This is a genomic window from Aureimonas sp. SK2, from assembly GCF_029813115.1.
Taxonomy (GTDB): domain Bacteria; phylum Pseudomonadota; class Alphaproteobacteria; order Rhizobiales; family Rhizobiaceae; genus Aureimonas.
The window spans coordinates 54,496-165,163 of record NZ_JAPZDS010000004.1; the positions used below are offsets into that span (position 1 = coordinate 54,496).

The following is a 110,668-nucleotide window of genomic DNA, read 5'->3' on the forward strand; positions in this document are numbered from 1 at the left end:
GATCGTCACGTCGAGCGCCGTGGTCGGCTCGTCGGCGATCAGGAGCTTCGGGTTGCAGGCGATGGCCATGGCGATCATCACGCGCTGGCACTGGCCGCCGGACATCTGGTGCGGGAAGCTCGACATGCGCCCCTCGGGATCGGGAATGCCGACCGCCTGGAGCAGCTCGATCGCGCGCCTCTTGCGCTCGGCCCGGCCGAGACCGAGATGGAAGCGCAGCGTCTCGGTGAGCTGGAAGCCCACCGTGAAGCACGGATTGAGGCTCGCCATCGGCTCCTGGAAGATCATCGAGATGTCGCGGCCGACGATCTGCCGCCGCTCGCGCGAGGAGAGTGTAAGAAGGTCACGGCCCTCGAAGGTGAGACGGTCCGCCGTCACGGTGGCGGTCTTGGGCAGGAGGCCCATGGTCGCCAGCATGCCGACCGACTTGCCGGAGCCCGATTCCCCGACGATCGCCAGCACTTCTCGGCTGTCGACATGCAGGTCGATGCCGTCCACGGCCTTGAACGGGCCGGAGGCCGTGTCGAAAGTGACGGTGAGGTTGCGGATTTCGAGAAGGCTCATGGGCTCAGCTCCGGCGCATCTTCGGGTCGAGCGCATCGCGCAGACCGTCGCCGATGAGGTTGATCGCGAGCACCGTGACGAGGATGGCGAGGCCCGGGAAGGTCACGACCCACCAGGCGCGCAGCACGAACTCGCGCGCCTCCGCCAGCATCGTGCCCCATTCCGGCGTCGGCGGCTGGGCGCCGAGGCCGAGGAAGCCGAGTGCGGCGGCGTCGAGGATCGCGTTGGAGAAGGACAGCGTCGCCTGGACGATCAGCGGCCCGAGGCAGTTGGGCAGGATCGTCTTGAACATCAGCCGCAGCGGCCCGGCACCGACGACGCGGGCGGCAGTGACGTATTCGCGTTCCTTCTCCGCCATGACCGAGGCGCGGGTCAGGCGCACGAAATGCGGCTGGAGGACCAGCGCGATGGCGATCATCGCATTGACGAGGCCCGGCCCTAGGATCGCCACCAGCACCAGCGCCAGAAGCAACGAGGGGAAGGCGAGGATCACGTCCATGACGCGCATGATCACCGTATCCACCCAGCCGCGGAAATAGCCGGCGATCAGACCGATCACGATGCCGGTCGAGACCGCGAGGATCACGACGAAGGTGCCGATGAACAGCGAATACTGGGCGCCGTAGATCAGGCGCGAGAGGATGTCGCGGCCGACCGCGTCGGTGCCGAGCGGATAAGTCCACTGGCCGCCGTCCATGAAGACGGGCGGCATGAGGAGCGCGGCGCGGTTCTGCGCCACCGGGTCGTGCGGGGCGATGACGGGCGCGAGCATGGCGACCAGCACCACGAGCGCGAAGACGACGAGGCCGGCGACGGCTCCCCGGTTTACGGAGAAGTAGTACCAGAACTCCTTGAGCATCCGGCGGCGCTGGCCTGTCTCGGGCTTCCGGTCCGGAATGAGCGAGCCGACGCCGGCTTCCGACTGCTGGGCTTCGATATGGGACATGGTCGCTCTCCTATCGTGCCCGGACGCGGGGATTGATGAGGCCGTAGAGAAGATCGACCACGAGGTTCACCACCATCACGACGATGGCGATCAGGAGAAGGCCGCCCTGGACGACGGGGTAGTCGCGCCGAAACACCGAATCGACCATCCATTTGCCGATGCCCGGCCAGGAGAAGATCGTCTCGGTAAGGATGGCGCCGGCCATCATCACGCCGATCTGCAGACCGATCGTCGTGACCACGGGGATCAGGGCGTTGCGCAGGGCATGGATGCCGACGACGCGGCTGGACTTCAGGCCCTTGGCGCGCGCGGTGCGCACGTAGTCCTCGCTCAGCACCTCGAGCATGGCCGAGCGCGTCTGGCGCGCGATCACGGCGAGCGGAATGGTGGCGAGCACGACGCCCGGCAGGATCAGGTGGCTGAGGGCCGACTTGAACGCCCCGGCCTGCCCCGACAGAAGGCTGTCGATCAGCATGAAGCCGGTGACGGGCGGGAAGAAGTAGAGGAGCGAGATGCGGCCCGAGACGGGCGTCCATCCCAGCGTGCCGGAAAAGAAGATGATGAGGAGGAGGCCCCACCAGAAGATCGGCATGGAATAACCGACGAGCGCCGTGCCCATGATCGTCTGGTCGAGCCAGGAGCCGCGCTTCACCGCGGCGAAGACGCCGGCGGGCACGCCGAGGCAGACCGCGATCAGGATGGCGAACAGCGAGAGTTCGACGGTCGCCGGAAACAGCGTCATGAACTCCGTCAGCACCGGGCGGCGCGTGACGATCGAGGTGCCGAAGTCACCCTGGAACAGGCCGACGAGATAATGCCAGAACTGGATCGGCAGCGGCTGGTCGTAGCCGAGAAGCGCCGTGAGCTGCGCGTGGCGCTCGGGCGTGATGCCGCGCTCGCCAGCCATCAGCGTGACGGGGTCGCCCGGCAGGAGCCGGATAAAGGAAAAGGCGACGATCGCCACGCCGACGAAGGTCGGAACGAGGACGCCGAGGCGCGCAACGATGAAGCGGAACATGGGTGAGGCCCTTGGAGGTCCTGATGCCGCATGGTGCGGCAGAAGCCGAATTCTCTAGCGGAAACCGCACGTTCGGCCAAACGAAAAGGGGAACGGCGCCCGGCCGCTCCCCTTTCCCGGCGATGATGGATCGTCTTACTCGGTGATGTCGACGCCGTCGAACGTGTAGTCGCCGAGCGGGCTCTGGACGAAGCCGGTCACGTTCTTGCGCATCGGGACGTAGACAACCGAATGGGCGATCGTGGCCCAGGGTGCCTGCTCCTTGAAGATGACCTGCGCCTGCTCGTAGAGCTTGGCGCGCTCTTCCTGCGTGGACTTGGTCTTGGCCTCCTGGACCAGCTTGTTGAAGTCCTCGTTGCACCACTGCGCGCGGTTGGCACCGCCCACGCCGTCGCAGCCGAGAAGCACGGCCAGGAAGTTGTCCGGGTCGCCGTTGTCGCCGGTCCAGCCGAGCAGCACCGCGCCGTCGCGGTCCTCGGCCTTGGAGCGCTCGAGATACTCGCCCCACTCGTAGGAGACGATCTCGGCCGTGACGCCGACCTTGGCGAAGTCCGCCTGGATCAGCTCGGCCATGCGCGCGGCGTTGGGGTTGTAGGGACGCGAGACGGGCATGGCCCAGATCTTCATCGACAGGTTGGAGACGCCAGCCTCCTCCAGCATCTTCTTGGCCGCTTCCGGATCGTACGGATCGTCCTTGAGCTGGTCGTTGTAGCTCCACATGGTCGGCGGGATCGGCGCCTTGGCCTTCTCGCCGGCGCCCTGGTAGACGGCCTCGATGATGGCGTCCTTGTCGATCGCCATGTTGAGGGCGCGGCGCACCTCTGGCTTGTCGAACGGCGCCATCTTCGTGTTGTAGGCGAAGTAGCCGACGTTGAGGCCTTCCTGCTCATCGACCTTAAGGTCGGCGTTCTGCTGGAGCGCCGGCACGTCGGCCGGGTTCGGATAGGCCATCAGGTGGCACTCGCCGGCGGCCAGACGCTGCTGGCGGACGGAGGCCTCCTTGGTGATGGCGAAGACGAGGTCGTCGATCGGCTGCTTGCCGGCCCAGTAGTCGGCGAAGGCCTGGTAGCGGATCACGGCGTCGGGCTGGTAGGCCACGAACTGGAACGGGCCGGTGCCGATCGGCGCTTGGTTGAACTGCGCCTGGTTGTTCGACTCGGCCAGCTTGTCGGCGTATTCCTTCGACACGATGGAGGCGAAGGGCATGGCGACGTTGGCGATGAACGGCGCGTAGGGCTCGTTCAGCGTGAAGCGGACGGTCATGTCGTCGACCTTCTCGATCGACTTCACGATCTCCGGCATCGACATGGAGGCGTAGTATTCCCACGAAGCGCCCGAGACGTACTGATGCCAGGGGTTCTGCGTGTTGCCCTGACGGTCGAACGAGAACACGACGTCATCGGCGTTCATGTCGCGCGTCGGGGTGAAGTTCGCATTGGAATGGAACTTGACGCCCGGGCGGAGCTTGAACGTGTACTGCAGGCCGTCGGAGGAGACCTCCCAGCTCTCGGCGAGGCCGGGCTCGGTCTCGGTCGTGCCCTTTTTGAACTCGGCCAGGCGGTTGTAGACCGGATGGGCCGAGGCATCGAACGTGGTGCCCGCGGTGTAGAGGCCGGGGTCGAAGCCCTCGGGCGAGCCTTCGGAGCAGAAGACGAAGGTTTTGGCCGAGGCGGCCGAGCCGAGCGCGAGGACGATCGCCGTCGCCGCCAGAAGCTTCTTGGTCAGACCCATGAAACGCGTTCTCCCATGAACGTGCCTAAGGCGGCTGCACTGCCGCCGGAAGCGCACATTTCGACCACGATCATATCGGGACGCAAGCCAATTTTTTGGTTTTTCACTCGAAAACGATCGTGGGTGCCTTGCCGGCTGTCGATCCCGCTGCCTCCATTGACGCAAGCGTGCGCTCCGCGATCGCCGCATAGGCGCGTGCATGCGCTCCGTCAGGGTGAACCGCCATGACCGGGGCGCCAGCGTCCGATCCCTCGCGGATGGCCATCTCCAGCGGCACCTCCCCGAGGAACTGCACGCCGAGGCGCTCCGCTTCCGCGCGGGCGCCGCCATGGCCGAAGATGTCATAGCGCGTGCCCGTGTCGGGCGCGACGAAGTAGCTCATGTTCTCTACGATCCCGAGAACCGGCACCTCGACCTTCCTGAACATCGCGAGGCCCTTGCGCGCGTCGATCAACGCGAGATCCTGCGGCGTCGAGACGATCACGGCGCCGGCGAGCGGCACCTGCTGCGCCATGGTGAGCTGGGCGTCGCCCGTGCCCGGCGGCATGTCCACGACCAGGACGTCGAGCGGCGCCCAAGCGACCTCGCGCAGCATCTGGTTGAGCGCCGACATGACCATCGGCCCGCGCCAGATCATCGGCGTTTCCTCGTCCACGAGGAGGCCCATCGACATGGCCTTCAGCCCATAGGCCTCCATCGGACGCATGATGCGCCCGCCTTCGAGTTCGGGCCGGCCCTTCAGCCCGAGCAGGCGCGGCACGGACGGACCGTAGATGTCGGCGTCGAGGAGGCCCGTGCGAAGGCCCTGTGCCTGGAACGCGAGCGCGAGATTGACCGCCGTCGTGGACTTGCCGACGCCGCCCTTGCCGCTGGCGACGGCCACGATCCGCCCGACGCCCGGCACACCCTGCTTGGCCGCGCGCGGGACGGGCGGCGGGGCGGCGGGCCTTGCCGCCGGGGGCGGAACGGGTCGCGGCGGCGGGGGCACCGGCCTCCGCTCCTGCGGGCGCGCCTCCATGCCGCCTCCCCTGCGCTCGGCCGTCAGCGCCACCATCGCGCTGGTCAGGCCCGGCACCGCCGCCGCGCGGCGCTCGGCCTCCTGGCGCAGACCTTCGAAGCGCTCAGCCTCGGCGGCCGGCACGCTGAGGGAGAAGAAGGCCTTGCCGTCGGCGACGAAGACGTCGGACACCATGCCGCGCGAAACGACGTCGCCGCCGCCGGGCGCCGGCAGTTCGCGCAGCATCTCCAGGATCCGGGCCTTGATGTCTTCGGACATGTCGCTTCCTTGATTCTGTGCCGGCCGGGCGGCCGGCGGCAGGCTTGCACGCCCACTGCTCCGGAGATAGGGGATCGCCGTGGCCGATGGGAGACCCGAACGCGCATGACGGACCAGCGACCGGCCGCCCCTCCCCCCTATCTCGCCGTCGACGAGAACGCCCGCCGGCTGGCACGGCGCCTCGCCCGGACGGCTCGGCATGCCGCCCTCGCCTGGCTGGAGCCGGGCACCGGAGCGCCGATGACCAGCCGCATCGCCGCCTCGGCCGATATCGACGGCAGTCCCGTCCTTCTCCTGTCGCGGCTCTCGGCGCACACGAACGCGCTTCTCACCGATCCGCGCGCTTCACTCCTCGTCGGCGAGCCGGGCACGGGCGACCCGTTGGCCCAGCCGCGCCTGTCGATCGCCGGCTCCGTTTCCGCGCCGATCAACCCCGACGCGCCCGAGCGCGAGCGGCTGGCGCGCCGCTTCGTCTCCCGCCATCCGCCGGCCGCGCAATACAGCGCCTTTGCCGACTTCGCCTTCTTTCGAATGGAGGTGCGGTCGGCCTTCCTGAACGCCGGCTTCGCCCAAGCCTATCCGATGAAGGGGGACGACATCGTCGACAGCTTCGACGCGGCCATCGCGGCGGCCGAGACGCGCGTTCGCGATCACATGAACGAGGATCATGCCGACGTGCTGGTCCGCCTGATGGCCGAGCGCGGTGCGCCGGCCGACGATTGGCGGATCGCGACGCTCGACCGGCGCGGATTCGAACTCATCGGCGGGGACAGAATCGAACGGATCGAGTTCGCGGCACCCGTGAAGAGCGCATCGGGATTCCGCGATGCCTTCGTCGCGCTAGCGCGTTCGGTGGAGGCCTAGAGGGAGAAACCCTCGGGGCAGTCGGCGCGGAAACGGTTCCCGGCGGCGTTCTCGAAGATGCAGCGGCCGCGGTCGGTGCCCGAGCGCCCGATCAGGCGGTCGCCGGGGCGGGCGACGATCTCTGGCAGCGTTCCCGGCGCGAAGGCGGAGACCCCGCCCGAACCCAGCCCGAAGACGGCCGGCAGGAGGTCGGATTGGCACCCGGTCAGCAGCGCCGGCGCGACGACCAAGACGAATGGTAGCGTCGTGCGCCTGCGGGCCTTACGCATCCGTGCCGCCATCTCACCGTCCCCTTACAGAAAGGCCCGCCGGCTTGAGGGAGCCGGCGGGCCGCATCACACGAAGCGGCTTAGTAGCCGGCGGGGCACTGCGCGTAGTAGCGCTGGCCGCGGCCGTCGCGATACACGCACTGGCCGGGGCGGTTGGTCGCCGCGCCGAGCAGGGCGCCGCCCGCACCGCCGACCGCCGCGCCGATCAGTGCGCCGCGCGCGTTGCCGGAGATGCCGGCACCGACGGCCGCGCCGCCCAAGGCGCCGATGCCCGCCGGAACAGCGACGTTGCTGTCCACCGACTGGCAGCCGGAAAGGGCCAGGGTGCCTGCCGCCACGGCGGCCAAGATCATGGATTTCATCAGATACGTTCCCAACTCACGAAGTGTCCCGACGCCGCTAGATAGCACTCGCTCCCGGCCCGTCCAGACGCCCTCAACGAGACGCGACGAGTTGCGGGGAATCGGTGAGGACCACCGCGAGCTGGCCGGCGCCGTTGACCGCCCACTCCACGGAGGCAGAGCCATCGACTTCCGCCTGGGTCAGGCCGGTGCACGAGCCCATGACGCGGCGGTCGTATGTTCCGGAAAGGCGCATGGCGAGCGGCATGGCGGCCTCGCACTCGCCGACGCCGCGATAGATCGGCTGCGGAACCGGGATCTCGGTGCAGACGGACGAATCGGACGTGCAACCGACGATCAGGAGCAGAGCGGCAACGTGTTCCATGACGACAATCCTTTCACCTTCCTTAAAGTCCGGGACGCCCGCAGGGGTTCCGGAAGGACATTGCGAAGAGAATTAGCCGCCGCGCGTTTGCGGCCGATGTCGGTCAGATTTCCGTCAGCCCTCGAAAGATGACGGGACTGTTTCATCGAGAGGACCAGCCCGCTGCGGTCAGTTGTCCACCAGCTCGAACTGGTTTCGCGGCACGCGCAACCAGTAGCGGATGCCGTCGGGCTGGTAGTCGAGCGCCGCCTCGCCGCCAACGGAGTTCGGGACGATGCGCTCCAGCGTCGAGGTGCCGAAGCGGGGGTCGTAGTCGACGCGCACGCGCGGTCCGTTGAACTCGCGCCAGCGCAGGACCAGCGACGTCTGCCCCTCGCGCGTCTCGAGGGTCGAGCCGATCTCGATCCGCCCGCCTGGCACCGACAACGCCCCATAGGATGCGGCGTTCACCGCCAGCTCGTGCAGCGCAAGGCCGACATGGAGCGCGGCCGTCGGCGTCAGATAGACGTCGACGCCCTCGAAACGGATCTGCTCCATGCCATCGGGCGCATAGCGCTCGACCTGCAGCGTGACGAGACTGAAGAGATCGGCGCCGCGCCAGTCCGTGTCGGTCACAATATCTTGCGAGGACGCGAGCGACTGGATCCGCCCACGGAAGCGGACGAGGAACTCAGGAACCGTCACGGAATGGCGGGCCGTCTGGCTGGCAAGACTCTGGATGATCGCCAGGAGGTTCTTGGACCGGTGAGACACCTCGCGTAGCAAAGTCTTGAGCGTGTCTTCGCGCCGCTTCTGGTCGGTGATCTCCACCGAGGTCCCAATCAGGCCGATCACCGCGCCGTCCTCGTTGCGGTCGACATCGACCCGCACGTCGAACCAGCGCACCGTGTCGCCCAATGGAACGGGCAGCTCGAAGCGCACCGGCGCCCCGCTCTTCAAGGTCTCGGACTTGATCGCCCGCGCCTTCTCGGCCGCGGGAAGGGGAAGGAAGTCGGCGTCGGAATCGCCGTTCTTGGCGTCCGCGAGCCAGGAACCCTGCGCGTTGAAAAGCCAGAGGTAGCGCAGGTCAAGATCCTGCGCGAAGAGAGTCATCTCGGTATTGGCGACAGCCTTGAGCGCCTTGTAGGCTACCATGACACGGCACTCGCCGGTCGGAGGGTTTCGCGGACGCCCCCGATCCGGGCAAACCACGGCGCGACCGGGAAGGCTCGGTCGAAACGGGCGCCGGAGCGGTCTCCGTTCAGCCTTCCGGTCATTTTGGGTGGACCTTTCCACGACCTGCGGATCGCTCCGTCAGGCCCTCTGCTTGTCTTTGGTCGGCAACGGACCGGAACCGCCTCGGGTTCCCGCCCGGCCGGGGCTCCGGCCGCGACCGGTCGCCCCATACGAGACACGCCTGGCCTCAGGCTGCCTCGCGCTCCGTCTCGAAGAACAGCGCCTGGCTGATCAGCGCCTTCACCATGTCCGGGTTGAACGGCTTGGTGACGAGGAAGGTCGGCTCCGGCCGCTCGCCCGTCAGGAGGCGCTCGGGGAAGGCGGTGATGAAGATCACCGGCACGGACACCTTGGCCAGGATGTCGTTCACCGCGTCGATGCCCGAGGACCCGTCCGCGAGCTGGATATCGGCCAGCACCATGCCCGGCTTCTGCTGCTCGAACAGCGCAATGGCTTCCTTGTGCGTGCGGGCGATGCCCGTCACGCCATGACCGAGGCTCTCGACCATCTGCTCGATGTCCATCGCGATCAGAGGCTCGTCCTCGATGATCATGATGTTGGTCGAGACCTGGCGGCCGATGTCGGCACTGGCCTGGCCGATCAGCTCGGAGAAGTCGCTCTCGCCGACCCCGAGGATATGGGCCGCCTCTTCCGTCGTGAAGCCTTCCACCGCCACGAGCAGGAAGGCCTGGCGCGGCAGCGGCGAAATCCCGCGCAGGTTGCGCGACGCCTTCTCTTCCCAGGCGGACACCGGCGCATCCTCGCGCACGTTCACCTCGACGGACTGCCAGAGCGAGGAGAACAGCTTGTAGAGCGAGATCCGAGGACTCTCCTGCGTGTCGAACAGGCTGGGCTCGGCGATCAGCGCCTCAAGCACCGCCGCCACATACGCATCGCCCGACGACTGAGAACCGCTCAGAGCGCGAGCATACCGCCGGAGGTACGGGATATGCGGCGCAATGCGCGAGGACATCGACATGAACATTCCCTCAAAGCTGGGCCGGACAGGTCGCCCGGCTTTAGACTGGTCTGTGCGGCACCGAAAGCCGACCCCGGACGGGACGACGATGGAAACGTCGGCACCCTGTGGACTTCGCGCACCCGGCCCTAAGTAAGGCAAGAGGCACGAAACGCTAGACCTTCGCACACAACATTTCCGGCCAGACCGGTCGTGCACTTGCGAAGGGGGCCGAGGCCCACATCTAGCGAGGCACGCGCCGCGGCAACGGGGCGCCCGGGCCGGCAGGGCGAGAGGTTGAATGGAAGATCGTAGGAACAAGGGCAATACCATGCCTGACAGCCAAGTCGAGGACACCTCGCCCACCCAACCCGCCGACCTCGGAACGACATCCGCCATCGGACGCCGGCTGAAGGCCTATTACGACGACGTCGCCAGCGAACCGGTGCCGGACCGTTTCATGTCGCTTCTCGACGCGCTGGATGCGGCCGAAGCCAAGTCCAAGTCGAAGGAAGGGAACTGAGCCGGATGGCACAGCAAACCGACTTCCGCAGCGAACTGATCGCGATCATCCCGAACCTGCGCGCGTTCGCCGCCTCCTTGGCCGGCTCGTTCGACCGCGCCGACGACCTCGTGCAGGAGACGCTGGTCAAGGCGTGGGACAAGCAGCACACGTTCCAGCCCGGCACCAATCTGAAGGCCTGGCTCTTCACCATCCTGCGCAACGAGTTCTACACGCAGATGCGCAAGAAGGGCCGCGAGGTGCAGGATGTCGACGGCATCCACGCCATGCAGCTGGCCGGCCATCCCGAGCAGCAGGGCCATCTGGATCTCCAGGACTTCCGCAAGGCGCTCGACCAGCTCCCGGACGACCAGCGCGAGGCATTGATCCTGATCGGTGCGTCCGGCTTCTCCTACGAGGAGGCGGCCGACATCTGCAAATGCGCCGTGGGGACGATCAAGAGCCGCGTCTCGCGCGCACGCACCCGCATGGCCGATCTTCTCGGCATCGAGGGCGACGGCGAGTTCGGCCCGGATTCGATCTCCTCGCAGATCATCGGCGTCGCGCCCGCCGCCTGAGACGGAACTATGTAGCGGGCCAACGATTTCGCCCCTTCGAGGGGCAACCCCTTCTCAACCACCACGAAAGGATGACATCCATGTCCGACACCACGTCCAACGAGTTCTCGGCCAATGCCGGCAAGGGTCCGGATCGCGCCGATCTCGAGGCGCAGATCGCCAAGCTGCGGGAGGACGTGTCGGGCGTCACCGAGACGCTGAAGTCCATGGCCAACAGCCGCGCCGAGAACGCCAAGCAGCAGGCCTACGCGCTGCGCGATGAAGGCGAGCGCTACTTCCGCCAGGCCCAGGAGACGGTGGGCGAGTTCGAGGAGGAGCTCAGCGAGCGCGTGCGCGCCGAGCCGATCAAGAGCATCCTGATCGCTGCGGCGGTCGGTTACGTCTACGCGCGCCTGTTCCGCTGAGAACAGCCGCGCCGATGGTCATCCAGCTCCTCACGAGACTGTTCACGGGCGAGGCCTCGATCTACTTCGCGCGGTTGCGCACCGTCGCCACGATCTACCTGATCATGGCGGTGGTCGCCCTGGCGATGCTGTTCTTCCTGCTCCTGGCGCTGTTCATCTGGATCGCCCAGAGCGCCGGCGCGCTGGCGACGGCGCTCGGCTTCGCGGCGGTCTGCCTGGTGATTCTGATCGGCGTCTATATCGCGCTTCTCGTCGCCCGCCGCCCGCCGCGGCAGCGCGCGGCCGACCGCATGCAGCGCGACGTCGCCTCCATCGCCTCCGTCGCGGCGGTGTCCAATATCCCGCTCCTGTTCCGGAGCGTGCGGCGCCACAAGTCGCTGCTGCTGGTGCCGGTGGCAGCGGTCTCCGCCTTCGGCATCTTCCGGTTCGTGATGGGGCTTCGCGACAACGACCGACGCATCTGAAGCGCTCGTGTCGGGACCAACAGGCAAGCGGCGCGCCCGGTCTGCGGACGCGCCGCTCGCGCATCGGGGCACCGGCCGCCCGCCGTCGATCTCGGCGCCGCGCGGGATCGTTTCCCCGGCCCAGTCGTTGTTCAGCGCAGTCGGGCGCAAACGCGCTCAGCGCGTAGATGGAGTCAGGTGATGGCAGAACTGAAGACCAACAAGGCGCGCCAGGGCCGCACGGGCCGGCCGGTGCTCTATATCCTCATCGGCGGCCTCGCCCTTTGCCTGATCGTGTTCGTGGGCCTCCAGATCTACGGCGGCACCCTGCCCGACGAGAACATCGGTGGCGTCGAAGCGTCCGACACGACGGCCGCGCCAGCGACACCCGCCAATTCGCAGACCGGTACGGTGACGCCGGGAACGCCCGCTCCGGGCACGAACAACTGAGCGCCGGCGGGCTTCACGTCCCATGAGCGATCCCGCCGACAATTCCGGAATCCCTTTAGCGCCCGCCTCGGCGGACGGGCTTCCACACGGGGATCGCCTGGAGGCGATCCTCGCCGACCCCACCCTTCCCGACCGCGACAAACGCCTCGCCATCCAGGAAGCGCTGGAAGATCTCCAGCGCAGCCGGGGCGAAGAGGTGGCGGCTTCCTACGAGCCCTTGGAGCGGCGGTTCTTCGAAGCCCTTTCGCTTCTCGCCGACGGGGGCCACGACTACGACGAGCCCGGCGCTTCGCAAGAGGCCGACCCGCTAAAGGCTCGGCGCGACGACGGGCTCTGATGACGGCGCGGCGGCATCGCCGCGCCGCTTCCGCTTGTAGAGACTATCTCGAAAGTCCGCCGGGTCGGCTCGGCGGTGCTTATCGTCATCGCTGCCGCATGCCCCGGCGCGAGAATCTCTCGCCAATCCTCTGCCGGAAACCTCCGAAACAACCTTCTAGAACGTCGCCTCGTCCGGCACGAGGACCTTCAGGCCGCGCGGGTGGATGCGCACCTCCGACCGCCGGTCGAGGCTTCTCAACTCGCCGTCCATCACCGAACGGTTTCGGCTCTTGGGTCGACGATGCTCGATGACGAGTTGGTCCGCGGTGAGGACCGTCAGGTGGGTCGCTCCCTGCCAGGCGCCGCGCATCATGTCGATCGTTGTCTTCAGGACGGCCATGCGGCTCGTCGCCTTCATGATGTAGATGCCGAGCTTGCCGCCGCGCGGATCGTCGGCATAGGGCAGATGCCCATTGCCGTAGATATTGTTGGACACGGCGACCGCTGGAGTGAGGATGACCTGCGCCTTGCCGTCGATCTCGACGCGCAGCTCCACCATCGGCAGGGAGCTGGCCGCCGTGACCACCGCCCGCACGCTCGCCCACATCTTTCCGATCCGCGAATGGTAGTCGAGCTTCTCGCGCGTGCGCACCATGCGCGCATGCATGCCGACCGCGAACTGGTGGACGAAGTATTGCCCGTTGACGCTCGCGATGTCGACCTCGGCGATCCGCCCGTTCGCCAGCGCCTTCACGGCGGGATCGAGACCCATCGGAATCTGGAGCGACCGTGCGAAGAGGTTCATCGTGCCGGCGGGCAGGATACCGAGCGCGATCGGTGTTCCAGCCACGGCTGCCGCGGCCGACGAAACGGTACCGTCTCCCCCGCCGACCATCAGCACGTCGAGGTCGTCCCGGCCCGCCTGGGCTTCGATCCGCCTGCCAACCTCCGGCCCTTCGACGATTTCGACCTCGATCTCGTGGCCGTGCAACTCGAACTCCCCACGGATGGCGGAACGCAGCAGGTCGAGATCGGTCGTGCGCAGCGTGCCGCCGTGCCGGTTGAGGATGGCGTGGACCTTCATGGACTGCGCGTTGCTCCGCTGCGATCGTTCGCCCGCCATATGGGGCGGCATGCCTCCGCGAAAATGGCGAAGGCCGATCCGAATGCCCGGAACCGCCGGGGCCGATCCTCCGTTTTCCCGGCCACTGAGTTCAGTCGGCCGGAGTTCCAGCAATGCTCGAATGGATCGTCATTCTTCTCGTGGTCGCGGCGATCGCGAGCCTTCTCGGGTTTCGCGGCGTGGCGGGCGCCTCGGCCGGCATCGCGAAGGTGCTGATCCTGATCGTCCTGGTCGGCTTTCTGCTTCTGCTCTTCTTCGGGATCGTGGTCTTCGCCTGAGTTCACGGTCGCGTTTCCTGATCGTGAGGCGGGAACCTTAGCAACGTCCGCCTGTTGAACGCCCATCACCATCTGCACGGCCGCCCCTTCTCGGCCGCGCGCTTTTCCAAGCACAAGGGGAGATACCAATGGTTCGCACACTTCTGGCCACGACGGCGATGGCCGCCGTTCTTGCAACGGGCGCCCTCGCGCAGACCACCACGACCGCCCCGGCCGAGCAGCCGGCCATGGGTGCTGCGCCTGCCGCCGGCACGATGGCGCCCGCCGGCGGCATGGAATCCGATACCGCCGCCGCTCCCGCGACCGCCGACATCGCCTATGTCCAGTCGCTCGGCGCCGACCAGCATCTCGTGACCGACCTCGACGGCCAGACCGTCTACGCTTCCAACGCGGCGGACGCCGAGACGGCCGGCGAGATCGAGAACTTCATCGTGAGCGCCGACGGCACGATCGTCGCGGCCGTCGTCGACACCGGTTCGTACCTGGGCGACCAGTCCAAGACGGTCGCCATCCCCTACGACAAGATCGAATGGGCCACCGGCGAAAACAACGAGCCCCGCGCCGTCCTGACCGCGACGCGCGAAGAGCTTGCGGCCGCTCCGGCCTTTGCCGTGAACGAGCAGGCCGCTGCCGCCACCGGCACCATGGCGCCCGGCGCCACGGGTGCGATGGCCCCTGCCGCGACCGGCGACATGGCCGCCAACAACACGGCCGCCGGCGGCATGGCCGCAGAGACCACGGCGCCCGCCGCGACGACGGACATGGCGGCCAACACCACGACGCCGGCCGGCACGGCCTCGACGGCCACCGGCGTCTCGGGTGAGTATGTCGCCACGCTGGCCAACGACCAGTTCCTCACCGGCGACATCGTCGGCGACAACGTCTACTCCGGTCCTGCCGATGACGCCGACAACATCGGCAACATCAACGACCTCGTGATCGCCTCCAACGGCCAGGTCGAGGCTTTCGTCGTAGGCGTCGGCGGCTTCCTCGGCATCGGCGAGAAGAATGTCGGCGTGCCGTTCGACAACATCTCGATGAACGCGACGCCCGATGGGGAGCCCCGCGCGGTTCTGGCCGCCTCCAAGGAGCAGTTGACCAACGCCCCGGCCTTCGAGGGCCGCGACGACCAGATGGCCGCCAACACCACGGCCACCGGCGCCGGCACGATGGGCGCGGCGGGTACGACCGCGACGGGCATGGCGGCCGGCACGGCCGGAATGGCGGCCGGCACCGCCGCGGGCACGACCGACATGGCGGCCACGACTGCGGCCCCCGCGGCCGGCGGCATGGCGGCCACGAACAACGAGACCACGGCCTCGACCACGGGCACTGCTCCGGCGGCCAATGTCGGCACCCCTGTGACCGGCGCCGACCTGACGGCCGACAACCTGATCGGCACCTCGGTCTACGGTCCGGACAACCAGACCATCGGCTCTATCGGCGACATCGCCCTGACCCCCGAAGGTCAGGTGGATGCGGTGATCGTCGATGTCGGCGGCTTCCTCGGCATCGGCGCCAAGCCGGTGGCGGTTGCGATGGACAATCTCCAGTTCATGCGCGACTCCGGCGGCTCGCTGACGCTTACGACGCAGTTCACGCAGGACCAGCTGCGTAACGCGCCCGAGTTCAACCGCGACACCTACGCCGAGAACCGGGACCAGATGCGCGTCGCGAACCCCGGCGACGTGCCGGCCGCCCCCGCCGCCCAGTAAGGGCTTCACGCCCTTCCGTTCCAGGACGTCATGCAAGGCCCGCCCATCGGCGGGCCTTGATCCGTTTCCGGTCACAAGGCCGTTCTGCATCCTTACCAAAATTTATGGCAACGCAGCGTATGCGATCGTCTATCCTCGCCGACATGAGTTGGGCCGATCGCCCTCATTCGTCGGAAGGGAAGAGGGCGGATCCGCATGTCGCCTTGTTCCAGCCATGCGTCCGTGAGCTCTGCCGCCTCGATCCATCGCCTTCGCCCAACCAAAGGTTCTCATGGCCGTTCTCCGACAGATCGTCGTCACGCTCGTCCTCGTCGCCGCGGCCGGCTGCGCCTGGCTCTACCTGTCGCCGGCACCAGGCCGCTTCCTTCTAGCCGACGACCGGCTGCCGGAGGCATTGCGTCCCTTGGTGAGCGCCCTGACGCCCGCCGACGACGAGCCGAAGGTGGGCGCGACGCAGGGCGGACGCGCAGGTCGGCAGGCGCCTCTCGTTGCGGTCGCCAAGACTGAGCCCATGATCACGCGGGACAGGCTGCGCGCGATCGGCTCCGGAGAGGCGCTGCGGACCGTGGCTGTGCGGCCGGATGCGTCGGGCATCATCAAGTCCCTGCCCCTGCGCTCCGGCGACGCCGTGGAGGCGGGCGCCACGCTTGCCGAACTTCAGGACGACGCCGAGCGGATCGCCGTGGACCGGGCGCGCATCGCGTTGGCGACCGCCGAAGATCAGCTCGCCCGTTACGAGACCCTGTCCACCACCGGCGCCTCCATCACCTCGGTCCAGCTCGAGGAAGTACGCCGCGCGCGCGACGCCGCCGCCCTCGACCTCCAGGCCGCGGAAGTGGCTCTGGACAAGCGACGGATCACTGCCCCCATCGCTGGATATGTCGGCCTCGTCGAACTGGACATCGGTGCCCTGGTGGACAGCTCGACCCTGATCGCAACCGTGGACGACCGATCCAAGCTGCGCATCGTCTTCGACGTGCCGGAGGCCTTCGTGTCCCAACTGGCCATCGGCCACCCGATTTCCGCCGTGCCCGCCACCCGTTCGGGCGACGCATATCAAGGTATCATCACCGCGCTCGACAGCCGCCTCGACCCGGCCAGCCGCACCCTGCGCGCGGAAGCGACGATCGACAACGAGGACGACCGCCTGCGCCCCGGCCTCTCGTTCTCGGTCGAGATCGGCTTCGAAGGCCAGTCCTATCTCGCGGTCGATCCGCTCGCGGTCCAGTGGGAGCGCACCGGCCCGTTCGTGTGGGTCGTCGAGAACGAAAAGACGCGCAAGGCCCCGATCGCGATTATCGAGCGCAACGTCGATGCGGTTCTCGTCGCGTCCGACACGCTGAAGGCCGGCGACACGGTGGTGACGGAAGGCGTCCAGCTCCTTCGCGAGGGCGGGACGGTGCGGGTGCGCGAGACCACCGGCACGGATGCCGTGCCGAGCGACGGCAGCCCGCCGACCGCCGAGACGTCCCAACCCGGACGACGGGCGGAAGCCGGCACGCTTCTCGTTCCCGCCGCCGGGGCGGCGACCCGATGAGCGGCGACGCGGCCAAGCCCGACGGTCTGACGGCCCTTACCTCGCTGTTCATCCGCCGGCCGGTCTTCACGATCGTCATCAATCTCCTGATCATCGTCGCCGGCCTCGCCGCCTTCAACGCGGTGGAGATCCGGGAGCTTCCGAACGTCGACCGGCCGGTCATCACGGTGAGCACCAGCTTCCAGGGCGCTTCGGCCGAGGTGGTGGATCGGCAGCTCACGAGCACGATCGAGAGCGCGGTGGCGCGCGTGGCGGGCATCGCCTCCATCTCGTCGTCGTCACGCTTCGGCCAGAGCCGGGTCACGGTGGAATTCACCGACTCGACCGACCTCAACGTCGCGGCCAGCGACGTTCGCGATGCGGTTGCGGGCATCGCCAACCAGTTGCCGAACGACGCCGACGAATCGCGCATCGTGAAGGCGGACGCCGACGCCGATCCGATCATGCGCCTGGCCGTCCTCTCCAACACCCTGCCCATCGAGGACCTGACGACGCTGGTGGACGACCGCATCGCCGACCGCATCGCGGCGGTCGAGGGCGTCGCGGACGTGGATCTCTCCGGCGAGCGCGAGCGTCTCGTCTATATCGACGTGCGTCCGGACGAGTTGGCGACGCGCGGCCTGACGCTCGGCGACGTTTCGAGCGCGCTGGCCAATGCCGCGTTCGACCAGCCGGCCGGCCAGTTGGAATCCCCGACGCAGAACCTCGTCGTGCGCGCCGATGCCGGCCTGTCGACGCCCGAAGCCTTCGGCGCCGTGTTCCTCAACGCCAACACGCGCCTGCGCGACGTCGCCTCCGTGCGCTTCGGCCCGGACGAGGCCGCCTCCAAGACGCGCGTCAACGGCGAGACCGGCATCGGCATGGGCGTGATCCGGCAGGCGGGCTCTTCGACGCTGGCGATCTCGGAGGGCGTGCGTGCCGCCGTCGCCGAGCTCAACACGTCGCTGCCGCCGGGCACCCGCGTTCTCGTCACCTCGGACGAGGCGACCTTCATCAACGGCTCGATCCACGAGGTGCAACTGACGCTGGCGCTCGCCATCGTCATCGTCGTGGCGGTGATCTACGCCTTCCTGATGAACTTCCGGGCGACGCTGATCCCGACGCTCACCATCCCGATCGCGCTGATCGGCGTGGTGGCGGGCATCTACCTCGTCGGCTTCTCCGTCAACATCATCACCCTGCTCGCGCTCGTGCTGGCGACCGGCATGGTGGTGGACGACGCGATCATCGTGCTCGAGAACATCATCCGCTGGCGCAACATGGGCTTGTCCGTGCGCGCGGCGAGCGTGGTGGGTACGCGCGAGGTGTTCTTCGCCGTCATTTCGACCACCGCGACTCTGGCCGCCGTCTTCATCCCGATCTCGTTCCTGCCCGGCGTCGCCGGCGGTCTGTTCCGCGAGTTCGGCTTCGTGCTGGCGATCTCCGTTACGCTCTCTGCCTTCATCGCCCTCACGCTCTGCCCGATGCTGGCGGCCAATCTCCTCGGCGAAGCCGAGGCCGAGCGGCGGCCGGGACCGTTGAAGCGCGCGGCCGAACGCCTCGGCGGTCGGCTCGCCGGCATCTACGCCGCCGCCTTGCGCAAGGCGCTCGCCTATCCGCTCGCCGTGATCGTGGTGTCGGCGATCCTTGCGGGCGCGGCCGTCATCACCTTCACCAACCTGCCGCAGCAGCTCACGCCCAACGAGGATCGCGGCAGCGTCCTCATGAGCATCTCGGCGCCGCAGAGCGCCAGTCTCGACTACACCGACACGCAGATGCGGCGGATCGAGGAAATCGTGCTGCCCTACGTGCAGAGCGGCGAGGCGACCGGCGTCTTCGCGCGCATCGGCACGGGAACCGGCAACGGCGCCTTCATGGTCCTGACGCTGGCGCCTTGGGACAAGCGCGAGCGCACCCAGCAGGAGATCGCCGCCGAACTCAACCGCGCCTTCGCGGACATTCCCGGCGTCCAGGCGCGAGCGATCCAGCCCAACTCGCTCGGCATCCGCGGCGGCGGTCGCGGCCTGCAGTTCGCGCTGGCCGGGCCGACCTACCAGACGCTTTCGGATGCCGCGACGTCGCTGGAGGAAGCGATGAACGCCGACGGGCGCTGGGGACGGGTGCAACTCGCCTTCGACACGACGCAGCCGCAGCTCACCGTCGAGATCGACCGCACGCGTGCCTCCGACCTCGGCATCGACATCGACGGGCTCGCCTCGGCCGTCCAGTCGCTGCTCGACGGGCGCGAGATCGGCACGACCTATGTCGACGACCGCGCGGTCGATATCCACATCGTCTCGACCTCGCAGCCGATCAACGATCCCGGCGACCTCGCCAACATCTTCATGAAGACCGGCGACGGACGCTTCGTGCCCTTGTCATCGATCGCCACGATCAAGGAGGAGGCCGTCGCGCCGACGCTGGCGCGCGAGGACCAGTCGCGCTCCGTCGCCATGTCGGCCGACCTGCCGGAGGGCTTCTCCATCCAGCAGGCCTGGGATCAGGCGCAGGCGTTCGCGGTGGGCAAGCTGCCGGACAACGTGCGCATGGTGCCCCTCGCAGAAGCCGCGACGCTGGAGGAAACGTCGAGCGGTCTTGCCATCGTCTTCGGCTTCGCCATCGTGGTCGTGTTCCTCGTCCTGGCGGCGCAGTTCGAGAGCTTCGTCTCCGCCATCATCATCATCGCCACCGTGCCCTTCGGCGTCGCCTGCGCGGTCTACGCGATGGACTTCTTCGGCGAGACCCTGAACCTCTACAGCCAGATCGGCCTCGTGCTCCTCGTCGGCATCATGGCCAAGAACGGCATCCTGATCGTGGAGTTCGCCAACCAGCTCCGCGAGAAGGGACGCACGGTGCGCGAGGCGATCGAGGAGGCTGCGATCATCCGCCTGCGCCCGGTCATGATGACCATGATCGCGACCATCGTCGGCGGCGTGCCGCTGATCTTCTCGGCGGGCGCCGGCGCGGAGGCGCGCGTCTCGCTCGGCTACGTCATCGTCGGAGGCCTCGGCCTCGCGACCATCGCCACCCTGTTCCTCACCCCCGTCGCCTATCTGGCGCTGGCCCGCTTCTCGAAGCCGCAGGCAGAAGGCGAAGCGCAGCTTCGGCGCGATCTCGCGGCGGCCGAGGCACTCGGCAAGGGCGACGGCGCGGCGGTGCCAGCGGAATAGACCGTCAGAGCCGCCGCTCCCACTCGGCCCGCCCCCGAACGGGCCGGGCCGACGGGTGATCCCGCTCGATATCCGCATGGAGCGCGAGGGGTAAGTCCCTTCGATCCCAGCCGAGCCGCTGCCACCAGGATCGCAGGCGCTGGCGCCATGTCGGAGCGGTCAGGTCCGCTTCAGGCGCGCGGCGGCGATCCTCGAAAGCGTCGGGCGGAACGTGCTTCATGGCTGGGGCCTCGGCTCGGGTCTGTGCCGGAAAGATTGCCGCGGAAGGGATTGCCGATCCAATCGAAGCTCGGCCATGATGCATAAGGAGACCTTATGCATCATGGCTCGTTCGCTCCCGCCCCTGTCTGCCCTGCGCGCCTTCGAAGTGGCGGCACGCCATCTCAGCTTCACCCGCGCGGCCGAGGAACTCGGCATGACGCAGGCGGCGGTGAGCTATCAGATCAAGCTCCTGGAGGAGCGCGTGGGGGCGCCGCTCTTCCTGCGTGGGCGACGGCAGGTCACCCTGACGCCAGGCGGGTCTCGCTTTGCGGCGGAATGCACGTCCTCGTTCGAGCGCCTGTCGGCGGCCTATGCCGACCTCTGCGGTTCGGCGGCCGGTCTCCTCGCGATCAGTTCGGTCCCGACCTTCGCAAGCTACTGGCTGGCCCGGCATCTCGGCTCGTTTCAGCTCCAGCATCCGGCAACCGCCGTGCAGCTGACGAGCACCCGGCACATCACCGATTTCGAGCGCGAGCCCGTGGATATCGCGATCCGTGCCGGCACGGGACATTGGCCAGGCCTGACGGCGCATCTTCTCGTTGCCGTGGACTACGCGCCGATGCTCAGTCCGAGCCTGGCGGCCCGGCTCGGCGGGATGCCCGCATCGGCGGCGGATCTCCTGCGCTTTCCCTTGGTCAACACGACCCACGAATGGTGGGACCTCTGGTTCTCGATGATGGGCGTCGAGCAGGCGGGCAGCGACCGGCGCAACGGGCCGACGCTCGGCAGCCAGGATCTCGAAGCCATGGCGGCCATTGCAGGCCAAGGCGTCTCGCTGCTGACGCCCTTCTTCTATGCGGAGGAGGTCGCGGCGGGCCGTCTCGTCCAGCCCTTCGAGCCTCTCTATCCGATCGGGAGAGGCTATTATCTCGTCTATCCCACCGCCCGCCGTGCCGTGCCAAAGATCCGCGCCTTTCGCGATTGGATGCTGGGGCATTTCCCGACATCTTCCCATCCCGAAGCCCGATAGGCTAGAAGCCCGCCATGGCCCCTCCCCCGCTTCTCCGCCTCGACGGCGTGCGCCTGACCTTCGGCGGCACACCCCTTCTCGCCGACGTCGAACTCGGCGTCCTGCCCGGCGACCGGATCGCGCTGGTCGGGCGCAACGGGTCGGGCAAGTCGACGCTGCTCAAGATCGCCGCCGGAACGGTGGAGCCCGACGGCGGCGAGGTGTTTCGCCAGCCGGGTGCCACGATCCGCTATCTCGCGCAGGAGCCGGACTTCGGCGACGCGCCCAGCGTCGAGGCCTATGTCGCGGCCGGGCTCGGGCCGGCGGACGACCCCTATCGCGTCACGCGACTGATCGAGGGCCTCGGACTGCGCCCCGACGCGCGGCCGAACGACCTGTCGGGCGGCGAGGCGCGGCGCGCGGCGCTCGCCCGCGTGCTGGCGCCCGAGCCCGACGTGATCCTCCTCGACGAGCCGACCAACCATCTCGACCTTCCGACCATCGAATGGCTGGAGGAGGAGGTCGCCTCGATCCGCTCGGCCGTCGTCATCATCAGCCATGACCGCCGCTTCCTGGAAAAGACGACGCGGGCGACCGTGTGGCTCGACCGGGGCCGCGTGCGGCGCATCGAGGAAGGGTTCGGCGCGTTCGAGGCCTGGCGCGACAAGGTGCTGGAGGAGGAGGAGCGCGATCTTCAGAAACTCGACCGCAAGATCGTGCGCGAGGAGCACTGGCTGCGCTACGGCGTCACCGCGCGGCGCACGCGCAACGAGCGGCGGCTGGCGGGTCTCCATCAGCTGCGCGCCGACCGCAGGAACGCCCGCCGTGCCACGGGCACGGTGGAAATGGTGGTCGGCGACACGCGCGAGAGCGGCAAGCTGGTGATCGAGGCCAAGGGCATCGCCAAGGCCTATGGGACGCGCGTCCTCGTCGAGAACTTCTCGACGCGCATCCAGCGCGGCGACCGGGTCGGCTTCGTCGGGCCGAACGGCGCCGGCAAGACGACGCTTCTCAAGATGCTGATCGGCGAGGCGGAGCCCGACCGGGGAACGGTGCGGCTCGGCACCAATCTCGACCTCGCCTTTCTCGACCAGAAGCGCGCGTCCCTGCGCGACGACCTGCCCGTGTCGGAGGCGCTGACCGACGGACGCGGCGACCAGGTCATGGTCAACGGCGAACCGAGGCACGTGGCGGGCTATCTCAAGGACTTCCTGTTCCAGCCCGAGCAGATTCGCACGCCCGTCGGCAACCTCTCGGGCGGCGAGCGCGCGCGCCTGCTCCTGGCCAAGACGCTGGCGACGCCCGCCAACGTGCTCGTTCTCGACGAGCCGACCAACGATCTCGACATGGAGACGCTGGATCTCCTGCAGGAGCTGATCGCCAACTATCCCGGTACGGTGCTTCTCGTCAGCCACGACCGCGACTTCCTCGACCGCACGGTGACGAGCGTCATCTCGCCCGAGGGCGACGGGCGCTGGCTGGAATATGCCGGCGGCTACACCGACATGGCCGCGCAGAAGCGCGGCGCGCAGGCGGAAGCCCGGAAGGCCGAGAAGGCCGCCGCCAAGCCTGCCGCCGGCGCCCCGGCGGCTCGTCCGGCCTCGCAGCCGAGCGCCAAGCTCTCGTTCAAGCAGAAGTTCGCGCTGGAGAATCTCCCGAAGGAGATCGCCAGGCTCGAAGCGGCGATCGCGAAGGCCGAGGGCGAAATGGCCGATCCCGCGCTCTTCTCCAAGAGCCCCGATCGCTTCGCCAAGCTCGCCAAGGAGAGCGAGGCCAACCGAGCCGCGCTCGCCAAGGCCGAGGACGAATGGCTGGAACTCGAAATGCTGAAGGCCGAAATCGAGGGCTGACGCAGCACACTTGCTTGCCCCTGCGATGTTTCGCCGGGCGCGCAAGGTTGCCGTTCACCCCGCGTTCACCAAGTTCTGCTGTGATTCCGTTAACCTCCTGGGCAAGGATGCGGCGTGGCCCTCGGGCCGCGCCCGAAGCATAAGGATTTCTCGGCATGACACGGCTGGCGCGCATCTCGAACTCCATGAAACGCCCGCTCCTCGCCCTTCTCCTGGGGCTCAGCCTGTCCGCCTCCGCCCATGCCTTCGAGACCACGGCGCGCTCGGTGGTGCTGCTCGACTTCAACACCAACACCGTCCTGTTCGAGAAGAACCCGGACGACGAGGTGCCCCCGGCCTCGCTCTCGAAGCTGATGACGCTCCTGATCGTGTTCGACGAACTGAAGCGCGGCGCGATCCGGATGGACGAGACCTTCCCGGTGTCCGAGCACGCCTGGCGCACGGGCGGCGCGGCGTCCGGCGGCTCGACCATGTTCTTGCCGCTGAACTCGCAGGTGAGCGTCGCGGACCTCATGAAGGGAATCGCGATCCAGTCGGGCAACGACGCGACCATCGTGGTGGCCGAAGGGATCGCCGGCTCGGTGCCGGCCTTTGCCGAGATGATGAACCGCAAGGCGCAGGAACTCGGCCTCACCCATTCCCACTTCGTCAATCCGCATGGGCTTCCCGACCCCGGGCAGCGCGTGTCGGCGCGTGATCTCGTGACGCTCGCCACGCACATCATCCGCACCTACCCCGAGCACTATCCCCTTTTCTCGGAGGAGGAGTTCACCTTCAACGGCATCACCCAGCGCTCGCGCAACCCGCTCCTCAGCCTCGGCGCCGACGGCTTGAAGACCGGCCACACGGCGGAGGCCGGCTATGGGCTCGTCGCCTCGGCCAAGGACGACACGGGGCGGCGCATCGTCTTCGCGATGACCGGCATGAAGAGCGTCAACGAACGGGCGACCCAGGCCCGCGCGCTGATGACGCTCGGGCTTCGCGGATTCGAGAACGTGGTGATCCTGAAGAAGGACGAGACGGCCGGCGAGGTGCCCGTGACGGGCGGCGTGGCAACGAGCGTGGCCGTGCGCGCGGCCGACGAGATCCGCTTTATCAAGCCGCGCGGGTCGGGCTCGCCCTACAAGACCGAGATCGTGCCCGTCGGCACGATCGAGGCGCCGGTGGCGGAGGGGCGGCGCGTCGCGCAGATGAAGATCACCCGCGACGGGCAGGTGGTGCGCGAGGAACCGTTGTACGCCGCCGGAAATGTCGAACGCGCCGGAATCCTCCAGCGCGTCCAGGAACAGGTGATGGGCTACTTCCGGTAGGACTCAGCTGGCGGCGGCCGCGTCCATCCAAGTCTTGTGCCGATCCTCGTCGGCATAGGCCTTCGCGAAATAGGCCTGCGCCTCCGGGCTGGCGGCCGCGTTCTTCGACGCGTGGTCGTAGGCCATCTTGGTCTCGATCTCGTTGGTCGACATGGCCTTGAGGATCGACCGGTCGCCGATGATCGAGGCCAGCGCGACCTTGCCGGTGGTTAGGTACTCCTTGAGGTCGCCCTCCTGGGGCGCTGCGACGCCGAGCTGCCCGGCCATGCGTGTGAGTTCGGCGACATGCGCCTCGTGATCGCCCTTGAACTCCGCGATCTTCGCCTTCGAGGTTGGGTTCTCCAGCCGGTCGATGGTGGACTGGTAGGCGGCGATCGCGTCGTGCTCCAGGATCAGGAGGTTCTGGACGAGCTTCTCGAACGTGCTCTCGGTTCCGACGGTGGTGACCATTCGCTGTCTCCCGTTTTGTCTCTTGCGGGTTTGTGGGGAGAGGGGCCGATGCCGAGGCGGACGGCCCGCCTCGGGGTTCAGCGCGACGCCTTGTAGAGCTTCTGCGCGATCTCGAACATTTCCTCCGGCGCGTAGTCCGGAGTGAAGGCGCTAGGCACGCCGGTCAGCTGGTGGATCTTGCCGCCCTCGGGCATGCCGTCCACAACCTCCAGCTCGCCCGGAGGGTCGTCCGGCAGCGCGACCTCGCCGTTGCCCCAGATGCCGGCCATCTCCTTGTAGTCGTTCGGGCTGAACGTATAGAGGCGGCGGTGCGAGCCCTCGTCGAGGTACTTCTGGCACTCCGGAATCTTGGAGAGCGGGATGTTCGGGGTCGGCAGGAACTTGTCGAGGTCGACGCCGGTGATCTTCTTCAGCGCCAGGGCGTAGGCATGGGCGTGGACCGAGCCGCGCACGAGGAGATAGCCGCAGACCTCGCGCCCCGTCGGGTCGCTCAGCGTCTCGTAGACGCGCAGCTTATGAAGGCGCGCGCCGCATTCGAGATGGAAGTTGTGGAGGAGGTCCACCACGATGTTGCCCGTCGTGGTGATGAAGTCGTTGTTCCAAGACACGCCGTTGGAGTTGACCGGCATCGCGCCGCCGCCGCCCGACAGGAAGGCCGCGGCGTTGCGCATGTCCTTCATGTCCTCGAAGGGCGCGCCCGAGATGTCGCCGCCGTCGCCGGCGTCTCCGTCCTTCTTGTCAGGCCCGTTGGCGAGCATGGCGACGCCGTTGGAGACGAGCTCGACATGACCGAGTTCCTCCGCCGTGATCGCGGCGACGAGGCTGTAGAACGGTCGGAGCTTGGCCTTGGAGCGGAAGTTGAAGCTCTGGAACATGTAGTTCCCGAGCGTCGACATTTCGCCGTACTTGCCGCCGAGCAGCTCCTGCAAGGCGGCGGCGGCGTTGGGATCGGCCCTTTTCGGTGCAGGCAGGTTGGCCTGCAACTGATCGACGCGCATGAACATGGACGGTCTCTCCGGGGGATCGGTCCGGGCTCAACCGTGGGGCCGACGGGGCCGTTCCGCGCTGTTTGCATACCCGGGCATGCATAGCTGGCCATCGGCAGACGCAGGGCGCGAGCGGCTTGACGCAGCGCACAAGAGAGCGGATATAGGGGCCGTCATGCCGCGCTTGCGCTGCGCCCGCCTTTGATCCCGCCCCGGGACACCGAGCCGAGCGCCAACCGCCGGAGCTCGTTTCAGAGCTTCGGCCGCGGTCCGTGCCGTTCCGTTCCCGCGCAGGAGCGTTCGGCCGATCTCCGGGACGAGACGTCCCGGCATTCCAGTCAAAGGCATTCCTTGACCCAGACGAATTTCCAGGCGCTCGGCCTTGCCGATGCGCTCCTGTCCGCTCTTGCCGACATGGACATCACCACCCCGACCCCGATCCAGGCGCAGGCCATCCCGGCCGTGCTGAAGGGGCGCGATGTCCTCGGCATCGCGCAGACCGGCACCGGCAAGACCGCCGCCTTCTCGCTGCCCATCCTCGACGCCCTGATCAACAAGGGCGGCAAGTCCAAGCCCGGCGCGCCGCGCGTGCTGGTGCTGGCGCCGACGCGCGAGCTGGCGCTTCAGATCGCCGAGAACGTGAAGGGCTTCACCGCCGGCACGCCGATCCGCCACATGACCGTGTTCGGCGGCGTGTCGATCCGTCCGCAGATCGAGACCGCCCGCCGCGGCGTCGACATGGTCGTCGCGACCCCGGGCCGCCTCCTCGACCTCATCGACCAGAAGGCGATCACGCTCTCGGCGATCGAGCATCTCGTGCTCGACGAGGCCGACCGCATGCTCGACATGGGCTTCATCCGCGACATCAACCGGATCGTGAAGCTCGTGCCGGAGAAGCGCCAGTCTCTGCTCTTCTCGGCCACCATGCCGCAGAACATCGCCTCGCTCGCCGCCAAGATCCTGAAGGATCCGATCCGCGTCGAGGTGACCCCGGAGGTCGTGACGGTCGAGAAGATCGACCAGAGCTTCTTCCTCGTGCCGCAGAAGGCCAAGAAGCACTGGCTGATCAAGAATCTGCCGGGCTTCGACAAGACGGTGATCTTCACCCGCACCAAGCACGGCGCGAACCGCCTGTCGGAAGACCTGAGCAAGGCCGGCATCGAGGCGCTCGCCATCCACGGCAACAAGAGCCAGGGCGCGCGCCAGAAGGCGCTCGGCCAGTTCCATGCGGGCGACCTCAAGGTGCTGGTCGCCACCGACATCGTGGCGCGCGGCATCCATGTCGACGACATCACCCATGTCGTGAACTTCGACCTGCCGGAAGAGCCGGAAAGCTATGTCCACCGCATCGGCCGCACCGCGCGCGCCGGCAAGTCGGGCGTCGCGGTCACCTTGTGCGATCCGTCCGAGCGCGCCAAGCTTCGTCAGGTCGAGAAGCTGACGGGCCTGCGCTTCGACGTGCAGACCTCGGAGTTCTCCGACGCCTCGGCCTTCGCCGACGAGCCGCGCGAGAGCCGTGGTCCGCGCCAGCCGCGCGGCGGCCGGCCGGCCGGCAACAAGCCCCGCTCGGAAGGCGCGCCGCGCCACCAGCCGCGCGGCGCCAAGCCCGGCGAGCGCCGCGGCCAGCCGGGCGGAGCGCCGGCGGGCGGCAACCAGCGCAACGGCGAGGAGCGCGCCGCCCGGCCGAACGGCCAGCAGCGGCGGCGTCCGCGCCGGGGCGGCGGCGGTGCGCCGCGCTCGGCGACGGCCTGATCGGGACATTTGGAAAGGGCGCCGCGAGGCGCCCTTTTCGTATCCGGCGGTTGCTCGGCGCGTCCGCCTTCGCCATATGCCGGGGAGCAAGGACGCGACGAGGAGACTTCGCTGATGGCCGAGACGGTCAAGGTCGACATTCCGCACAAGCTGACGCGCGAGACCGCCCGTCAGCGCATCGCCGAAGGGTTCGGGCGCATCCGCTCGGAAGCCACCGGCGGCATGCTGAAGTTCGAGGACCAGTGGACCGGCGACCATCTCGACTTCCGCGCGCGGATGATGGGCCAGTCGATCGTCGGGCGGCTCGACATCCTGGACGACCACGTCCATGTCGAACTCGATCTGCCGGGCTTCCTCGCCTCGCTGGCGGGAAAGCTCACCGGCAAGATCCAGAAGGAAGGCCAGGTCCTTCTCGAGAACAAGCCGGCCTGAGGCCGGCCTTTCCGGGCGATCAGGGATCGGGCGTGTTGGCGCTGCGCAGCGTCGCCTTGTCCGCCGTGACCGTGCCGCCGAGCGACGTGCCCTCGATGGCCTTGACGGTGCCGAGCCCCGGCACGGTGGAGCCGACCTTGACGCGCACGAGCTCGTCCCGCGTCGCCAGGAGCGCCTCGTCCTGGAAGATCATCACGATCTGGTAGTCGGTCGGCACCGGCTCGCGGTCGCGCACGATCGTGGGCGCCGGCATGGCCTCCGCATGGGCCGCCTCCCCGACCGAGCCCGTCTCGATCAGGTCGAGCTTGGGCGGCATGCGCGCGAGCGCGGCCTGCTGGAAGTAGTCCGGGGACTGGATCGAGACCGTATAGGACCAGGTGAAGAACGAGGTCGAGCCGATGGCGAGGCAGACGGAGCAGAGGGCGATGGTCCAGTCCGCGAGCGTCCAGTCGCTGCCGATCTTCGTCAGCACGGCAGGCCTTCCGACGGAACGGCGAACCAGGGAAAGCTCGGGCGGCTGAGGCGCGACCAGGGACATCGCAGAACTCCTTGCGTGGAGCTTGCAGCATCCCGGCACGGCGTTAACGAAGAAATGAGACGGGATTTTTCCTCCGCCCTGCCTCGCACTACAGTTAGTGATCGGTAAACGGCAGGAGCGGACGGCATGCGCGGCGAGCGACGGACGGCGACACGGCGGACGACACGGCTTCGGCCGGGCAAGCTCCTCGGCGCGGACGACGCGTTCCTGTGCGACTGCGCCGTGGTCGAACGCTCGCCGGAGGGCGCCCGCATTCGGGCCTTCGCGGCGGTGGAACGCGTGCTTCCCGAAACCCTCACCCTCTACGACGAGGTCGAGACCAAACGCTGGCAGGCGCGGATCGTCTGGGCGCGGGGCGCCGAACTCGGCCTGCGCATCGAGGCGGGGGGCGAGCCCGTCTCCGACGCGGAGCGCCATCGCATCGCCGGCCCCTTCTACGCCGTCTGAAGCGCGGCCGGGATCGCATGTCATGAAACGACGAGGCCCGCCCCGGTCACTCGGGGCGGGCCTTTCGACGCGTCAGGTCGCCTTTGGGTTCACTCGGCGGGAACGGCGTGGGGAACGAAAGCCTCCTCCTCCACGGCCGGCACGCTCTCGCCGGCCAGCACGGCCCGCAGGCGGTCCTGGTCGAGCTCGCCTTCCCAGCGGGCGACGACCAGCGTGGCGACGGCGTTGCCGATGAAGTTGGTGATCGCGCGGCATTCCGACATGAAGCGGTCGACGCCCAGGATCAGCGCCATGCCGGCCACCGGCACGGAGGGCACCACGGAGAGCGTCGCGGCGAGCGTGATGAAGCCCGCGCCCGTGATGCCGGCCGCGCCCTTGGACGAGAGCATGGCGACGAGGAGCAGCAGGATCTGGTCGCCCCAGGACAGGTCGATATTGGTGGCCTGCGCGATGAAGAGGGCCGCCAGCGTCATGTAGATGTTGGTGCCGTCGAGGTTGAACGAGTAGCCCGTGGGGACGACGAGGCCGACCACCGACTTCTTGGCGCCGGCGTTCTCCATCTTCTTCATCAGCGACGGCAGGGCCGCCTCCGAGGACGAGGTGCCGAGGACCAGGAGCAGCTCTTCCTTGATGTAGCGCAGCAGCGCGAAGAGCGAGAAGCCGTTGTAGCGGCAGACGGCGCCGAGCACGACCACGACGAACAGGAACGAGGTGAAGTAGAAGACGCCGATGAGGTAGGCGAGGTTCGCCACCGAGCCGATGCCGTACTTGCCGATTGTGAAGGCCATGGCGCCGAAGGCGCCGATCGGGGCGGCCTTCATCAGGATGCCGACGACCTTGAAGACCGGTGCGGTGAGCGCGTTGAAGAAGTCGGTGACCGGACGGCCCGCCTCGCCGATCATCGCCAGCGCGAGACCGAACAGGATGGCGATGAAGAGAACCTGCAGGATGTCGCCGTCGGCGAAGGCTCCGACCAGCGTCGTCGGGATGATGTTCATCAGGAAGCCGACGATCGACGAATCGTGCGCCTTCTGGGTGTAGGTGGCCACCGCGCCGGCATCCAGCGAGGCCGGATCGATGTTGAGGCCGGCGCCGGGATGGGCGACGTTGGCTACCACGAGGCCGATCACGAGGGCCAGCGTCGAGAAGGTGAGGAAGTAGATCATTGCCTTGCCGACCACGCGGCCGACCTTGGCGAGATCGGTCATGCCGGCGATGCCGGTCACGACGGTCAGGAAGATCACCGGCGCGATGATCATCTTCACCAGCTTGATGAAGGCATCGCCGAGCGGCTTCAGGCTCGCGCCGAACTCGGGGTAGAAGTGGCCGAGCGTGATGCCGGCCGCGATGGCGACCACGACTTGGAAATAGAGCTGGGCGTAGATGGGCTTCTTCTGCACAGGTCCGACCTGTGCCATCGGCATGGCTGCCATGTGTGCCTCCCTGGGTTTGTTCGTTCCTTCCCCGCCGCTCGGCAAAAGCCTGGCGGAAAAGCCTCGCAAACCTCCCAGCAAGTGCCGTGCCAGTTCCGCGCAAAGGTGGCATTCGCCCAGCGCACGGCTCTTCCGACCGACGGCAACGTTGGTGCCGCCGCCGTATCCGTGCGGATTTCCACTCGCCTTCCGGAGGTGTTGTGCGATATTCCGCACGACATGACCCTCCCGCTCACCCTCCCGCGCCACACGGTCTTTCGCCTCGCCTCGGCGGGCGGGCTGGTCGTGCTGGCGGTGATGACCTGGCTGGCCGCGGGCGCCCTGGCCGATCGGGCCACGCTCGAAACCCTCGGTGCGCGCGCCAGAACCTCGCTGCCGCTCGCCATGGCCGTCCTGCGCAGCGAAGTGGATAAGCAGCGGTCCGTGCCGGCCATCCTGTCGGAAGATCCCGACATCCGCGACGTGCTGGCCGCCCCGGCGGCCGCTTCGGTCGACCGGGTGAACAGGAAGCTCGAGGATCTGCGGCGCACGACGGGCGCAACGGTTCTCTACCTCCTCGACGCAGCCGGCCTGACGATCGCCGCGAGCAACTATGCCGAGCCGACCAGCTTCGTCGGTAGCGACTACGCTTTCCGACCGTATTTTACGGAGGCGATGCGGTCGGGCGCGGCCGCCCAGTACGCGCTCGGCACAGTGAGCCGTCGCTCCGGCCTCTACATCACCCGCCGCGTCGACGTCGGCGACCGGGCGCTCGGCGTCGTCGTCCTGAAGGTCGAATTCTCGGCGATCGAACGGGACTGGGCCGCGGGGGGAGACAAGGTCTTCGTCACAGACGCCAACGGGATCGTGCTGGCGACGAGCGAGGCGGACTGGCACTACCGCGCGCTGGCGCCCGTGCCGCCCGATCTTGCCGTGCGGATTCGGGACAGCCTCCAGTTCGGCGCGGCCCCCCTGACGCCGCTCGGCATCGAGCGCCGGTTCGGCACCGTGCGCGCCGCCGCCACTGGCAATTCCGGCCGCTTCGTCGAAGCCGCCGAGCCTCTGGACGATCCACTGCTGGCCTGGACGCTGCACCTTTGGGTTCCGGCCGACGCCGCCCTCGCGCAGGCCCGCCTGTCCTACCGCCTCCAGGCCCTTGCGGGACTGCTGGCGACGGGGACGGGAGGCTTTCTCCTCCTGCGGCGACGCCGCAGCACCCGGCTTCGGCAGGAGGCGCTGCGCGCCGCCTCGCAGGAACTGGAACGACGGGTCGAGGAGCGCACCGGAGAACTGCGCGAAGCCAATCGCCTCCTGGTCGAGGAAAGCGCGACGCGCCAGATGGCCGAGGAACGGGCCGAGGCCCTGCGCCGCAGCCTCGACCAGGCGAACCGCCTCGCCTCGCTCGGGCAGATCACGGCTGGCGTCGCCCACGAGATCAACCAGCCCGTCGCCGCGATCCGCACCTATGCCGAGAATGCCGAGCGCTTCCTGGAGCGGGGCGACGTCGCCACCACGCAGCGCAACCTTCGCAACGTCGTCGGCCTGACGGAGCGGATCGGTCGCATCACCGACACGCTGAAGGGCCACGCACGGCGCGGTACCAACCCGCTGGAGCCGGTCAACCTCGCCGAGGCGGTGGACGGGGCGGTGATGGTCCTGCAGGGGCGGATCGACGCGGCGGGCATACCGATCGCCCGTGACCCCGCCTTGGCGCGCTTCGACGTCCTGGCAGAGCGCGTGCGTCTGGAGCAGGTGCTCGTCAACCTCCTGCAGAACGCACTCGACGCCATGGAGGATCGGAAGGGCGGCCGCATCGAGATCGTGACCGCCGCCGAGGACGGTTGGATCCTGCTGTCAGTCCGCGACACCGGACCCGGCATTCCGCCCGACCGCCTCGCCACGCTCTTCACGCCCTTCTCGACGTCCAAGCCGCGCGGCCTCGGCCTCGGGCTCGTGATCGCCAAGGACATCCTGTCCGAATGGGGCGGCACGCTCGATGCAACGAGCCGGCCCGGCGAGGGTGCCACCTTCACCGCCAGCTTGAGGATCGCGCGCCCATGAGCGACCAGGACATGACCGTCGCCTTCGTGGACGACGATGCGGACCTGCGCGAGGCCGGGGCGCAGGCGCTCGGCCTCGCCGGCTGGACGGCCCTGCCCTTCGCCGATGCGCGCTCGGCGCTGGCGGCGCTCTCGCCCGAATTTCCCGGCGTCCTCGTCACCGACATCCGCATGCCCGGCATGGACGGGCTCGACCTCTTCCGGGCGGTGCGCCGGCTCGACCCCGACCTGCCGGTGATCCTCGTCACGGGCCACGGCGACATCGCCATGGCCGTGGACGCCCTGCGGGAGGGCGCCTACGACTTCATCGCCAAGCCCTATGCCACCGATCGTCTCATGCAGAGCATCGCGCGGGCGGCCGAGAAGCGCCGGCTGGTGCTGGAGAATCGCCGCCTGAAGGCGCTGGCCGAGCGGGGCGGCGACGACCTGCCGCTGATCGGCGAGAGCCCCGCGATGGAGCGCCTGCGCCGGACCCTGCGCCAGATCGCGGACGCGGACGTCGACGTCCTGGTCGAGGGCGAGACGGGGTCGGGCAAGGAAGTGGTGGCGAGCGCCCTCCATCGCTGGAGCCGCCGCGCGGCCAGGCCCTTCGTGGCGCTGAACTGCGGCGCGCTGCCGGAAACGGTGATCGAAAGCGAACTCTTCGGCCATGAGGCCGGCGCCTTCACGGGCGCCGCCAAGCGCCGGGTCGGTCGGATCGAGCATTCCAGCGGCGGCACGCTGTTCCTGGACGAGATCGAATCCATGCCCGCCGCCCTGCAGGTGAAGCTCCTGCGCGTTCTGGAAACGCGCGAGGTGGAACCGCTCGGCACCAACGAGCGTCGGGCGCTCGATCTGCGCGTCGTCGCCGCGGCCAAGGTCGATCTCGGGTCGCCGGAAGCACGGGCCTATTTCCGCGAGGATCTCTTCTATCGGCTCAACGTCGTGACGGTCCGCATTCCGCCGCTGCGCGAGCGCGGCTCGGACGTGCCCCTCCTGTTCTCGCATTTCCTGCGCCGGGCGGCCGAGCGATTCCGGCGCGATCCGCCGGACGTCACGCCCGCGCTCCTCCAGCGCCTGGCCTCGCACACCTGGCCCGGCAACGTTCGCGAACTCACGCACTATGCCGAACGCGTGGCGCTGGGGCTCGACCCGGATACGGAGGCGGACGATACGCCCGTCCCCAGCCTGACGCTGCCCGAGCGCGTCGATCGATTCGAGGCGGAGACCATCCGGCAGGTGCTGGCGGAGAACGCGGGCGACGTGCGACGGACGGTGGAGGCGCTCGGCATTCCCCGCAAGACCTTCTACGACAAGCTGCAGCGGCACGGCATCAGCCGCCGCGACTTTGCCGAAGGCTGATGCCTCAAGCCGCTTGGCGCAGGGTCTCGATCACACGGTTCAGACGATCGCGGCCGGCCTCGGTCAGAACGCCCCGCTCGCCGTCGGGATCGAGGAGGCCCGCTTCCTCCATCTCCCGCACGCCCTCGGCGTCCGCCTTGTGGCCCTTGCCGTCGTCGAGCACGACGCGCGTCACGGTCTCGCCGCTGACCAGCGAGTGGTAGGCCGCGAAGACCAGGATCGACAGGGCGCCGTCGGACAAGGTGGACTGGCTCATTTCAAGGCTCCGTAACGGTTCTGGGTTACCCTCCTGAACAACCCAACCGCGCATCGGCTCCCGCTTGCGGCGAAGTTTCACACCGAGGCCTGACGGCGGCGTGAGATGCCTCGACATGGCCCATCTGTCCGCCTACTTCGAGCCTCGACAAGTGCAGGACGTCGAGCATGAGCAGCCCCGTAGACCCCGAGTTGAGTGCCCTGATCCGCGAAGTCGTCGAAGCCAAGCTGCTCAAGACGGGGTCCGAGGAAAAGCGGATCGCCGAGCAAGTCGCCCGCCAGGGCCTCGCGTCTCTCAGCGCCGCCGAGCGGGACACGTTCGAGCGCCGCGTCCTGCCGATCCTGTCCAAGCCGATCCGCGAGCAGCTCGCCATCGCCTCGATCGTCCAGCGCGGCGGCTACGTGCCGCGCAAGATCGTGTTCTGAGGAGACATCAGCCGAAGGCGAGGATGTGATTGTCCCAGACGACGTCCGCGTGGCTCTGCGGGCGAGCGGTCTCGGGCCAGTGCGCGACCGCGCCTCCTGAACCGGTTGCCAGGAACCCGCCGGCCGAAGCGTCGGGCGCGAGGCCGCAGCCCTCGGCCAGCGGCATCGACGCCACCTCCTGCCCCGAGGCCGCGTCCAGCACGAGGACGCGGTTGCCCCTCGGAGAGGCGAAGGCAATGCGCGCGCCGTCGCGCGAGGCGGCGACCGATCCGACATAGTTGTCGAAGCCGACGAGGCTTTCCTCGCGCCAGGTGACGAGCTCGAGCGCCTCGCCGGGACGGGCGCGGCCGGCCAGCGCCGGCCGGTCGCCCTCCGGACCCTCGTACTGGCAGCCGAACCAGACCGCGCCGCCGACGTCCAGTGCCAGATGCCGGATGGAGAGCTGGTGCAGCGAGGCGGGCAGAACGTGGCGCGACAGAAGCCGCCCGTCGCGCCGGCCGATGAAGACGAGCGAGGGCTCCATGGTCGAGAGGTTCAGCTTCTGGCGGCCGAAGTCGGGATGGGTCTCGATGCCGCCATTGGCGACGACGATCGTCTCGCCGTCGGGCATGAGGAGCGCCTCGTGCGGGTCCATTCCATGGGTCTCGTACTCGCCGATGCGCCGGAAGCCGTCCGTCGCCTCGTAGATGCCGATCAGGCCGCGCGCGGCGTCGAAGTCGTTCTCCGTCGCATAGAGAAGCCGGCCGTCGGGCGAGAAGAAACCGTGGCCGAAGAAGTGGCGATCGGGGCGGGCGGCGATGGTGGTCTCGGGCCGCCCGCTGCGGGCATCGAAGACGAGCGCGAAGGTCGCGGGCCGCCGGGCGAAGACCACGGCGCGGCCCCAATGGGGATCGAAGGTGACGTCGTGGCCGCGGTCCGGCAGGTCCAGCGAGAACAGGATGCGGCCGCGCTCGTCGAACACGGCGCAGGCCGAACCGCCGCCCGGCCGGTCGCAGGCGCTGGCGAACAGGAGGTCCGTTCGCTCCACAGCCTCGGCCACCGAAGGCAGGAGCGAGGACAGGAACGCAGCCCCTGCGGCCTTCAGGAAGGTCCGCCGCTCGATCGGCCGGATCAGCGCCACGGGCTCAGTCTCCGTCCAGCGAGGAGAAGCCGGCGGACAGGCCGAGCGCGGGCGCGACCTCGCCGGACAGAACCGTCTCGACGCCACGAACGGCGATCGCGACCGATTCCAACCGGCTCCGGCCCTCCGGCGTTTCCACGAGGTCCGGCACCGGGCGATCCAGCGAGGCGAGGATCCGCCCCGCCGTCTCGAATTCCAGGCCGATCGACGGTCCCGCCCATTGCGAGGCGGGCGGCAGGAGGGTGAAGAGGCCGCCCTCCGACAGAAGGGTCGAGAGCCCGTCGACATTGGCGGAGAGCGCCGCGCCAGTGAGGCCGGAGCGGCGGAACAGGAAGAGCTGGGGCTTCGGCTCCTCGCCGGGCTTGCCGAGTCCCGGCCGCAGCCGCACGTCGCGCACCAGTTCCAGCCCATGCGCGGCGGCGGCGAAGATCTCCTCCAGCGCCTCCGTGTCGGAGCGGTAGCGCGCGTCGTCCGGACTCGGATGCGTCATGCGGCGGACGATGGGCGCGCCCTCTGCCCATTCGGCTGAGAGGCTCGCGCCCATCTCGGCCATCCGGGTGAGGATCGAGAGGGCGAAGCGGCAGCGGAAATCGCCGGCGCCCGTCTCCAGCGCCTGAGCGCCGTCGCCGTAGAGCAGGTATTCGAGCGCGGTCAGCCCCTGGAGCGCGACGCTCTTCCGTCCGAGCGCGGCCGGGTCGAGCACGGTTGCGTCCTGGCGGCCGAGCGCGTCCTGCACCTGCCGGAGCGCGATGCCGCGCCGGTCGGGCCAGAGCAGCCACCGCTCGATGCGGTTGTCCTCGGCGACGGGCCCGAAGCGGATGGGTTCGATCCGAGCATGAGCGGCCACCAACGCCGCGAAGCCCTCCCGCAGCTGTGCGAGCGCCTCCGGCGAGGGCGCGGCGCAGGCCGCCTCCGCTCGGCCGTGCGCATCTCGTGCGGCCTCGGCCAGCGCCGCGTAGCCCGGCCGGATCACCCGGTCGATCGTGGCGGCCACCACGGCGGCGCGCGAGGGCGCCTCCTGCGCGCCCGCCGGCAGGATCGGAAGAATGAAGGCGATGGCGAGGAAGGCGAAGCGGCGCATCACAGGGACTCCAGAAAGCGGAGAAGAGCGGCGCGGTCGGGCGCGGGCAGCGCGGCGAAAGCGTCGCGCGCCTTGGTCCCCTCCCCGCCGTGCCAGAGGATCGCCTCGGTGAGATTGCGGGCGCGCCCGTCGTGGAGGAACAGCGTATGGCCGCTCACGGTCTGCGTCAGGCCGATGCCCCAGAGCGGGGGCGTGCGCCAGTCCCGAGGACCGGCATCGCCGACCGTAGAGCCGTCGGCCAACCCCTCGCCCATGTCGTGGAGCAGGAAGTCGGAATAGGGCCAGATCAGCTGAAACTGCCGGTGCTTGTCCGGCGCGGCGCGGCTGGTGACGAATTTCGGCGTGTGGCAGGCCGGGCAGCCCGCTTCGTAGAACATCCGCTTGCCGCGCAGGACTTGCGGATCGCCGATATCCCGACGCGCGGGAACGGCGAGGTTCTGCGAGTAGAAGGTGACGAGGGGCAGCACGGGATCGGGCGCCTCGACCTCGCCCAGCCGCGGCTGGACGCCGGACGGGGCGTCGCGGCAGACCATCTGCAGGATCGAGCATTCGCCGAAGGCGTCGGTAACGAGCGGCGTCGAGATGCCGATATCGCCTGAAAAGGCCTCGGCCGTCTGCACCTCGACCGTGGGCGCCGAGGCCTTCCAACCGAAGCGGCCGAGAACGGGCTCGCCCGATTTCGGGTCGCGCACGAGGCTCGGCCGACCGGATACGCCGTCCCCATCGCGGTCGTCCGGGTCGGCCTGCGCCAGGATGTCTTCGGCCGGGATCGCCTCGACCAGGCCCAGCCCGATCATCGGCGGGGCGTTGCGGGGCGAGAGGATCGTGTGGGGACCGAGCGGCCCGTAGCCGAGATCGACGGCGGAATAGGTGGGATGGCGAAGGGAGACCTCCGTCCCGTCGGGCAGGCGGAACGGAACCTCGCGGTAGTCGATCCGCATCCGCCCTTCCGGCTTCAGGCCGGGCACGGCGAAGGTCTGGAGCTGGCCGCCATAGGTCGGGTCGGGCAGGCGCAGCATGGCCCGGTCGGCGAGGCTCCGGCGCTCCTCCTCCGTCTCGGCCGGGCGCGACAGGCGCAGGAACATCGACGTCGCGTCCTCGCCGGCCACCGGCGGATGGCCGCGCCCGTCCTTCAGGTGGCAGCTCTGGCAGGACCGCGCGTTGAAGAGCGGCCCGAGCCCGTCGGACGCGGCGGTGGAGGACGGCGAGGAGACCCAGAGCTTGCGGAACAGGGCGTTGCCGAGCTTGAACCGGTCCTCGCCGGCAAAGCCGACATTGGCGGGGGCCTGAGAGAAGCTGTCGCGGTTGACGAGCTTGCGGCTGGTGCCCGCCCCGCCCTGCATCTCCTCGAACTTTTCCGGCTTCGAGAAGTCGGCGGTCGGCTTCGTCACCGCGCGCACGCGGGCAAGGTCGGTCGGGGTCAGGTCGGTGCGCTCGGGCGCCAGGACGGCGAGCGCCGGGGGCGCGAGGCCCGCCAGCGCGACAAGCCCGAGCAGGAGGGCTCCGCGTAGGGAGCTCATGGCCGTTCTCGGCAGGCCCTAGCCTACTGGAAGACCGCGTCCGTGTTGTCGAGGCTGTCGGAGCCCTCGATGGACACGCCGCCGGCGCCGGTCGCCGCGACGGCGCGCTCGATGGCACGCGTCTGCGCGACCAGCGCGTCGATCGCGGCCTGGACGCGGGCGTTACCGGCCTCGTTGCCCTCGGCGATCTGCTGGTCGTAGGCCTCGCCGTCCTCGGCTGCCGCGACGATCGCGCCCATCGCCTTGACGCTGTCCTCGATGCGCGCGCGCAGTTCCGCGTCGGCGGCCGGGTCCTTGGCGGCGACGAGCGCCGACACGGACGGACCCTCCATCACCGAGCCGTCGAGCCGGACATAGCGGCCGGTATAGACGTTGCGGATGCCGATCACGTCGTTGAAGTGCGAGGCATGGGTGTTGTCGGAGAAGCAGTCGTGCTCCTCCTCCGGGTCGTGCAGGAGGAGGCCGAGCTTCATGCGCTCGCCGGCCAGTTCGCCGTAGGACAGGGAGCCGAGGCCGGTAAAGATCGCAGATACGCCCCTGGCGGGATCGTCCTCGACCACGGCGCGCGCCGCTCCGCCCGAACGCCAGTTTTCGACGATCTCCTCGAGGTCGGCGATGAGGAGGTCGGTCGCAGCATTCAGATATTCGCCGCGCCGGTCGCAGTTGCCGTTGGTGCATTCGGTGCGCGAATAATCGCTGGCGGGCCGTTCGCCGGCGCCCGGCCCGGTGCCGTGGAGGTCCTGCCCCCAGAGGAGGAATTCGATCGCATGGTAGCCGGTCGCGACATTGGCCTCGACGTCGCCCGCCTCCTGCAGCTTGTCGCGCAGGAGCTCGGGCGTGATCTCGCTCGTGTCGACCACCTCGCCGCCGATCGTGATCTGCCGGTTGGCTATGACGTTGGCGACATAGAGCGAGTTGACGTCCGAACCGGTGCCGTAGGACGGGGCGACGTAGTCGATCAGCCCCTCGTCCAGCGGCCAGGCGTTCACCCGGCCCTCCCAGTCGTCGACCACGGGATTGCCGAAGCGGAACGCCTCGGTCTGCTGGTAGGCGGGCCGCGCGGCGCGCCAGGCGATCCGCGCCTTTTCGAGGTTCGCCTGCGTCGGGTTGACGATCAGGGCGTCCGTCGCCTCGTTCAACGCCTTGGCGCCGGTCAGCGCGTCCTCGTAGGTGGCGAGCGCGATGTCGGCATAGGTCCGGACCACGGCCGCCGGATCGGGCGCCTCGGCATGGGCGGGAAAGGCCGCGAGCGCATAGGCCGAAGCGAGCACGCATGCCTTCAACGAACCGGTCGAGATCATTCGCCCCTCCGAGCCGGCCCGCATCTGACACGTTCGTGATCGGGCGCTACGGTCGGGTGAGTAGCCTTCGCGCCTGCGCAAGTCAACGCAAGGACAGGCAAAGGCCAAGTCGAAACGAGGCGGCGGCAAGTAATCTCGAATCGCTCCAATGTAGAACCATTCCAGACAACAGCGGACCGCGCGGCATTCTCAGTTTCCGGCCTCGCTCTCGATGAAGCGGTCGATGCCGCCGGAACGGCCGACGCCGGTGAGGAAATACAGAACCACGATCGCCACGATCAGGCCGATGGCGATGATCGGTGCGGTCCACTCGCCCTGCCCGATGCGCACGACGATGAGCGAGGCGCAGACGAGGGCGCCGAGCGCCGGCACGAAGGACGGCACCTCGAACTGGCCCTTGGCCTCGCCCTTGCGCCGCTGGAGCACGAGCAGCGCGATGTTCACCACCGTGAAGACGATCAGGAGCAGGAGCACGGTGGACGCGGCCAGCGCGCCGATGTCGCCGACCAGCGACAGGAGGATGACGATCGCGAGCAGGGCCGCGATGGAGACATAGGGCGTGCGGCGCGTGGCATGGACGCGTCCGAGCGCCTTCGGCATCAGGCCCTGGCGCGACATGCCGTAGAGGAGGCGCGAGGCCATGACGTAGTTGACGAGCGCGGTATTGGCGACGGCGAAGATGGTGATGCCGGCATAGATACCGGTCGGGAACCAGGGCGCCGCGCGCTCCACCACCAGGGTCAGCGGGCCGGCGACTTCGGCAAGTTCCTGCCAGGGCACGACCGAAACGGCGGTGATGGCAATGCAGATATAGATCACGGTCGCCATCAGCATGGCCGAGATCATGGCGATCGGCATGGTCCGCTCGGGATTCTTCACCTCCTCCGAGACGTTGAGCATGTCCTCGAAGCCGATGAAGGAGAAGAACGTCAGGACGGCCCCTTGGGCGACGAGGAGCATGGCCGACCCGTCCACCGCGCCCTCCCCGCCCGTCGGCAACTCCAGGAGATTGGCGTTGCCCCAGTAGGAGACGCCGACGGCGATGACGAGGATCAGGCCGAAAGCCTCCACGATCGTGCATACGGCGTTGAGCCAAAGCGATTCCGTGATGCCGCGGAAGAGGATGCCGGCCAGGATGACGAGGAAGCCGATGGCGAGCACGCTTTGCGGCGTGTCGATGCCCATGACGCTCGCGAAGTTGCGGGCGACGACGTTGCTCTGCGTCGCGATGGAGGTGAGGCCCGAGCAGACCACTGCGAGGCCCACCGTATAGGACAGGAGCGGGTGGCGATAGGCGCGCTGCGTGACATAGGCGGCCCCGCCGGCGCGCGGGTAGCGCGAGGCAATGGATGCGTAGGACAGGCCGGTCAGGAGCGCGGCCACCATGGACACCATGAAGGCGACCCAGACCGCGCTGCCGAGCTCGCTCGCCGCTTCGCCGATCAGCCCGTAGATGCCCGCGCCCAGCATGGAGCCGAGGCCGAGCAGCGTGACCTGGAACAGCCCGACCGACCGATTGAGCCCCGGTTCACCTGTTGCGTCCGTCGCCATGTCGCCTCGCCGGTCCCCGCGCGGGTGTCGACCCGCCATAACCGGTAGATAACCTCCGATAATGGAACGGCGACGGGAACGCGGCGAATTTCCGGCGAAATTCAGGCCGCCGGAGGGGCGAGGTCCGTGAGGCGGCCTGGGATTTCGTCCAGCCGGTCGAGTACGAGGTCGGCGCCGAGCCCCTCGACGCCAGTGGCGGTATATCCTCCCCGCATCGCGATCACGGCCATGCCCGCGCCTTTGGCGGCTTCCACGTCGTTCTCGGAATCGCCGACGAAGAGGGCCTGGCCCGGCTCGATCCCCAGTTCGCGACAGGCGTGGATCAGAAGATCGGGCGCGGGCTTCTTGCGCGGGCCGGCATCCCCGCCGACCACCACGGCCATGCGGTCGGCGAGACCGAAATGGGCCAGGATGTCGGCGGTCTCGGCGCCCGGCTTGTTGGTGACGACGCCGAGCGGGATGCCGCGCTCGGCGAGAATCCGCACGCAGTCCGTCGCCCCGGCGTTCAGCGTCGTCAGTTCCGTGGCGCGGGCGGAGTAGATCGCAAGGTAGCGCTCGGCGATCTTGTCGCGCGTGGCGAGATCGATCTCCTTGTCGAGCGCCTCGTAGGCCCGGCCGACCAGCACCTGCACACCCTGCCCCACCATGCGGCCGACGGCCTCCAACGTGAAGGGCGGCTCGCCGAGGCTCTCCAGCGTCTGGTTCAGCGCTGCGTGGATGTCGGGCAGCGAGTCCACCAGCGTGCCGTCGAGGTCGAACAGCACCGCACGGGGCCAGGACGGAGTATCACTCATGGGTCAGTTTCCTTCGGTTTCGTCGGCGGGCGGATCGAGCACCGCGAGCGTGATCCAGCGTGCGGTGAGGGCGGGCTTGGGCGCGCCCTCGATCTCGACCGCCGCCTCCCAGGTGGACTGGAGGCTCACCGCGCGCTCCTTGAGCGCCGCGAGCCGGAAGCGGCCGCGCACGCGCGCCCCGCTCTTGACCGGCGTCAGGAAGCGCACCTCGTCGAACCCGTAGTTCACGCCCATGCGGGTGCGCTCCACGCCGGGCATGGCGTCGTAGGCGAGCGTCGAAAGGAGCGACAGGGACAGGAACCCATGCGCGATCGTCCCGCCGAAAGGCGTCTCCGCCCTGGCCCGCTCCGGGTCCACGTGGATGAACTGATGGTCGTTGGTGGCGTCGGCGAAGCGGTCGATCATGCCCTGGTCCACCGTCAGCCAACCGGAGACGAAGGGCTCGCCGTCCAGATAGGCCCGATAGACATCCATCGGCACAAGGCGCCGTCGCAGCGCGTCCTCGTCGTCCCGGCTCACCTGTCGCGTTCCCTTCGAACCATTCCAGGCCGGTCATAGTCGCCCGGCTGCGAACCGCCAAGGGTCGCGCCGGGGTTGCCGCAGCGCAGCGTGGCCTATGTGCAGACGACAGAAGGACGCATAAGAAGGATAGGCCCATGTGCGGCATCTGCGGTGAGATCCGCTTCGACGGCGGTTTCGCCTCCCCCGAGCGCATCGCCGCCATGGGACAATGCCTCAGCCCCCGCGGCCCGGACGGCTCCGGCATGGTCTTGCGCGGGCGCGTCGGCTTCGGACATCGCCGCCTCAAGATCATCGATCTGTCGGAAAAGGCCGCCCAGCCGATGGAGGATCCCGACCTCGGGCTCACCCTCGCCTTCAACGGCTGCATCTACAACTACCCCGAGCTGCGCCGGGAGTTGCAGGACCTCGGCTACCGCTTCTTCTCGCACGGCGACACGGAAGTCATCCTCAAGGCCTACCACGCCTGGGGCCGGGACTGCGTGAAGCGCTTCCACGGCATGTTCGCCTTCGCTGTCCATGAGCGCGAGAGCGGCCGGGTGATGCTGGCGCGCGACCGCTTCGGCATCAAGCCGATGTACCTGTCGCAGACGCCGGAGCGCCTGCTCATCGCGTCCTCCCTCCCCGCGCTGGTCGCGACCGGCGAGGTCGATACGTCCATCGATCCGGCGGCGCTCCACCACTACATGACGTTCCACGCCGTGGTGCCGGCCCCGCTCACCATCCTCAAGGGTGTCCGGAAACTCCCGCCCGCGACGACGCGGATGATCGAGCCGGACGGGCGGTTCGACGACGAGACCTTCTGGTCTCCGCCCTTTGGCCTCGCTCCCGGCGACGAGAACCGTTCGAGCGACGAGTGGCGGGACATGGTGCTCGACGCGCTGCGCCTCGCCGTGAAGCGGCGCATGGTGGCGGACGTGCCGGTGGGCGTGCTCCTGTCGGGCGGCGTCGATTCCTCACTGATCGTGGGGCTGCTCGCCGAGGCCGGGCAGACGGGCCTTTCCACCTTCTCGATCGGCTTCGAGGACGCCAATGGCGAGGTCGGCAACGAGTTCGAATATTCCGACCTCATCGCCCGCCACTACGACACGCGGCATCACAAGATCTTCGTGCCCGGCGACGAACTTCTGACCGAGCTGCCGGGCGCGATCCGCGCCATGTCGGAGCCCATGGTCTCCTACGACAATATCGGCTTCTACCTTCTGTCCCGCGAGGTCTCCAAGCACATCAAGGTCGTCCAGTCCGGCCAGGGCGCGGACGAGATCTTTGCCGGCTACCACTGGTATCCGCCGATGGCCGGGGCGCAGGACCCCTTCGAAACGTACAGGCAAGCCTTCTTCGACCGCAGCCACGAGACGCTTTCCAGCCTGCTCCGCCCGCGCTGGCACGCCGGGCATGACGCGAGCGGCGCCTTCGTGCGCGACCACTTCGCCCTTCCCGGCGCCGATGATCCCGTCGCCAAGGCGCTGCGCATCGACAGTCAGGTCATGCTGGTGGACGACCCGGTCAAGCGCGTCGACAACATGACCATGGCCTGGGGGTTGGAGGCGCGGGTGCCCTTCCTCGACCACGAACTGGCCGAACTCGCCGCCCGCGTGCCGTCTGCCGAGAAGCTCAAGGGCGGCGGCAAGGGCATCCTCAAGGACGTCGCGCGCCTCGTGATCCCGCACGAGGTGATCGACCGCAAGAAGGGCTACTTCCCCGTTCCGCAGCTGAAGTACCTCGCCGGCCCGACGCTCGACATGGTGCGCGACGCGATGGGATCGCAAAAGGCGCAGGAGCGCGGCCTGTTCGAGCCCGCCTGGCTCGACAGGCTGTTCGCCGACCCCGCCTCCCACATCACGCCGCTCCAGGGCTCCGAACTCTGGCAGGCGGCGCTTCTGGAACTCTGGCTGCAGGAGCAGGGCCTATGAATGCCGCCCATCCCAACGCCGTGGTGGATTGCGGCTGGGGCCGCCTCGTCTTCGCCGAGACATTCGCGGAAGCCGCCGAACTCGCGCGCAATCTCGAGGAGGAAGGGCCGGACCGTCGCGACATCGCCTTCCACGTCAGCGACCCGCACGTCCTCCTCGCCCAGGCGCCGCAGGATCTCTTCCTCGACCCGTCCCATACCTACCGGCTCGCGCTGTCGGCCTTGGCCGAGCCCGAGCGCCGACCGCACGGCTTCATCGTGCGCCCGCTGGCTAGGGCCGAGGACACGAGCGCGGTAAACCGCATCTATCGCGCCCGCAACATGGTGCCGGTCGATCCCGACTTCCTCTGGGGCCACCGCGCGGACGAGGTCCTGACCTATCTCGTGGCGGAGGACGAAGCGTCCGGCGCGGTGCTCGGCACGGTCACCGGCGTCCATCACGGCCGCGCCTTCGGCGACCCGGAGCGCGGCTCCTCGCTCTGGTGCCTGGCGATCGACCCGCAGGCCGCTCCGCCCGGCATCGGCGAGGCGCTGGTCCGGGGGCTGGCCGAGCACTACCGCGACGCCGGCTGCGCCTGGATGGACCTCTCGGTGATGCACGACAACGAGCCGGCCATCGCGCTCTATGAGCGGCTCGGCTTCGAGCGGCTGCCGATGTTCGCGGTGAAGCGCCGCAACTCGATCAACGAGCGTCTCTTCACCGGCGCGGCCTCCGTCGAGGAGGAGCTGAATCCCTACGCCCGCATCATCATCGACGAGGCGCGCCGACGCGGCATCCATGTCGAGATCCTCGACGCCAAGGGCGGCTTCTTCCGCCTGACCTATGGCGGCCGAACGCTCCGATGCCGCGAGAGCCTCTCGGAGCTCACCTCCGCCGTCGCCCTCTCCATCTGCGACGACAAGAGCGTCACGCGGCGGCTGGTGGAGGAAGCGGGCGTCGCGGTGCCCGAGCAGATCGTCGCCGGCGACGACGAGGCGGCGATCGAGGCGTTCCTAGCCAGGCACGGGTCGGTCGTGGTGAAACCGGCGCGTGGCGAGCAGGGGCGCGGCATCGCCGTCGGCTTGGAGACGCTCGACCATGTGAAGGCCGCCATAGACATCGCCCGGCGCGAATGCGACCGGGTGCTGGTCGAATCGTGCTTTTCCGGCGAGGACCTGCGTCTCGTCGTCATCGACTTCAAGCTGGTGGCCGCCGCCATCCGTCGCCCGCCCTGCATCACCGGCGACGGGCGCTCCACGGCGCGCGAGCTGATCGAGCGCCTGTCGCGCCGGCGTGCGGCTGCGACATCGGGCGAGTCCAAGGTGCCGCTCGACTCCGAGACCGAGCGCACGCTCCGGGCCGCCGGCTTCGGCTGGGACGACGTGGTGCCGGAAGGGGTGAACGTCACCGTCCGCCGGACGGCCAATCTCCACACAGGCGGCACGATCCACGACGTCACCGACATCGTCCATCCCCGCCTCGTCGAGGCGGCGGTAGCGGCGGCGCGCGCCATCGATATTCCCGTCTGCGGCATCGACTTCATGATCAAGGATGCCCGCGAGGAGGCTTACGTCTTCATCGAGGCGAACGAGCGGCCGGGATTGGCCAATCACGAGCCGCAGCCGACGGCCGAGCGCTTCGTGGACCTCCTGTTCCCGCTCTCCATTCCGGCCTCCGTGCGCACCCTTCGCGCCAAGCGGCGCATCTCCAACTGACAGGACCCATGGCCCGCCACACGATCGACACCGACTACCTCCTCGCCCAGCTCCATGCGCTCCTCCACATCCCGAGTCCGACCGGCTACACGGATTCGGTGGTGCGCCATGTCAGCGAGGAGCTGCAGCGGCTGGGGCTGGAGGTCGAGTTGACGCGGCGCGGGGCTATCCGGGCGGTGCGCCAGGGCAGCCGCCGGGCGGCGGCGCGCGCCATCGTCAGCCATGTCGATACGCTCGGCGCCCAGGTGAAGATGATCAAGGCGAACGGCCGGCTGGAGCTCGTGCCGATCGGCCACTGGTCGGCGCGCTTCGCGGAAGGCGCGCGGGCCACGGTGATGGCCGAGGACAAGACCTTCCGCGGCACGATCCTACCGCTGAAGGCCTCCGGCCATACGTTCAACGAGGAGGTGGACACCGCCCCCGTCGGCTGGCCCCATGTCGAACTGCGCATCGACGACCACACCCGCAGCCAGGAGGACACGCTGAAGCTCGGCATCGACGTCGGCGACACGGTGGCGATCGATCCGCAGCCCGAGTTCCTGGACAACGGCTTCATCGTCTCGCGCCATCTCGACGACAAGGCGGGCGTCGCCGTGATGCTCGCCACGATCGAAGCGCTGGAGCGCGAGAAGTCCGTCACGCCCGTCGACACGCACTGGCTCTTCACCATCGCGGAGGAAGTGGGCGTCGGCGCGGCCTCGATCCTGACGCCGGAGGTCGCTTCCATGGTGGCGGTCGACAACGGCACATCGGCGCCGGGACAGAACTCGGCCGAGTTCGGCGTGACGGTCGCCATGGCCGACCAGACCGGCCCTTTCGACTACCACCTGACACGCAAGCTCGTGCGGCTTTGCCGCGAGGAGGACATCCGCTTCCAGAAGGACGTCTTCCGCTACTACCGCTCGGATTCCGCCTCGGCGGTTGTGGCCGGCCACGACGTGCGCACCGCGCTCGTCACCTTCGGCGTCGATGCCTCGCACGGATGGGAGCGCATCCACATCCACGCCCTTCGCTCGCTGGCCGAACTCCTGTCCGCCTATGCCGTCTCGCCGCTGGAGATCGAGCGCGACATGAAGCTGCGCGGCGGCCTCGAAGGCTTTACCAGCCAGCCCGCGGTGGAAGCCGGGCTCGGTTTCGAGGGCGAAGGCGCCTGAAACGCCGAACCGCCGCGCCCCTTTCGAGGCGCGGTGGCAAACGATTGCAGAGATTGCAGACTTTGGGTTTCAGAACTCTTCCCAGCTGTCCTCGGCTTGGGCGGCTTTCGGCGCCGCGCCGCCACGACCGGTGGACCGCATCTGCGGTACGGGGCGCGCGGGGGCGTGAGCCGCGGCGGCCGGGCGCCCCGGAGCCGTCCGGGCCTTTGCGGGCGAGCGGGCCGCGCCCGCCGCCGATCCGCCAGTGGCAAAGCGCGAGACGAGCCCGGCCAGCGCCTCCGTCTCCCCCGACAGGCCTTGCGCGGCGGCCGTCGTCTCCTCGACCATGGCCGCGTTCTGCTGCGTGACCTTGTCCATCTGATCGGCGGCCGTCGACACTTCCTTCAACGACACCGCCTGCTCGCGCGCCGCGTCCGCCATCTCCGCGATCGCCTGCGCCACTCCGCCGACCTGGGTCACGATCGCCTCCAGGCTCCGGCCGGACGCCGTCACCAGCTCCACCCCCGACGACACCTGGTCGCCGGACGCCTGGATCAACGCCTTGATCTCCTTGGCAGCCTCCGCCGAGCGCTGGGCGAGCCCGCGCACCTCCTGCGCCACCACCGCAAAGCCCCGGCCGGCTTCCCCGGCCCGCGCGGCCTCGACGCCCGCGTTCAGCGCCAGGAGGTTGGTCTGGAAGGCGATCTCGTCGATGACGCCGATGATGTTGCCGATGCGCTGGGAGGAGGCCTCGATCTCGCTCATGGCCGAGACGGCACGCGCCACGACCTCGCCGCCGCGCTCGGCCTCGCGGCAGGCGGTGGCGGCGGACTGGCGGGCGGCGTCGGCGCGCGCGGCCGTGTCGCCGACGCCGCGCGTCACCTCGCCGAGCGCCGCGACGGTCTCTTCAAGGCTTGCCGCCTGCTGCTCGGTGCGCTGGGAGAGGTCGCCGGCGGCCACCGTGATCTCGGACAGGCCCGATCGCATGGCGCCGACGGCGGAGACGACCTGTCCGATCGTGTCCTCGAGCTGGGCGACGGACTGGTTGAACTGGGCGCGAATGGGCTCGAACTCGGGCGCGACAGCCCGGTCCATGCGGGCCGTCAGATCCCCCGCGGCGAGCCTGGTGAAGCCGGCCTCGACGGCATGGACGAAGGCGCGCAGGTCCTCCGCCTTGGCGCTGTCGATCGCCGACTGGCGGTCGCGCTGCTCGCTCTGGGCACGGCGCGCGGCGTCGGCTTCGGCCGCGAGGCGCGCCTGTTCGATGCGCGCCTGTCGCAGTTCCTCGACCGACCGGGCGATACGGCCGATCTCGTCGCCGCGGTTCATGCCGCCGACCGGGCGCTCGGTGCGGCCGGCCGCGACGTCGGCGATCGTCTCGATCAGCGGCTTGAGGGGCGCCATCAAGCGGCGCGTCGCAACAAGGAAGCCGAGGCCGATCAGAAGCGCCGCGCCGACGCAGATCGCGATCAGCTTGGACTGGACGCTCGCGATGGAAGCCAGGAACTCCGCCTGCGGAATGCCGACATAGAGGACGCCGATCACCTCGCCGGCGGGATTGCGGATCGGGTCGTAGGCGGTGAAGAACGGCGTGCCGAGAATGTCGGCTTGCCCGCGGAACGGCTTGCCCGCCTTCAGAACCGCGTCGTAGACGGGACCGGGCGCAAGCTGCGTCCCAACCGCCCGTGTGCCGTCGGGCTTCTTGACGTTGGTCGCGATGCGCTTGTCGCCCAGGAAAATCGTTGCGGTGCCACCGACGAGACCCTTGATGCGATCCACGGCCTCGCTGAAATCGTTCAGCGCCGTCGCGTCGGCGTAGAGCACATCGCCCTTGCGGCTGAAGACCTTGCCGTAGGAGGCCAGGACATCCCAGGCGACCCGCATGTTCACTTCCTGGCGCTCGCCCGCACGCTGCACGGCGTCGGCCTTGAGGAGCGCGGTGCCCGAAACGCTGACGACCACGGTCACCAGCAGGAGGCTCATCGCCAACATCGCGGTCAGCTTGACCGGAAGCGACAGTCTACGAAACATCTTGGATCATCCCCACGACACAGACGGGTATGATCGCACTCTGGAGTTGCTACAATTCTAATGGACCATGCAGCTCCTATGTCAGGAACGCACAAGATCAACCGCAGGGGATCACAATTTCTTGCGAATCCGAGCGCAGCCCGACGCCGCAATGCGGATGCCCGAGCTGCAGATGAGTTTGGAAATCCGGCAGGGGTGGAGCGGGCGATGGGGATCGAACCCACGACATCCAGCTTGGGAAGCTGGCGTTCTACCGCTGAACTACGCCCGCGCTCGTGACGGACACTGCCCGCAAGCCCTGGGGCCGTCAAGCGCCGTTCAGGCGAAATGCTTGGAGAGTTTGAGCCCTTGCGCCTGGTAGTTGGACTTCAGGTCCGCGCCGTAGAGCCGGTCGGGAAGACCGGACATGCGCTCGTAGACGAGGCGACCGACGATCTGGCCGTCCTCCAGGATGAAAGGCACGTCGTGGCTGCGCACCTCCAGCACGGCGCGGCTCCCGGACCCGCCGGCCGCGGAATGGCCGAAGCCGGGATCGAAGAAGCCGGCGTAATGGACGCGGAACTCGCCGACCAGCGGGTCGAACGGCGTCATTTCCGCCGCATAGGCCGGCGGGACATGGACCGCTTCCTTGGAGACGAGGATGTAGAACTCGTCGGGGTCGAGCACCAGTTCGCCGACCGCACCGCGTCGGATCGGCTCCCAGAAGTCGAGCATGGCCAGCGCGCCGCGCCGATCGACGTCGACGACGCCGGTGTGCCGCTTGCCGCGATAGCCGACGAGGCCGGTCTCGTCGCCGGCGAGGTCGATCGACAGGGCGATGCCGCCGCCCGAGATGTTGGCGTCGGATGCGCTGGTCAGACGTTCGGCATGGTGCAGGGCGGCCAGTTCCCCTTCGGCCAGCGACACGTCGCCGGTGCGGAAGCGGATCTGCGTCAGGCGCGAGCCGGGGCGCACCACGATCGGAAAGGTGCGCGGGCTGATCTCGAGATAGAGCGGCCCCTGGTAGCCGGCCGGGATCTTGTCGAACTCCTGCGCACCGTCGGCAAGGACGCGAGTGAAGATGTCGAGCCGGCCGGTGGAACTCTTCGGATTGGTGGCCGCACGGATCTCCGACGGCAGGTCCAGCCCTTCCTGAAGAGGCACGACATAGACGCAGCCGGTTTCCAGGACCGCCCCGCCCGCCAGGTCGATCTCGTGCATGGACAGGCGGCTCAGCTTGGCCGCCACCGGGTTGCCCCGACCGGGCAGGAAGCTCGCGCGCACCCGGTAGGCCTTGGCGCCCAGCCGCAGGTCGAGGCTCGCCGGCTGGACCTGATCGGCGTCGAACGGGCGCTCGCAGGGGATGCGCCCCTCGGCGGACAGACGCGCGATGTCGCGATCGGGAAGGATGCCGGCGGCCATGAACTCAACTCCAAGCTGGCACAGGCGTTAGCAGGCCGCGCGAGGCTTGGAAACGGGCGATTGATTTCGGCCGGCGTTAGGATTAAGGCTCGCAGCCGTTCGTGGTGATTTGCCGGCCGGCTTGCAGCCACGTAAAACAAGTCGCTAAAGGCCGTTTCGCGTTGTTCCGAGCGGCCTTATCGCGTTTGTTCTCTCGATAAGCCGGCCCCGGAGACATCCCATGCTGAAGAAGAACGATGCGCCCCGAGCCCTGCGACCGGCGACCGCCATGGTCCACGGCGGCACGATGCGCTCCGGCTTCGGCGAGACGTCCGAGGCGCTGTTTCTGACGCAAGGCTTCGTCTATCCGAGCGCCGAAGCCGCCGAGGCCCGCTTCAAGGGCGACGAGCCGGGCTTCGTCTATTCGCGCTACGCCAACCCGACGACGCGCATGTTCGAGGAGCGGATGATGGCGCTGGAAGGCGCCGAGGACGCGCGCGCCACGGCGTCGGGCATGGCCGCCGTCTCGGCGGCGCTCCAGTGTTCTGTCAAGGCGGGCGACCACGTGGTCGCCGCGCGCGCCCTGTTCGGGTCCTGCCGCTACATCATCGAGACCGTGCTCGGCCGTGCGGGCGTCGCCTGCACGCTGGTGGACGGGCGCGACCTCGCGCAGTGGAAGGCCGCCGTGCGGCCCGAAACCAGGCTCTTCTTCCTGGAGAGCCCGACCAACCCGACGCTGGAAGTGATCGACATCCGCGCCGTCGCCGACATCGCCCACGAGGCGGGCGCCCGGCTGATCGTCGACAACGTGTTCGCGACGCCGATGCAGCAGAAGCCGCTGGAGCTCGGCGCCGACGTCGTCGTCTATTCCGCCACCAAGCATATTGACGGCCAGGGCCGGTGCCTTGGCGGCGTCATCCTGTCCGACGCCCAATGGATCGCCGAGGAGCTGCAGGATTTCTTCCGCCACACCGGCCCCTCGCTCTCGCCGTTCAACGCCTGGTGCCTGCTGAAGGGCCTGGAGACGCTGCCGCTGCGCGTCGCGCAGCAGACGGCCAACGCCGCCAAGGTCGCCGACGCGCTGGCCGCCTCGCCCAAGGTCGGTCGCGTCATCTATCCCGGCCGCGCCGACCATCCGGACGCGGCCGTGATCGCTCGCCAGATGAAGGGCGGTTCGACGCTGCTGGCGATCGACCTCGAAGGCGGCAAGGAGACGGCCTTCCGCTTCTCCAACGCCCTGGAGATCATCAAGATCTCCAACAATCTCGGCGACGCCAAGAGCCTGATCACCCATCCCGCCACCACGACGCACAAGAGCCTGACCGACGAGGCGCGCGCCGAACTCGGCATCGGCCCGGGCCTCCTGCGCATGTCGGTCGGCATCGAGGACGCGGACGACCTCGTGGACGACGTGTCCCGAGCGCTCGACGCGATCTGAGCCCTCATCTCGGTTTCGCCGCATTCCTCTGCGGATTGCGGCGTTCCGACGCCTTGGACGCCCGAACGCACCCGCCGCCATGTATCAGGCCACGACGCGCCACATCACCGTGAGGGTCACGCCCTCCTATCTCAGCGAGCAGTCCGACCCGCATGCCGGGCAATGGGTCTTCGCCTACCGCGTGGAGATCGAGAACGGTTCGCGCGAGACGGTGCAGCTCCGCGCGCGGCGCTGGCTGATCACCGACGCGCGCGGGCGCCAGGAGGTCGTGGAAGGGCCGGGCGTCGTCGGCGAGGAGCCGATCCTGGAGCCCGGCGACAGCTTCACCTACACGTCCGGCTGCCCGCTTCCGACCCCGTCGGGCATCATGCGCGGGCATTACCGCATGCAGTCGATCGACGGCAGCCTGTTCGAGGTGGAGATCCCCGCCTTCTCGCTCGACGCTCCGGCCGACCGGCGCGTCCTGAACTGACGATTAGGCGCGACCGCGCCGCCGGCCTCACGGCGCCTCCCCTCGCTGATCCGAGAATCCGAGGAACATTTTCGCGATCTCGACCTCTGAGCCTTGAATACGGAGCCAGCCAAACATTCTAGAAGGGATGGGAGGGCTCCTTGGATGACGACTATCGGCGCTGCGGCAAAGGAAACAGGCAAGGACGACGCCTCGCCCGCCTATACGAACACAATGCTGTTCGGACTCGTGGCCGGACCCGCGCTCGGCCTTCTCCTCTACGCCCTCATACCCGGCGACAGTCTCGGCTACGAAGGGCGAGCGGTTCTCGCCGCGACGGCGGTGATGGCGGTCTACTGGATCACCGAAGCCCTGCCGCTGCCCGCCACCGCGCTGATCCCGCTCTTCCTCCTGCCGATCATCGGTGCGGCGCCGATCGACGCCATCGCTCCCGCCTACGCCAACCCCGTCATCTTCATGTATATGGGCGGCTTCGTGCTGGCGCTCGCCATCGAGAAATGAGGTCTTCACCGGCGCATCGCGCTGATGATCATCAACGCCGTCGGCACAGCGCATCGGCGGATCGTGCTGGGCGTCATGCTGGCCACCGGCCTTCTCACCCTCTTCATCTCCAATGCCGCGACCGCCCTCATGATGCTGCCGGTGGCTCTCGCACTGATTTCCGAGATGCGCGAGAAGGCGCTTCTGGACGAGAGCGACGCCAGGCGTTTCGCCAAGTGCCTGTTGCTCGCGGTGGCCTACACGGCGACGATCGGCGGACTGGCGACCCTCGTCGCCGCCGTGCCCAACGCGCTTCTGGCCGCGATCGCGCGCGAGGAGCTCGGACGCACCGTCACCTTCGCGCAGTGGCTTCTGTTCGCCGGCCCCCTCGCACTGATCATGCTCGGCTTCCTCTACGTCTACCTCACGCGCATCGCCTTCCGGATCGAGGGCAAGGGCTCGACGGGACGATCGGTCGACTTCGTGCGCGAGGAGCTTGCCAAGCTCGGCCCCATCGGCATGGAGGAGAAGATCGTGGGCGCGGTGTTCCTTGCCACCGCCTTTCTCTGGATCTTCAAGTCGGCCATCGGACTCGGCTTCCTGCACGACGCGACGATCTCGATGCTGGCGACGGTGTCGCTCTTCGCCCTGCCCTCTCGCGACCCTAACGGTCGAATTCTCGACTGGAAGGACATGCGCAAGCTCCCGTGGGGCATCCTTCTCCTATTCGGAGGCGGCCTGGCGCTTGCGGTGAGCTTCTCGGCCGCAGGGGTCAACGACTGGATCGCCGTCTCGCTGGCGGTGCTCGAACGCTATCAGACCTTTCTGGTGATCGGGCTCCTGACGGTGATCGTGCTGGCGATGACCGAAATCCTGTCCAACACGGCGGTGTCCAACCTCGTGCTGCCCCTCTGCATCGGGCTCGGGGCTGCCGTGGGCATGGACCCGCTGCCGCTGATGGCCGCCACGGCGCTGGCGGCCGGGTCGTGCTACATGCTGCCGGTCGCGACGCCCCCGAACACCGCGGTCTTCAGCTCCGGCGAGTTGTCCGTCGCCGACATGGCCAAGGCCGGCGTCTGGCTGAACGTCCTGTCGGTGATCCTGATCACCCTGGCGGTCTATTATTGGCTGCCCGTCGTCATGTAGGCGTTCAGCCGAAGCGCTCGATCACCGGCGACGCCGGCTCGACACTCTCGCCCAGGCGCATGGCCGAGCGCACGCGCGCCTCCGCGCAATCCGCCGCCGCCTGGCTGCGAGCGTGGATCAAGCAGAGCGGCTCGCCCGGCCGGATGCTCGTTCCGAGCGGCGCGATCGCCGCAAGCCCGACTGCCGGATCGACGGGATCGCCGGGCAGGGTGCGCCCGCCGCCAAGCTCCACGACCGCGAGCCCCAGCGCACGCGTGTCGATCGCCGCAAGGACGCCCGCTTCCGCCGCCTCGACCGCTCGAACGACGGGCGCGGTGGGCAGGGAGCGGCCGGGATTGTCCACGAGATCCGCCGGCCCGCCGAGCAGCGCCACCATCCGCGCGAAGCGCTCCGCCGCCCGACCCTCGGCGAGCGCCGTCTGTGCCGCCGCCTTCCCCTCGACCGCCGTCCGCGCAAGGCCGCCGGCCGCGAGGGCTTCACCGGCCAGCGCCAGCGTCACGTCTTCCAGGCGCGCATCGCGCCGCTCGCCGGTGAGGAAGCGGATGGCGTTGGCGACTTCCAGCGCGTTGCCGGCATCGCGGGCCAGCGGCTCGTCCATCCCGGTGAGGAGCGCCGTGCAACGCAAGCCCGCTCCTTTGGCGACGTCGACCAATGCGCGCATCAGTGCCCGTGCGTCGTCGGCTTCGGCCATGAAGGCGCCGGAGCCCGTCTTTACGTCGAGTACCAGCGTACCGATGCCCGATGCGAGCTTCTTGGACAAGATGGAGGCGGTGATCAGCGGGATCGATTCCACCGTCGCCGTGATGTCGCGAACGGCGTAGATGCGCCCGTCCGCGGGCGCGAGGCGCCGGCTCGGGCCGACGATGGCGCAGCCGGCCTCGCGTACCGCGCGGCGCAGCGTCTCGCTGTCCGGCGTCACCTGATAGCCGGGGATGGATTCCAGCTTGTCCAGCGTGCCGCCGGTATGGCCGAGGCCGCGCCCCGAGATCATGGGGATGTAGGCGCCGCAGGCGGACAGGATCGGTGCGAGCATGAGGGAGACGTTGTCGCCGACGCCGCCGGTGGAGTGCTTGTCGAGGACCGGACCCGGCAGATCCGACCAGTCCAGCACCTCGCCGGAATCGCGCATGGCCAACGTCAGCGCGACCGTCTCCGCCTTATCCATGCCGCGCAGGAAGACGGCCATCGCGAAGGCGGCGATCTGGCCTTCGCCGACGCGCCCCTCGGCCACGCCCGCGATGAAATCCGCGATCTCCGCGCCGGAAAGCGCATGCCCGTCGCGCTTCCGCCGGATGATCTCCTGGGGCAGCATCAGGCGGCGATGTCCGGCAGGGCCTGCGTGAGGATGCGCGCGAGCCGGGCGCCGCCCAGCGGGGCGACCTCCTTGGTTTCCGCATGGCTCAACTCGTTGCCGGTGATGCCGGCGCCCATGTTGGTGATCACGGAGGCCGCGACGACACGAAGGCCGAGGAAGCGCGCGAGAATCGTCTCGGGGACGGTCGACATGCCCACGGCATCCGCTCCCAGGACCTTCGCCATGCGGATTTCGGCCGGCGTCTCGAAGGACGGGCCGGAGAACCAGAGGTAGACGCCCCGGTGCAGCGCCTCGCCCGCCTTGGCCGCCCCATTCAGCATGGCCCTGCGCAGGGCCTCGTCGTAGGCCGTGGTCATGCCGACGAAGCGCGCATCCGAAGGCTCGCCGATCAAAGGGTTGCGACCGGAAAACGCGATATGGTCCTCGATCAGCATGACCTCGCCCGGCTGGATGCCGGGATTGACCGATCCAGCGGCGTTGGTCAGCATCAGGATCTCGATGCCGACTGCCTTCAACGCCTCCAGCGCCGGGCGCATCGCGGCCGGATCGCCGGATTCGTAGTAGTGGATGCGTCCCGACAGGATCACGACCTCGACGCCGGCGAGATGCCCGATCACCACCTCGCCCGCATGGCCGCTGACGGCCGAGACCGGCATGCCGGGCAGCGCGGCATAGGGAATGCGCTTCGGGTCGGCCACCGCCCCCACCAGCGCGCCAAGGCCCGAGCCGAGCACCAGCGCGACGCGGGGCGCGCGGGCGCCGAGATGCGAGCGGAGTGCTTCGGCCAGCTCGCTCATCGGACGGCGTCCTTCGGGAAGGCCTTCGGCAGAAGCTCGTCCATCAGCACGGTCTCGACCACACCCTCGGTCGCATCGCACAGGAAGACGCGGGTCTCGGGCCGAGCGAACTCGGCGATGCGCTGGCGGCAGCCGCCGCAAGGCGAACAGGCGCGCAGGCGCTCCGCCACCACCGCGATCTCGGCGATCTTGCCGCCGCCGTCCATCACCATGTGGGCGATGGCCGTCGTCTCGGCGCACCAGCCCTCGGGGAAGCTCACGACCTCGATGTTGCAGCCCGCATAGATGCGCCCATCCTCCGTGCGCAGCGCGGCTCCGACCGGGAAGTTGGAATAGGGTGCGTGGCACTTCTTCATCGCCGCGCGGGCCTTGAGGAAGAGGTCTTCGGACATGAGGAACCTTGGGCGTTCGAGGATGGGCGCTGTCAGCGCTCTTTCACGTAAGGGACGCCGCCGGCCTTCGGCGGACGCGACTTGCCGACGAAGCCGGCCAAGAGGATCACCGTCAGGATATAGGGCAGCGCCTGGACGAACTGTGGCGGGATCTGCCCGATGCCGGGCAGCGGCGTCGTCTGGAGGCGGATCGAGGCGGCGTCGAGGAAGCCGAACAGGAGGCAGGCGAGAAGCGTCGGCACCGGCTTCCAGTTGGCGAAGATCAGGGCGGCGAGCGCGATATAGCCGCGCCCCGCCGTCATCTCGCGCGTGAAGCCTGCCGACTGGGCCATGGCGAGATAGGTGCCCGCGAGCCCCGTCAGCACGCCGCAGATAATCACCGCGCGGTATCGCAGCCAGGCGACGGAAATGCCAGCTGTGTCCACGGCGCCGGGATTCTCGCCGACGGCCCGCAGGCGAAGGCCGAAGCGGGTGCGGTAGAGCACCCACCAGGTGAATGGCACGGCCAGGAAGGCCAGCCAGACCAGGGCGTTCTGGCCGGACAGGAGGCCGGAATAGACGAAGCCGACCACCGGCACGTCGCGCAGCGCCTCCGCGCCCGGCAGCTCGATCCCGAGGAAGCGCTGGTCGGCCCCGAGCGGCGGGGTGACGCCGCCCTGCATGAACCAGGCGCTGCCGAGGATGATCGTGAGGCCCGAGGCGATGAAGTTGAGCGCGACGCCCGAGACGATCTGGTTGCCGCGATAGGTGATGGAGGCGAGGCCGTGGACGAGGGCGAAGAGGACGGCGACAGAGACGCCGGTCAGGAGGCCGAGGATCGCGGAGCCCGAGACGGCCGCGGCCGCGGCCGAGGCGAAGGCGCCGGCCAGCATCTTGCCCTCCAGCCCGATGTCGAAGACGCCGGACCGCTCGGAGTAGAGGCCCGCGAGCGCCGCGAAGATCAGCGGCGTCGATAGGCGGATGGTGGAATCGAGGAGATTGAGGAGACCGGCGAGATCCATCAGCGTGCCTCCCCGCCGGCCGGCTTCGGCCCGGTCTCGCGCAGGCGAAGGAAGCCGTACATCACGCCGACGCCCGGCCGCAGCATGTTTTCGAGCGCGCCCGCGAAGAGGATCACGAGCCCCTGAATGATGACGATCATGTCGCGCGAGATGGTCGGCATGTCGAAGGCGAGTTCGGCGCCGCCCTGGTAGAGCACGCCGAACAGTAGCGCGGCGGGAATGATGCCGGCCGGATGGCCCCGGCCCATCAGCGCGACGGCGATGCCGACGAACCCCGCGCCGGCCGGGAAGTTGAGCTGCAACCGGTACTGGTCGCCCATCACCGAATTCAGCGCCATGAGGCCCGCGAGACCACCGGAGATCAGCATGATGGTGACGACGAGCCGCGTCTCCTTCATGCCGGCATAGCGCGCGGCGGACGGCGAGAAGCCGAGGGTGCGGATCTCGTAGCCGAGGCGCGTGCGCCAGATCAGCACCCAGACCGCGACGGCCGCCAGAAGGGCCACGAAGAAGGTGACGTTGAGCGGCGCACCGCCGAGATTGGCGCCGAAGGCCTCGAACAAGGGTCCGAGCTTGGGCAGTTGGCCGCCGACGTCGAACTGGCGCGTCTCGGGCTGCATGGTCCCGAGCGGACGCAGGACGTTGACCAGGAGATAGACCATCAGCGCCGAGGCGATGAAGTTGAACATGATGGTGGTGATGACGACGTGGCTGCCGCGCTTGGCCTGGAGATAGCCCGGCAGGAAGGCCCAGGCTGCGCCCACGGCGAAGGCCGCGACCACGGCCAGCGGCAGGTTGATCCACCAGGGCAGGATCGAGCCGAGATTGAGCGCCACGAAGGCGACCCCGAGCCCGCCGACATAGGCCTGCCCCTCGCCGCCGATGTTGAACAGGCCGCCGTGGAAGGCGACCGCGACGGCGAGGCCCGTCAGGATGAAGTTGGTGGCATAGAACAGAGTGAAGCCGACGCCCTCGCCGTAGCCGAAGGCGCCGCGCAGCATGAGTTGCGCCGCTTCGATCGGGCTCTCGCCGACGGCCAGCACCACTAGCCCGGCCACCAGGAAGGCGACAACGACGTTGAGAAGCGGAATGACGCCGTGGTCGATCCAGGCGGGCAGCTTGGCATAGGGTCGGCTCATGCCGGCTCCTCGGAAGGCGGGGTCAGATCGATGCGGCCGGCCGCATCGAGCGGGAAGAAGGGGTTGTGGGCGAGTTCCCACAGATGACCGTCGGGATCGGCGAAATAGCCGGAATAGCCGCCCCAGAACACCTTGTGCGGCGGCTTGACCGGCTCGGCGCCCGCCGCGACGGCTTGCGCGAACAGCCGGTCGGTCTCCGCCTCGGACGGCAGGTTGATCGCGAGCGTGATGCCGCGAAAGCGCGGCAGGGGCTCGTGCGTCAGTCCGGCATCCCCGGCGAGGTCGCTTGCTCCGAAGAGCGAAAGGACGACCCCCTCCCCTTGCAGGAAGACGACCTTGTCGTTGCCCTGGTCGGTACGCGTCCAGCCGAGCGCCTCGTAGAAACGCGCGGCGCGCAGGAGGTCGGCCACGCCGAGCGTGACGAGCGGAATGCGCGCATCCTTCATTCGGCGGCCTCGCGGCGCGTCTCGCCCGCCATCAGGAGGCCGATCTCGCCCTCGTCCGCTTCCGGCCCGACCTCGCCGACGATGCGGCCGGCGAACATCACGAGGATGCGGTCGGCGAGCGAGCGGATCTCGTCGAGCTCGACCGAGACCAGGAGCACCGCCTTGCCCGCGTCGCGCATTTCGACCACGCGCCGGTGGATGAACTCGATGGCGCCGACATCGACGCCGCGCGTCGGCTGGCCGATCAGGAGCACCGCGGGATCGCGCTCCATCTCGCGCGCCAGCACGATCTTCTGCTGGTTGCCGCCGGAGAAGTTGGCGGTTTTCAGTTCGCAGGAGGGCGGGCGGATGTCGTAGGCCTCGATCTTCGCCTTGGCGTCATCGCGCATCGCCTTGACGTTCAGGAACGGGCCGGAGCCGAAGGCGGGATCGCGGTGATAGCCGAGGATCGCGTTTTCGCACTCCTGGAAGGGCAGGACGAGACCGACATGGTGCCGGTCCTCCGGCACGTGGGCGAGGCCTCGTGCGCGCATCTCGGCCGGATCGAGCGCCTCCGTCGGGTCCAGCGTCTCGCCTTGGAGGCGCATCGTGCCGCGCTCGGCACGGCGGATCCCTGAGAGCGCCTCCAGAAGCTCCGACTGACCGTTGCCGGCGACGCCCGCGATGCCGACGATCTCGCCGGCCCGCACGCTGAACGTGACGTCGTCCACCATGGCGACGCCGCGCGAATCGCGCACCGACAGACCCTCGACCTCCAGCAGCGGGGCACCCGGCGCGGCCGGCTTCTTGTCCACCCGCAGGAGGACGCGTCGGCCGACCATCAGCTCGGCGAGCTCGCCCGCGCTGGTCTCGCGCGTCGGGCGCGTCGCGACGATCTCGCCCCGGCGCATGACCGAGACGTTGTCGGTCACGTCCAGGATCTCGCGCAGCTTGTGGGTGATGAGGACGATCGTCTTGCCCTCGGACCGGAGCTGGCGGAGGACGGCGAAGAGCTGATCGGCCTCCGCGGGAGTGAGAACGCCCGTCGGCTCGTCGAGGATCAGGATCTCGGCGCCGCGATAGAGCGCCTTTAGGATCTCGACCCGCTGCTGGAGGCCGACCGGCAGCGTCTCGACCACCGCGTCCGGATCGATCGCCAGCCCGTGTTCCCTTTCGAGGCGCAGGAGTTCGGCCCGCGCGCGGCGGATGCCGGGCGACAGGAGGCCCGACTGCTCGGCGCCGAGCATGATGTTTTCCAGAACCGTGAACGGCTCCACCAGCATGAAGTGCTGGTGGACCATGCCGATGCCGGCGGCGATCGCCGCGTTGGAATCAGGGATCGCAATCGGCTTGCCGGCGACGCGGATCTCGCCTTCGTCGGCCTGATAGAAGCCGTAGAGGATCGACATCAGCGTCGACTTGCCGGCCCCGTTCTCGCCGACGATGCCGTGGATCGTGCCCTTTTCCACCACGAGATTGATGTCGCGGTTGGCGCGCACCGCGCCGAAACTTTTGGAGATGCCGATCAGCTCGATCGCAGAGGCCATGCCGATCCCGTCGCCCGTCTTACGTGTCCGTCAGATTATCGACGTGCGCGCCGAAGCGCCAGACGGGCCTGACCGCGCAAATAGGCCGCACGGGGCCTTGATCCACAGCCGGCGCTCGGCCCATGTGGGCCGCAGACCAGCGAGCTTTGGAAATCCGATGTCAGACACGCCCCGCCCGAAGCGCCAGAGCCGCGCCGACTACCGCGCCTTCGTGCCCGTGACCACCCGCTGGTCCGACAACGACATGTACGGCCATATGAACAACGCGGCCTACTACGCCTTCTTCGACACGGCGGTGACGAGCTGGCTCTTCGGCACCGGCCTGTCGGCTGAGGGTTCGATGTTCTTCGTCGCCGAGACGGGCTGCCGCTACCTCTCGGAGGTCGGCTATCCCGATCGCGTGGCCGTCGGCCTTCGGGTAGGCCATGTCGGCACGTCGTCCATCCGCTACGAGATCGGCATCTTCCGCAACGACGAGGATCTCGCGGCCGCCGAGGGCCTGTTCGTCCACATCCACATCGACAAGGCGACCCGCCGGCCCGCGCCGGTGCCGGACATCCTGCGCGACGCGCTGAAGGCGTTGCAGCCATGAGCGACGAGGCTCGGATCACCGAGCTGGAGATCGCCCTCGCCCACCAGAACCGGACGGTGGAGGAGATGTCGGCCGAGATGGCGGCGCAGGGCCAGCGTGTCGAGCGTCTGGAAAAGACGTTGAAGGCGCTGGTCCAGCGCCTTCTCGATCTCGAGGAAAGCGCGGCGCCCCGGCCGGAAGCGACCAAGCCGCCGCACTATTGATCCGAAGGAATCAGGGAAGCCGGGCGACCCGTTCGGTCAGCAGCGCGTAGAAGGCGCCTGCATCCCCCGAGCGCACGAAGAAGGCGTTCTTCGGCCGGTCGGTGACGCCCCAGTAGTCCACCACCGTCATCCCGCGCGTGAGCGGGCTGCCGGTCTCTACCTCGATGTTGACGCGCCGCCCCTCGAAAATTTCGGGCCTCACCAGATAGGCGGTGACGCAAGGGTCGTGCAGCGGCGCGCCGTCCCAGCCGAACTTCTGGAGGTCGTAGACCTCGGAAAAGGACAGCATCGCTGCAACCGCCGCGCCGGACTTGTTGCCCAAGGCCCGGAACGCCTCGACCCGCGCCGGCGTCGAGTGCATCTGGTGCGTCACGTCGAGCGGCAGGACGGTGATGTCGACGCCGCTGGCAAAGACCGAGGCCGCCGCTTCCGGATCGACATAGATGTTGAACTCGGCCGTCGGCGTCACGTTGCCGACCTCGAAATAGGCCCCGCCCATGAGGACAATGCCTTCGAGGCGCCCGGCGATGTCCGGCGCCTTCAGAAGGGCAAGCGCGATGTTGGTCAGCGGCCCGAGAGCGGCAATGGTGACGCTCTTCTCCGGATGCGCGCGCACCGTGTCGATGATGAAGTCGACGCCGTGACCCTCGCGCAATGGATTGGCGGGCGGCGGCAGGTCCGGTCCGTCGAGCCCGGTCTGCCCATGGACATGCTCGGCGGTGACGAGCGGGCGCAGAAAGGGGCGCTCGGCGCCGGCATGGACCGGAATGTCGGGACGCCCAGCCAATTCCGCGATGCGCCGTGCGTTGGCGGCGGCGAAATGCAGCGGCACGTTGCCGGCCACGGCCACGATGCCGAGCACGTCGAGTTCGGGCGAGCCGAGGGCGGCGAGGATCGCGATCGCGTCGTCCTGACCGGGATCGGTGTCGAAGATGATCTTGCGCAAAGCGGCCTCCTGAAGCTTCAGGCCACGCGCATAGCATCGGCAGGCCCCAAACGCGAAGCGGCGCCCGATGGGGCGCCGCCTTTCATCGACCGATCGTCCGACCGCCTCAGTACGGGCAGGCGTTGTCCGTGTTGAAGTTGTGGACCTGGATCGTGCCGGCGATGATGTCGGCCTTGGCCTTCTCGACCGCCGCCGTCATTTCGGGGGTGATCAGGTCCTTGTTGTTGTCGTCCATCGCATAGCCGACGCCGTCCTCCTTCAGGCCGAGCGTCTGCGTGCCCGCCGTCCACTGGCCGCCCTGCGCATCCTTGAACGCCTGGTACACGGCGTTGTCGACGCGCTTGACCATGGAGGTCAGCACCTTGCCGGGATGCAGCATATTCTGGTTGGAATCGACGCCGATGCCGAGCTTGCCGGCGTCCGCCACCGCCTGAAGCACGCCGATGCCGGTCGCACCCGCCGCGTGGAACACGACGTCGGCTCCCTGGTCCATCTGCGAGCGGGCGAGTTCGCCGCCGCGCACCGGGTCGTTCCAGGCGGCGGCGGTGGTGCCGGTCATGTTCTCCAGATACTTGGCGTCGCTCTTGGCGGCCATCACGCCGCCCTTGTAGCCGCAGGCGAAGTTGCGGATCAGCGGAATGTCCATGCCGCCGACGAATCCGACCGTGCCGGTCTCAGACTTCAGCGCGGCCAGCATGCCGACGAGATAGGAGCCCTCCTCCTCCTTGAAGAGGATCGAGCGCACGTTCGGGCGGTCCACCACCGTGTCGATAATGGCGAACTGGAGGTCGGGATACTCCTTGGCGACGTTCTCCATCGCCGCCTGCTGGGCGAAGCCGACGCCGATGATGGGCGAGTGCCCGTCGCGCGCGAAGCGGCGCAGGACCTGCTCGCGCTGCGTCTCGTTCTGCATCTCGAACTCGCGATACTCGACGCCGGTTTCCTGCTTGAAACGCTCGGCGCCGTTGAACGCGGCCTCGTTGAACGACTTGTCGAACTTGCCGCCCAGATCGAAGATCACGGCAGGCTTGAACTCGGCGGCAAGCGCATGGCCGGCGGCGACGAGCGAGCAGGCGGCCATCAGGCCGGCGAGAAGATGCTTCATGGGTCTCAAGTCTATCCCTGTTGCGAGGACGGCCGCCGCCGGTCTTCGACCGGACCCGGCACGAGAAGGCCGGGCAAGCCGTCCGCAGACTGGCATGCCCGGCCGACGCGCGCATCTAAAATCATGGGGAGGCGACGCGCCGTCCCCCGTTCTCTCGCAAAGCCTATTCGGCCGCCACCGCGCCGAGGCCGACCGGGCAGCTCACGCCCGTGCCGCCGAGCCCGCAATAGCCGCGCGGATTCTTGGCGAGATACTGCTGGTGGTAGTCCTCGGCATAGTAGAACTCGGGGGCCGGCAGGATTTCGGTCGTGATCTCGCCGCGATGGCCGGCCGTCCGCAGCGCGCCCTGATAGGCGTCGCGCGCGGCTTCGGCGGCCTCCCGCTGGCTCTCATCCGTCCAGTAGATGCCCGAGCGGTACTGCGTGCCGACGTCGTTGCCCTGGCGCATGCCCTGCGTCGGGTCGTGCGCCTCGAAGAAGGTCTTGAGCAGCGCCTCGTAGGACACGACGGCCGGATCGAAGGCGACGAACACGACCTCGTTGTGCCCCGTGCGACCCGAGCAGACCTCCTCGTAGGTCGGATTGGGCGTCGAGCCCGCGGCGTAGCCGACGGCGGTCGAAATCACGCCCGGCACCTGCCAGAACTTGCGCTCGGCGCCCCAAAAGCAGCCGAGCCCGAAGATCGCCGTCTTCGTGCCGGCCGGGAACGGGCCTTTCAGCGGCGCGCCGTTCACGAAATGGGTCTCGGCGGTCGGGATGGCGCCTGGGCGCCCCGGGAGCGCCTCCTCCGGCGTCGGCAGCACCGTCTTCTTCATCAGTCGGTCGAGAAAGGACATGGACTTCACCTCGCGTTTCGCGCGGGCCGGCGCGGCGGCCGGCCGAGGAACAGGAACAGGACGCCGACGAGCCCGAGCACGATGGAGGCCGGCTGCCGGCCGATCTGGCCCGCCAGGCTCGCCCCCCGCCCCGCGGCGGCGAACACGCCGCTCGCCTGCGCGGCCCCGGCGGCGGCCGTGTCGAACAGGGAGAGCCCCGCCGTGCGCGCGGCCTCCTCCAGGGGCATCAGAACCGTCGCGCCCGAGGCCAGCGAGCGTGCGATGTCGCCCACGGCCAGGGCCGTCGCCGCCGCCAGAAGAACGCATCCCACAACACGCATCGCCCAGGCCAACAGCCGCATCGCCTCGCCTCTCCCACCCTCAGATCGAACCGGACGCGCCGCCCTCCGCCGAACGCGGCGAAACCCTTCGCCAGATATGGTCCCGACGCCCGAGCGGCGCAATGGCCGACACCGAGGCGCCCGCTCGCGGCTTTCGCAGGCCCAACCCATTTAACCGCTTGCCAGACGCAGCGTTCCGATGATAGTCCGCCCACCGCACCATCAGCGCCGAGAGCCACCGAGCTTCGAGCGACGATCGGTCAGGAGGGGTGGCCGAGTGGTTGAAGGCGCACGCCTGGAAAGTGTGTATACGGGAAACCGTATCGGGGGTTCGAATCCCCCTCCCTCCGCCACATCTCAACGCAACCCATTGAAATGACGTGCGCTACGATCTGTTGCGCGTTTCTTGGACTCTTTTGAGCTGGAAATTCCAGTTATGAAGGAGGGCGAGGAAGAGGAGCTTGGAGTGAAGAGGTCCAAGTTTTCTGAGGCGCTCGACAAGCGTTCGCGCCGAAGCAGGCCGCGGACGGGACGAGCGTCGGCAAGGTTTGCCGCAGGGCCGGGATCGGCGAGGCAACGTTCTACACCTTGCGCAAGACGTAGGCGGGTCTCATGCCGTCGGAGGTGCGGCGTCTGCGCCAGACCGAAGAGGAGAACGCCAAGCTGGAGCGCCCGGTCGCGATTCTCCGTCTCGACACGGCCATGCTGCTCGGTGTTCCACGCTGCGTCTGCGGACGCTCGGGCTTCATCAGCCTGCTCCGACCGTCCTCGACACTCTCTGAACGCTTCTCATTCGGAGGCAGGCATTCCAACGCAGGGCGAGCCCGTCGACGTCCGTTTCGTCGCAGAGCGCTCGCGCAGTATTCGTCGCTGCCCCGAGCCCGCTACATCATCCGCTGATGGAGGTTGCCGAGGATCCAGATCGTACCCCCCGCCATCAGCACGATGATGAGGGTCGTGAAGAGGATCAGTTGCAGGTCGTCGCGGGTCGAGCGCTGAAGTCCGATATGCAGGAAGAAGCGGAAGTGAACGACGACCTGCGCGAGCGCAGCGGCGCCGATGATGATGTAGGCCGTCGACGACGTCATCCCGACCGCAACGACCAGGAACGCGAGGGACGTCAGCGCGACCGCCGCGGCGAACCCGACGACATAGGACCGCAGTTCGCGATGCTTCTCCCGCTCATGTTCCCCGTCGGTCATGCCAGCCCTCCGAGGTAGACGACGGAAAAGATGAAGATCCAGACGACGTCGAGAAGGTGCCAGAACAGGGACAGGCGCATGATCCGCAGCTTGACCTCGGATCGCAGCCCGAAGACCGCGAGTTGGACGATCGACAGGATCAGCCAGACGCAGCCGGCGGCCACATGGAGGCCATGCGTCGAGACGAGCGCGTAGAAGCTCGACAGCCATCCGCTGCGCTGCGGCGTCGCGTCTTCCGAAACCATCTTGGCGAAATCGCGCGCTTCCAGTCCGAGGAAGACGAGACCGAGAAGGAGGGTGACAACCAGCCATCCGTAGAGCCGCGAGGGCGGCTCATCGTACTTCATGGCGATCGAGGCCATGCCCATGGTGAGGCTCGACAGGAGCAGGATGCCGGTCTCCAGCGCGGCGGAGGACAGCTCGAACACGTCGCGCGGTCCCGGCCCCCCGTCGGTCGCGCCGAGCATGAAGGCGTAGGTGGCGAATAGGAGAGCGAACAGGACGAGATCGCTCATCAGGAAGACCCAGAAGCCGAAGAGCGTCTCTTCCGCCTGGCGATGGGTTTCCGGATCGGTGTGCCCGAGGTTCAGGCCGGGATGGCGGTGTTGGGCCAGGAGACTCATACGGCAGCCGCCTTCGCCAGACCGCGGTTCTCAGGGGTCGTCTCGGTCTCGCGGTCGGACCGCGGAAGCGTGCGCACGAGGGCCAGCCACGCCTGGTCCTGTCGCCGGACCTCGTCGGCGGGAATGATACGCATGGTGTCGAGAACGAACGACCTTGCGACGATCGCACCCACAGCCGCCAAGACGCCGACGACGGCCAACCACCAGATGTACCAGACGAGACCGAAGGCGGCGGCGGCCAGCGCGATACCGAAGACGACGCCCGTCATCGAGTTCTTCGGCATCTCGATGTCCGAATAGAAGCGATGGTCGGGATAGGCGGTGCCGTCCTCCTTGGCCGCGTGGAAGGCGTCGCGGGCGTCGACGATCGGCAGGACCGCGAAGTTGTATTCCGGCGCCGGGCACGGGATGCCCCATTCCAGCGTCCGCCCGTTCCAGGGATCCCCTCCGGGAACGGCCAGGTCCTCGCGGCGACGGATGGAGACGACGAGCTGCACGATGAGGCTGGCCAGCGCGGCCAGCAGGAACAGGGCACCGACGCCGGCCACGATCGTGAACGGCAGATAGTCGGGCTCGAAGAACTCTTGGCTGCGGCGCGGCATGCCCATCAGTCCGAGCGGATAGAGCGGCAGGAAGGCGAGGCAGAAGCCGGTCACCCAGCAGCCGAAGGACACGCGCCCCCACCATTCGTCGAGCCGGAAGCCGAAGGCCTTCGGGAACCAATAGGTGTAGGCCGCGATCATCCCGTAGAGGAGGCCCGGGATCAGCATGTTGTGGAAGTGGGCAACCAGAAAGACCGAGTTGTGGACTTGAAAGTCGATCGCCGGATTGGCGAGGAGGATGCCCGTGAGCCCGCCTATGGTGAAGAGAACCATGAAGGCCAGCGCGTAGAGCATCGGCACGGTGAATCGCACCCGACCCCAGGCCATGGTCAGGATCCAGTCGAAGATCTTCACGCCCGTCGGAATGCCGATGGTCATCGTGGCGATGCCGAACACCGCGTTGAGATCCGCGCTTTGGCCCATCGTGAAGAAGTGATGCACCCACACCGTGAAGGAGAGGATCGCGATGCACATCGTCGCGATGATCAGCGCGTCGTAGCCGTAGAGGATTTTGGAGGAGAAGTTGGAGATCACCTGCGAGTAGACGCCGAAGGCCGGCAGGATGAGGATATAGACCTCCGGGTGGCCGAACAGCCAGAACAGGTTGGCGAAGTTCATCATGTTGCCGCCCCCGTCGTTCGTGAAGAAGTGGGTGCCGACGTAGCGGTCGAGAGCGAGAAGACCGGTGGCCACCGTGAGGGGCGGCATGGCGAAGATCATCAGGATGGACGTGCACAGCGACGTCCAGCAGAAGAGGGGCATGCGGAACGGCGTCATGCCGCCGCACCGCTTCTTGTAGATCGTCACCGCGACGTTGATGCCGGTCATCGTCGAGGCCACTGATCCGAGCGTGACGGCGAAGATCCAGTAATCCGGCCCGACGCCCGGATTGAAGGTCGCATCCGTGTACGGCGGATAGCCGCTCCAGCCGCTGGTCGAGAATTTGCCGATGACGAGCGAGACCATCATCAGGCCGGCGCCGCCCGCGGTCAGCCAGAGCGAGATCGAGTTCAGGAGCGGAAACGAGACATCGCGCGCGCCGAGCTGGAGCGGCAGGGCGAAGTTGATGATCCCCGTCAGGAACGGCATCGCCATGAAGAAGATCATGATCGAGCCGTGGGTCGAGAAGAGCTGGGCGAAGTGTTCGGGCGGAAGGTAGCCTGGATTGTCCAAGGCGATCGCCTGTTGCGCTCGCATCATCGAGCCCTCGACGACGGCCCGGGAAAGCATCACCAGGGCGATCACGACGTACATGATGCCGATCTTCTTGTGGTCGAGACTGGTCAACCACTCGCGCCAGAGCCAGCCCCAGCGCCCAAGCCAGGTCAGAAGGACCACGACCGCGATGGCTCCCACCACGACGAGCGAGGCCGCGGCCGTCGCGATGCCGCTGTAAAAGGGCAAGGCGTCGTAGGACAGCCGCCCGAAGACGAGCGGCCACCAGCCTTCAGTGGTCGGCATGGACATGTCCCCCGCTCGGATGGTTCTCGGCTTCGTCACGTTCGTGCCGATGGGCGGCATCCGGCCGGTATCTGGCGACGACGGCCGTGAAGAGATTGGGATCGACGCTGGAGAAGATCAGGCCCTTCGCCGGGTCGAAGTCGAACCGCGATCGCAGGTCCGCGAGCTTGCCCTTCTGGGAGACGATCGCGTAGGCGCCTTCGTCGAGCGGACGGCCCACGCCCTTCGCGCTCGCGATCCAGCGGTCGAAGTCCGCCTCCGGCATGGCGAGGGCGTCGAACTTCTGGTTCTGAAAGCCGAAGCCGTTGAACTGGGTGTTCTGACCGAGGAGCACGCCCGGCCGGTCGGCCAGGAGGTTCAGCTCCGTCACCATGCCGGCCATCGCGTAGATCTGGCTGCCGAGCGCCGGGATCATGAAGGACTGCATGACCGTGTCGCTTGTCAGCCGGAAGCGCACTGGGCGATCGACGGGCAGCGCCAGGACGCCGACGCTCGCCACGTTCTGTTCGGGATAGACGAACAGCCATTTGTAATCGAGACCGATGACCTCGACCTCCAGCGGCGGCTTGTCGGACGGGATCGCGGCATAAGGATCGAGCGAGCGCGCTTTGCCGGCGATCAGCGTCGCCAGGATGCAGACGAGAACGATCGGCACCCCCCAGACGAGAATCTCCAGCGGCCAGGAGAACTGCCAGGTCGGGCGGTAGGCAGAATTCCTCGCCGTGCGCCGGAAGCGCCATGCGATGAACGGCACGAGCGTGATGGCGGGCACCACCACGATCATCATCCAGCCGATGACTTCGAAGAACAGGTCCCGCTGCGCGGCCGCGACGGGTCCGTGAGGATCGAGGAAGCTGATGCCCGAGCCGCAGCCTGTCAGAAGCGCGAGCGGCATGACGGCGGCGAGGCGTGCCGCGCCATGTCGGATGGATCGGGCGGCCCCTTGTCTAGAGGTCGGCATCGTTGCCCCGCTCCCCGTCGTCGAACCGCTTCAGCGCGAGAACGGCCTGGATCAAGGCCAGATGGCTGAGAGCTTGCGGATGGTTGCCGGTGAGCCGGCGGGACCTCGTGTCGTACTCCTCCGACAGGAGACCGGTGCGTCCGGCGATGCCGATCACCGCCTCGATCGTCCGCACGGCGTCCGCGCGGCGCCCGACGCCCAGAAGGCACTCGGCCAGCCAGAACGAGCAGGCGAGGAACGCGCCTTCCGGAACGAGGGCCTCCATACGGTGGCGCCGGACAAAACCGCCCTCGACGAGTTGCGCCTCGATGGCATGGAGCGTCCCCGCCATGCGTGCGTCGCTCATCGGCAGGAAGCCGATCTTGGGAAGGAGAAGAAGCGAGGCGTCCACCTCCGACCCGCCGTAGAAGGACGTGAAGGTGTTCAGGCCCGTGTCGAAGCCTTCCGCACAGATCGTCGCGTGCATGTGGTCGCGCAGCGCATGAAGTTCGGCGCGACGCTCCATCGCCAGCTCCTGCGCGCCCCGACCATCCAGGAAGCGATCCAGGACGACCCAGGCCATGGCCTTGGAGTAGACGTAATGGCGCGGCTCGCCGCGGCTTTCCCACAGACCCTGGTCGGGCTGCGTCCAGACCCTGGCGACGTGGTCCACCACGGCATGCTCCAGATGCCGGCCTTGGGTCGTGCGCTCCATGCCGGCTCGCTCGGCGATGTGGAGCGCGGACATGAGCTCGCCCCAGACGTCGAGCTGGAGCTGGCCCGCGGCCGCATTGCCGACGCGCACCGGCTTGGCGAAGCGGTAGCCCGGGAGCCACGGAAGCTCCGCCTCGTCGAGCCGACGGGACCCGTCGACGCGGTACATGATCTGCATCTTCTCAGGGGCTCCCGCGACCGCGCGCAGGATCCAGTCGCGCCAGTCGCGCGCCTCCTCGACGAACCCGCATTCGACGAAAGCGTCCAGCGTGAAGGCGGCGTCGCGCAGCCAGCAGTAGCGGTAGTCCCAGTTCATGGTGCCGCCGGGCTGCTCCGGGAGCGAGGTGGTGGGCGCTGCGACGAGGCCCCCGGTCGGGCGATGGATCAGGGTCTTCAGCGTCAGCAGCGAGCGCCGCACGGCTTGCGGGTAGGCGAGGCCGTCATCCTCGAGCCGGGCGATCCACTCGCGCCCCTCGTTCTCCGCGTCGCGGAGCGCGGCTTCGGCGTCGATCCCGTCACCGACGATCTCGTTGGATCGCCCATAGGCGAGAACGAAGGCACGGCTTTCGCCTTCCGCCAGCGCAAGGCGAGATACGACGACGTCCCCCTCCAACTTAAGAGGGACGTCCGCGTGGAGAGCCAGTTTGTCGGGACCAACATGCATGGCGAGCCCCTCGCCCTCCGGCACGATCCAAGGCGGCATGTTGCCGTAGTCGAACCGGAAGGCGGCGCGAGAGATGAGTTCGACGCTTCCCTTCGTAGCTCGAGCGATCCGGATCAGAAGCGGCCGCCCGTCCCGTACGGGCATGAAGTCCGTGACGACAAGAGTGCCGCCCTCGCACTGGAACTCCGTGTCGAGAACCATCGTATCGGGGCGGTAGGCCTGCCGGCTCTCCAGCACCTCGACGCTCGGGGCCAAGCTCCAGTACCCATGCCGCTCGTCACCAAGCAATGCGGCGCAGCAGGCTGGCGAGTCGAACCGCGGCAGGCAGAGCCAGTCGACGGATCCATGCCTGGAGACGAGGGCGACGGTCTCGCCGTCGCCGATCATCGCGTAGTCTTCGAGCGGGACGGTCAACGACTTCGGCCGTCAGACGTCGAAGCGACGCGCGAGGCGATGCAGTCCCAAGAGGGCGAGAAGTCCCGCCAGACCCCAGAACGCCGTGCGATGACGGTCCGTGAACATCTGGATGCTGCGCGGCTTGGAGCGGCTGTCGAAGCGGCCGTGCGAACCGTAGTCGCCTTTCACGGGCTCGAAAAGGTTGCTCGGGGCATTGTCCGGCTTCGGCTCCTGCGTGAGTTGGCCGGAATAGCCGCTCCGGGCGAGGTATCGGTCAAGAAGCCCCGGCGCGATCCGGTTGGCGAGGATAGCCTGCACGGTAGGATAACCGACCCAGACATTGCGCCGGTCGTGCTCGGCGGCGAAGCGGATGGCCCGAGCCGGGACCTCGGGCTCGAAGATCGGAGGGACGGGTTGGGCCCGGCGACCCATCTTGTTGAGGGCCCAGTCGAACTGCGGCGTGTTGACCGCGGGCAGATCCACCATGGTGATCCGCACGTTCAGCTTGTCGTGGATGATCTCGGATCGCAGCGAGTCCGTGAATCCGCGGATGGCCGCCTTGGCACCGCAGTAGACCGACTGGAGGGGAACGGAGCGATAGGCCAGGGCGGATCCGACGTTCACGATAACGCCGCGGTCGCGGGTTCGCATGCGCTTGAGAGCCGACATCATGCCATGGACCTGACCGAGGTATGTTACGCGGGTTCCGCGTTCGACTTCTTCGGGCGTCAGCTTGGCGACCGGAGAAAATACGGTTGCCATGGCGACGTTGACCCAGACGTCGATCGGCCCGAGTTCCGCTTCCGCCCGTTCGGCAGCGGCTTCGACCGCGGCGGCATCCGCGACGTCGGTGGGGATCGGGAGGGCGCGAACGCCTTGTCGCCGCGCATAGTCCGCCGCGCGCTCCAACCGCTCGGCGTCCCGGGACAGGAGGACGACGTCGTAGCCCGCTCGCGCGAACTCGTCGGCGGTCGCCCGCCCCACGCCAGCGCCGGCACCCGTGATGACAACAATCTTGTTCAATGGTTCCGTCCCACCGCTCAATGTGGACGGCTAACTTGCCCTCCCAGCAAAGTGGGACAATGGCTCAACCGCAAATTTAATGTTCCATGTGAGCGGACGAGAACCGTTGGGCATTTGTGGTTATCGGCGACAACCTTCGTTTGCTTATTGCCGAGGAACTGCGAGCCACAGGCCACGTCGGATGAAATGATCTTGTCTTTTGCCAGCTACGATTAGAGCACAACATTAAATCGTGCGCTCTCCACTTGTTGAGCCGTTAGCCGGGCACATCTGGGTGCGATTACAATCTCGTGAGCTCGGCATCTTATGGAAAGCACCCCCTTTTTGATCGGCTTCGTCGTGATGTCGATCGCCTCTGTCGGCATCTACGTCACCGGCCCCAAGGCCAGTGCGATCCGGCATCACACGCAGATCCACTCGTTGGTCCCCTTCATCGCGGCCACCGCCTACCTCGCCATGTATCTCGGCACCTTCGTCATGGACCGCGGCGATGGCGTCACGCTCTACGTTCCACGCTACGGCGACTGGATCTTCACGACGCCGCTCCTGCTCTCCAGCCTCGTCGCGCTCGCGCTTCACGAACACCCCCGTCAGGGCGGCTACGTGGTCGCCATCGTCGGCCTCGATGCCCTGATGATCCTGACGGGCCTCCTGTCGGCGATGAGTCTCGACGGCTCGACACGCCTCGTCTGGTTCCTGTGGTCCTGCGCGGCCTTCGCGGGCGTCTACTTCATGCTCTGGGGACCGCTGCGCGAGCGCTCGTCTAGTTACGGCGGCGCGCTCGGCGAGGTCTACCGCAAGAACGCCACGCAGCTTTCCGTGGTCTGGCTGATCTACCCGCTGGTGTTCGCCATCGGACCCGAAGGCCTAGGCACCATCTCCGGCACCGCCAGCGTCTGGGCCATCCTGATCCTCGATATCATCGCCAAGGTCGTCTACGGCTTCACCGCCGGCGAGCGCCTGAAGAAGGCCGAGCCCGAACTCTCGAAGCGCGAAGAGCGTCGCCTCGCCTGACGCCGGGGTTAAGATCCACGATGACGCTCGCCCACATGACCTCCGCGACGCATCCATTCGGGCGCATCGCATCGGCGAGGCGGCCCTCCGGCCGCTTCGTGTGGGCGTGCGGTTTCGCCGTCCTGGGACTGGCGGCCGATCTAATCGGCGGTCCCATGCCGCTCGCCTTCGCAGCGATCCTGATCCTCGGTCTTGGACTTCCGCATGGTGCCAGCGATTACTTGGCGGCCATGGCGGGCCACAGGATGCGAGAGGATGCGAGCCGCCTTGTCGGCTTCCTCGCGCTCTATCTCGGCACCGTCGGTGCCACGCTTCTGCTCTGGTATGCGGCCCCCGGCGCAGCGCTCGCGGCATTCCTTGCTTTGTCCGCCCTACACTTCGCGATCGACGACGTGCCGGACGGGCTGCGTCTGGCCGAGCGCGTAGCGCGCGGTCTCATGCCCATCACGCTTCCCGCCCTATTTCACGCCGAAGCTCTGGCGCAACTCTTTGCGGCACTCTCGACGCCCGCCAATGGCCAGGCGCTTGCAGAAGTCTCCCTGTTCTTGGCAACGCCCATGCTGACACTGGTCGTGCTCGCCAGCGTTCTGCGCCTACGGAACGGGGACCGTGAACCAGCGCTGGAACTGGCGCTGATCGCAAGCGCCCTCCTAATCTTCTCGCCGCTGGTCGGCTTCGCGTTGGTTTTCGCGCTCGTCCACAGCCGCGGACAAACACGCGAACGTATGGCGACACTCCACCTCCCGACCATTCGCGCGTATCTTTTGGCCTGCGCGCCGACGCTGCTCGGCGCCGCCATCCTGTTTGCCTCGCTCGGGGTTCTTTTCTTCGGCGGCCGGGCCCCTGCGCTGAACGCGATCTTCATCGGCCTTGCCGCGCTCACCGTTCCGCACATGCTGGTGACGCCTCTATTCGAGCGCCGCGAGACATAGCTCGTACGTCCCGTTCGGCTGCCACTCAGCGGAATGCAGATGCGGTGGATGGCTCCCGATCTGCGAGGCGGTGACGCGTCCCACCATGCGCTTCGTGGCTGTGAAGTCCGCTGACCAGCAGGCTGCCCTTTCGCTGCACCGGACGCGCAACCTTCCGGTCGAGCAGCGCACGCAACCCGTGACATCGACAGGCCGGACAGAATGCTGCACCCGACCAACACGCCAAAGCATCAGTTTCACCCTGGCGACAGGGAAGCCGTCCACGGATGGATATACCCCGTGCCAGCGGCATACAGGCCGGCAAACCGTGCCGGCCCAGACCGAGACGTCAGCCCTGCTTCCGGATCATCCAGTTGGCGGGACGAACGACAGTTCGGTCGAACATGGCTTCGACCCTTCGCGTGACTTCCAAGCCGAACCGCCGATCGAATGCTCTCGCTCCCCATGCGGCAACGACCGCGACAACCAAAGCCCCCACCATGTCGAGCGGGAAGTGGATGCCGAGGTAGACACGGGACCAGGCGACGAAGACACTCGCGCAGCCAATGCATGCGGCATGGCGCCAATGTCGCAGCGATAGCATCACGGCGGCATAGGTAAACATCACGAGCCCATGGTTGCTTGGAAAGGACGGGCTCGCCCGGTGCTCGATCAACTGATTGCCGATCGGGATCAGGAACGGGCGCTGGCTCGGGACGACCGCGCCGATCAGGAAGCTGATGCCGATGGCGATGACGAGCGCAGCGACCAGCGCCAAGGCCTGGCGCCGAACATCATGTGTTCCGGCAATCCAGAGGATGGCGACGTGCAGGGGAATGAGCAGGACGATGTAGCGGGCGGCGGCATAGGCAACCCAGGCTGTCGCGCCCCAGTCGAGCGATCCGGCGTTGATCGCGGAAAACAGCGTCTGGTCGAGAGCATTCATCGGAGAACGTCCTCCTTGCGGTCGGTGTCGATCTCAGGGAGCGGGATGAGACGAAGCGGCGCCCCGGTCACATCACCAGTCGGAGCACGAGGAAGCCGCCGACCAAGGCGACGACGCCGAGCGTAAACACGACGCCAAGACGCTTCTCGATGAAGGCTCGCACGGGCGGCCCAAAGCGATGAAGCAAGGCGGCCACGGCGTAGAAGCGAATCCCTCGCGCCACGATGCTCGACAGGATGAAGACCACGAGGTCAAGGCCTGTGGCGCCGCTTGCCACCGTCACCACCTTGAACGGGAACGGCGTCAGGCCGGCCATAAGGACGATCCAGGCGCCCCACTCGTTGTAGGTCCGGGCGAACTCCGCGAACTTGTCTCCGTAACCGTAGAAGGCGAGGAGCGGCTCGGCGATCTCCTCGAAGAGGAAGGCCCCGATGACATATCCGAGGACGGCGCCGAGAACGGACGTCACGGTGCAGACAAGGGCGAGAGACCAGGCCCTGCGCCGGTCTGCGATCACCATCGGGATCAGCAGGGCATCGGGCGGGATCGGGAAGAAGGAGCTCTCGGCGAACGACACGGCACCCAGCGCGTAGGCCGCCTTCGGCCTGGCTGACAGGCGCATCGTCCAGTCGTAGAGGGGTCGGAGCATGCGGCTCCCTTCTGCTGTTGCTCGGCTCTCCTTATCACGCGAGCGGCGCAGTGCGACCTGCCGGATGCCATTTCCGAGCTTGCGCCCCGATTTCCGGCCAATGCGATCCACTCTCGGACACGTGACCCACGACGGCTTGCTGATCCGCCTGTTCCGCCCAATAACCGGGCTGGGTGCGGGCTCATGACGAGCCGGCAGGGTTTTGAACGCTGGTCGGGCCGCCAGCGATGGAGACCTGTGAATGTCGGTTGCCGACCTGTCCGTCATCGGCGTTGTTGCCGTCTTTTTGGTTTTCATCGTCTGGGTGAACATTCGCCACCGAAAGCAGGCCAACAAGACGCCGAGGACCGTTGAGACGCCGCGGCGTTGGGACCAATCGGCGACCAGGGACCGGGCGGCCTGAACGCTTTGGTCGGCTTCGGAACACACCGATCGGCATCGGACGGACGGCAAACGGGACGGGTTTCCCCAGCCCGACTCTCGACGGATATTCGGCATGGCGTCGGATTCCGGGGAGCCTGCCGTGCGGATCGTGGTTTTCCGCATTCAAGCCGCTGAATGGGCGATCGACCGGCTGTCCGCGGCAGCGCAGAGCGGCAGAATGCGGGCGAGGCGTCCACGCATCGCTGCGGCAGCCGCTCCGTCATCGACTGTGCGATTGGCCCTCGATCAGCATGCCCGCGAAACGAACGCTGTCGCACTTCGGGCTCCGCATCGAGCGATCCATGCACCACGCGCTGCCGGTCAAACGTGGGGCGTCGCTGTGACGAACCAGTCATCCGTACGACTCGTAGGCCTCCTTGCGCCGACCGCATCTTCGCGATCGGCATGCTGACGGGTCATCGCGGTCGCGGTCGCAGCCCTCACCGCCAGCACGACCGGGCGGCGGGAGTTTCGCGGCGTCGTTCTCCAGTTCCAACGGCTGGACGTGACGCTCATGGGGCTGGCCGCCGACCCGTTCCTGTCCTGACGCTTCCGGTCGCCGGCCACCCCCTCGGTCATGCCGCCTATCTCTCGGGCGCCGACATCGGCGCACCGAAAGGCGGTGACGCGCTCGACGGCGTGCTCGAGCGGCCTATGGGGGCATTCTGGGGCCGCATCGGGGAGGAAGGCGCTCGGACTGTCGGCGGCGGCGGAAAATCGACGGGAGGCTTTCCGGGCGAGTTCGGCCGCGCTCCGATGCACTGGAGCCGCCGACCCGCAACCCAGCGTCGGAAGAGCCGCGGTCCACGGCATTCAACGTCAACGAAGACATATGAAGGGAGGAATACATGGCAGGTTCGGAAGCATCCACAGGGCGGTTTCCGCTGAAACCGATCCCCATTGCCATCGGAGGCGCGATCTTCCTCGGGCTTCTGTTGCTGCCGGCACCGGGGGGGCTGTCGCCCGAGGGCTGGAGCGTCGTCGCGGTCGCCGCCCTCATGATCGTCTGGTGGATGACCGAAGCCATTCCCGTCCCCGCGACGGCTCTCGCGCCCATCGCGCTTCTCCCCATCCTCGGAGCCATCAGCACGACGCAGGCGACCTCGCCTTACGGCGATCCCATCATCTTCCTTTTCATGGGCGGCTTCGTGCTTGCGCTGGCCATGGAGCGTTGCAACCTGCATCGCCGTGTCGCGCTCAACATCGTGGCGCGCACCGGCTCGCAGCAGGACCGCATCGTCGGCGGCTTCATGGTCGCCACAGCCTTCATCTCCATGTGGGTTTCGAACACCGCGACGGCAGTGATGATGCTGCCCGTCGCCGTTTCCGTCGCCGGGCTGATGAAGGGCGGAGAGGGATCCGCGCGTTTCTCCCTGTCGTTGATGCTGGCCATTGCCTACGCCGCGTCCATCGGCGGCGTCGCGACGCTGATCGGGACCCCGCCCAACGCGCTGCTCGCCGGGGCCCTCAACCAGAGCTACGGCTACGACCTCGGCTTCGCACGCTGGATGATCATCGGCGTTCCCGTGGCCGCCGTGATGCTGCTTGCGGCTTGGATTCTCCTCACGCGCATCACGCTTCGCCTCGAGCGCGGGGAGATCGCGGATGCCCGCGCCCTGTTCCAGAAGGAACTGCATGCTCTGGGCCCGTGGTCGCAAGCCGAGGTCCGCGTCGCCCTGGTCTTCGTCGTCACCGCGTCGGCATGGATGTTCCGCACCCTTCTCGACGACTACGTGCCCGGCCTGAACGACACCTCGATCGCCATTGCCGCAGCGCTGGCCCTCTTCCTGATCCCCTCGGGCGAGGCCAAGGGCGGCGCGCTGGTGGACTGGGACACGGCCAAGCGGCTGCCTTGGGATGTTCTGATCCTCTTCGGCGGAGGCCTCAGCCTCGCGGCCGCCGTGACGCGCACCGGCGTCGACGACTGGATCGGCTCGCTAATCGGCGTGGCCGCGAGCCCCCTGCCGCTGATCGGCATCGTGGTCGTCGTCGCCCTGACCGTCCTCGTCCTGACCGAGTTCACTTCGAACACGGCGACCGCTGCCGCCTTCATCCCGCTTCTGGCGGCTCTTGCCGTGAACCTCGGGGAGAACCCCCTGCTTCTGACCGTTCCGGCGGCGCTGGCGGCTTCCATGGCCTTCATGCTGCCCGTGGCCACGCCGCCGAACGCGATCGTGTTCGGCTCGGGGTTCGTCACGATCCCGCAGATGGCGCGCCAGGGCTTCTGGCTGAACGTGGCGGCCGTGGCGGTGATCTCGACCCTGGCCTACGGACTGATGGTGACCCTGTTCGGCGTCACGGTCGGCGCGCTTCCCGAATGGGCGGCCCCGGCCGCGGGCGCGGTCGGTCAGCCCTAAGGCCCTCGGACAAGGTCGGACTGCGTCGGCGTTCCCCCCATCGACGCGCGGGGGAACGCTCTTCAGACCGGCGCGCTACGGAAAACTTCAGAACGGGCACCCGGACCAAATCCATGGAGAAGCTCATGCGCCGCTGGGTCGCCTACACTGTCGGTACCCTGTTCCTTCTCGTCCTTTCCTTCGCGTTGCTTTGGGGACGCGAAGGACCGATCGGTGCGGTGATCGGGAACTGAGCTCGCAAGCCGCGGCGGCTTCGGAAGGCTGCCGAGAGTGCCAGAAGGTAGCGCGCGGCGGCGAGCATGTATGGGAGTTCGCGGACCGGAAGCAAAACACCCAGAGCCTGCTCGACGGCACGGTGGAAGCCGGTGGTTCTTCCCGCCCGGCTCGCCGACTGCCGCGCCATACCCTCTTTCGATCGACCTTGCGTCCCGATGACCTCCCCCAGAAGGGCTCAGACGATGCGCGCCATCTTGTTGGGGGATGCCGCTCTGCCCGCGAAGTCCGGTTGCCGTCCATTCGTCGGGCTCAAGCTCGCCGAAGACGGATCGGCTTCGCGCCGGTCCAGAGCGTCCCACGTCCGAGTTCCGCGAGGATGTCCAGCCGATCGGTGATCGTCAGGAAGTGATTGCCGGCCAGCGGTCCGGCCTTCGAGGCGAAGGCGACCGGACCATACGCGAGGAGAATTTCCGTCTCCGAGACGCCGCCGGGATAAAGGACCATCTGGCCGGGCGACGGGTGGCTCGTGGCGTTCTCGTAGGGCAAGCCGAAGTCCCTGTCGCCAAGCGGTATCCAGCAGGCTTCGCCCGACCAGCGGACATGAATGATCCGCTCGGCATAGGGTAGGATCGCCTCGATCGCGGCCACGGTGCGGGGCGCCGCCTGCCGCTCGAAGCGGGCGGGAAAGATCTCGGTGTCGATCTCGACGAGGATTTCGGTCATGTAGGCGCTTTCCCTGGATGTTCCGGGCTGGCCGGACTCTGGACGATCGGAAGGACGAGAGACCCATGGCGCGCGAGATCGGGACGATCGCCATCTTCTGCGGATCGAACGTGGGCGGGCAAGGGGCCTATGCCGAGGGCGCGAAGGCGCTTGGCCGCGCGCTGGGGACCCGAGGCATCAGCGTCGTTTACGGCGGCACGCACAAGGGGCTGATGGGGCATCTGGCCGATGCGGCGCTCGCGGCCGGCGGGCGCGTTCACGGGGTCATCACCGAGCGATTGCACGCGCGCGGCCACGCCCATGCGGAGCTGACCACCCTCGAGGTCATGCCGACGCTGCGCGCCCGCAAGGAGCGCATGGCCGCGCTCGCCGACGCCTTCATCGCCCTGCCCGGCGGCATCGGAACGCTGGAGGAGTTTCTGGAGGTCTGGACGATGAACCAGCTTTCCGAGATCGACAAGCCGGCCGGGCTCCTCGACACGCGCGGCTTCTTCCAGGCCTTCCTCGGCTTCATCGACCACATGGTGGACGAGCGCTTCCTGCCGCCCGCGCACCGCCATTCCATCGTGGTCGACGCCGATCCGTCGGCGCTGATCGAGGGCTTGCGGCGGTTCGAACGCGTCGACGTGCCGAAATGGCTCTGACCTCGGACGGCTGACGGCCCGCCCCGTCACGGCGCGTTGCGGCGGGCGATCACGGCGACCGGCCCGCCACCGTCCGGCCCTTGGTGCTCCGCCCCGCCTGACACGAAAAGCTCCGTCGTGCCCGTGAGCCCGGCCAGCACACCGCCGACGAAGGCGCGCGCGTGGCGCGTCGCGGAGATGTCGCTGTCGTCGTTCATCGTGTGGCGCGCCCCGCGTACGAGGCCGGTGCGCGACGCCTCGGCCTTGGCGAGAAGCGCCTCGAAGCGCGCCCCGCCCGGCACGCCGAGTGCGTCGAGGCAGGCGCGCACGGGCGCCGCGTCGATCGCATCGCGCATCACCGCATGGCCGACCGCGAGCGGCCCGCGCCAGCTTCGGCTCATGCCGAGGACGAGGATCTCGTGGCCCATGAGTTCCACGCCGGCCGAGGTGCTGGCGCGATTCGAGAAGAGGGTCATGTCGCGACCGATCGCGCTCTCCGGCACGGCGGCGGGATCGAGTTCGCCGAGCGCGAGCGCGATGCCGAGCGCGCTCGCTCCGCGCGACAGGCCCATCGACTTCAGCGTGTCCGACACGGCGCAGGGCTGCCCCCGCGCCGCCGCTTCCGCGATACGCGCGCTGGTGAGGAGCGGGCATTTGACCTGCACGAAATGGACATCCGCAAGGTCCGAGATGCCGGCCGCCGCCATCGCCTCCAGCACGCCTGCCCGAACCACCTCCATCTGCGCGGCACGGCCGATCTCCTCGGGGAGGAGATCGCGGGTGACGCAGGAGCCGATCGCCAGCGAGCCATCCGCGAAGGCCGGCCCGTCCCCGCTCTCGACCCGCTCGAAGACGAGCCAATGCGGGCTCAGCGCCCCTTCCGTGCCGCCGGACATGACGAGCACGGCGCGCGCCGCCCGTTCGGCGCCGACATGGGTGGCGAGGAAGTCGGCGAGCGCGCGGGTGGCGAATCCCCGCGTGAAGTCGTTGACGCATCCGTTGCCCTCGGTCTTGCCGAGAATGGCGAGGATGCCGGCCGGATCGAGCCTGCCTGCGGCGACGAGGCGCTCCAGCCCGGACACGTCGTCCGGGCCGGCAGCGGGAACGCGGTGGACGCGCGTCGAGGGATGGACGGGCGACATGAGGGCAGGCCCTCCTTTCGAAACGGTCGGTCGGGTTCAGCAGCAGCCCGGCGGGTGGAAATGCCGGGCCATCGCGGCTTCGAGATGCGGCAGCGCGGCGGCCAGATCGCGCGACGACCCCATGCCGTGGCGCACGGCGGCGAGAAGCTCTCGGGTGACGGCCCCGTGGTCGATGCCGGTGAGGCGTCCATTCAGGGCGATGCTCCGTCCGCCGACGATCACCTCGGCGATGTGGTGCCGGGTGCCGCGCGCCAGCAGGAGGCCGCCAGGCTCGGGCGCGATGGGGAGCCGGTCCTCGTCCAGCCGGTCCATGTCGAGGAGGAGAAGATCGGCGGGCTCGCCCTCGGCGAGGCGCCCGCCCCCCTCCTCGCCTAAGACGGCGGGGCGACCGTTGCGCACGGCCATGGCGAGGATCTCCGCGTCCCCGAGCGTCTCCTCGAAGCCCCAGCCGCGATGGAGGAGATGGGCGAGGCGCATCTCGCGAAGCGCGTCGTCGTCCTCGTCCAGCCCCAGCCCGTCGAGGCCGAGCGCCACCCGGCAGCCCGCACGGACCATGGCGGCGACCGGCGCGATGCCGGAGCGGATCTGGAGGTTGGAGCTCGTATTGACCGCGATCGTCGCGCCGCTCATCGCGATCAGTTCGAGTTCGTCGGGCCGCGCATAGGTGCAGTGGGCAAGCGTCAGGCGCGGCGACAGGAGGCCGATATCGGCGAGCCAGCGCACGAGCCCACCGGACTTCTCCTGGTGGTCGGCCCATTCGCGCTGGTAGCGCGACTCCAGAAGATGCATGTGGACGCGCCGCCCGGTCAGGGCCGACGCCTCGGCCACGGCGATCAGCAGTTCGTCGCTGCACCATTGCGGACCGGTCGGCCCGTACTGGGCGCGGATGCCCTCGCCCAGCGCCGCGTCCACCTCGTCCACCAAGCGAATCTGCGTGGGCACGTCCGGCGCGGGGGTCGAGACGCGCCCGGCGATCTCCGCCCTTGGCCCCGGCGGAAGCGCGGCGAGGATCGGATCGGACGGACCGTAGACCAGGGGGTTGCGGTCGCGCAGGGCGACGGCGACGCCGATCCGCACACCGATGTCCCGCGCGGCGCGCGCGGTCGCGGCCGCCTCTTCCGACACGGAGGCGAAGGAGCGGAAGCGCGTGTGGTGGACCATCACGGTCGCCGCCCCGCCGAGCGCACTGCGCCCGAGCGAGGCGGCGGCGGCGAGATAGGGATCGATCGGGGGCAGCAGCGAGAGGTAGGCAAGCCAGAGTTCCAGCGGCTTGCCCGCCGCGCCGAAGGAACTCGCGCGGAGCGGGCGCGCGTGGTCGTGCGCGTTGACGAGGGCCGGCATGGCGAGAAGTGCGGACGGCGCCGCGCTCCGCTCCATCGACGCGATCCGCCCGCCTTCGAGGATCAGCGCCAGCGGGTCGCGCGAGCCGAAGCCATCAGTGCACAACGCGCCGAGGCAGGACATGCGCCTTGCCGTCACTGCGACGCCTCGCCCGCCGTCCGCTCGCCCCGTTCGGGCAGGAAGGAGCGGTCGAAGACCTCGGCCACCGCCGGCCGCCGCTCCAGCCCGTAGGCCTCGGCGATGGAGCCGATCGCGCGCTCAAGCCGGGTATCGTCGAGATCGCCGAAGCCGAGACGTCCGGTCTCCTCCGTTTCGATCACGCGGTCGAGCGCGAAGCGCATGCGCGCGGTTTCGGCTTCGGCGTTCACCAGCGGTTCCACGGCCGTCAGCGCCGCGACGCCGCGCGCCGGGTCGGCGGCGACTTCGATCATCGCGCGGTTGATCGCGTGCACCAGCCCGCGCACGGCCTCCGGCTTTTCGGTGGCAAGGCGCCGCGAGACCATGACGCCGTTGGAGTAGAGATCGAGCCCGTTCGCCGAAAAGTCGATCCAGCGGAAGCCCTCGTCGGGGTCCTGGCCCTGCGACAGGAGATTGACGTAGCTCGTCACGTTGAAGACGAGCGAGGCATCGACCTCGCCGCGCAGGAGCATCTGCTCCTGGAGGTTGGCCTGCATGTTGAGCACCTCGACGCCCGCCGGATCGACGGCGTTGACCTTGAGGAGCAGCGGCAGGAGCTTGGTCGCGGCGGCCGAAGCCGGCCCGCCGACCTTGCGGCCGGACAGGTCCTTGACCGAGGCAATGCCGCTGTCGGCCTTGGTGAGGACCGAAAAGGGCGCGGCGTTGTAGACCTGGTAGACCATTACAGGCGCCGTGTCCGGCGCGCTCGCTGCCTGCTGGATCAGAGCGTTGATGTCACCGAAGCCGGCGTCGTAAGCGCCGGACGCGATGCGCGTGACGGTGGCCGCCGAGCCTTCGCCCTGGTCGATCGTCACGTCGAGCCCCTCGGCGTCGAAGTAGCCTTTCTCCTTGGCGAGGAGGAAGGGGCCGTGAACGCCCTGGTAGACCCAGTCCAGAGTGAAGCGGATCGGCACCTTGTCCGCGGCGGCGGCGGGAAGCGCGGCGGCGAGCGTCAAGGCGGCCAGAGCCAGCGCTCGGGCGAGCGGGCGATATGTCATGATCGAACCTTTCGGTAGGAAACCGGGCCGTCAGCCCATGGCGAATTCGGTCTTGCGGTTGGCCCAGCCGGTGACGCGCTTCTCCACCAGCGAGAAGACGGCGTAGAGCGCCACGCCGAGGCCGGCGAGAATGAAGAGGCCGGCGAAGACCAAGGGCACGTTGAAGTTGGACGAGGCGATCAGCATCATGTTGCCGATGCCCCGGTTGGAGGCCACCGTCTCGGCGATCACCGTGCCGACGAAGGCGAGCGTGACCGCGACCTTCAGCGAGGCGAAGAGGTAGGGCATCGTGCGGGGCAGACCGACGTTAAAGAGGATGTCGGTGCGGCTCGCCTTCCAGGTCTTGAGCACGTCCTCCAGCTCCGGCTCCGTCGTCGCCAGGCCCGTCGCGACGTTCACCACCACGGGGAAGATCGAGATGATCATGGCCGTGATGATGGCCGGCACCGTGCCCGCCCCGAACCAGAGGACGAGGATCGGCACGACCGCGACCTTGGGGATGGAGGAGAAACCGACCAGAAGCGGAAAGGCGACCTTGTAGGCGAAGCGCGAGGAGCCGATCACCATGCCGATGACGACGCCGAGCGAGACCCCGAGCGCGAAGCCGACGAGCGTCGTGTAGAGCGTCTGCACCGCGTGCGGCATGAGGGCCGGCCAGCGTGTCACGAGAACCGTGACGATCTCGCTCGGGCGCGGCAGCACGAGCGGGCTGATCGAGAAGGCGAGGCAGGCCGCCTCCCAGGCCCCGAAGAAGCCGAGGATGACGAGAAGCGAGCCGAGGCGTTCGCGGGACAGGGTCATGTCGTCGTCTCCTTAGCGGCGGTGCGGGCTGCGACGATGAGGCTGCGAAGGCGATGGCCGAGAGCCACGAAGGCGGGCTCGGCCGTCGTGTCGATGGTACGGGGGCGTGCGAAGGGAACGTGCTCGTCCACGAGGATGCGGCCGGGCCGCGCGCTCATCACGACGATGCGGTTGGCGAGGAAGGCGCTTTCACGCAGGTCGTGCGTCACGAGGAGGACGGTCGGGCGCGTGTCCATCCAGAGCGACTGGAGGATCTCCCAGAGCTCCTCGCGGGTGAACTGGTCGAGCGCGCCGAAGGGCTCGTCGAGGAGAAGCAGCGTCGGCTCGTGGATCAGCGCGCGGCAGAGCGAGGCGCGCTGCTGCATGCCGCCCGAAAGCTGCCAGGGATAGCGGTCGCCGAAACCGCCGAGCCCGACCTTGGCGAGGAGCACCTCGGCCCGCTCGCGATACTCGCCCTTCCGCTTGGCCCGCCAGCTCTCCCTGAAGCCCGGCACGATCTTGAGCGGCAGCATGACGTTGTCGCGGATCGTGAGCCAGGGCAGCAATGTCGGGTTCTGGAAGGCCATGCCGATCCGCACGTCCTCGGCCCCGACCTCGCGTCCGCCGACGAAGACATAGCCGGACGTCGCCCGGATCAGCCCGGCGACGAGCTTGAGGATCGTCGACTTGCCGCAGCCGGACGGTCCCACCAGCGCCACGAAGTCGCCGGCAAAGACCTTGAGGTCGGTCGAGGACAGGGCCTGCACGGCTCCCTCGCCTCGTCCGTAGGCGAGCGCCGCCCCGTCGAACTGGATAAGGGGCGTCGGCGAGGACGGCACGGCCGGGTCGAAGGGTCGGGCGCCGGCGGTGTCGTTGACGGTCAGCATCTGCATGCCCTCCTCCTCTTGTCTCACGCGACGGCGCGCGGGCGCGCGGGGGCCGGCGGGCGGAGCACGGCCTCCATCGTCTGGTCGAGATTGCGGGGCCTGGGGGCGGGCATTGCCTGCACCCGGCGCACCGAGCGGCCCCACCCGGCGGTGCCGGTGACGAGCTGCCGGTCGCGCATCGCGAAGCGCCCGCGAACCAGCGTGTGGACGGGAAGGCCCGTTGTCTCCATCCCCTCGAACGGCGTGATCTTGCCGCGAGAATGCAGCTCCGCCGCACGGATCACATGGCGGCGCTTCATATCCACGAAGGCGATGTCGGCGTCGGCACCCACGGTGAGCGAGCCCTTGCGCGGGAAAAGGCCGAAGGCACGCGCGGGCGCGCCGGCCGACATGCGCACGTATTCGGCCAGCGAGAAGCGCCCATCGTTCACGGCGGTGAGCATCAGTTGCATCTGCGTCTCGACGCCGGGAAAGCCGCAATCGGCGGTCCAGATATCGTCGCGCCGCTTCTCGGCGGGGTCGTGCGGCGCGTGGTCGGTCGCGATCATGTCGATCGTTCCATCCTGAAGCGCCTCCCAGAGCGCCGCCTGGTGGTGCCTCTCGCGCACAGGCGGGTTGACGCGGATGATCGAGCCCAGCGTCTCGTAGGCCTCCTCGTCGAAGAGGAGGTAATGCGGGCAGGTCTCGCCCGTGATGTCGACGCCCCGCGCCTTCGCCTCGCGCAAGGGGCGCAGCTCGTCGGCCGACGAGATGTGGAGGATGTGGATGCGCGCGCCGGTCCATTCGGCGAGGATCGCCGCACGCGCCACCGCTTCCGTCGCGACGACGGCGGGCCGCGAGGCAAGATGGGCGAGCGGATCGTGCCGGCCCGCGGCCGTCAGCTTGCGCTGGCGCCAAGCCATGATCGACGCCGTCTCGGCATGGAGCGAGCAGCGCAGGCCGTGCTTCGCCAGGATTTCGAACCCTTCCAGCATCGCGCCCGTCGAGGGCGAGGGCAGGTTGCCGAACGTGTTGCCCATGAAGCACTTGAAGGCCGCGACCCCGCCCTCGATCAGCGCTTCGAGCTGGTCGATATTGTCTTCGGCGAGAAGCCCGTAGATGCCGAAGTCGACATGCGCCTTCCCGGCCGCCTCGAGCTTCAGCGCGAGCGCCTCGGGCGTGCCCGTCGGCGGGTTGGTGTTGGGCATCTCGAAGACGGTGGTGACGCCGCCCATGGCGGCGGCCGCCGTGCCCGTGCCCCAGTCCTCCTTGTGCGTGTAGCCGGGCTCGCGAAAATGGACATGCGCATCGATCGCACCGGGCAGGAGATGGAGCCCGGTGGCGTCGACGATCTCGCGCGCCGCCGGCATCGCCTCGGGCGTTCCGACAGCGACGATCGTGCCGTCACGGATGGCGAGCGCCGCATCCTGCGTGCCCGTCTCGCTGGCGATCGTCCCGTTGAGGACGACGAGGTCGACAAGGGGCTGGGTTTCGAGCGTCATGGCGGGTCCTTTCAGAGCATGGCCCAGCCGCCGTCGACCGGCAGGTCGACGCCGGTGATCTGGCGGGCGGCGTCGCTGGCGAGGAAGAGGCAGGCATGGGCCACGTCCTCGTCGGTCGAGACGCGGCGAAGGGCGTAGTCCTCGGCGTGGCGCCGGGCGGCTTCCTCCTCCGAGATGCCGAGCCGCGCGGCCATTTCGGGCACGACCTTGGTGCGGAAACGAGGGCCGTCCACCATGCCGGGCGCGACGCAGTTGACGTTGACGTTGTGCGGGCCGGCTTCCAAAGCGAAGGACTTGGTGATGCCGCGCAAGCCCCATTTGGAAGCGGAATAGGCCATGCGCCCGGCCCGGCCGCGCATACCGAACGTGCCGCCGACATTGACGATGCGCCCGCCCCCGCCCGCGATCATCGCCGGCATCACCGCACGCATCGTGTTGAAGCAGCCGGCCATGTTGAGCGTGACGATCTCGTTGAACTCCTCGGCCGTCGTCTCCCAGCCCGTCTTGCCGATCGGGCCGGAGCCGCCCGCGACGTTGACGAGGACGTCGATGCGGCCGAAGGTCTCGCGGGTCCGCTCGGCCAGCGCCGCCGCGTCGCTCTCGCTCGTCACGTCGCAGGCGACGACGATCGCCTCCGCGCCGCGCGACCGCGCCTCTTGCGCCACCGGCTCGATCGCGCCCGTGTCGCGCCCGGCCAGCGCCAGCCGGCACCCTTCGCTCGCAAAGGCCCGGCTGACGGCCGCGCCCATCCCCTTGGCGGGACCGGTGATGACCACGGTCCGCCCCTTCAATCCGAGTTCCATGTCCATACCTGCTTTCAGTTCACGACGGCCGTCGGCCGCTCGGCAAGCGGCGGCAGGAAGGCATCGGTGAAGACCTCCTCCAGCGCCGGCGTCCGCGGCAGCGCGTTGGCCTCCACCACCACGTCGATCGCCCGCTTCATGCGCTCGAGGTCGATGGCGCCGAGGCCGATGGTCTTGATTTCCGGGTGGTTCATCTCGGCGGCGAGCGTCGCCTTCGTGCGCTCGATCTCCACCGTCTCGTTGAGCAGCGGCTCGCGCTTCATCACCGCCTCGACCGAGCCGGCCGGGTCGGCGATCATGTCCTTGGTCGCCTTGTTGAGGGCCGACAGCAGGCCCTTCACGGCCTCCGGGTGCTCCTCGGCGAACGACTTCGAGACGACGAGGGCGTTGGAATAGAGGTCGAGCCCGTAGTCGCCGAACTTGATGAAGCGGAGTTGCGTGTCGGGGTCGATGCCGGCCGCCTTGGCGCTGAAGGCGATCGTGTTGACATAGCCGAACACGCCGTCCACCTGCCCGCTCATCAGCATCTGCTCGCGCAGGTTCGGCTGCATGTTGGTGACGGTCACAGCCGAGGCGTCGAGGCCGGCGGCCTTGGCAAAGGCCGGGAAGAGTTTCAGCGCGCCGTCGCTGGCGGGGCCGCCGACCGTCTTGCCGGCGAGGTCGGCCGGCTTCTCGATCGGGCCGTCCGCCTTCACCGCGATGGTGAAGGGCGGCGTGTTGAACATCTGGTAGACGCCGATCGGCGCCTGGTCCGGCTGCGTGGCGGCCAGCGAGATCAGCGCGTTGATGTCGCCGAAGCCGACGTCGTAGGCCCCCGTCGCGACCTTGGTGATCGCGGCGGCCGAGCCCTCGCCCTGGTCGATCGTCACGTCGAGGCCTGCGTCTTTGAAATAACCCTTGTCCTCGGCCAGGAAGAACAGGGCCTGCGGTCCCTGGTACTTCCAGTTGAGGACCATGCGGACGGGCGTCTGGGCTTCCGCCTGCGCCAGCGGCGCGGCGGAGGCGAGAAGAGCAAGACCGAGGCCGGCGAGAAAAGACCGCATGGTTCAGGCTTCCTTTGCGAGAGGGGAGGAGTTCAGGGCGGGAAGGATGTCGGCGCTCGTCGCCACGAAGCCGTGCAGCGTCTCCACGAGCCAGACGACGGCCGCCTCGATCTCGGGCGGCGAGACGGTGGCGCACAGGTCGCAGACGAGCACGCAGTCGTAGCCGAGCGCGGCGGCGTCGGTGAGCGTCTCGAAGACGCAGCGGTCGGTGTTGATGCCGCAGAAGAGAAGCGTCGTGACACCCATCCGGCGCAGGAGGCTGTCGAGATGGGTGTCGGGAAAGCCGGAGAAACGCTGCTTGTGGACCTCGAAGTCGCCCGGCTCGCGCGTCAGCCCCTCGGCCAGCGCCGCGCCCCAGGAACCGGCGTGGAGCGTGCCCTCGCCGCGCCCGGCGGCAGGCTCGCCGTAGCCGGTGGCCGACGCCTCGCGCTTGCCGCGATAAAGCGTCGAGGCCGGCAGATGCGCGGCCGTGCCGGGCAGGCCCCAGTTCAGCCAGACGACGGGCAGGCCGGCATTCCGGCATGTTCCGGCGAAGGCGTCGATCCTCTCCACCGGCGCCCGGCCCTGCCGGCCGGCGCGGGCGAACCAGCCCTCGCCGTGCAGGAAGTCGTTCTGCAGGTCCACCGCGATCAGCGCGGTGCGCGAAAGGTCGACCTCGACCGCGCGGGGCCGGGCGGCAAACGTCGCCGATCGGGACGCGGGCTCGGGGCGACACGTCGAGATGCCGTCCGGTCCGACCTGCCAGCCTTGGCCCGCAGAAAGGCCGAGGCGGAATGAAATGTCGGTCTGGGAAGGTAGGATCGTTTCGGCCAAGCACTCGGCTCCTGTCATCTCGCCAGGAGGCTACAGGGCGATTTGCGAATACCGGAAATGCTGATTTCGATCCGATGTGATACGAAAAAGTCTACACCCCGCGTTCGAAAGGCAATGCGATGCGGCACATGCGGATCTGGGCCTATGTGGACCTGGCGGCGCGCCACGGGTCGATCCGGCGGGCGGCGGAAGAGCTCAACATCACGCCCTCCGCCCTCCAGCGCCGCATCCAGGACGTGGAGGACGATCTCGGCACTCCGATCTTCGAACGGTCGGCGCAGGGCGTCCGACTGACGGCGGCCGGTGAGACCTTCATCCGCTGGATCCGGCAGCAGGCGGTGGACCTCGAGCGCACGCGCTCGCAGATCGAAAGCCTCGGCGGCCTCAAGCGCGGCCATATCCGGATCGCCTGCAGCCAGGCGCTGGTGAACCATTTCCTGCCGCAGGAGATCGCCGGCTTCCGCCGCTCCTATCCGCGCGTCAGCTTCGCCGTGTCGGTGGTGGACCACGACGTCGCCCTGCAGCGGCTCGTGGACTACGAGGCGGACATCGTCCTGATCTTCCGGCCCCGCCGCAGCGCCGAGCTGCAGCCCATCGTCTCGGTCGGGCAGCGGCTCCATGCCGTCATGGCCAGCGACCACCCGTTGGCGGGACAGGACACGATCCGCCTGCGCGACTGCGCGCCCTATCCGATCGCGCTGGCCGACCGGTCCTTCGGCTCGCGTCGGATCATCGACGGGATCCTGTCCACCAGTTCCTTCTCGCTGTCGATCGACTTCGAGTCCGATTCCTTCGAGATGCTGCGCAACCTCGCGCGCTCGGGCGAGGTCATCACGTTCCAGATCGAGGTGGGGTCGGAGACCACCTGGCTGGAGCCGGGGCTCGTGTCCGTGCCCGTGGCCGACACCGATCCGACCCACGGCCCCCTGGTTCTCGGCCAGTTGCGGGGGCGCACCCTGCCCGTCGCCGCCGCCAAGTTCGTCGAGCAGGTGGCGAGGCGACTCGACCGGACCCGCAATCTGCCGCAGGGCGCATGAGCGCACAACCTGACACCACAATTGCCTATTTTTAGATCAAACGGCAGGAGACCTTGAAGCGTCCAGAGAGGCAAGATGCTGTAAAATCAATGCTTCGGACTTTGGCACGGGCATTGCATGCAATCTCTCGTCACCTCCTCGACGGGATTTTGCCGCCATGTCCTTTCTGCCGCTTCACCGCCGCCGCTTCCTCCTGGGCGCGGGTGCGCTCGCCCTCTCGCCCCTGGCCATGCGCGTCGGCGCGGCGCGGGCCGCCGAGGATCTGACGGTCGGCTTCCTCTATGTCGGCCCGAAGGACGACTTCGGCTACAATCAGGCCCATGCGCAGGCGGCCGCCATCATCAAGCAGATGCCCGGCGTCACGGTGCTCGAAGAGGAGAACGTCGCCGAGAGCGAGGCCGTCTCGCGCTCCATGCAGTCGATGATCGAGCTGGACGGCGCCAAGCTCCTGTTCCCGACCTCCTTCGGCTACTACAATCCCTTCGTGCTGAACGCCGCGAGCGCCAATCCCGAGGTGGAGTTCCGCCATTGCGGGGGGCTCTGGAGCGACAGCGACCCGAAGAACGCCGGCTCCTATTTCGGCTATATCGGCATGGCGCAGTACCTGTCGGGCATCGTCGCCGGCCACCAGTCGAAGTCGAAGAAGCTCGGCTTCATCGCCGCCAAGCCGATCCCGCAGGTCCTCCTCAACATCAACTCCTTCACGCTGGGCGCGCGCTCGGTCGATCCGTCGATCACGACGCAGGTCATCTTCACCGGCGACTGGTCGATGCCGGTCAAGGAGGCGGAAGCCGCCAACGCGCTGATCGACCAGGGCGTCGACGTCATCACCTGCCATGTCGACGGGCCGAAGGTGCTGGTCCAGACGGCGGCGGGGCGCGGCTGCTTCGTCACCGGCTACCACACGAGCCAGGCCGAGCTCGCGCCCGAGCACTACCTCACCGGCGCCGAATGGGACTGGGCCAACGTCTACCGATCCTTCGTGGAAAAGGCGCAGGCCGGCGAACCCCTGCCGAACTTCGTGCGCGGGGGTCTTGCGGAAGGCTTCGTGAAGTCGAGCCCCTACGGCGCGATGGTGGGCGAGGCCGCGCGTGCCCAAGCCGACAGCGTGCGCGCCGAGATGATGAAGGGCGGCTATTCCGTCATCAAGGGACCGCTCAAGGACAACAAGGGCAAGGAGGTCGTCGCCGCCGGCCAGAGCTACCCGGAAACCGCGATCGAGCTCGAGAAGATGGACTACCTCGTCGAGGGTGTCGTCGGCTCGACGGCCTGAGCGGCGGGGATCGGCTGCGATGACCCTCGATCTGTCCTCCCCTATGGCCGCGCCGTCGCGCGGCCTCTCGGACGCCGCGTGTCGACGGATCGAGGCCGTGCTCCTGCCGGTCCTCGCGATCCTCTCAGGGTTTGCCGCCTTCGCGCTGTTCCTAGCCGTCCAGGGGCACTCCCCCGCCGAATTCGCCTCGCTCGTCTGGCGCGGCGGCTTCGGCACGGCCTTCTCCATCGCGAACACGCTGCAGCGCGCGGCTCCTCTCCTCCTCACCGCGCTCTGCGTCGCGCTGCCGGCGCAGCTCGGCCTCGTGGTGATCGGCGGCGAGGGCGCGCTCGTCCTGGGCGGTCTCGCGGCCGCCGCGGTCGGCGCGGCGCTGACCGGCCTGTCGTCGGCCGTCGGCCTCGGCGCGATGGCGCTTGCGGGCGCGCTGGTCGGCGGCTTCTGGATCGGGCTCGCCGGCTGGCTGCGCCATGCGCGAGGCGTCAACGAGACGATCGCCTCCCTCCTCCTCAGCTATATCGCGATCGCCCTCTTCAACCATATCGTGGAAGGCCCGCTGCGCGACCCGGCGAGCCTCAACAAACCCTCCACCGCGCCCCTGCCGGCGGAGTTCCGCATCGGCACCCTGCCGGGGATCGACGTCCACTGGGGTTTTGCCGTCGGCGTCCTCGCCTGCCTCGTGAGCGCCTTCGTGATCCGGCGCACCACCTTTGGTTTTGCCGCGCGCATCGCCGGCGGCAACGCGCGCGCGGCCGCCGTCCAGGGCCTGCCGGTCGGACGGCTCGTCGTCGCCTTCGCGGTGGCCGGAGGCGCGGCCGCCGGCATCGCGGGGATGATCGACGTCGCGGCGGTGCAGGGCTCGGCCAACGCGTCGCTGATCGCGGGCACCGGCTATACCGGCATCCTCGTCGCCTTCCTCGCGCGCCAGAACCCGCTGGCCATCCTGCCGATGGCGATCCTCGTCGGCGGCATCGCGGCGGCGGGCGGCCTCGTCCAGCGCCGCATGGGCCTGCCGGACGCGACCATGCTCGTGCTCCAGGGCTGCCTGTTCCTGTCCATCCTCCTGTCGGAAACGCTGGCCGGACGCCTCGTGCCCAAGGCCCTGCGCGCGGAGGCAAGCGCCCGATGAGCCTCGATCTCTGGAGCGTCCTCGTCGCGGTTCTGGGCGGCGCCATCCGCGTCTCCACGCCCTTCCTCTTCGTCAGCCTCGGCGAATGCGTGACGGAGAAATCGGGCCGCATCAATCTCGGGCTGGAAGGCACACTGGTTTTCGGCGCGATGGCCGGCTACGGCGGATCGCTTCTGATTGGAAATCCCTGGGCCGGGGTGCTCGCCGCCGGCCTCGCCGGCACGCTGTTCGGGCTGCTGCACGGGGCGATCTGCTCGCTGAAAGGCGTCAACGACATCGCGGTCGGCATCGCGCTGATGATCTTCGGCACGGGCCTCGCCTTCTTCTTCGGCAAACCGCTGATCCAGCCGGCCGCGCCCATGCTGCAGGCGATCGACCTCGGCTTCTGGACGAGCGATCCGGCGCTGAGGGCCGCCCTCCAGATCAATCCGCTGTTCCTTTTGGGCATCGCGATCGCCTTCGCCATGGGCTTCGCCTTCCGCCGAACGCGGGTCGGGCTCATCCTTCGCATGGTCGGCGACAGCGCCGACGCCGCGCGCGCGATGGGTTACCCGATCGTGCCGGTGCGGATCGCCGCCACCATGTTCGGCGGCTTCATGGCCGGGGTCGGCGGGGCCTATCTCTCGCTCTACTATCCCGGCTCCTGGAACGAGGGCATCTCGTCGGGCCAGGGGCTGATCGCCGTCGCGCTCGTCATCTTCGCGCGGTGGAACCCCGTCGCCTGCTTCGGGGCGGCGCTCCTCTTCGGCGGGGCGGGCGCGCTCGGCCCCGCGCTCCAGTCGGTCGGCGTCACCGGCGGCACCTACCTCTTCTACGCCGCGCCGTACGTGCTGACGCTTCTCATCCTGATCCTCACCTCCTCGCCCCGCCGCGCCCTCGACGGCGCGCCGCGCGAACTTTCCATCACGAAATAGGAGCCCGGCATGAACGGCCTCGGCGGACTGAACAAATCGGACAACGGCGTCGTCATCGGCTGCGTGCAACTGCAGCTCCCGACGGTCGTCACCCCGGACGACCTGAAGCGCCAGACGGCGCGCATCGTCGAGATGGTGGGCAAGGCGCGGCGCAACTTGAGCACCATGGACCTCGTAGTCTTTCCGGAATACGCGCTCCACGGCCTGTCGATGGACACGAACCCCGCGATCATGTGCCGGGTGGACGGGCCGGAAGTGGAAGCCTTCCGGAAGGCGTGCCGCGACAACCGCATCTGGGGCTGCTTCTCCATCATGGAGCTGAACCCGGGCGGCATGCCCTACAACACCGGCCTCGTGATCGACGACACGGGCGAGATCGCGCTGAACTACCGCAAGCTCCACCCCTGGGTGCCGGTCGAGCCCTGGGAGCCGGGAAACCTTGGCATCCCCGTCATCGACGGGCCGAAGGGCGCCAAACTCGCCCTCATCATCTGCCACGACGGCATGTTCCCTGAGATGGCGCGCGAATGCGCCTACAAGGGCGCCGAAATCATGCTGCGCACGGCCGGCTACACGGCCCCGATCCGTGAAAGCTGGCGCTTCACCAACCAGTCCAACGCGTTCTGCAACCTGATGGTGACCGCCAATGTGTGTCTCACCGGCTCGGACGGCTCGTTCGATTCCATGGGCGAGGGGATGATCGTGAACTTCGACGGCACGGTGCTTGCCCACGGCACCACCGGCCGGGTGGACGAGATCATCACGGCCGAAGTCCGGCCCGACCTCGTGCGGGAGGCGAGGCGCGGCTGGGGCGTCGAGAACAACATCTACCAGCTCGGCCATCGAGGCTACGTCGCGGTGATGGGCGGCGCGCAGGACTGCCCTTACACCTACATGCAGGACATGGTCGCCGGCTCCTATCGCCTTCCTTGGGAGGACGAGGTCAAGGTCGTGGACGGCACGTCCTGCGGCTTTCCCGCCCCGACGCGCCGCTATGGCGAAGTTCTTCCCCAAGCCGCCGAATAAGGAGCGAGAGCGATGGACACGCTGAACGCCGCCGGTCTCACGATCGCTTCCACGCCCTACCGCTGGCCCTATGACGGGAGCCTCGCGCCGGAAACCACCGCCCTCGTCATCATCGACATGCAGACCGACTTCTGCGGCCCCGGCGGCTACGTCGACAAGATGGGCTACGACCTCTCGCTGACCCGCGCGCCGATCGAGCCGATCCGCAGCCTTCTCGCCGCTATGCGCGACAAGGGCTATCCCATCATCCACACGCGCGAGGGGCACCGGCCGGATCTGGCGGACCTTCCCGCCAACAAGCGCTGGCGCAGCCAACAGATCGGCGCCGGCATCGGCGATCCCGGCCCCTGCGGGCGCATCCTCGTGCGCGGAGAGCCGGGCTGGGAGATCATTCCCGAACTCGCGCCCCTGCCCGGCGAGGTCGTGATCGACAAGCCCGGCAAGGGCTCGTTCTGCGCCACCGACCTCGAGCTGATCCTCCATGCGCGGGGCATCCGCAACATCGTGCTGACCGGCATCACCACCGACGTCTGCGTCCACACGACCATGCGCGAGGCCAACGACCGCGGCTTCGAATGCGTGATCCTCGAGGACTGCTGCGGGGCGACGGACCGGGGCAACCACGAGGCCGCGATCAAGATGGTGACGATGCAGGGCGGCGTCTTCGGCGCGGTCGCTTCCAGCGCGGCACTGATCGAGGCGATCGGCGGATGAGCGCGCTCGCCGCCCTGCCCGACGAGGCGCCGGAGGCCCCCGAAACGCGGGGTCCCCGCCCGCTCTTGGAGGCCGTCGGCCTCACCAAGCGCTTCGGCGCCTTCACGGCGCTGGACGACGTGACGATCGCGCTCCATCCCGGCGAGTTCCACGCCCTGCTCGGCGAGAACGGGGCGGGCAAGTCGACGCTCGTCAAATGCATCCTCGGCTATTACCAGCCCGATGCCGGCGCGGTGGTGCTGGACGGGCGCGAAGTCGAGATCGCCTCCCCGCGCGACGCGCGCCGGCTCGGCCTCGGCATGGTCTATCAGCATTTCACGCTGGCGCCCGCCATGAGCGTCCTCGAAAACCTCGTGATGGCCGGCGCCACCGTGCCGCGCGTCGTCGACTGGAAGGCTGAGCGCCGCCGCCTCGCCGCCTTCATGGAGACGATGCCGCTCAGCGTGCCGCTCGACGTCGCGGTGGACCGCCTGTCGGCCGGCGAGCGGCAGAAGACCGAGATCCTGAAGCAGCTCTATCTCGGCTCCCGCGTCCTCGTCCTCGACGAGCCGACCTCGGTGCTGACGCCGAACGAGGCGGAGGAGGTCCTGTCCTTCCTGCGCACCCGCGCCTCCGAGACCGGCATGGCTGTCCTCCTCATCACCCACAAGTTCGCCGAGGTCACGCGCTTCTGCGACCGGGTCAGCGTTTTGCGCAAGGGCCGCCCGGCCGGCGGCGGCCAGGTCTCGGACCTCGGCGTCGAGGAGATGGCGCGACTGATGATCGGCGAGCGCGAACTCGCCGAAGCACCGGCCCGCGCCACGTCGCCCGCAGTGCCCCCGGTGCTGCGCTTGGAACACCTGAACGCCGGCCTGCCAGGCAGCCGAGGCGCCATCGAGATCGACCGGCTCCATGTGGCGCCGGGCGAGATCGTCGGCATCGCCGGCATCTCGGGCAACGGCCAGACGACGCTGGTCGAGGTCCTGTCCGGCCAGACGCCGGTCGGCGGCGGCCTGCTGGAGGTCGGCGGCAAGCCCTACCGCGCGAGCCGCGCCGAGGCGCAGGCGCGAAAGGTGCGCTGCCTGCCGGAGGAGCCGCTCCGCAACGCCTGCGTCGGCCGCATGTCGGTGTCCGACAACCTCGCCTTCCGCACGTTCGACCGCAACGAGGCGGGCGCGCCGATCCGCCTCCTGGACCGCGCCCGGATGCGACGCGACGCCGAGCGGCTGATCGCGGCCTACTCGGTGAAGACGCAATCACCCGCCTCGCCCATCGCGACGCTGTCCGGCGGCAACGTCCAGCGCGCGGTGCTCGCCCGCGAGCTGCAGGGCGAGACCGACCTTCTCGTCGTCGCCAACCCGTGCTTCGGGCTCGACTTCGGGGCGGTCGCCGACATCCGCGCCCAGCTGATCGCCGCGCGCAACCGGGGCGCGGCCGTGCTCCTCGTGTCCGAGGATCTCGACGAGGTGATCGCACTCTCTGACCGCATCCTGGTCCTCTTCGAGGGGCAGATCGTCATGGAGACGAAGGGCGGCGCGTCGGCCGACCCGTTCGCCATCGGCCGGGCCATGGCGGGGCACGCCTGATGGCGATCGCCTCCGCCCTCCCCTTTCCCTTCGCGCTCGACACGAGCCGCGTCGGCCTCGTCGTCATCGACATGCAGCGCGACTTCCTCGAACCCGGCGGGTTCGGCGAGAGTCTGGGCAACGACGTGCGCCCGCTCCAGGCGATCGTGCCGACGGTGGCAACACTCATCGCGGGTTTCCGGCAGGCCGGGCGGCCGGTGATCCACACGCGCGAATGCCATGCGCCCGACCTTTCCGACTGCCCGCAGCCCAAGCTCGCGCGTGGCGCACCGGGAATGCGCATCGGCGATCCCGGCCCCATGGGGCGCATTCTGATCCGGGGCGAGCCGGGCGCCGAGATCGTGCCCGAGCTCGCGCCCCTGCCCGGCGAGATCGTGCTCGACAAGCCCGGCAAGGGTGCCTTCCATGCGACGCCGCTGCAGGCCGAACTCCGCCGCCTCGGCCTGACGCAGCTCGTGCTTGCCGGCGTCACCACCGAGGTCTGCGTCCAGACCACGATGCGCGAGGCCAACGACCGGGGCTACGAGTGCCTGCTCGCGCAGGACGCGACCGAAAGCTATTTCCCCGAGTTCAAGGCGGCGACGCTCGCGATGATCCGCGCGCAAGGTGCGATCGTCGGCTGGACCGCCGGGACCGACGCCATCCTGGAGGCCCTCGCATGAGCTTTCCTGTCCACTTTCCCGGCCTTGTCACCGGTGCGTTCCGCGACGCCGCCTTCGAGGCCTTCCGCGAGGGCGTCGAGATCGCCCATCTCCAGAGGCCGGACGGGCATGGCGGCCCGGCGCTCGCCCTCTTGCGCTATCGGCCAGGCGCCAGCGTGCCGCGCCACGAGCACATGGGTCTCGAGACCATCCTCGTTCTCGACGGCAGCCAGAGCGACGAGCGCGGGACTTATCGCGTGGGCGACGTCGTCCTCAATCCGCAGGGCAGCGTCCACAGCGTCTGGTCCGAGGAGGGCTGCACCGTCCTCATCTCCTGGGCGGCGCCTGTGCGCATCCTCGACGAAGCCTGACCCTTTCCGAAAGTCCCCGACATGATCCTGCCCGCCGTTCTCGACTTCGCCCGACTGCGCGCCGCCTATGCCGCAGGCCTCTCCCTCCCCGACATGGTGGGGGCGCTTCTCGAACGGCTGGCCGAGGCCGACCCCGCGATCTTCATCGCCCGCACCGCGCCGGACGCTCTCCACGCCGCCACCGCCGAGCTTCTTGCGCGTGCGCCCGAGCCGAACTCGCTGCCGCTCTGGGGCCTGCCCTTCGCAGTCAAGGACAATATCGACGTGGCGGGACTGCCGACCACCGTCGCCTGTCCCGACTTCGCCTACGAGCCCACGGCCGACGCACCGGTCGTGGCGCGGCTGAAGGCGGCAGGCGCCCTGGTGATCGGGAAGACCAATCTCGACCAGTTCGCCACCGGCCTCAACGGCACGCGTTCGCCTTACGGCGCGCCGCGCTGCGTCTTCGACGCCGCCTACGTGTCCGGCGGCTCGTCGTCGGGTTCGGGCGTCGCGGTGGCGGCGGGTCTCGCCGCCTTCTCGCTCGGTACGGATACGGCAGGGTCGGGCCGCGTGCCCGCCGCGTTCAACAACATCGTCGGGATCAAGCCCTCTCCGGGCCGCATCCCGACGGCGGGCGTGGTGCCGGCCTGCCGCTCGATCGACGTCGTGACCGTCTTCGCCGCCTCCGTCGCCGACGGGATCGAGGCGCGGCGGGTGGCCGAGGGGTATGAGGACAGCGATCCCTTCTCGCGACGCTTCGGCGAGGCGGCGTTGCCGGCACGGCTTCGGCTCGGCGTGCCGGAGGCAGGCGAGCTGGAATTCTTCGGCAATGCGGCCTATCGCGCGCTCTATGAGGCGAGCATCGAGCGCGCCCGAGCGCTCGGTGCGGAGATCGTCGCCTTCGACTACCGCCCGTTCCGCGAGGCGGCGGCGCTGCTCTACGAAGGTCCCTGGGTGGCCGAGCGGCTCCATGCCGTGCAGCCCTTCATCGACGAGAAGCCGGAGGCGATGGACGCGACGGTTCGCACGATCATCGAGGGCGCGCGCAGCATGAGCGCGGTGGACGCCTTCGCGGGGCGCTACCGGTTGGAGGCGCTGCGCCGCGAGGCCGAGCGGGAATGGGCTGATGTCGACGCCCTCCTCCTGCCGACCTCGCCGGATATCCAGACCGTCGAGGCGATGCGGGGCGACCCGGTCGCCCTCAACGCCCGCTTCGGCCGCTACACCAACTTCGCCAATTTCTTCGGTTGCGCCGCGATCGCGGTGCCGGCCGGCTTCACGCCCGCCGGTCTGCCCTTCGGCGTTCAGCTCGTGGCGCCGTCCGACACGGACGAGGCCCTCGCCCCGTTTGCCGCCCGGCTCCATGCGGCGGCCGGCACCGGCGCGGGCCTCGACCGCGACCTGTGCCCGCCCGCAGTTGAGGACGTCCCAACGGAGACGATCGCCATCGCGGTTGTCGGTGCCCACCTCACCGGCATGCCCCTCAACAGCCAACTGACCACGCTCGGCGGCACGCTCTTGGCACAAGCGCGCACGGCGCCGGGATATCGCCTCTATGCCCTCGCCGGCACGACGCCGCCCAAGCCCGGACTCGTGCGCGAGCCGGGTCTTGCGGGACCGGGGATCGAAGTGGAGATCTGGCAGCTCTCGCCGGCGGCCTTCGGCCGCTTCGTTTCGGCCATTCCCCAGCCGCTCGGTATCGGCAAGCTCATTCTGGACGACGGGTCCGAGGTCTCCGGCTTCCTCTGCGAGCCGGCGGCGCTCGCGGGCGCTACGGAGATCACCGAATTCGGCGGCTGGCGGAACTACGTTGCGTCCAGGGCCAGGGCCGCCTGATACTGCCGCAATGACTAAGCATACGAAGCGCACGCAGGCGGACATGATCCGTGAGATCCTGTCGGATCGTATCGTCCACGGCATCCTGCGGCCCGGCGAGGCGCTGGACGAGATGGGCCTGGCGGCAGAGTTCGGCGTCTCGCGCACACCGATCCGCGAAGCCCTCCGCCAGCTTGAATCGATCGGGCTCGCCCGCTCGCGGCCGCATCGCGGCACGATTGTTACCAACGTGTCGGAGAGCGAGCTCCATGACATCTTTCGGGTCATGGGGGAACTGGAGGCGCTGTGCGCGCGGCTGTCCGCGGAGGCCATGACGCCTGCCGAGTGCGAGGCGCTCTCGCACCTCCATGCGCGCGGCGCCGAGTTCGTGCTGAGCGGCGACGTCGATGGCTATCGAGCGCACAACGAACAGTTCCACGATGCGCTCTATGCCGGCTCCCACAACAGCTTCCTGGAGGAAACCACCCGCTCGGTGCGCCGCCGCCTCGCTCCGTTCCGCCGCATGCAGTTCGAGGCGCTGCACCGCATCGCGAATTCGCAAAGGGAGCACGGCGATGTCGTCGCAGCCATCCTGGACGGCGACGCGGATCGTGCGGCAGACGCGATGCACCGTCACATGTCCATCGTAGAAAGGGCCGTCGACCGCGTTTCGCCGACGCCTCATACCGCTCGCTCGGAACGGGCCCCGTCGATCGCCGCAGCACGATCGGATTCAGGGTCCTTCTGATGGACTGGCCAAGAGCGATCTGCTCTTGGCAATCGAGAACCGCTGGGATGCGGAACGGCCGATCGTCGAACAGCCGGTCCGACTGGACGCCCTGGGAGCGATCCAATGGAAGAAGAAGTCAGCCGCACGCAGCTGATGCGGCAGATGGAGGCACTGCCTCGCTGCCTGGCCGGGATGGAGCCGCCGGAGGGGGCGGACACCACCGCTCCCAGCCCGACGGTCGCGCCGGCCTTCCATCGCTCCGCTGCCCCATCGCCCGAGCCTCCCGCCGTCGCAGCTTATCACTGGGCCGCTGCGACCGCGTCCCTGACGTCGACGTCGATCCGCGCATAGGCTTGGTCGAACGAGAGTTCGCCCGCGATCACCTGGCTGACGCGGTTGACGAGCGCGCCATAATAGGCCGACGACCAGCGCCAGCCCGGCAGGCGCTGCGCCTCGTCCGAGGTCGTCTTCTGGGCTGCGAGAAGCTTCTCCAGAGCGGCCGCGACCTGCGGATCCTCTGTCCGGTACTCGACGCCCGAGTCCCGTACGGCCTTGTTCGCGGGCAGGAAGAGCGAACGGGCCGCGAACTCGCGCGCCACCGGCTCGCTGGCGAGATACTCCATCACGCGCGCGACGGCTTCCGGTTCCTTGGTGTATTTTACCGCGACGAGGCCTGCGCCGCCCGGGATGCCGGTGCAGGCCGATGGTCCGCAGGGGCTTCCCGTCGCGACCCAGTCGAAGGCGTCGCCGATCTGCCGCGAGAAGTTCGGAATTTGCCAGGAGCCGGAATAGTAGAAGGCGACCTGGCCGTTGACGAAGTCCTCGGCGGCCGCCCGATAGGTCGTGCCGGCCGCCGTGACCCAGACCTCGGGGTTGATCGTGCCGTCCCTGTTCCAGCCGACGAACTTTTCGGTAAAGGCCCTGACGCCCGCATCGACGGGGGCCGGAGAGCCGTCGACGGCGATGTAGTTGGCGCCGAAGGAAAGGTTCGGGCCGCTGATGCGGTGGCCCGACCGGTCGATCGCGGCCGGGATCGGCACCTGCTGGCTCGCCGCCACGGTTCTCGCCGCCTCCATCCACTGGTCCCAGGTCGCCCCCTCGCCCGGTAGCGCGACGCCGGCCCGATCGAACAGCGTCTTGTTGGCGAAGCCGCTGGACAGGGTGATCTGCGTCATGAAGCCGGGGATGATGTCGGAGTTGTCCGGCCGCATCCAATCGAGCTGGTCGCCATAGGCGGCTTCGAAGCCCTCGACGTTCTTGAGATAGGGCGTGAGGTCGAGCCAGTGGCGCGAGAGCGGCTTGAGTTCGGTGACGCGAGCGATGTCCGGCCCCTGCCCCGCCTCGAGCTGGATCGGCAGCTGTTCTCGGACCACCTGGAAGGCCACGTTGTCCAGCGTGACGTTGATATCCGGATTCTGCTCGTGGAAGCGCGACAGGAGATCCTTCATGACTTCGCCCTCCACGCCGTCCGAGTACCAGAGGATGCGCACGTCCGCCGCGTGGGCGGCAGAGGCGGACAGGGCGACGACGAGGCCTGCGATGACGGCTTTCATGAATCCCTCTCGAGAATGGCCCGCCTCCCGCAGGCCGAAGACGTTGATTGGTCGAAGCGCGGCGTCAGGCCGCCGCGGTCGCTTGAGCCAGGAGAAGCATCTAGCGCCGGCCCTCGATGGTGAAGCTCTTCGGATCGATCATGCGCCCCTCCGCCTCCGCGCCCCCGTCGGCACGGAGGGTGACCATACCGCAGTCGGGGTCCTCCACCACAGGCCGGCCGCCCTCGCCTTCCGCCACCGCCAGCCCGCCGAAGCGGACCTTCAGCGCGTCGACCCCCTCGCCCTTGTCCGGCAGGCGGACGCACCAGAGCGCGCGGGTACCGGCAAGACGGACTTCGTTGCCTGCGGTCGGGCCGGTGACGACGAGCTCGAACAAGGCGCGAACGCGCTGCGCGCCGCCTCTCGACGGCTCGGCCTCCATCCGGCGCGAGCGGCGGAACGTGGCTTCCGGCGGAAGCGAGCCGGCGAGGAAGAAGAACGGGTCCATCTCGCCCGACATCGGCTGGTCGGGCACGTCGTAGCGGGTCTCGCCTGCCGTGCCGATCTGCCAGTGGGCGATCGGGCCGCCCGCCCGAAGCGCACGGCGAAGGAAGGTCTCGGGCATCAGCGCAGCTCCGCCACGGCACGGGGTCGACGTCGGTATATTTCCGGTTCTCGCCGGTCCTGCCCCGCCCGAAAGCGTAAGGACGGGTGCCCGGGCCCATGTGGATCGGCCGGGCAAGCGAGAGCCGCGCGCTGACGGGGATCAGGCGGTCGCCATGAGTATAGACGAACTCGATCGCGCCGGCCGAAACTCGCGTCTCGACCAAGGACTCGGCGCGCAGGCTTCGGCTCGGCCACGAGCGCATCCTGTTCCTGACCCGGCCCGGCCGGCACACCATCGAGCGCTGGTTCGGGGTTGGCGCGACGCCACGAACGACTTCGGGTCGGACGGCACTTCGGACCTCGTCGCCGACAGCTTGTCCGGCGGGGCGTTGATCCAGCTCGCGCGTGACGCCATCGATGTGCCTGGTCAGGTTTCGGCGGTCGGAATGGACGACCCGCCCGGTGCGGTCTTCCACTCCCCCAATGACCAGCGTGCATAGTCCCGAGCATACCCTCGGGGCGGTCGCGATCGACATTCTCTGCGAGGAGATGGGCAGTCCCGGGCGTCCCGCACGCCCGGTCGAACTGGCCCGCTCACTTGTGGAGCGCGCTTCGGGGACATCGCCCCGACGGGATGATCGTCGGCGCTAGGAGACGCCCGTTCTCAATGTCCACTGTCGCCTGGATGATGATCGAAGTGGCCCGACCGCTTCCTTCTCCGTCGCGCCAGTGGGCACCGGGGAAGCGGAGGTCAGAAGGCGGTCGGACGATGCGTCGATGACACGCGGAGGCGATCGAGCAGATCCAGCAAGTCCTCTCCCATAGGGTCGGACCCGGAACGGGATGGCGGCGGAAGGCGGCCAGTTCTGCGCCGCCCGATCTCAACCGGAAGGCCGTGCCGACCTTGCCGCCAAGAGGGCGCCGGTGAACCGTCGCACGATCGCTCCCTTCTGTGTGTCGGGCCGGAACAGGAGATGGCTTCGGAAGGTGATGTCCGGCTTGAACGGGCGGAACACCACGCCGCGCTCGGCAAATCCCTCGGCCGAAAGCGGATTGACGAGACCGACGCCCACACCTTCCAGCGCCAGCGCGCATATGGTCGACGAGTAGATCGTCTCGACGACGAGCCGCGGCTTCGAGCCGACGGCCTCAAGCTCGACATCGAGACGACGGCGGGCGCGATCTTCCGGTGAAAGCGCGACATAGTCCACGCCGTCGAGATCCGCGGGCGTGACGACCTCCAGTCGGCTCAGGGGGTGGCCACCGGGAATGGCGCAGACACCCGGAAAGCTGCCGAACGCTTGGTGATCGACCCCCGACAGGTCCACCTCGTCGGCGGCAAGGCCGATGTCGTACTGGCCGCCGGCCACATGGTCGCGCACTGTCGACGAGGAAGCGACGGTCAGGCTGATTGTGACGTGCGGGTGCTGCTCGCGGAACATGCGGATCGCCCGCGGCACCAAGGTGGAACCGAGCGCGGCGAGGCTCGCGATCCGGATACTGCCCGTTCCGAAGTCACGGATGCGGGCGGCGGAGGCCCGAAGACGGTCGAGCCCGACAAAGCTCGCGTCGACCTCTCGGAAGAAGAGCTGGCCCTCCGGCGTCGGCACCAGCCGCCCCTTCACGCGATCGAACAAGAAGAACCCGACGCGCGCCTCGAGCTCGGACACGCAGCGACTGACGGCAGGCTGCGTCACGCCGAGGAGTTCAGCGGCACGCGAGACGGTGCCGCTCAACATGACCGCGCGGAAGGCCTCGATCTGCCGCAAGTTCATGCAGCCTCCCATCCCATAAGATTTACGCATGGAGTCAGGCCGATGCGTCAATTGTTCTTCTAGGTCGTCTGGGTTTGGATGGCCAGGCAATTCCAGCCTGTTCCGGGAGACCGCCATGCGCGACCAGACGCTCTGTGTCCTGCGCCAACCCGTTCCACACGATGGCTATGCCAGCCTTGCCGTTCCCACCCACCGCGCCTCGACGATCGTCTTCGCCGACGCCCAGTCCTATGCCGAGCGCGGCAAGCGCGGGCCGGACGGCTATACCTACGGCCTGCACGGCACGCCGACGACCCGCGCGCTCGAAGCCGCGCTGACGGGGCTGCACCGGGGCGTCCGCACCGCTCTCGTTCCCTCGGGCCAGGCTGCCACAGCCGTCGTGTTCCAGACGGTGCTGATGCCCGGCGACACGGTGCTGGTTCCCGACACCGCCTATCCGCCGACCAAGGGCCTGTGCGCCAACTTTCTGGAGCCCCGCGGCATCCGGTACCGGATCTACGACCCGCTCGCAGGGGCCGGCATCGCCGAGCAGATGGATCCGAGCGTCAAGCTGGTATGGACGGAGTCGCCCGGCTCCACGACGATGGACATCCAGGACATCCCCGCCATCGTGCGCGTCGCTCATGAGCATGGCGCCCTGGTCGGCTGCGACAACACCTGGGCGACGCCCCTCCACTTCAAGCCGCTCGACCATGGCGTCGACTTCGCGATGGAAGCGCTCACCAAGTATGTCGGCGGGCATTCCGATCTCCTGATGGGATCCATCACCGTTCGTGACCTGCCCCTTCACCGCCGGCTGAAGGACACGATGCGGATGCTGGGCTACGGCGTGTCGCCCGACGAGGTGGCGCTGGCGCTCCGTGGTCTGGAGACGATGGGTGTCCGTCTTGCCCACGCGTCGCGCGTCGCCCTCGACCTCGCCGAGCGGATCGCGGACCACGTACCGCCGGAACTCGTACTGCATCCCGCCCTGCCCTCCTTCCCCGGGCACGACCTCTGGAAGCGCGACTTCGCGGGCTCGAGCGGCGTCTTCAGCCTCGTCATCCCGCAGGCGGCGGAGGCCACCTTGCCGGACCTCCTGACCGCAACAAAAGCCTTCTCGATCGGCGCCTCCTGGGGCGGCACGCACAGCCTCCTCGCGCCGATGAACGTCGCCAAGGACCGGCATCTCGGGCCGGCGCCCCACGGCGGCACGATCCTGCGCATCTCGATCGGCGTCGAGGACCCGGCCGACCTGTGGGCCGATCTCGAGCCCATTGTCGAGGCCGTGGCAGCCGCCGCCGTCCGCCGATCCGACGCCGCCTGACCGCATCCCCAACCCAACGCCTCTCGGAGACCGAACGATGACCCGCGCAACGCGAACGATCGCATGCCTCGCCGCCTCCGCCGTCCTCGGCATCCTGCCCGCGCTTCCCGCGAGCGCGGCGACGACCCTCGAGACCGTCAGGCAACGCGGTCACGTCGTCTGCGGAGCGAGCCAGGGCACGGTCGGGTTCGGCGCGCCCGACGCGAACGGGGAATGGAAGGGGCTCGACGTCGACACCTGCCGTGCCGTCGCGGCCGCCGTCTTCGGTGATGCGACGAAGGTCGAATTCGTGCCCCTCAGCGGCCAGCAGCGCATTCCCGCGCTCCAGACCGGCGAGATCGACGTCCTGCCGCGCACGCTCACCTGGACGCTCCGTCGCGACGGCAACGGCATCAACCCGACCTTTCCGAACTACTACGAGTTCACGGGCTTCATGGTGTTGAAGGATCTCGGGGTGACCAAGGTCGAGGACATGACGGGTGCTTCGGTCTGCGTCCAGACCGGCTCCACCACCGAGGTCGTCGTCAACGATGTTTCCAACAAGCTGAACCTCCAGCTCAATCCCGTGGTGTTCGACAACGTCGCGGCCACGAGGCAGGCCTTCTTTTCCGGCCGCTGCGACGCCCTGATCACCGACGCGGCGGCGCTTGCCTCCGTGCGCGCCTCGCAGACCACCAATCCCGACGACTTCGTCATCTTCCCGGCAACCGAGTACATGGATGCGCTGACGCCGGCGGTCCGGCACGGCGACGACCAGTGGTTCGACATCGTCAAATGGTCGATCCAGGCCCCGATCGCCGCCGAGATGTTCGGGATCACGAGCGCCAATGTCGACGAGATGAAGGGCTCGGACGACCCTTACGTGAAGCGCTTCCTCGGGGTCGAGCCGGGCAATGGCGCGGCGCTCGGCCTGGACGAGGCGTTCGCCTACACGATCGTCAAGCAGCTCGGGAACTACGCCGAGATGTTCGACCGCAGCCTCGGCAAGGACAGCCCGCTCAAGATCGAGCGTGGCTACAACCGGCTCTACCGCGACGGCGGGCTGATGTTCCCGATGGCTTTCCAATGAGGGCGCGGCGGGACGGGAGGGTCGCACGATGATCGGCTCGCTCCTTCACAACGAGAAGGTTCGGAACGTCGCGGCGCAGGCCATTCTTCTCGCCGCCTTCGCAGCCTCGCTCCTCTGGCTCGTCGCCAACACGGCCGAGAACCTGTCGGCCCGCGGTATCCGGGTCGGCTGGGACTTCCTCTGGCGCTCGGCCAACTTCCCGATCTCCGAGAGCGTCCTGCCCTACAGCCCGAGCGACACATTCCTCTGGGCGATCATGGTCGGCATCGGCAACACCCTGTTCCTGTCGGTCGTGGTGGTGGTGCTGGCGACGCTTCTCGGAACCGTCGTGGGCCTCGCACGGCGCTCCGCCAACCCGCTCCTGTCGGCGGTCACGGGATGCTTCGTGACCACGGCGCGCAACACGCCGCTGATCGTCCAGCTTCTTTTCTGGTACGCCCTCCTGACGACGGCGCTGCCGGCGCCCCGGCAGGCCCTCAACCCGTTTCCCGGCGTCTATCTGTCCCTGCGCGGCATTTACGTGCCGTCGCTCTCGGTCGATGGCAACGCCTCGGCGTTCTGGATCGGTGCTCTGGTCGCTGCGGCCGCCATCGTGTGGGTCGGCCTGCGGTTCGGCCGCGGCAGGCTGAGCGGGCGGTGGCTTTATCCCTCGCTTGCCCTTGGGAGCCTGATCACCGCCGTCATGGTCGCCGCGGCGGCGGGAGCGCAACTGTCTGCGACCAGCCCCGAGCTTCGCGGCCTGAACTTCACGGGCGGAATGCGCCTGTCGTCCGAGTTCGCCGCCCTGATGATCGGCCTCGTCCTCTACACGTCGGCCTTCGTCGGCGAGATCGTGCGCGGCGGGATCGATGCCGTCGCACGAGGTCAGTGGGAGGCGGGGCGCGCCCTCGGCCTGACCGAGGGGCAGATCCTGCGCAAGGTCGTGGCACCCCAGGCGCTGCGGGTCATCATTCCCCCGATGACGAGCCAATACGTGTCGGCGGCCAAGAACACGACGCTGGCCCTGGCCGTCGGATATCCGGAACTCGGCCTCGTGATCGGCACCGTGATCAACCAGACCGGACAGGCCATCGAGAGCCTCCTCGTGCTGCTCGGCGTCTTCCTCGCCATCAGCCTCTCGGTCTCCGGCGCCATGAACTGGCTCAACCGCAAAGTCGCGCTGGTGCAGAGATGACGGACGCAGCCCTTTCCATGCAGACCAGTGCGCGGACCGCACCGCCCAAGCCGCGCAGGAGCGTCCACCGGGTCCTCTTCGCCGATATGGCGAGCGCGGCGCTGACGGTCGCGACCGGCGGTCTTCTGCTTCTTGCGCTCCCCTCGATCCTGCGCTGGGGTGTCTTCGATGCCGTCTGGGTCGCCGGGCCCGACGCCTGCCGCGATGGCGGCGCCTGCTGGGCCTACCTCGCCGACAAGCTGCGGCTGATCCTGTTCGGCACCTACCCGCCCGCCGAGCAGTGGCGCCCGCTCGCGGTGATCGCGTTGATCCTCGCAGGCCTTCTGGCCACCCTGTCGCCGCGGATGTGGGGCGGCCGGCTCATCGCCGCCTGGGGCCTGCTTCTCGGCGCGATGCTGGGGCTGATGTGGGGCGGCTTCCTCGGTATGGAGTTCGTGCCCACGAGCCGCTGGGGCGGCCTGCCGGTCACGCTGCTCCTCGCGGTCCTGTCGCTCGGCCTCGGCTTTCCCTTCTCGGTCGTCCTCGCCCTCGGGCGGCGTTCGAAACTTCCGGTATTCCGATGGCTCTCCGTCCTGACGATCGAACTCGTGCGCGGCCTGCCGCTGGTCGGGCTCCTGTTCGTCGCATCGATCCTGCTGCCGCTGCTGCTTCCCGTCGGCCTGTCGATCGACAAGCTGGGGCGCACGCTCGCCGCCCTCACGGTCTTTTCGGCGGCCTACCTCGCCGAGGTGGTGCGCGGAGGATTGCAGGGCGTGCCCGGGGGCCAGGCGGAGGCCGCCAAGGCTCTGGGCATTCCCGGCTGGAAGGTCGTGTGGCACGTGGTCCTGCCGCAGGCGATCCAGAAGGTCGTGCCGCCCCTGACCAACACCGCGATCGTCATGGTCAAGAACACCAGCCTCGTCATGATCGTGGGAGTCTTCGACATGCTGAGCGCCGGACGGGCCGCAGCCACCGATCCGCTGTGGCCCGCCCCCTACACGGAGACCTACCTCTTCGTCGCCGCCGTCTACTTCGCAATCTGCTACGGGATCTCGCGCTACTCGCTGTGGCTGGAGACCCGACTTGCCGAAAGGGAGCGCCGATGAGCGCCGTCGCCTTGGCCGTCCAACCGTCGCCGGAACCGTTCATCCGGGTCCGCGCCCTCCAGAAATGGTACGGCAACTACCATGCCCTTCGCGACATCGATCTCGACGTACGCCAAGGCGAGCGCATCGTCCTGTGCGGTCCTTCCGGGTCGGGCAAGTCGACCCTTATCCGCTGCGTGAACCGTCTCGAGGAGTTCCAGGAGGGCGAGGTCACCGTGAACGGCGTCCACCTCGACGCCAACCTCAAGAACGTCGACGCCATCAGGCGCGAGGTCGGCATGGTGTTCCAGCACTTCAACCTGTTCCCGCACATGACCGTCCTCGACAACTGCCTGATGCCGCAGGTGCTGGCGCGCGGCACGCCGCGAGCGGAGGCGCGCGAGGTAGCCATGCGCTTCCTCGAGCGCGTCCGCATCCCGGAACAGGCCGACAAATATCCCGGCCAGCTCTCGGGCGGCCAGCAACAGCGCGTCGCCATCGCCCGGGCCTTGTGCATGCGGCCCCGCGCGATGCTCTTCGACGAGCCGACCTCGGCCCTCGATCCCGAGATGGTCAAGGAGGTCCTCGACACGATGGTGACGCTCGCCGAGGACGGCATGACCATGGTGGTGGTCACCCACGAGATGGGGTTCGCCCGGCAGGTCGCGGACCGCGTCGTCTTCATGGAGGAGGGTCGGATCGTCGAGACGGCCACGCCCGCCGAGTTCTTCGACAACCCGCGGCAGGAGCGCACGCGCCGCTTCCTCGATATGGTCATCTGAGCGACAGGGATGCCGTGGCGCAACGGCACGGGAGATCGGTCATGCTCGTGTTGAACACGCTGCCGGAACGCGGCCGGCCGCTGGATGCAATCGACGCTTCGATGCTTGGCCCCTCGGGCGCCGATGCCGCCCGGCGTTGGATCGAAACGCAGGCTGAACGCCCGGAAACACCGCTCTACGAACTCGGCGCCTTGGCGGCCGAACTCGGGGTCACACGTCTCTACGTGAAGGACGAGGGCCGGCGTCTCGGGCTCGGCTCCTTCAAGGCTCTCGGCGGCGCCTATGCTGTGGCGTGCCTCGTCCTCGAGGAAGCGTCGCGTCGCCTCGGCCGGACGCTCTGCTTCACCGAGCTCGCAAGCCCGGCGGTGACGACGGTCGCCTCGTCGATGACAGTCGCCTGTGCCACGGACGGCAATCATGGCCGTTCGGTCGCGCAAGGGGCGAGCCGGGTGGGAGCGAAGGCGGCCATCTTCGTGCATTCGGGCGTGAGC

109 protein-coding genes, 2 tRNA genes, 2 pseudogenes and 1 riboswitch (2 of these 114 running past the window's edge) are annotated in these 110,668 nt (G+C 68.4%); of the genes and pseudogenes, 54 read left to right on the plus strand and 59 right to left on the minus strand.

The genetic code is table 11. The features are described 5' to 3' along the window. The 5 genes from O5O54_RS06540 to O5O54_RS06560 all read right to left on the minus strand — a co-directional run. Positions 1 to 564: the 5' portion of an ABC transporter ATP-binding protein gene (locus tag O5O54_RS06540; protein WP_279479978.1), read on the minus strand. It extends 276 nt beyond the left edge of the window; only the first 564 of its 840 coding nucleotides appear in the window; its start codon is at positions 562 to 564; the stop codon falls past the left edge of the window. Positions 565 to 568: 4 nt separating this feature from the next. Continuing rightward, positions 569 to 1,423, minus strand: coding sequence for an ABC transporter permease subunit (locus O5O54_RS06545; RefSeq protein WP_279480399.1), 855 nt, complete (start codon positions 1,421 to 1,423; stop codon positions 569 to 571). A gap of 97 nt (positions 1,424 to 1,520) precedes the next feature. Next, complete coding sequence (locus tag O5O54_RS06550) at positions 1,521 to 2,528, minus strand: ABC transporter permease subunit (RefSeq protein ID WP_279479979.1); 1,008 nt, start codon at positions 2,526 to 2,528, stop codon at positions 1,521 to 1,523. A gap of 135 nt (positions 2,529 to 2,663) precedes the next feature. Further along, positions 2,664 to 4,259, minus strand: a complete 1,596-nt coding sequence (locus O5O54_RS06555) for an ABC transporter substrate-binding protein (protein ID WP_279479980.1) — start codon at positions 4,257 to 4,259, stop codon at positions 2,664 to 2,666. A gap of 103 nt (positions 4,260 to 4,362) precedes the next feature. Continuing rightward, on the minus strand, positions 4,363 to 5,535 hold the full coding sequence (locus O5O54_RS06560; protein WP_279479981.1) for an Mrp/NBP35 family ATP-binding protein: 1,173 nt from the start codon (positions 5,533 to 5,535) through the stop codon (positions 4,363 to 4,365). Between the two features lie 105 nt (positions 5,536 to 5,640). On the opposite strand from O5O54_RS06560, the gene O5O54_RS06565 reads away from it, so the two are divergent. Then, positions 5,641 to 6,399: a HugZ family protein gene (locus tag O5O54_RS06565; RefSeq protein ID WP_279479982.1), complete on the plus strand. Its 759-nt coding sequence runs from the start codon at positions 5,641 to 5,643 to the stop codon at positions 6,397 to 6,399. Here the strand turns inward: O5O54_RS06565 and O5O54_RS06570 are convergent. The 5 genes from O5O54_RS06570 to O5O54_RS06590 form a co-directional block, all read right to left on the minus strand. Further along, positions 6,396 to 6,680 carry a hypothetical protein gene (locus tag O5O54_RS06570; RefSeq protein ID WP_279479983.1) on the minus strand — a complete coding sequence of 95 codons (285 nt, stop codon included), beginning with the start codon at positions 6,678 to 6,680 and terminating at the stop codon, positions 6,396 to 6,398. The genes O5O54_RS06565 and O5O54_RS06570 overlap by 4 nt on opposite strands. A 68-nt stretch (positions 6,681 to 6,748) precedes the next feature. Then, complete coding sequence (locus tag O5O54_RS06575) at positions 6,749 to 7,030, minus strand: glycine zipper domain-containing protein (protein ID WP_279479984.1); 282 nt, start codon at positions 7,028 to 7,030, stop codon at positions 6,749 to 6,751. Positions 7,031 to 7,103: 73 nt separating this feature from the next. After that, on the minus strand, positions 7,104 to 7,394 hold the full coding sequence (locus O5O54_RS06580; RefSeq protein WP_279479985.1) for a hypothetical protein: 291 nt from the start codon (positions 7,392 to 7,394) through the stop codon (positions 7,104 to 7,106). Between the two features lie 168 nt (positions 7,395 to 7,562). Continuing rightward, the gene (locus O5O54_RS06585) at positions 7,563 to 8,528 is read right to left on the minus strand and encodes a sensor histidine kinase (protein ID WP_279479986.1); all 966 of its coding nucleotides are present in this window, start codon (positions 8,526 to 8,528) and stop codon (positions 7,563 to 7,565) included. Between the two features lie 268 nt (positions 8,529 to 8,796). Beyond that, the gene (locus O5O54_RS06590) at positions 8,797 to 9,588 is read right to left on the minus strand and encodes a response regulator (protein WP_061936513.1); all 792 of its coding nucleotides are present in this window, start codon (positions 9,586 to 9,588) and stop codon (positions 8,797 to 8,799) included. Between the two features lie 310 nt (positions 9,589 to 9,898). Between O5O54_RS06590 and O5O54_RS06595 the strand changes: the two genes are divergently transcribed. The 6 genes from O5O54_RS06595 to O5O54_RS06620 all read left to right on the plus strand — a co-directional run bounded on the left by O5O54_RS06595 (position 9,899) and on the right by O5O54_RS06620 (position 12,281). Continuing rightward, complete coding sequence (locus O5O54_RS06595; RefSeq protein WP_279479987.1) at positions 9,899 to 10,090, plus strand: NepR family anti-sigma factor; 192 nt, start codon at positions 9,899 to 9,901, stop codon at positions 10,088 to 10,090. A 5-nt stretch (positions 10,091 to 10,095) separates the two neighbouring features. After that, a complete protein-coding gene (locus O5O54_RS06600) occupies positions 10,096 to 10,647 on the plus strand; it encodes a sigma-70 family RNA polymerase sigma factor (protein WP_279479988.1) in 552 nt (183 codons plus the stop codon). 80 nt (positions 10,648 to 10,727) lie between these two features. Continuing rightward, positions 10,728 to 11,051 (plus strand): hypothetical protein, encoded by a 324-nt coding sequence (locus O5O54_RS06605; RefSeq protein ID WP_279479989.1) that lies wholly within the window; start codon positions 10,728 to 10,730, stop codon positions 11,049 to 11,051. A gap of 14 nt (positions 11,052 to 11,065) precedes the next feature. Beyond that, entirely contained in the window at positions 11,066 to 11,515 is a 450-nt protein-coding gene (locus tag O5O54_RS06610) for a hypothetical protein (RefSeq protein ID WP_279479990.1), read from the plus strand. A gap of 180 nt (positions 11,516 to 11,695) precedes the next feature. After that, positions 11,696 to 11,944: a hypothetical protein gene (locus tag O5O54_RS06615; RefSeq protein ID WP_279479991.1), complete on the plus strand. Its 249-nt coding sequence runs from the start codon at positions 11,696 to 11,698 to the stop codon at positions 11,942 to 11,944. Positions 11,945 to 11,966: 22 nt separating this feature from the next. Beyond that, positions 11,967 to 12,281 carry a hypothetical protein gene (locus O5O54_RS06620; RefSeq protein ID WP_279479992.1) on the plus strand — a complete coding sequence of 105 codons (315 nt, stop codon included), beginning with the start codon at positions 11,967 to 11,969 and terminating at the stop codon, positions 12,279 to 12,281. A 156-nt stretch (positions 12,282 to 12,437) separates the two neighbouring features. Here O5O54_RS06620 and O5O54_RS06625 read toward each other — a convergent pair whose 3' ends face one another. Further along, on the minus strand, positions 12,438 to 13,346 hold the full coding sequence (locus tag O5O54_RS06625; RefSeq protein WP_279479993.1) for a diacylglycerol kinase family protein: 909 nt from the start codon (positions 13,344 to 13,346) through the stop codon (positions 12,438 to 12,440). A 152-nt stretch (positions 13,347 to 13,498) separates the two neighbouring features. Between O5O54_RS06625 and O5O54_RS06630 the strand changes: the two genes are divergently transcribed. The 4 genes from O5O54_RS06630 (at position 13,499) to O5O54_RS06645 (ending at position 20,064) form a co-directional block, all read left to right on the plus strand. Further along, a complete protein-coding gene (locus O5O54_RS06630; protein ID WP_279479994.1) occupies positions 13,499 to 13,663 on the plus strand; it encodes a DUF1328 domain-containing protein in 165 nt (54 codons plus the stop codon). Positions 13,664 to 13,791: 128 nt separating this feature from the next. Further along, positions 13,792 to 15,378: a PRC-barrel domain-containing protein gene (locus tag O5O54_RS06635; RefSeq protein WP_279479995.1), complete on the plus strand. Its 1,587-nt coding sequence runs from the start codon at positions 13,792 to 13,794 to the stop codon at positions 15,376 to 15,378. A gap of 271 nt (positions 15,379 to 15,649) precedes the next feature. Continuing rightward, positions 15,650 to 16,915: an efflux RND transporter periplasmic adaptor subunit gene (locus tag O5O54_RS06640; RefSeq protein ID WP_279479996.1), complete on the plus strand. Its 1,266-nt coding sequence runs from the start codon at positions 15,650 to 15,652 to the stop codon at positions 16,913 to 16,915. Next, positions 16,912 to 20,064: an efflux RND transporter permease subunit gene (locus O5O54_RS06645; RefSeq protein ID WP_279479997.1), complete on the plus strand. Its 3,153-nt coding sequence runs from the start codon at positions 16,912 to 16,914 to the stop codon at positions 20,062 to 20,064. Before O5O54_RS06640 ends, O5O54_RS06645 begins: the two co-directional genes overlap by 4 nt. Positions 20,065 to 20,068: 4 nt before the next feature. Here the strand turns inward: O5O54_RS06645 and O5O54_RS06650 are convergent, their stop codons facing one another. Then, positions 20,069 to 20,284 (minus strand): hypothetical protein, encoded by a 216-nt coding sequence (locus tag O5O54_RS06650; RefSeq protein ID WP_279479998.1) that lies wholly within the window; start codon positions 20,282 to 20,284, stop codon positions 20,069 to 20,071. A 102-nt stretch (positions 20,285 to 20,386) separates the two neighbouring features. Here O5O54_RS06650 and O5O54_RS06655 point away from each other — a divergent pair, with 102 nt between their 5' ends. From O5O54_RS06655 to O5O54_RS06665, 3 genes are all read left to right on the plus strand, one after another. Continuing rightward, entirely contained in the window at positions 20,387 to 21,295 is a 909-nt protein-coding gene (locus O5O54_RS06655) for a LysR substrate-binding domain-containing protein (protein ID WP_279480000.1), read from the plus strand. Positions 21,296 to 21,309: 14 nt separating this feature from the next. Next, positions 21,310 to 23,124, plus strand: a complete 1,815-nt coding sequence (locus O5O54_RS06660; protein ID WP_279480001.1) for an ABC-F family ATP-binding cassette domain-containing protein — start codon at positions 21,310 to 21,312, stop codon at positions 23,122 to 23,124. A 155-nt stretch (positions 23,125 to 23,279) separates the two neighbouring features. Then, positions 23,280 to 24,434: a D-alanyl-D-alanine carboxypeptidase gene (locus tag O5O54_RS06665; protein ID WP_279480002.1), complete on the plus strand. Its 1,155-nt coding sequence runs from the start codon at positions 23,280 to 23,282 to the stop codon at positions 24,432 to 24,434. A 3-nt stretch (positions 24,435 to 24,437) separates the two neighbouring features. Here O5O54_RS06665 and O5O54_RS06670 read toward each other — a convergent pair whose 3' ends face one another. After that, a complete protein-coding gene (locus O5O54_RS06670) occupies positions 24,438 to 24,884 on the minus strand; it encodes a ferritin-like domain-containing protein (RefSeq protein ID WP_279480003.1) in 447 nt (148 codons plus the stop codon). Between the two features lie 77 nt (positions 24,885 to 24,961). Beyond that, positions 24,962 to 25,888 carry a manganese catalase family protein gene (locus O5O54_RS06675; RefSeq protein WP_279480004.1) on the minus strand — a complete coding sequence of 309 codons (927 nt, stop codon included), beginning with the start codon at positions 25,886 to 25,888 and terminating at the stop codon, positions 24,962 to 24,964. Between the two features lie 333 nt (positions 25,889 to 26,221). On the opposite strand from O5O54_RS06675, the gene O5O54_RS06680 reads away from it, so the two are divergent. Next, the gene (locus O5O54_RS06680; protein WP_279480005.1) at positions 26,222 to 27,622 is read left to right on the plus strand and encodes a DEAD/DEAH box helicase; all 1,401 of its coding nucleotides are present in this window, start codon (positions 26,222 to 26,224) and stop codon (positions 27,620 to 27,622) included. A 114-nt stretch (positions 27,623 to 27,736) separates the two neighbouring features. After that, a complete protein-coding gene (locus O5O54_RS06685) occupies positions 27,737 to 28,054 on the plus strand; it encodes a polyhydroxyalkanoic acid system family protein (protein WP_279480006.1) in 318 nt (105 codons plus the stop codon). A 19-nt stretch (positions 28,055 to 28,073) separates the two neighbouring features. Here O5O54_RS06685 and O5O54_RS06690 read toward each other — a convergent pair whose 3' ends face one another. Next, positions 28,074 to 28,526 (minus strand): hypothetical protein, encoded by a 453-nt coding sequence (locus O5O54_RS06690; protein WP_279480007.1) that lies wholly within the window; start codon positions 28,524 to 28,526, stop codon positions 28,074 to 28,076. A 192-nt stretch (positions 28,527 to 28,718) separates the two neighbouring features. On the opposite strand from O5O54_RS06690, the gene O5O54_RS06695 reads away from it, so the two are divergent. Further along, a complete protein-coding gene (locus O5O54_RS06695) occupies positions 28,719 to 29,039 on the plus strand; it encodes a hypothetical protein (protein WP_279480008.1) in 321 nt (106 codons plus the stop codon). A gap of 89 nt (positions 29,040 to 29,128) precedes the next feature. Here O5O54_RS06695 and O5O54_RS06700 read toward each other — a convergent pair whose 3' ends face one another. Next, complete coding sequence (locus O5O54_RS06700) at positions 29,129 to 30,472, minus strand: dicarboxylate/amino acid:cation symporter (protein WP_279480009.1); 1,344 nt, start codon at positions 30,470 to 30,472, stop codon at positions 29,129 to 29,131. 219 nt (positions 30,473 to 30,691) lie between these two features. Between O5O54_RS06700 and O5O54_RS06705 the strand changes: the two genes are divergently transcribed. Together O5O54_RS06705 and O5O54_RS06710 are read left to right on the plus strand one after the other, a co-directional pair. After that, positions 30,692 to 32,512 carry an ATP-binding protein gene (locus O5O54_RS06705; protein ID WP_279480010.1) on the plus strand — a complete coding sequence of 607 codons (1,821 nt, stop codon included), beginning with the start codon at positions 30,692 to 30,694 and terminating at the stop codon, positions 32,510 to 32,512. Continuing rightward, complete coding sequence (locus O5O54_RS06710; RefSeq protein WP_279480012.1) at positions 32,509 to 33,852, plus strand: sigma-54 dependent transcriptional regulator; 1,344 nt, start codon at positions 32,509 to 32,511, stop codon at positions 33,850 to 33,852. The genes O5O54_RS06705 and O5O54_RS06710 overlap by 4 nt, the downstream gene beginning before the upstream one ends. 4 nt (positions 33,853 to 33,856) lie before the next feature. On the opposite strand, the gene O5O54_RS06715 is transcribed toward O5O54_RS06710, so the two are convergent. Further along, complete coding sequence (locus O5O54_RS06715; RefSeq protein WP_279480014.1) at positions 33,857 to 34,108, minus strand: hypothetical protein; 252 nt, start codon at positions 34,106 to 34,108, stop codon at positions 33,857 to 33,859. A 167-nt stretch (positions 34,109 to 34,275) separates the two neighbouring features. Here O5O54_RS06715 and O5O54_RS06720 point away from each other — a divergent pair, with 167 nt between their 5' ends. After that, positions 34,276 to 34,533, plus strand: coding sequence for a hypothetical protein (locus O5O54_RS06720; protein WP_279480016.1), 258 nt, complete (start codon positions 34,276 to 34,278; stop codon positions 34,531 to 34,533). Between the two features lie 7 nt (positions 34,534 to 34,540). Here the strand turns inward: O5O54_RS06720 and O5O54_RS06725 are convergent, their stop codons facing one another. The 7 genes from O5O54_RS06725 to O5O54_RS06755 all read right to left on the minus strand — a co-directional run bounded on the left by O5O54_RS06725 (position 34,541) and on the right by O5O54_RS06755 (position 42,374). Further along, the gene (locus O5O54_RS06725; protein ID WP_279480019.1) at positions 34,541 to 35,653 is read right to left on the minus strand and encodes a DUF1513 domain-containing protein; all 1,113 of its coding nucleotides are present in this window, start codon (positions 35,651 to 35,653) and stop codon (positions 34,541 to 34,543) included. A 4-nt stretch (positions 35,654 to 35,657) separates the two neighbouring features. Continuing rightward, positions 35,658 to 36,734, minus strand: a complete 1,077-nt coding sequence (locus O5O54_RS06730) for an imelysin family protein (protein ID WP_279480022.1) — start codon at positions 36,732 to 36,734, stop codon at positions 35,658 to 35,660. Continuing rightward, on the minus strand, positions 36,734 to 38,254 hold the full coding sequence (locus O5O54_RS06735) for a di-heme oxidoredictase family protein (protein WP_279480023.1): 1,521 nt from the start codon (positions 38,252 to 38,254) through the stop codon (positions 36,734 to 36,736). The genes O5O54_RS06730 and O5O54_RS06735 overlap by 1 nt, the downstream gene beginning before the upstream one ends. A gap of 23 nt (positions 38,255 to 38,277) precedes the next feature. Then, the gene (locus tag O5O54_RS06740) at positions 38,278 to 39,555 is read right to left on the minus strand and encodes an imelysin family protein (RefSeq protein WP_279480025.1); all 1,278 of its coding nucleotides are present in this window, start codon (positions 39,553 to 39,555) and stop codon (positions 38,278 to 38,280) included. A 189-nt stretch (positions 39,556 to 39,744) separates the two neighbouring features. After that, positions 39,745 to 41,106, minus strand: coding sequence for an APC family permease (locus tag O5O54_RS06745; protein ID WP_279480026.1), 1,362 nt, complete (start codon positions 41,104 to 41,106; stop codon positions 39,745 to 39,747). Between the two features lie 101 nt (positions 41,107 to 41,207). Then, positions 41,208 to 41,900, minus strand: coding sequence for a phosphoglycolate phosphatase (gph, locus tag O5O54_RS06750; RefSeq protein WP_279480028.1), 693 nt, complete (start codon positions 41,898 to 41,900; stop codon positions 41,208 to 41,210). Positions 41,901 to 41,903: 3 nt separating this feature from the next. Beyond that, positions 41,904 to 42,374 (minus strand): MaoC family dehydratase, encoded by a 471-nt coding sequence (locus O5O54_RS06755; RefSeq protein WP_279480401.1) that lies wholly within the window; start codon positions 42,372 to 42,374, stop codon positions 41,904 to 41,906. Positions 42,375 to 42,556: 182 nt separating this feature from the next. Here O5O54_RS06755 and O5O54_RS06760 point away from each other — a divergent pair, with 182 nt between their 5' ends. Genes O5O54_RS06760 through O5O54_RS06770 form a run of 3 tightly spaced genes read left to right on the plus strand, consistent with a single transcriptional unit; the run spans position 42,557 to position 47,180 of the window. Beyond that, positions 42,557 to 44,332: an N-acetylglutaminylglutamine amidotransferase gene (locus O5O54_RS06760; RefSeq protein ID WP_279480032.1), complete on the plus strand. Its 1,776-nt coding sequence runs from the start codon at positions 42,557 to 42,559 to the stop codon at positions 44,330 to 44,332. Beyond that, positions 44,329 to 46,026, plus strand: a complete 1,698-nt coding sequence (ngg, locus tag O5O54_RS06765) for an N-acetylglutaminylglutamine synthetase (protein WP_279480034.1) — start codon at positions 44,329 to 44,331, stop codon at positions 46,024 to 46,026. The genes O5O54_RS06760 and ngg overlap by 4 nt, the downstream gene beginning before the upstream one ends. An 8-nt stretch (positions 46,027 to 46,034) precedes the next feature. Then, positions 46,035 to 47,180, plus strand: a complete 1,146-nt coding sequence (locus O5O54_RS06770; RefSeq protein WP_279480036.1) for an osmoprotectant NAGGN system M42 family peptidase — start codon at positions 46,035 to 46,037, stop codon at positions 47,178 to 47,180. A 69-nt stretch (positions 47,181 to 47,249) separates the two neighbouring features. Here O5O54_RS06770 and O5O54_RS06775 read toward each other — a convergent pair whose 3' ends face one another. The 3 genes from O5O54_RS06775 to O5O54_RS06785 all read right to left on the minus strand — a co-directional run bounded on the left by O5O54_RS06775 (position 47,250) and on the right by O5O54_RS06785 (position 50,591). Next, positions 47,250 to 49,190, minus strand: coding sequence for a methyl-accepting chemotaxis protein (locus O5O54_RS06775; protein WP_279480039.1), 1,941 nt, complete (start codon positions 49,188 to 49,190; stop codon positions 47,250 to 47,252). A gap of 196 nt (positions 49,191 to 49,386) precedes the next feature. After that, positions 49,387 to 49,461, minus strand: a tRNA-Gly gene (locus O5O54_RS06780). A 47-nt stretch (positions 49,462 to 49,508) separates the two neighbouring features. Beyond that, positions 49,509 to 50,591, minus strand: coding sequence for a 2'-deoxycytidine 5'-triphosphate deaminase (locus tag O5O54_RS06785; RefSeq protein WP_279480041.1), 1,083 nt, complete (start codon positions 50,589 to 50,591; stop codon positions 49,509 to 49,511). A 91-nt stretch (positions 50,592 to 50,682) separates the two neighbouring features. After that, a riboswitch (SAM riboswitch) is annotated at positions 50,683 to 50,758 on the plus strand. Positions 50,759 to 50,811: 53 nt separating this feature from the next. Between O5O54_RS06785 and O5O54_RS06790 the strand changes: the two genes are divergently transcribed. From O5O54_RS06790 to O5O54_RS06800, 4 genes and pseudogenes are all read left to right on the plus strand, one after another. Further along, a complete protein-coding gene (locus O5O54_RS06790) occupies positions 50,812 to 52,008 on the plus strand; it encodes an O-succinylhomoserine sulfhydrylase (RefSeq protein ID WP_279480045.1) in 1,197 nt (398 codons plus the stop codon). Between the two features lie 79 nt (positions 52,009 to 52,087). After that, entirely contained in the window at positions 52,088 to 52,480 is a 393-nt protein-coding gene (apaG, locus tag O5O54_RS06795) for a Co2+/Mg2+ efflux protein ApaG (RefSeq protein ID WP_279480047.1), read from the plus strand. Between the two features lie 144 nt (positions 52,481 to 52,624). Further along, on the plus strand, positions 52,625 to 52,981 hold the full coding sequence (locus O5O54_RS22345) for a hypothetical protein (RefSeq protein WP_347814872.1): 357 nt from the start codon (positions 52,625 to 52,627) through the stop codon (positions 52,979 to 52,981). 12 nt (positions 52,982 to 52,993) lie between these two features. Beyond that, positions 52,994 to 54,106, plus strand: a pseudogene (locus O5O54_RS06800) (SLC13 family permease); the annotation flags it as partial. Between the two features lie 4 nt (positions 54,107 to 54,110). Here O5O54_RS06800 and deoA read toward each other — a convergent pair. From deoA to O5O54_RS06835, 7 genes are read right to left on the minus strand one after another with little or no spacing between them, the layout of a single operon-like run. Beyond that, complete coding sequence (gene deoA, locus O5O54_RS06805) at positions 54,111 to 55,418, minus strand: thymidine phosphorylase (protein ID WP_279480049.1); 1,308 nt, start codon at positions 55,416 to 55,418, stop codon at positions 54,111 to 54,113. After that, the gene (locus tag O5O54_RS06810; protein ID WP_279480051.1) at positions 55,418 to 56,218 is read right to left on the minus strand and encodes a purine-nucleoside phosphorylase; all 801 of its coding nucleotides are present in this window, start codon (positions 56,216 to 56,218) and stop codon (positions 55,418 to 55,420) included. The genes deoA and O5O54_RS06810 overlap by 1 nt, the downstream gene beginning before the upstream one ends. Beyond that, entirely contained in the window at positions 56,215 to 56,610 is a 396-nt protein-coding gene (locus O5O54_RS06815) for a cytidine deaminase (RefSeq protein ID WP_279480052.1), read from the minus strand. The genes O5O54_RS06810 and O5O54_RS06815 overlap by 4 nt, the downstream gene beginning before the upstream one ends. A gap of 32 nt (positions 56,611 to 56,642) precedes the next feature. Further along, on the minus strand, positions 56,643 to 57,611 hold the full coding sequence (locus tag O5O54_RS06820; RefSeq protein ID WP_279480053.1) for an ABC transporter permease: 969 nt from the start codon (positions 57,609 to 57,611) through the stop codon (positions 56,643 to 56,645). Then, positions 57,611 to 58,750 (minus strand): ABC transporter permease, encoded by a 1,140-nt coding sequence (locus O5O54_RS06825; protein WP_279480055.1) that lies wholly within the window; start codon positions 58,748 to 58,750, stop codon positions 57,611 to 57,613. The genes O5O54_RS06820 and O5O54_RS06825 overlap by 1 nt, the downstream gene beginning before the upstream one ends. Continuing rightward, positions 58,747 to 59,196, minus strand: coding sequence for a VOC family protein (locus O5O54_RS06830; protein WP_279480058.1), 450 nt, complete (start codon positions 59,194 to 59,196; stop codon positions 58,747 to 58,749). The genes O5O54_RS06825 and O5O54_RS06830 overlap by 4 nt, the downstream gene beginning before the upstream one ends. Continuing rightward, on the minus strand, positions 59,193 to 60,722 hold the full coding sequence (locus O5O54_RS06835; protein WP_279480060.1) for an ABC transporter ATP-binding protein: 1,530 nt from the start codon (positions 60,720 to 60,722) through the stop codon (positions 59,193 to 59,195). The genes O5O54_RS06830 and O5O54_RS06835 overlap by 4 nt, the downstream gene beginning before the upstream one ends. Before the next feature lie 157 nt (positions 60,723 to 60,879). On the opposite strand from O5O54_RS06835, the gene O5O54_RS06840 reads away from it, so the two are divergent. Continuing rightward, positions 60,880 to 61,314, plus strand: a complete 435-nt coding sequence (locus O5O54_RS06840) for a thioesterase family protein (protein ID WP_279480061.1) — start codon at positions 60,880 to 60,882, stop codon at positions 61,312 to 61,314. Next, complete coding sequence (locus O5O54_RS06845; RefSeq protein WP_279480064.1) at positions 61,311 to 61,517, plus strand: SlyX family protein; 207 nt, start codon at positions 61,311 to 61,313, stop codon at positions 61,515 to 61,517. Before O5O54_RS06840 ends, O5O54_RS06845 begins: the two co-directional genes overlap by 4 nt. Positions 61,518 to 61,527: 10 nt before the next feature. Here O5O54_RS06845 and O5O54_RS06850 read toward each other — a convergent pair whose 3' ends face one another. The 4 genes from O5O54_RS06850 to O5O54_RS06865 all read right to left on the minus strand — a co-directional run bounded on the left by O5O54_RS06850 (position 61,528) and on the right by O5O54_RS06865 (position 64,744). Next, on the minus strand, positions 61,528 to 62,463 hold the full coding sequence (locus tag O5O54_RS06850; protein WP_279480066.1) for a nucleoside hydrolase: 936 nt from the start codon (positions 62,461 to 62,463) through the stop codon (positions 61,528 to 61,530). Positions 62,464 to 62,569: 106 nt separating this feature from the next. After that, entirely contained in the window at positions 62,570 to 63,568 is a 999-nt protein-coding gene (locus O5O54_RS06855; RefSeq protein WP_279480067.1) for a BMP family ABC transporter substrate-binding protein, read from the minus strand. Positions 63,569 to 63,731: 163 nt separating this feature from the next. Continuing rightward, positions 63,732 to 64,403, minus strand: a complete 672-nt coding sequence (gene msrA / locus O5O54_RS06860; RefSeq protein WP_279480068.1) for a peptide-methionine (S)-S-oxide reductase MsrA — start codon at positions 64,401 to 64,403, stop codon at positions 63,732 to 63,734. Between the two features lie 5 nt (positions 64,404 to 64,408). Next, a complete protein-coding gene (locus tag O5O54_RS06865; RefSeq protein WP_279480070.1) occupies positions 64,409 to 64,744 on the minus strand; it encodes a hypothetical protein in 336 nt (111 codons plus the stop codon). Positions 64,745 to 64,986: 242 nt separating this feature from the next. Here O5O54_RS06865 and O5O54_RS06870 point away from each other — a divergent pair. Then, positions 64,987 to 65,076 (plus strand) — tRNA-Ser (locus O5O54_RS06870). Positions 65,077 to 65,607: 531 nt separating this feature from the next. Here O5O54_RS06870 and cyoD read toward each other — a convergent pair. Genes cyoD through O5O54_RS06900 form a run of 6 tightly spaced genes read right to left on the minus strand, consistent with a single transcriptional unit; the run spans position 65,608 to position 72,348 of the window. Then, entirely contained in the window at positions 65,608 to 65,925 is a 318-nt protein-coding gene (cyoD, locus tag O5O54_RS06875) for a cytochrome o ubiquinol oxidase subunit IV (RefSeq protein ID WP_279480072.1), read from the minus strand. After that, positions 65,922 to 66,548, minus strand: a complete 627-nt coding sequence (locus tag O5O54_RS06880; protein WP_279480073.1) for a cytochrome c oxidase subunit 3 — start codon at positions 66,546 to 66,548, stop codon at positions 65,922 to 65,924. The genes cyoD and O5O54_RS06880 overlap by 4 nt, the downstream gene beginning before the upstream one ends. Beyond that, a complete protein-coding gene (locus O5O54_RS06885) occupies positions 66,545 to 68,617 on the minus strand; it encodes a cbb3-type cytochrome c oxidase subunit I (RefSeq protein WP_279480075.1) in 2,073 nt (690 codons plus the stop codon). The genes O5O54_RS06880 and O5O54_RS06885 overlap by 4 nt, the downstream gene beginning before the upstream one ends. Then, entirely contained in the window at positions 68,598 to 69,572 is a 975-nt protein-coding gene (locus tag O5O54_RS06890; RefSeq protein WP_279480079.1) for a cytochrome ubiquinol oxidase subunit II, read from the minus strand. Before O5O54_RS06890 ends, O5O54_RS06885 begins: the two co-directional genes overlap by 20 nt. Continuing rightward, positions 69,559 to 71,343 carry a glycoside hydrolase family 15 protein gene (locus tag O5O54_RS06895; RefSeq protein ID WP_279480080.1) on the minus strand — a complete coding sequence of 595 codons (1,785 nt, stop codon included), beginning with the start codon at positions 71,341 to 71,343 and terminating at the stop codon, positions 69,559 to 69,561. Before O5O54_RS06895 ends, O5O54_RS06890 begins: the two co-directional genes overlap by 14 nt. A 12-nt stretch (positions 71,344 to 71,355) precedes the next feature. After that, complete coding sequence (locus O5O54_RS06900) at positions 71,356 to 72,348, minus strand: SDR family oxidoreductase (protein ID WP_279480081.1); 993 nt, start codon at positions 72,346 to 72,348, stop codon at positions 71,356 to 71,358. Positions 72,349 to 72,654: 306 nt separating this feature from the next. Between O5O54_RS06900 and O5O54_RS06905 the strand changes: the two genes are divergently transcribed. The 3 genes and pseudogenes from O5O54_RS06905 to O5O54_RS06915 form a co-directional block, all read left to right on the plus strand. Further along, positions 72,655 to 73,362, plus strand: a complete 708-nt coding sequence (locus tag O5O54_RS06905; RefSeq protein WP_279480083.1) for a bacteriorhodopsin — start codon at positions 72,655 to 72,657, stop codon at positions 73,360 to 73,362. A 20-nt stretch (positions 73,363 to 73,382) separates the two neighbouring features. Beyond that, positions 73,383 to 74,294: a Brp/Blh family beta-carotene 15,15'-dioxygenase gene (locus O5O54_RS06910; RefSeq protein ID WP_279480086.1), complete on the plus strand. Its 912-nt coding sequence runs from the start codon at positions 73,383 to 73,385 to the stop codon at positions 74,292 to 74,294. A 58-nt stretch (positions 74,295 to 74,352) separates the two neighbouring features. Next, positions 74,353 to 74,469, plus strand: a pseudogene (locus O5O54_RS06915) (IS110 family transposase); the annotation flags it as partial. Positions 74,470 to 74,622: 153 nt separating this feature from the next. Here O5O54_RS06915 and O5O54_RS06920 read toward each other — a convergent pair. Together O5O54_RS06920 and O5O54_RS06925 are read right to left on the minus strand one after the other, a co-directional pair. Continuing rightward, the gene (locus O5O54_RS06920) at positions 74,623 to 75,219 is read right to left on the minus strand and encodes a phosphatase PAP2 family protein (protein WP_279480088.1); all 597 of its coding nucleotides are present in this window, start codon (positions 75,217 to 75,219) and stop codon (positions 74,623 to 74,625) included. Between the two features lie 67 nt (positions 75,220 to 75,286). Continuing rightward, positions 75,287 to 75,868, minus strand: a complete 582-nt coding sequence (locus O5O54_RS06925) for a DedA family protein (protein ID WP_279480090.1) — start codon at positions 75,866 to 75,868, stop codon at positions 75,287 to 75,289. 241 nt (positions 75,869 to 76,109) lie between these two features. Between O5O54_RS06925 and O5O54_RS06930 the strand changes: the two genes are divergently transcribed. Together O5O54_RS06930 and O5O54_RS06935 are read left to right on the plus strand one after the other, a co-directional pair. Further along, positions 76,110 to 76,271, plus strand: coding sequence for a hypothetical protein (locus tag O5O54_RS06930; protein WP_279480092.1), 162 nt, complete (start codon positions 76,110 to 76,112; stop codon positions 76,269 to 76,271). 868 nt (positions 76,272 to 77,139) lie between these two features. Next, on the plus strand, positions 77,140 to 78,648 hold the full coding sequence (locus tag O5O54_RS06935; RefSeq protein ID WP_279480094.1) for a DASS family sodium-coupled anion symporter: 1,509 nt from the start codon (positions 77,140 to 77,142) through the stop codon (positions 78,646 to 78,648). A 525-nt stretch (positions 78,649 to 79,173) separates the two neighbouring features. On the opposite strand, the gene O5O54_RS06940 is transcribed toward O5O54_RS06935, so the two are convergent. Next, positions 79,174 to 79,587 carry a DUF3830 family protein gene (locus O5O54_RS06940; protein ID WP_279480096.1) on the minus strand — a complete coding sequence of 138 codons (414 nt, stop codon included), beginning with the start codon at positions 79,585 to 79,587 and terminating at the stop codon, positions 79,174 to 79,176. Between the two features lie 65 nt (positions 79,588 to 79,652). On the opposite strand from O5O54_RS06940, the gene O5O54_RS06945 reads away from it, so the two are divergent. Then, the gene (locus tag O5O54_RS06945; RefSeq protein WP_279480097.1) at positions 79,653 to 80,231 is read left to right on the plus strand and encodes a TIGR00730 family Rossman fold protein; all 579 of its coding nucleotides are present in this window, start codon (positions 79,653 to 79,655) and stop codon (positions 80,229 to 80,231) included. A 26-nt stretch (positions 80,232 to 80,257) separates the two neighbouring features. On the opposite strand, the gene O5O54_RS06950 is transcribed toward O5O54_RS06945, so the two are convergent. From O5O54_RS06950 to O5O54_RS06990, 9 genes are read right to left on the minus strand one after another with little or no spacing between them, the layout of a single operon-like run. Beyond that, positions 80,258 to 81,352: a ring-opening amidohydrolase gene (locus tag O5O54_RS06950; RefSeq protein WP_279480098.1), complete on the minus strand. Its 1,095-nt coding sequence runs from the start codon at positions 81,350 to 81,352 to the stop codon at positions 80,258 to 80,260. Between the two features lie 36 nt (positions 81,353 to 81,388). After that, the gene (locus tag O5O54_RS06955; RefSeq protein ID WP_279480100.1) at positions 81,389 to 82,816 is read right to left on the minus strand and encodes an amidohydrolase family protein; all 1,428 of its coding nucleotides are present in this window, start codon (positions 82,814 to 82,816) and stop codon (positions 81,389 to 81,391) included. Positions 82,817 to 82,827: 11 nt separating this feature from the next. Next, positions 82,828 to 83,868, minus strand: a complete 1,041-nt coding sequence (locus tag O5O54_RS06960; RefSeq protein WP_279480102.1) for an ABC transporter substrate-binding protein — start codon at positions 83,866 to 83,868, stop codon at positions 82,828 to 82,830. Between the two features lie 30 nt (positions 83,869 to 83,898). Next, positions 83,899 to 84,669 carry an ABC transporter permease gene (locus O5O54_RS06965; RefSeq protein ID WP_279480104.1) on the minus strand — a complete coding sequence of 257 codons (771 nt, stop codon included), beginning with the start codon at positions 84,667 to 84,669 and terminating at the stop codon, positions 83,899 to 83,901. Further along, complete coding sequence (locus tag O5O54_RS06970; RefSeq protein WP_279480106.1) at positions 84,666 to 85,541, minus strand: ABC transporter ATP-binding protein; 876 nt, start codon at positions 85,539 to 85,541, stop codon at positions 84,666 to 84,668. The genes O5O54_RS06965 and O5O54_RS06970 overlap by 4 nt, the downstream gene beginning before the upstream one ends. A gap of 17 nt (positions 85,542 to 85,558) precedes the next feature. Continuing rightward, positions 85,559 to 87,016, minus strand: coding sequence for an allantoinase AllB (gene allB, locus O5O54_RS06975; RefSeq protein ID WP_279480108.1), 1,458 nt, complete (start codon positions 87,014 to 87,016; stop codon positions 85,559 to 85,561). An 11-nt stretch (positions 87,017 to 87,027) separates the two neighbouring features. Next, positions 87,028 to 87,819 carry an SDR family NAD(P)-dependent oxidoreductase gene (locus O5O54_RS06980; protein ID WP_279480111.1) on the minus strand — a complete coding sequence of 264 codons (792 nt, stop codon included), beginning with the start codon at positions 87,817 to 87,819 and terminating at the stop codon, positions 87,028 to 87,030. 14 nt (positions 87,820 to 87,833) lie between these two features. Next, positions 87,834 to 88,862, minus strand: a complete 1,029-nt coding sequence (locus O5O54_RS06985; protein WP_279480113.1) for an ABC transporter substrate-binding protein — start codon at positions 88,860 to 88,862, stop codon at positions 87,834 to 87,836. Between the two features lie 3 nt (positions 88,863 to 88,865). After that, positions 88,866 to 89,675 (minus strand): cysteine hydrolase, encoded by an 810-nt coding sequence (locus O5O54_RS06990; RefSeq protein WP_279480115.1) that lies wholly within the window; start codon positions 89,673 to 89,675, stop codon positions 88,866 to 88,868. Positions 89,676 to 89,794: 119 nt separating this feature from the next. On the opposite strand from O5O54_RS06990, the gene O5O54_RS06995 reads away from it, so the two are divergent. The 11 genes from O5O54_RS06995 (at position 89,795) to O5O54_RS07045 (ending at position 100,887) form a co-directional block, all read left to right on the plus strand. Next, complete coding sequence (locus O5O54_RS06995) at positions 89,795 to 90,712, plus strand: LysR family transcriptional regulator (RefSeq protein ID WP_279480118.1); 918 nt, start codon at positions 89,795 to 89,797, stop codon at positions 90,710 to 90,712. Between the two features lie 157 nt (positions 90,713 to 90,869). Further along, positions 90,870 to 91,985, plus strand: a complete 1,116-nt coding sequence (locus O5O54_RS07000) for a BMP family ABC transporter substrate-binding protein (protein WP_279480121.1) — start codon at positions 90,870 to 90,872, stop codon at positions 91,983 to 91,985. A 19-nt stretch (positions 91,986 to 92,004) separates the two neighbouring features. Continuing rightward, a complete protein-coding gene (locus tag O5O54_RS07005) occupies positions 92,005 to 93,111 on the plus strand; it encodes an ABC transporter permease (RefSeq protein ID WP_279480122.1) in 1,107 nt (368 codons plus the stop codon). Then, positions 93,108 to 94,025, plus strand: coding sequence for an ABC transporter permease (locus tag O5O54_RS07010; RefSeq protein ID WP_279480123.1), 918 nt, complete (start codon positions 93,108 to 93,110; stop codon positions 94,023 to 94,025). Before O5O54_RS07005 ends, O5O54_RS07010 begins: the two co-directional genes overlap by 4 nt. Positions 94,026 to 94,034: 9 nt before the next feature. Further along, on the plus strand, positions 94,035 to 95,051 hold the full coding sequence (locus O5O54_RS07015) for a formamidase (protein ID WP_279480126.1): 1,017 nt from the start codon (positions 94,035 to 94,037) through the stop codon (positions 95,049 to 95,051). 12 nt (positions 95,052 to 95,063) lie between these two features. After that, a complete protein-coding gene (locus O5O54_RS07020; RefSeq protein ID WP_279480128.1) occupies positions 95,064 to 95,765 on the plus strand; it encodes a cysteine hydrolase in 702 nt (233 codons plus the stop codon). Beyond that, a complete protein-coding gene (locus tag O5O54_RS07025; RefSeq protein ID WP_279480129.1) occupies positions 95,762 to 97,330 on the plus strand; it encodes an ABC transporter ATP-binding protein in 1,569 nt (522 codons plus the stop codon). Before O5O54_RS07020 ends, O5O54_RS07025 begins: the two co-directional genes overlap by 4 nt. Next, on the plus strand, positions 97,330 to 97,992 hold the full coding sequence (locus O5O54_RS07030; RefSeq protein ID WP_279480130.1) for a cysteine hydrolase: 663 nt from the start codon (positions 97,330 to 97,332) through the stop codon (positions 97,990 to 97,992). Before O5O54_RS07025 ends, O5O54_RS07030 begins: the two co-directional genes overlap by 1 nt. Then, complete coding sequence (locus O5O54_RS07035) at positions 97,989 to 98,342, plus strand: cupin domain-containing protein (protein WP_279480133.1); 354 nt, start codon at positions 97,989 to 97,991, stop codon at positions 98,340 to 98,342. The genes O5O54_RS07030 and O5O54_RS07035 overlap by 4 nt, the downstream gene beginning before the upstream one ends. Before the next feature lie 24 nt (positions 98,343 to 98,366). Then, positions 98,367 to 100,160 (plus strand): allophanate hydrolase, encoded by a 1,794-nt coding sequence (gene atzF / locus O5O54_RS07040; protein WP_279480403.1) that lies wholly within the window; start codon positions 98,367 to 98,369, stop codon positions 100,158 to 100,160. A 10-nt stretch (positions 100,161 to 100,170) separates the two neighbouring features. Further along, the gene (locus O5O54_RS07045; RefSeq protein WP_279480135.1) at positions 100,171 to 100,887 is read left to right on the plus strand and encodes a GntR family transcriptional regulator; all 717 of its coding nucleotides are present in this window, start codon (positions 100,171 to 100,173) and stop codon (positions 100,885 to 100,887) included. A 281-nt stretch (positions 100,888 to 101,168) separates the two neighbouring features. Here the strand turns inward: O5O54_RS07045 and O5O54_RS07050 are convergent, their stop codons facing one another. Together O5O54_RS07050 and O5O54_RS07055 are read right to left on the minus strand one after the other, a co-directional pair. Beyond that, entirely contained in the window at positions 101,169 to 102,422 is a 1,254-nt protein-coding gene (locus O5O54_RS07050; protein WP_279480137.1) for an ABC transporter substrate-binding protein, read from the minus strand. Positions 102,423 to 102,522: 100 nt separating this feature from the next. Continuing rightward, positions 102,523 to 103,026: a hypothetical protein gene (locus tag O5O54_RS07055; RefSeq protein ID WP_279480139.1), complete on the minus strand. Its 504-nt coding sequence runs from the start codon at positions 103,024 to 103,026 to the stop codon at positions 102,523 to 102,525. A 398-nt stretch (positions 103,027 to 103,424) separates the two neighbouring features. Here O5O54_RS07055 and O5O54_RS22415 point away from each other — a divergent pair, with 398 nt between their 5' ends. Beyond that, positions 103,425 to 103,658 carry a substrate-binding domain-containing protein gene (locus O5O54_RS22415; protein WP_407061668.1) on the plus strand — a complete coding sequence of 78 codons (234 nt, stop codon included), beginning with the start codon at positions 103,425 to 103,427 and terminating at the stop codon, positions 103,656 to 103,658. Between the two features lie 230 nt (positions 103,659 to 103,888). On the opposite strand, the gene O5O54_RS07060 is transcribed toward O5O54_RS22415, so the two are convergent. Further along, on the minus strand, positions 103,889 to 104,782 hold the full coding sequence (locus O5O54_RS07060) for a LysR substrate-binding domain-containing protein (RefSeq protein ID WP_279480140.1): 894 nt from the start codon (positions 104,780 to 104,782) through the stop codon (positions 103,889 to 103,891). 115 nt (positions 104,783 to 104,897) lie between these two features. Here O5O54_RS07060 and O5O54_RS07065 point away from each other — a divergent pair, with 115 nt between their 5' ends. The 6 genes in view from O5O54_RS07065 to O5O54_RS07090 are tightly spaced (at most 41 nt apart) and all read left to right on the plus strand, a layout consistent with a single transcriptional unit that may run on beyond the window. Beyond that, positions 104,898 to 106,088 (plus strand): PLP-dependent aspartate aminotransferase family protein, encoded by a 1,191-nt coding sequence (locus O5O54_RS07065; RefSeq protein WP_279480142.1) that lies wholly within the window; start codon positions 104,898 to 104,900, stop codon positions 106,086 to 106,088. A gap of 37 nt (positions 106,089 to 106,125) precedes the next feature. Further along, complete coding sequence (locus tag O5O54_RS07070; RefSeq protein ID WP_279480143.1) at positions 106,126 to 107,157, plus strand: amino acid ABC transporter substrate-binding protein; 1,032 nt, start codon at positions 106,126 to 106,128, stop codon at positions 107,155 to 107,157. Positions 107,158 to 107,185: 28 nt separating this feature from the next. After that, a complete protein-coding gene (locus tag O5O54_RS07075; protein WP_279480144.1) occupies positions 107,186 to 108,331 on the plus strand; it encodes an ABC transporter permease subunit in 1,146 nt (381 codons plus the stop codon). Between the two features lie 17 nt (positions 108,332 to 108,348). Then, the gene (locus O5O54_RS07080; RefSeq protein WP_279480145.1) at positions 108,349 to 109,416 is read left to right on the plus strand and encodes an amino acid ABC transporter permease; all 1,068 of its coding nucleotides are present in this window, start codon (positions 108,349 to 108,351) and stop codon (positions 109,414 to 109,416) included. After that, positions 109,413 to 110,177, plus strand: a complete 765-nt coding sequence (locus O5O54_RS07085) for an amino acid ABC transporter ATP-binding protein (RefSeq protein ID WP_279480146.1) — start codon at positions 109,413 to 109,415, stop codon at positions 110,175 to 110,177. Before O5O54_RS07080 ends, O5O54_RS07085 begins: the two co-directional genes overlap by 4 nt. 41 nt (positions 110,178 to 110,218) lie before the next feature. Then, on the plus strand, positions 110,219 to 110,668 hold the 5' end (the start) of the coding sequence (locus tag O5O54_RS07090; RefSeq protein ID WP_279480147.1) for a diaminopropionate ammonia-lyase. The gene runs 753 nt beyond the window's last position; 450 of the gene's 1,203 nt are visible here — the first part of the coding sequence; it begins with the start codon at positions 110,219 to 110,221; the stop codon falls past the right edge of the window.

Coding starts and splice junctions, on each gene's coding strand:
- O5O54_RS06645 (WP_279479997.1), top strand. CDS start 16,912: ATGAGCGGCGACGCGGCCAAGCCCGACGGTCTGACGGCCCTTACCTCG.
- O5O54_RS07070 (WP_279480143.1), top strand. CDS start 106,126: ATGACCCGCGCAACGCGAACGATCGCATGCCTCGCCGCCTCCGCCGTC.
- O5O54_RS07050 (WP_279480137.1), bottom strand. CDS start 102,422: ATGAAAGCCGTCATCGCAGGCCTCGTCGTCGCCCTGTCCGCCTCTGCC.
- O5O54_RS06620 (WP_279479992.1), top strand. CDS start 11,967: ATGAGCGATCCCGCCGACAATTCCGGAATCCCTTTAGCGCCCGCCTCG.
- O5O54_RS07005 (WP_279480122.1), top strand. CDS start 92,005: ATGACCCTCGATCTGTCCTCCCCTATGGCCGCGCCGTCGCGCGGCCTC.
- O5O54_RS06935 (WP_279480094.1), top strand. CDS start 77,140: ATGGCAGGTTCGGAAGCATCCACAGGGCGGTTTCCGCTGAAACCGATC.
- O5O54_RS06600 (WP_279479988.1), top strand. CDS start 10,096: ATGGCACAGCAAACCGACTTCCGCAGCGAACTGATCGCGATCATCCCG.
- O5O54_RS07055 (WP_279480139.1), bottom strand. CDS start 103,026: ATGCCCGAGACCTTCCTTCGCCGTGCGCTTCGGGCGGGCGGCCCGATC.
- O5O54_RS06635 (WP_279479995.1), top strand. CDS start 13,792: ATGGTTCGCACACTTCTGGCCACGACGGCGATGGCCGCCGTTCTTGCA.
- O5O54_RS07035 (WP_279480133.1), top strand. CDS start 97,989: ATGAGCTTTCCTGTCCACTTTCCCGGCCTTGTCACCGGTGCGTTCCGC.
- O5O54_RS06755 (WP_279480401.1), bottom strand. CDS start 42,374: ATGGATGTCTATCGGGCCTATCTGGACGGCGAGCCCTTCGTCTCCGGT.
- O5O54_RS06865 (WP_279480070.1), bottom strand. CDS start 64,744: ATGCGGCTGTTGGCCTGGGCGATGCGTGTTGTGGGATGCGTTCTTCTG.
- O5O54_RS22345 (WP_347814872.1), top strand. CDS start 52,625: ATGACGACTATCGGCGCTGCGGCAAAGGAAACAGGCAAGGACGACGCC.
- O5O54_RS06820 (WP_279480053.1), bottom strand. CDS start 57,611: ATGGATCTCGCCGGTCTCCTCAATCTCCTCGATTCCACCATCCGCCTA.
- O5O54_RS06740 (WP_279480025.1), bottom strand. CDS start 39,555: ATGATCTCGACCGGTTCGTTGAAGGCATGCGTGCTCGCTTCGGCCTAT.
- O5O54_RS06590 (WP_061936513.1), bottom strand. CDS start 9,588: ATGTCGATGTCCTCGCGCATTGCGCCGCATATCCCGTACCTCCGGCGG.
- O5O54_RS06555 (WP_279479980.1), bottom strand. CDS start 4,259: ATGGGTCTGACCAAGAAGCTTCTGGCGGCGACGGCGATCGTCCTCGCG.
- O5O54_RS06965 (WP_279480104.1), bottom strand. CDS start 84,669: ATGACCCTGTCCCGCGAACGCCTCGGCTCGCTTCTCGTCATCCTCGGC.
- O5O54_RS06655 (WP_279480000.1), top strand. CDS start 20,387: ATGGCTCGTTCGCTCCCGCCCCTGTCTGCCCTGCGCGCCTTCGAAGTG.
- O5O54_RS06705 (WP_279480010.1), top strand. CDS start 30,692: ATGACCCTCCCGCTCACCCTCCCGCGCCACACGGTCTTTCGCCTCGCC.
- O5O54_RS06650 (WP_279479998.1), bottom strand. CDS start 20,284: ATGAAGCACGTTCCGCCCGACGCTTTCGAGGATCGCCGCCGCGCGCCT.
- deoA (WP_279480049.1), bottom strand. CDS start 55,418: ATGCTGCCCCAGGAGATCATCCGGCGGAAGCGCGACGGGCATGCGCTT.
- O5O54_RS06855 (WP_279480067.1), bottom strand. CDS start 63,568: ATGAAGCATCTTCTCGCCGGCCTGATGGCCGCCTGCTCGCTCGTCGCC.
- O5O54_RS06825 (WP_279480055.1), bottom strand. CDS start 58,750: ATGAGCCGACCCTATGCCAAGCTGCCCGCCTGGATCGACCACGGCGTC.
- O5O54_RS06695 (WP_279480008.1), top strand. CDS start 28,719: ATGCGCGGCGAGCGACGGACGGCGACACGGCGGACGACACGGCTTCGG.
- O5O54_RS06560 (WP_279479981.1), bottom strand. CDS start 5,535: ATGTCCGAAGACATCAAGGCCCGGATCCTGGAGATGCTGCGCGAACTG.
- O5O54_RS06995 (WP_279480118.1), top strand. CDS start 89,795: ATGCGGCACATGCGGATCTGGGCCTATGTGGACCTGGCGGCGCGCCAC.
- O5O54_RS06630 (WP_279479994.1), top strand. CDS start 13,499: ATGCTCGAATGGATCGTCATTCTTCTCGTGGTCGCGGCGATCGCGAGC.
- O5O54_RS07020 (WP_279480128.1), top strand. CDS start 95,064: ATGGACACGCTGAACGCCGCCGGTCTCACGATCGCTTCCACGCCCTAC.
- O5O54_RS06930 (WP_279480092.1), top strand. CDS start 76,110: ATGTCGGTTGCCGACCTGTCCGTCATCGGCGTTGTTGCCGTCTTTTTG.
- O5O54_RS07015 (WP_279480126.1), top strand. CDS start 94,035: ATGAACGGCCTCGGCGGACTGAACAAATCGGACAACGGCGTCGTCATC.
- O5O54_RS06660 (WP_279480001.1), top strand. CDS start 21,310: ATGGCCCCTCCCCCGCTTCTCCGCCTCGACGGCGTGCGCCTGACCTTC.
- O5O54_RS06885 (WP_279480075.1), bottom strand. CDS start 68,617: ATGTCCATGCCGACCACTGAAGGCTGGTGGCCGCTCGTCTTCGGGCGG.
- O5O54_RS06745 (WP_279480026.1), bottom strand. CDS start 41,106: ATGGCGACGGACGCAACAGGTGAACCGGGGCTCAATCGGTCGGTCGGG.
- O5O54_RS06545 (WP_279480399.1), bottom strand. CDS start 1,423: ATGCTCAAGGAGTTCTGGTACTACTTCTCCGTAAACCGGGGAGCCGTC.
- O5O54_RS06615 (WP_279479991.1), top strand. CDS start 11,696: ATGGCAGAACTGAAGACCAACAAGGCGCGCCAGGGCCGCACGGGCCGG.
- O5O54_RS06700 (WP_279480009.1), bottom strand. CDS start 30,472: ATGGCAGCCATGCCGATGGCACAGGTCGGACCTGTGCAGAAGAAGCCC.
- O5O54_RS06985 (WP_279480113.1), bottom strand. CDS start 88,862: ATGCGGTCTTTTCTCGCCGGCCTCGGTCTTGCTCTTCTCGCCTCCGCC.
- O5O54_RS07030 (WP_279480130.1), top strand. CDS start 97,330: ATGGCGATCGCCTCCGCCCTCCCCTTTCCCTTCGCGCTCGACACGAGC.
- O5O54_RS06665 (WP_279480002.1), top strand. CDS start 23,280: ATGACACGGCTGGCGCGCATCTCGAACTCCATGAAACGCCCGCTCCTC.
- O5O54_RS07085 (WP_279480146.1), top strand. CDS start 109,413: ATGAGCGCCGTCGCCTTGGCCGTCCAACCGTCGCCGGAACCGTTCATC.
- O5O54_RS06905 (WP_279480083.1), top strand. CDS start 72,655: ATGGAAAGCACCCCCTTTTTGATCGGCTTCGTCGTGATGTCGATCGCC.
- O5O54_RS06835 (WP_279480060.1), bottom strand. CDS start 60,722: ATGGCCTCTGCGATCGAGCTGATCGGCATCTCCAAAAGTTTCGGCGCG.
- O5O54_RS06715 (WP_279480014.1), bottom strand. CDS start 34,108: ATGAGCCAGTCCACCTTGTCCGACGGCGCCCTGTCGATCCTGGTCTTC.
- O5O54_RS06945 (WP_279480097.1), top strand. CDS start 79,653: ATGGCGCGCGAGATCGGGACGATCGCCATCTTCTGCGGATCGAACGTG.
- O5O54_RS06760 (WP_279480032.1), top strand. CDS start 42,557: ATGTGCGGCATCTGCGGTGAGATCCGCTTCGACGGCGGTTTCGCCTCC.
- O5O54_RS06790 (WP_279480045.1), top strand. CDS start 50,812: ATGCTGAAGAAGAACGATGCGCCCCGAGCCCTGCGACCGGCGACCGCC.
- O5O54_RS06575 (WP_279479984.1), bottom strand. CDS start 7,030: ATGAAATCCATGATCTTGGCCGCCGTGGCGGCAGGCACCCTGGCCCTT.
- O5O54_RS22415 (WP_407061668.1), top strand. CDS start 103,425: ATGTGCCTGGTCAGGTTTCGGCGGTCGGAATGGACGACCCGCCCGGTG.
- O5O54_RS06775 (WP_279480039.1), bottom strand. CDS start 49,190: ATGTTTCGTAGACTGTCGCTTCCGGTCAAGCTGACCGCGATGTTGGCG.
- O5O54_RS06950 (WP_279480098.1), bottom strand. CDS start 81,352: ATGTCGCCCGTCCATCCCTCGACGCGCGTCCACCGCGTTCCCGCTGCC.
- O5O54_RS06565 (WP_279479982.1), top strand. CDS start 5,641: ATGACGGACCAGCGACCGGCCGCCCCTCCCCCCTATCTCGCCGTCGAC.
- cyoD (WP_279480072.1), bottom strand. CDS start 65,925: ATGACCGACGGGGAACATGAGCGGGAGAAGCATCGCGAACTGCGGTCC.
- O5O54_RS06670 (WP_279480003.1), bottom strand. CDS start 24,884: ATGGTCACCACCGTCGGAACCGAGAGCACGTTCGAGAAGCTCGTCCAG.
- O5O54_RS06970 (WP_279480106.1), bottom strand. CDS start 85,541: ATGCAGATGCTGACCGTCAACGACACCGCCGGCGCCCGACCCTTCGAC.
- O5O54_RS06720 (WP_279480016.1), top strand. CDS start 34,276: ATGAGCAGCCCCGTAGACCCCGAGTTGAGTGCCCTGATCCGCGAAGTC.
- O5O54_RS06880 (WP_279480073.1), bottom strand. CDS start 66,548: ATGAGTCTCCTGGCCCAACACCGCCATCCCGGCCTGAACCTCGGGCAC.
- O5O54_RS06685 (WP_279480006.1), top strand. CDS start 27,737: ATGGCCGAGACGGTCAAGGTCGACATTCCGCACAAGCTGACGCGCGAG.
- O5O54_RS06580 (WP_279479985.1), bottom strand. CDS start 7,394: ATGGAACACGTTGCCGCTCTGCTCCTGATCGTCGGTTGCACGTCCGAT.
- O5O54_RS06675 (WP_279480004.1), bottom strand. CDS start 25,888: ATGTTCATGCGCGTCGATCAGTTGCAGGCCAACCTGCCTGCACCGAAA.
- O5O54_RS06605 (WP_279479989.1), top strand. CDS start 10,728: ATGTCCGACACCACGTCCAACGAGTTCTCGGCCAATGCCGGCAAGGGT.
- O5O54_RS07065 (WP_279480142.1), top strand. CDS start 104,898: ATGCGCGACCAGACGCTCTGTGTCCTGCGCCAACCCGTTCCACACGAT.
- O5O54_RS06920 (WP_279480088.1), bottom strand. CDS start 75,219: ATGAATGCTCTCGACCAGACGCTGTTTTCCGCGATCAACGCCGGATCG.
- O5O54_RS06550 (WP_279479979.1), bottom strand. CDS start 2,528: ATGTTCCGCTTCATCGTTGCGCGCCTCGGCGTCCTCGTTCCGACCTTC.
- O5O54_RS07045 (WP_279480135.1), top strand. CDS start 100,171: ATGACTAAGCATACGAAGCGCACGCAGGCGGACATGATCCGTGAGATC.
- O5O54_RS07075 (WP_279480144.1), top strand. CDS start 107,186: ATGATCGGCTCGCTCCTTCACAACGAGAAGGTTCGGAACGTCGCGGCG.
- O5O54_RS06810 (WP_279480051.1), bottom strand. CDS start 56,218: ATGAGCGAGCTGGCCGAAGCACTCCGCTCGCATCTCGGCGCCCGCGCG.
- O5O54_RS06625 (WP_279479993.1), bottom strand. CDS start 13,346: ATGAAGGTCCACGCCATCCTCAACCGGCACGGCGGCACGCTGCGCACG.
- O5O54_RS06735 (WP_279480023.1), bottom strand. CDS start 38,254: ATGAGCTCCCTACGCGGAGCCCTCCTGCTCGGGCTTGTCGCGCTGGCG.
- O5O54_RS06710 (WP_279480012.1), top strand. CDS start 32,509: ATGAGCGACCAGGACATGACCGTCGCCTTCGTGGACGACGATGCGGAC.
- O5O54_RS06845 (WP_279480064.1), top strand. CDS start 61,311: ATGAGCGACGAGGCTCGGATCACCGAGCTGGAGATCGCCCTCGCCCAC.
- O5O54_RS06955 (WP_279480100.1), bottom strand. CDS start 82,816: ATGTCCTGCCTCGGCGCGTTGTGCACTGATGGCTTCGGCTCGCGCGAC.
- O5O54_RS06640 (WP_279479996.1), top strand. CDS start 15,650: ATGGCCGTTCTCCGACAGATCGTCGTCACGCTCGTCCTCGTCGCCGCG.
- O5O54_RS06830 (WP_279480058.1), bottom strand. CDS start 59,196: ATGAAGGATGCGCGCATTCCGCTCGTCACGCTCGGCGTGGCCGACCTC.
- O5O54_RS06910 (WP_279480086.1), top strand. CDS start 73,383: ATGACGCTCGCCCACATGACCTCCGCGACGCATCCATTCGGGCGCATC.
- O5O54_RS06840 (WP_279480061.1), top strand. CDS start 60,880: ATGTCAGACACGCCCCGCCCGAAGCGCCAGAGCCGCGCCGACTACCGC.
- O5O54_RS07025 (WP_279480129.1), top strand. CDS start 95,762: ATGAGCGCGCTCGCCGCCCTGCCCGACGAGGCGCCGGAGGCCCCCGAA.
- O5O54_RS06925 (WP_279480090.1), bottom strand. CDS start 75,868: ATGCTCCGACCCCTCTACGACTGGACGATGCGCCTGTCAGCCAGGCCG.
- msrA (WP_279480068.1), bottom strand. CDS start 64,403: ATGTCCTTTCTCGACCGACTGATGAAGAAGACGGTGCTGCCGACGCCG.
- gph (WP_279480028.1), bottom strand. CDS start 41,900: ATGAGTGATACTCCGTCCTGGCCCCGTGCGGTGCTGTTCGACCTCGAC.
- O5O54_RS06940 (WP_279480096.1), bottom strand. CDS start 79,587: ATGACCGAAATCCTCGTCGAGATCGACACCGAGATCTTTCCCGCCCGC.
- apaG (WP_279480047.1), top strand. CDS start 52,088: ATGTATCAGGCCACGACGCGCCACATCACCGTGAGGGTCACGCCCTCC.
- O5O54_RS06730 (WP_279480022.1), bottom strand. CDS start 36,734: ATGCGCCGCTTCGCCTTCCTCGCCATCGCCTTCATTCTTCCGATCCTG.
- O5O54_RS06595 (WP_279479987.1), top strand. CDS start 9,899: ATGCCTGACAGCCAAGTCGAGGACACCTCGCCCACCCAACCCGCCGAC.
- O5O54_RS06785 (WP_279480041.1), bottom strand. CDS start 50,591: ATGGCCGCCGGCATCCTTCCCGATCGCGACATCGCGCGTCTGTCCGCC.
- O5O54_RS06585 (WP_279479986.1), bottom strand. CDS start 8,528: ATGGTAGCCTACAAGGCGCTCAAGGCTGTCGCCAATACCGAGATGACT.
- O5O54_RS07060 (WP_279480140.1), bottom strand. CDS start 104,782: ATGAACTTGCGGCAGATCGAGGCCTTCCGCGCGGTCATGTTGAGCGGC.
- O5O54_RS06960 (WP_279480102.1), bottom strand. CDS start 83,868: ATGACATATCGCCCGCTCGCCCGAGCGCTGGCTCTGGCCGCCTTGACG.
- ngg (WP_279480034.1), top strand. CDS start 44,329: ATGAATGCCGCCCATCCCAACGCCGTGGTGGATTGCGGCTGGGGCCGC.
- allB (WP_279480108.1), bottom strand. CDS start 87,016: ATGACGCTCGAAACCCAGCCCCTTGTCGACCTCGTCGTCCTCAACGGG.
- O5O54_RS07000 (WP_279480121.1), top strand. CDS start 90,870: ATGTCCTTTCTGCCGCTTCACCGCCGCCGCTTCCTCCTGGGCGCGGGT.
- O5O54_RS06815 (WP_279480052.1), bottom strand. CDS start 56,610: ATGTCCGAAGACCTCTTCCTCAAGGCCCGCGCGGCGATGAAGAAGTGC.
- O5O54_RS06610 (WP_279479990.1), top strand. CDS start 11,066: ATGGTCATCCAGCTCCTCACGAGACTGTTCACGGGCGAGGCCTCGATC.
- O5O54_RS07080 (WP_279480145.1), top strand. CDS start 108,349: ATGCAGACCAGTGCGCGGACCGCACCGCCCAAGCCGCGCAGGAGCGTC.
- O5O54_RS06770 (WP_279480036.1), top strand. CDS start 46,035: ATGGCCCGCCACACGATCGACACCGACTACCTCCTCGCCCAGCTCCAT.
- O5O54_RS07010 (WP_279480123.1), top strand. CDS start 93,108: ATGAGCCTCGATCTCTGGAGCGTCCTCGTCGCGGTTCTGGGCGGCGCC.
- O5O54_RS06980 (WP_279480111.1), bottom strand. CDS start 87,819: ATGGAACTCGGATTGAAGGGGCGGACCGTGGTCATCACCGGTCCCGCC.
- O5O54_RS06570 (WP_279479983.1), bottom strand. CDS start 6,680: ATGGCGGCACGGATGCGTAAGGCCCGCAGGCGCACGACGCTACCATTC.
- O5O54_RS06890 (WP_279480079.1), bottom strand. CDS start 69,572: ATGCCGACCTCTAGACAAGGGGCCGCCCGATCCATCCGACATGGCGCG.